The sequence below is a fragment of the Acetobacteroides hydrogenigenes genome (assembly GCF_004340205.1).
Taxonomy (GTDB): Bacteria; Bacteroidota; Bacteroidia; order Bacteroidales; family ZOR0009; genus Acetobacteroides; species Acetobacteroides hydrogenigenes.
The window spans coordinates 1-115,343 of sequence record NZ_SLWB01000001.1 but is presented as its reverse complement, the minus strand read 5'-3'; the positions used below and the strand labels follow the sequence as shown (position 1 = coordinate 115,343).

General features: G+C 46.8%; 76 protein-coding genes and 1 rRNA gene (1 of these 77 running past the window's edge). 42 read left to right on the top strand and 35 right to left on the bottom strand.

Features of this window, described 5'->3' with window-relative positions; translation table 11 throughout:
• Positions 1 to 509: the 5' portion of an outer membrane beta-barrel protein gene (locus CLV25_RS00375; RefSeq protein WP_131837648.1), read on the bottom strand. Its footprint begins 313 nt before the window's first position; only the first 509 of its 822 coding nucleotides appear in the window; the start codon lies at positions 507 to 509; its stop codon lies off the left edge, out of view.
• A 53-nt stretch (positions 510 to 562) separates the two neighbouring features.
• Positions 563 to 4,315 (bottom strand): MBG domain-containing protein, encoded by a 3,753-nt coding sequence (locus CLV25_RS00370; RefSeq protein ID WP_131837647.1) that lies wholly within the window; start codon positions 4,313 to 4,315, stop codon positions 563 to 565.
• A gap of 244 nt (positions 4,316 to 4,559) precedes the next feature.
• Between CLV25_RS00370 and CLV25_RS00365 the strand changes: the two genes are divergently transcribed.
• Positions 4,560 to 5,687 (top strand): helix-turn-helix domain-containing protein, encoded by a 1,128-nt coding sequence (locus tag CLV25_RS00365; protein ID WP_131837646.1) that lies wholly within the window; start codon positions 4,560 to 4,562, stop codon positions 5,685 to 5,687.
• 359 nt (positions 5,688 to 6,046) lie between these two features.
• Here the strand turns inward: CLV25_RS00365 and CLV25_RS00360 are convergent, their stop codons facing one another.
• Positions 6,047 to 6,868, bottom strand: coding sequence for an outer membrane beta-barrel protein (locus tag CLV25_RS00360; protein ID WP_131837645.1), 822 nt, complete (start codon positions 6,866 to 6,868; stop codon positions 6,047 to 6,049).
• 53 nt (positions 6,869 to 6,921) lie between these two features.
• Positions 6,922 to 12,492: a fibronectin type III domain-containing protein gene (locus CLV25_RS00355; protein ID WP_131837644.1), complete on the bottom strand. Its 5,571-nt coding sequence runs from the start codon at positions 12,490 to 12,492 to the stop codon at positions 6,922 to 6,924.
• Positions 12,493 to 13,723: 1,231 nt separating this feature from the next.
• On the opposite strand from CLV25_RS00355, the gene CLV25_RS00350 reads away from it, so the two are divergent.
• Positions 13,724 to 14,470: a DUF6261 family protein gene (locus CLV25_RS00350; protein ID WP_131837643.1), complete on the top strand. Its 747-nt coding sequence runs from the start codon at positions 13,724 to 13,726 to the stop codon at positions 14,468 to 14,470.
• Between the two features lie 555 nt (positions 14,471 to 15,025).
• On the opposite strand, the gene CLV25_RS00345 is transcribed toward CLV25_RS00350, so the two are convergent.
• The 6 genes from CLV25_RS00345 to dapF form a co-directional block, all read right to left on the bottom strand.
• On the bottom strand, positions 15,026 to 16,360 hold the full coding sequence (locus CLV25_RS00345; protein ID WP_131837642.1) for a TolC family protein: 1,335 nt from the start codon (positions 16,358 to 16,360) through the stop codon (positions 15,026 to 15,028).
• Positions 16,361 to 16,363: 3 nt separating this feature from the next.
• Positions 16,364 to 17,482, bottom strand: a complete 1,119-nt coding sequence (locus CLV25_RS00340) for an efflux RND transporter periplasmic adaptor subunit (protein WP_131837641.1) — start codon at positions 17,480 to 17,482, stop codon at positions 16,364 to 16,366.
• 171 nt (positions 17,483 to 17,653) lie between these two features.
• Positions 17,654 to 18,913 carry an ABC transporter permease gene (locus CLV25_RS00335; RefSeq protein ID WP_131837640.1) on the bottom strand — a complete coding sequence of 420 codons (1,260 nt, stop codon included), beginning with the start codon at positions 18,911 to 18,913 and terminating at the stop codon, positions 17,654 to 17,656.
• A 20-nt stretch (positions 18,914 to 18,933) separates the two neighbouring features.
• Complete coding sequence (locus CLV25_RS00330; RefSeq protein ID WP_131837639.1) at positions 18,934 to 20,187, bottom strand: ABC transporter permease; 1,254 nt, start codon at positions 20,185 to 20,187, stop codon at positions 18,934 to 18,936.
• A gap of 6 nt (positions 20,188 to 20,193) precedes the next feature.
• Positions 20,194 to 20,865 (bottom strand): ABC transporter ATP-binding protein, encoded by a 672-nt coding sequence (locus CLV25_RS00325; protein ID WP_131837638.1) that lies wholly within the window; start codon positions 20,863 to 20,865, stop codon positions 20,194 to 20,196.
• Positions 20,866 to 21,148: 283 nt separating this feature from the next.
• Positions 21,149 to 21,943: a diaminopimelate epimerase gene (gene dapF / locus CLV25_RS00320; RefSeq protein ID WP_131837637.1), complete on the bottom strand. Its 795-nt coding sequence runs from the start codon at positions 21,941 to 21,943 to the stop codon at positions 21,149 to 21,151.
• A 285-nt stretch (positions 21,944 to 22,228) separates the two neighbouring features.
• Between dapF and CLV25_RS00315 the strand changes: the two genes are divergently transcribed.
• The gene (locus tag CLV25_RS00315; protein WP_131837636.1) at positions 22,229 to 23,689 is read left to right on the top strand and encodes a Do family serine endopeptidase; all 1,461 of its coding nucleotides are present in this window, start codon (positions 22,229 to 22,231) and stop codon (positions 23,687 to 23,689) included.
• Between the two features lie 37 nt (positions 23,690 to 23,726).
• The gene (locus tag CLV25_RS00310; RefSeq protein WP_131837635.1) at positions 23,727 to 24,587 is read left to right on the top strand and encodes a sigma-70 family RNA polymerase sigma factor; all 861 of its coding nucleotides are present in this window, start codon (positions 23,727 to 23,729) and stop codon (positions 24,585 to 24,587) included.
• Between the two features lie 204 nt (positions 24,588 to 24,791).
• On the opposite strand, the gene CLV25_RS00305 is transcribed toward CLV25_RS00310, so the two are convergent.
• From CLV25_RS00305 to CLV25_RS00285, 5 genes are read right to left on the bottom strand one after another with little or no spacing between them, the layout of a single operon-like run.
• The gene (locus tag CLV25_RS00305) at positions 24,792 to 27,608 is read right to left on the bottom strand and encodes a M16 family metallopeptidase (protein ID WP_131837634.1); all 2,817 of its coding nucleotides are present in this window, start codon (positions 27,606 to 27,608) and stop codon (positions 24,792 to 24,794) included.
• A gap of 54 nt (positions 27,609 to 27,662) precedes the next feature.
• Positions 27,663 to 29,279 carry a DUF6850 family outer membrane beta-barrel protein gene (locus CLV25_RS00300; protein ID WP_131837633.1) on the bottom strand — a complete coding sequence of 539 codons (1,617 nt, stop codon included), beginning with the start codon at positions 29,277 to 29,279 and terminating at the stop codon, positions 27,663 to 27,665.
• 60 nt (positions 29,280 to 29,339) lie between these two features.
• Positions 29,340 to 30,527: a DUF4876 domain-containing protein gene (locus CLV25_RS00295; RefSeq protein WP_131837632.1), complete on the bottom strand. Its 1,188-nt coding sequence runs from the start codon at positions 30,525 to 30,527 to the stop codon at positions 29,340 to 29,342.
• Positions 30,528 to 30,540: 13 nt separating this feature from the next.
• Positions 30,541 to 33,309, bottom strand: coding sequence for a TonB-dependent receptor (locus tag CLV25_RS00290; RefSeq protein WP_131837631.1), 2,769 nt, complete (start codon positions 33,307 to 33,309; stop codon positions 30,541 to 30,543).
• A gap of 58 nt (positions 33,310 to 33,367) precedes the next feature.
• Positions 33,368 to 35,293, bottom strand: coding sequence for a 4Fe-4S binding protein (locus tag CLV25_RS00285; protein ID WP_165876941.1), 1,926 nt, complete (start codon positions 35,291 to 35,293; stop codon positions 33,368 to 33,370).
• Between the two features lie 300 nt (positions 35,294 to 35,593).
• On the opposite strand from CLV25_RS00285, the gene CLV25_RS00280 reads away from it, so the two are divergent.
• Positions 35,594 to 38,188 (top strand): alpha/beta hydrolase family protein, encoded by a 2,595-nt coding sequence (locus CLV25_RS00280; protein ID WP_131837629.1) that lies wholly within the window; start codon positions 35,594 to 35,596, stop codon positions 38,186 to 38,188.
• Positions 38,189 to 38,669: 481 nt separating this feature from the next.
• Here CLV25_RS00280 and CLV25_RS00275 read toward each other — a convergent pair whose 3' ends face one another.
• A complete protein-coding gene (locus tag CLV25_RS00275; protein ID WP_131837628.1) occupies positions 38,670 to 39,293 on the bottom strand; it encodes a hypothetical protein in 624 nt (207 codons plus the stop codon).
• A gap of 207 nt (positions 39,294 to 39,500) precedes the next feature.
• Between CLV25_RS00275 and CLV25_RS00270 the strand changes: the two genes are divergently transcribed.
• The 3 genes from CLV25_RS00270 to CLV25_RS00260 all read left to right on the top strand — a co-directional run bounded on the left by CLV25_RS00270 (position 39,501) and on the right by CLV25_RS00260 (position 42,178).
• Positions 39,501 to 39,800, top strand: a complete 300-nt coding sequence (locus CLV25_RS00270; RefSeq protein ID WP_131837627.1) for a hypothetical protein — start codon at positions 39,501 to 39,503, stop codon at positions 39,798 to 39,800.
• Between the two features lie 318 nt (positions 39,801 to 40,118).
• Positions 40,119 to 41,426 (top strand): sensor histidine kinase, encoded by a 1,308-nt coding sequence (locus CLV25_RS00265; RefSeq protein ID WP_131837626.1) that lies wholly within the window; start codon positions 40,119 to 40,121, stop codon positions 41,424 to 41,426.
• A 56-nt stretch (positions 41,427 to 41,482) separates the two neighbouring features.
• Complete coding sequence (locus CLV25_RS00260; protein ID WP_131837625.1) at positions 41,483 to 42,178, top strand: response regulator transcription factor; 696 nt, start codon at positions 41,483 to 41,485, stop codon at positions 42,176 to 42,178.
• Here the strand turns inward: CLV25_RS00260 and CLV25_RS15880 are convergent.
• Positions 42,175 to 42,330, bottom strand: a complete 156-nt coding sequence (locus CLV25_RS15880) for a hypothetical protein (protein WP_165876940.1) — start codon at positions 42,328 to 42,330, stop codon at positions 42,175 to 42,177. The genes CLV25_RS00260 and CLV25_RS15880 overlap by 4 nt on opposite strands.
• Before the next feature lie 66 nt (positions 42,331 to 42,396).
• Between CLV25_RS15880 and CLV25_RS00255 the strand changes: the two genes are divergently transcribed.
• Positions 42,397 to 44,535 (top strand): S46 family peptidase, encoded by a 2,139-nt coding sequence (locus CLV25_RS00255; protein WP_131837624.1) that lies wholly within the window; start codon positions 42,397 to 42,399, stop codon positions 44,533 to 44,535.
• 109 nt (positions 44,536 to 44,644) lie between these two features.
• Here the strand turns inward: CLV25_RS00255 and CLV25_RS00250 are convergent, their stop codons facing one another.
• The 6 genes from CLV25_RS00250 to CLV25_RS00225 all read right to left on the bottom strand — a co-directional run bounded on the left by CLV25_RS00250 (position 44,645) and on the right by CLV25_RS00225 (position 50,642).
• Positions 44,645 to 45,523 (bottom strand): enoyl-ACP reductase FabI, encoded by an 879-nt coding sequence (locus CLV25_RS00250; RefSeq protein ID WP_131837623.1) that lies wholly within the window; start codon positions 45,521 to 45,523, stop codon positions 44,645 to 44,647.
• A 156-nt stretch (positions 45,524 to 45,679) separates the two neighbouring features.
• Positions 45,680 to 47,332, bottom strand: a complete 1,653-nt coding sequence (gene recN, locus CLV25_RS00245; RefSeq protein ID WP_131837622.1) for a DNA repair protein RecN — start codon at positions 47,330 to 47,332, stop codon at positions 45,680 to 45,682.
• Positions 47,333 to 47,341: 9 nt separating this feature from the next.
• Positions 47,342 to 48,259 carry a type IX secretion system protein PorD gene (gene porD / locus CLV25_RS00240; protein ID WP_131837621.1) on the bottom strand — a complete coding sequence of 306 codons (918 nt, stop codon included), beginning with the start codon at positions 48,257 to 48,259 and terminating at the stop codon, positions 47,342 to 47,344.
• 15 nt (positions 48,260 to 48,274) lie between these two features.
• Complete coding sequence (gene coaBC, locus CLV25_RS00235) at positions 48,275 to 49,480, bottom strand: bifunctional phosphopantothenoylcysteine decarboxylase/phosphopantothenate--cysteine ligase CoaBC (protein WP_131837620.1); 1,206 nt, start codon at positions 49,478 to 49,480, stop codon at positions 48,275 to 48,277.
• A gap of 8 nt (positions 49,481 to 49,488) precedes the next feature.
• Positions 49,489 to 49,818 (bottom strand): DNA-directed RNA polymerase subunit omega, encoded by a 330-nt coding sequence (locus tag CLV25_RS00230; protein WP_131837619.1) that lies wholly within the window; start codon positions 49,816 to 49,818, stop codon positions 49,489 to 49,491.
• 20 nt (positions 49,819 to 49,838) lie between these two features.
• Positions 49,839 to 50,642 (bottom strand): outer membrane protein assembly factor BamD, encoded by an 804-nt coding sequence (locus tag CLV25_RS00225; RefSeq protein ID WP_131837618.1) that lies wholly within the window; start codon positions 50,640 to 50,642, stop codon positions 49,839 to 49,841.
• Between the two features lie 185 nt (positions 50,643 to 50,827).
• On the opposite strand from CLV25_RS00225, the gene CLV25_RS00220 reads away from it, so the two are divergent.
• Entirely contained in the window at positions 50,828 to 52,075 is a 1,248-nt protein-coding gene (locus CLV25_RS00220) for an aminotransferase class I/II-fold pyridoxal phosphate-dependent enzyme (RefSeq protein ID WP_207895573.1), read from the top strand.
• Between the two features lie 638 nt (positions 52,076 to 52,713).
• Here CLV25_RS00220 and CLV25_RS16085 read toward each other — a convergent pair.
• Positions 52,714 to 52,836 carry a hypothetical protein gene (locus CLV25_RS16085; RefSeq protein WP_262709448.1) on the bottom strand — a complete coding sequence of 41 codons (123 nt, stop codon included), beginning with the start codon at positions 52,834 to 52,836 and terminating at the stop codon, positions 52,714 to 52,716.
• Positions 52,837 to 52,838: 2 nt separating this feature from the next.
• Between CLV25_RS16085 and CLV25_RS00215 the strand changes: the two genes are divergently transcribed.
• A complete protein-coding gene (locus tag CLV25_RS00215; protein WP_131837616.1) occupies positions 52,839 to 54,074 on the top strand; it encodes a BaiN/RdsA family NAD(P)/FAD-dependent oxidoreductase in 1,236 nt (411 codons plus the stop codon).
• A gap of 76 nt (positions 54,075 to 54,150) precedes the next feature.
• On the opposite strand, the gene CLV25_RS00210 is transcribed toward CLV25_RS00215, so the two are convergent.
• The 3 genes from CLV25_RS00210 to CLV25_RS00200 form a co-directional block, all read right to left on the bottom strand.
• A complete protein-coding gene (locus CLV25_RS00210) occupies positions 54,151 to 56,610 on the bottom strand; it encodes an AMP-binding protein (RefSeq protein ID WP_131837615.1) in 2,460 nt (819 codons plus the stop codon).
• Between the two features lie 355 nt (positions 56,611 to 56,965).
• Entirely contained in the window at positions 56,966 to 57,409 is a 444-nt protein-coding gene (locus CLV25_RS00205; protein ID WP_131837614.1) for an NUDIX domain-containing protein, read from the bottom strand.
• A gap of 2 nt (positions 57,410 to 57,411) precedes the next feature.
• Positions 57,412 to 58,197, bottom strand: coding sequence for a C40 family peptidase (locus CLV25_RS00200; protein WP_131837613.1), 786 nt, complete (start codon positions 58,195 to 58,197; stop codon positions 57,412 to 57,414).
• Positions 58,198 to 58,327: 130 nt separating this feature from the next.
• Between CLV25_RS00200 and CLV25_RS00195 the strand changes: the two genes are divergently transcribed.
• Positions 58,328 to 60,400: an HD family phosphohydrolase gene (locus CLV25_RS00195; RefSeq protein WP_207895565.1), complete on the top strand. Its 2,073-nt coding sequence runs from the start codon at positions 58,328 to 58,330 to the stop codon at positions 60,398 to 60,400.
• Positions 60,401 to 60,500: 100 nt separating this feature from the next.
• On the opposite strand, the gene thrC is transcribed toward CLV25_RS00195, so the two are convergent.
• The 6 genes from thrC to CLV25_RS00165 all read right to left on the bottom strand — a co-directional run bounded on the left by thrC (position 60,501) and on the right by CLV25_RS00165 (position 68,765).
• Positions 60,501 to 61,802: a threonine synthase gene (gene thrC, locus CLV25_RS00190; protein WP_131837611.1), complete on the bottom strand. Its 1,302-nt coding sequence runs from the start codon at positions 61,800 to 61,802 to the stop codon at positions 60,501 to 60,503.
• A 343-nt stretch (positions 61,803 to 62,145) separates the two neighbouring features.
• Positions 62,146 to 63,072: a homoserine kinase gene (locus CLV25_RS00185; protein ID WP_131837610.1), complete on the bottom strand. Its 927-nt coding sequence runs from the start codon at positions 63,070 to 63,072 to the stop codon at positions 62,146 to 62,148.
• 311 nt (positions 63,073 to 63,383) lie between these two features.
• Positions 63,384 to 65,828 (bottom strand): bifunctional aspartate kinase/homoserine dehydrogenase I, encoded by a 2,445-nt coding sequence (thrA, locus tag CLV25_RS00180; protein ID WP_131837609.1) that lies wholly within the window; start codon positions 65,826 to 65,828, stop codon positions 63,384 to 63,386.
• A 753-nt stretch (positions 65,829 to 66,581) separates the two neighbouring features.
• The gene (locus CLV25_RS00175) at positions 66,582 to 67,067 is read right to left on the bottom strand and encodes a hypothetical protein (RefSeq protein ID WP_131837608.1); all 486 of its coding nucleotides are present in this window, start codon (positions 67,065 to 67,067) and stop codon (positions 66,582 to 66,584) included.
• Positions 67,068 to 67,355: 288 nt separating this feature from the next.
• Positions 67,356 to 67,796 carry an SMI1/KNR4 family protein gene (locus CLV25_RS00170; RefSeq protein WP_131837607.1) on the bottom strand — a complete coding sequence of 147 codons (441 nt, stop codon included), beginning with the start codon at positions 67,794 to 67,796 and terminating at the stop codon, positions 67,356 to 67,358.
• Positions 67,797 to 68,300: 504 nt separating this feature from the next.
• The gene (locus CLV25_RS00165) at positions 68,301 to 68,765 is read right to left on the bottom strand and encodes a hypothetical protein (protein ID WP_131837606.1); all 465 of its coding nucleotides are present in this window, start codon (positions 68,763 to 68,765) and stop codon (positions 68,301 to 68,303) included.
• A 470-nt stretch (positions 68,766 to 69,235) separates the two neighbouring features.
• Here CLV25_RS00165 and CLV25_RS00160 point away from each other — a divergent pair, with 470 nt between their 5' ends.
• From CLV25_RS00160 to CLV25_RS00055, 22 genes are all read left to right on the top strand, one after another.
• Entirely contained in the window at positions 69,236 to 70,321 is a 1,086-nt protein-coding gene (locus CLV25_RS00160) for a 3-oxoacyl-ACP synthase III family protein (protein WP_131837605.1), read from the top strand.
• Between the two features lie 400 nt (positions 70,322 to 70,721).
• Positions 70,722 to 71,714: a carbamate kinase gene (gene arcC, locus CLV25_RS00155; RefSeq protein ID WP_131837604.1), complete on the top strand. Its 993-nt coding sequence runs from the start codon at positions 70,722 to 70,724 to the stop codon at positions 71,712 to 71,714.
• A 127-nt stretch (positions 71,715 to 71,841) separates the two neighbouring features.
• Positions 71,842 to 72,843 (top strand): ornithine carbamoyltransferase, encoded by a 1,002-nt coding sequence (gene argF / locus CLV25_RS00150; protein WP_131837603.1) that lies wholly within the window; start codon positions 71,842 to 71,844, stop codon positions 72,841 to 72,843.
• Between the two features lie 320 nt (positions 72,844 to 73,163).
• Positions 73,164 to 77,189 (top strand): hybrid sensor histidine kinase/response regulator transcription factor, encoded by a 4,026-nt coding sequence (locus tag CLV25_RS00145; protein ID WP_131837602.1) that lies wholly within the window; start codon positions 73,164 to 73,166, stop codon positions 77,187 to 77,189.
• A gap of 357 nt (positions 77,190 to 77,546) precedes the next feature.
• The gene (pelA, locus tag CLV25_RS00140) at positions 77,547 to 78,563 is read left to right on the top strand and encodes a pectate lyase (RefSeq protein WP_243649573.1); all 1,017 of its coding nucleotides are present in this window, start codon (positions 77,547 to 77,549) and stop codon (positions 78,561 to 78,563) included.
• 37 nt (positions 78,564 to 78,600) lie between these two features.
• Positions 78,601 to 79,818: a glycoside hydrolase family 88/105 protein gene (locus CLV25_RS00135; RefSeq protein WP_131837600.1), complete on the top strand. Its 1,218-nt coding sequence runs from the start codon at positions 78,601 to 78,603 to the stop codon at positions 79,816 to 79,818.
• A gap of 555 nt (positions 79,819 to 80,373) precedes the next feature.
• Positions 80,374 to 83,577 carry a SusC/RagA family TonB-linked outer membrane protein gene (locus CLV25_RS00130; RefSeq protein WP_207895564.1) on the top strand — a complete coding sequence of 1,068 codons (3,204 nt, stop codon included), beginning with the start codon at positions 80,374 to 80,376 and terminating at the stop codon, positions 83,575 to 83,577.
• Between the two features lie 19 nt (positions 83,578 to 83,596).
• A complete protein-coding gene (locus CLV25_RS00125; protein WP_131837599.1) occupies positions 83,597 to 85,399 on the top strand; it encodes a RagB/SusD family nutrient uptake outer membrane protein in 1,803 nt (600 codons plus the stop codon).
• Positions 85,400 to 85,679: 280 nt separating this feature from the next.
• The gene (locus CLV25_RS00120; RefSeq protein ID WP_131837598.1) at positions 85,680 to 86,894 is read left to right on the top strand and encodes a DUF4861 domain-containing protein; all 1,215 of its coding nucleotides are present in this window, start codon (positions 85,680 to 85,682) and stop codon (positions 86,892 to 86,894) included.
• 21 nt (positions 86,895 to 86,915) lie between these two features.
• Positions 86,916 to 88,358 (top strand): glycoside hydrolase family 28 protein, encoded by a 1,443-nt coding sequence (locus CLV25_RS00115; RefSeq protein ID WP_131837597.1) that lies wholly within the window; start codon positions 86,916 to 86,918, stop codon positions 88,356 to 88,358.
• Positions 88,359 to 88,360: 2 nt separating this feature from the next.
• Positions 88,361 to 89,203, top strand: a complete 843-nt coding sequence (gene kduI / locus CLV25_RS00110; RefSeq protein ID WP_131837596.1) for a 5-dehydro-4-deoxy-D-glucuronate isomerase — start codon at positions 88,361 to 88,363, stop codon at positions 89,201 to 89,203.
• A 24-nt stretch (positions 89,204 to 89,227) separates the two neighbouring features.
• Entirely contained in the window at positions 89,228 to 90,631 is a 1,404-nt protein-coding gene (uxaC, locus tag CLV25_RS00105; protein WP_131837595.1) for a glucuronate isomerase, read from the top strand.
• 18 nt (positions 90,632 to 90,649) lie between these two features.
• Complete coding sequence (locus CLV25_RS00100; RefSeq protein ID WP_131837594.1) at positions 90,650 to 91,684, top strand: sugar kinase; 1,035 nt, start codon at positions 90,650 to 90,652, stop codon at positions 91,682 to 91,684.
• Positions 91,685 to 91,716: 32 nt separating this feature from the next.
• Complete coding sequence (locus CLV25_RS00095) at positions 91,717 to 92,385, top strand: bifunctional 4-hydroxy-2-oxoglutarate aldolase/2-dehydro-3-deoxy-phosphogluconate aldolase (protein WP_131837593.1); 669 nt, start codon at positions 91,717 to 91,719, stop codon at positions 92,383 to 92,385.
• Between the two features lie 26 nt (positions 92,386 to 92,411).
• Positions 92,412 to 93,878 carry an MFS transporter gene (locus CLV25_RS00090; protein WP_131837592.1) on the top strand — a complete coding sequence of 489 codons (1,467 nt, stop codon included), beginning with the start codon at positions 92,412 to 92,414 and terminating at the stop codon, positions 93,876 to 93,878.
• Between the two features lie 18 nt (positions 93,879 to 93,896).
• The gene (locus CLV25_RS00085) at positions 93,897 to 95,339 is read left to right on the top strand and encodes a tagaturonate reductase (RefSeq protein WP_131837591.1); all 1,443 of its coding nucleotides are present in this window, start codon (positions 93,897 to 93,899) and stop codon (positions 95,337 to 95,339) included.
• Between the two features lie 53 nt (positions 95,340 to 95,392).
• The gene (locus CLV25_RS00080) at positions 95,393 to 96,883 is read left to right on the top strand and encodes a UxaA family hydrolase (RefSeq protein WP_317129302.1); all 1,491 of its coding nucleotides are present in this window, start codon (positions 95,393 to 95,395) and stop codon (positions 96,881 to 96,883) included.
• A 117-nt stretch (positions 96,884 to 97,000) separates the two neighbouring features.
• Positions 97,001 to 97,990, top strand: a complete 990-nt coding sequence (locus CLV25_RS00075) for a pectinesterase family protein (protein WP_131837589.1) — start codon at positions 97,001 to 97,003, stop codon at positions 97,988 to 97,990.
• On the top strand, positions 97,987 to 98,721 hold the full coding sequence (locus CLV25_RS00070) for a rhamnogalacturonan acetylesterase (RefSeq protein ID WP_131837588.1): 735 nt from the start codon (positions 97,987 to 97,989) through the stop codon (positions 98,719 to 98,721). The genes CLV25_RS00075 and CLV25_RS00070 overlap by 4 nt, the downstream gene beginning before the upstream one ends.
• A 13-nt stretch (positions 98,722 to 98,734) precedes the next feature.
• Positions 98,735 to 100,402, top strand: a complete 1,668-nt coding sequence (locus CLV25_RS00065) for a glycoside hydrolase family 28 protein (protein ID WP_131837587.1) — start codon at positions 98,735 to 98,737, stop codon at positions 100,400 to 100,402.
• A gap of 7 nt (positions 100,403 to 100,409) precedes the next feature.
• A complete protein-coding gene (locus tag CLV25_RS00060; RefSeq protein ID WP_131837586.1) occupies positions 100,410 to 102,029 on the top strand; it encodes a glycoside hydrolase family 43 protein in 1,620 nt (539 codons plus the stop codon).
• Between the two features lie 33 nt (positions 102,030 to 102,062).
• The gene (locus CLV25_RS00055; protein ID WP_131837585.1) at positions 102,063 to 102,854 is read left to right on the top strand and encodes a gluconate 5-dehydrogenase; all 792 of its coding nucleotides are present in this window, start codon (positions 102,063 to 102,065) and stop codon (positions 102,852 to 102,854) included.
• 526 nt (positions 102,855 to 103,380) lie between these two features.
• Here CLV25_RS00055 and CLV25_RS00050 read toward each other — a convergent pair.
• Complete coding sequence (locus tag CLV25_RS00050) at positions 103,381 to 103,614, bottom strand: hypothetical protein (RefSeq protein WP_131837584.1); 234 nt, start codon at positions 103,612 to 103,614, stop codon at positions 103,381 to 103,383.
• Between the two features lie 42 nt (positions 103,615 to 103,656).
• Between CLV25_RS00050 and CLV25_RS00045 the strand changes: the two genes are divergently transcribed.
• Both CLV25_RS00045 and CLV25_RS00040 read left to right on the top strand, forming a co-directional pair.
• Complete coding sequence (locus tag CLV25_RS00045; protein WP_131837583.1) at positions 103,657 to 104,148, top strand: hypothetical protein; 492 nt, start codon at positions 103,657 to 103,659, stop codon at positions 104,146 to 104,148.
• Positions 104,149 to 105,033: 885 nt separating this feature from the next.
• A complete protein-coding gene (locus CLV25_RS00040) occupies positions 105,034 to 105,864 on the top strand; it encodes a zinc finger domain-containing protein (RefSeq protein ID WP_131837582.1) in 831 nt (276 codons plus the stop codon).
• A gap of 124 nt (positions 105,865 to 105,988) precedes the next feature.
• Here CLV25_RS00040 and CLV25_RS00035 read toward each other — a convergent pair whose 3' ends face one another.
• On the bottom strand, positions 105,989 to 107,401 hold the full coding sequence (locus CLV25_RS00035) for a TonB-dependent receptor (protein WP_131837581.1): 1,413 nt from the start codon (positions 107,399 to 107,401) through the stop codon (positions 105,989 to 105,991).
• 200 nt (positions 107,402 to 107,601) lie between these two features.
• Between CLV25_RS00035 and CLV25_RS00030 the strand changes: the two genes are divergently transcribed.
• The 6 genes from CLV25_RS00030 to CLV25_RS00005 form a co-directional block, all read left to right on the top strand.
• Complete coding sequence (locus CLV25_RS00030; protein ID WP_131837580.1) at positions 107,602 to 110,112, top strand: DNA translocase FtsK; 2,511 nt, start codon at positions 107,602 to 107,604, stop codon at positions 110,110 to 110,112.
• A gap of 9 nt (positions 110,113 to 110,121) precedes the next feature.
• The gene (locus CLV25_RS00025; protein WP_131837579.1) at positions 110,122 to 110,766 is read left to right on the top strand and encodes a LolA family protein; all 645 of its coding nucleotides are present in this window, start codon (positions 110,122 to 110,124) and stop codon (positions 110,764 to 110,766) included.
• 354 nt (positions 110,767 to 111,120) lie between these two features.
• Positions 111,121 to 112,440: an anaerobic C4-dicarboxylate transporter family protein gene (locus tag CLV25_RS00020; RefSeq protein ID WP_131837578.1), complete on the top strand. Its 1,320-nt coding sequence runs from the start codon at positions 111,121 to 111,123 to the stop codon at positions 112,438 to 112,440.
• 22 nt (positions 112,441 to 112,462) lie between these two features.
• Positions 112,463 to 113,539 (top strand): type II asparaginase, encoded by a 1,077-nt coding sequence (locus CLV25_RS00015; protein ID WP_131837577.1) that lies wholly within the window; start codon positions 112,463 to 112,465, stop codon positions 113,537 to 113,539.
• A 74-nt stretch (positions 113,540 to 113,613) separates the two neighbouring features.
• Positions 113,614 to 114,633: a porin gene (locus CLV25_RS00010; RefSeq protein ID WP_131837576.1), complete on the top strand. Its 1,020-nt coding sequence runs from the start codon at positions 113,614 to 113,616 to the stop codon at positions 114,631 to 114,633.
• Positions 114,634 to 115,255: 622 nt separating this feature from the next.
• Positions 115,256 to 115,343 (top strand): 16S ribosomal RNA (locus tag CLV25_RS00005); the annotation flags it as partial.

The following is a 115,343-nucleotide window of genomic DNA, read 5'->3' as shown; positions in this document are numbered from 1 at the left end:
TCCCACTGGCTGTAGTAGCCCGTGGTGGTAATGGTGCCGCCTGTGGCCTTGTAGCGGCTCTTGGTTGGGATGGAGAGCTTGATGCCCGCCGAGGCCATCAGCCCAACCTTAGGGTTTAGCGCATGTCGGTAGGTGGCCGCAAAGGGAATATCGATTAGGGTAGCGCGCTGCTCCTCCTTCCAGCCGCTGTAGCGGGTGCGGAGCTCGTAGGCGTCGCCCTCGGCATCCACGCTGGGGGTCTTGGTTAGGGCGTTCAGCGTGGCGGTCGCCTTGAACGATTGCACGCCCACGCCCGTGCTGATGCCCCAGCTGGCGCTGAGGAAGTAGGTGTACCCCGCGCCAAGGGTAAATCCGGCATTCCCTTTACGACTGCCGTTGTCGATGCTGTAGCCCAGCTGGTGGAGGCCGCCGCCCGCGCTAAGCGAGAGGAACGTGTCTCCCTTCTGGGCCTGCGCCGCAGCGGTGGCGCCGAGCGCCAGTGCGGCTATAAGGATCTCTTTTATCATCATTTTACTCTTTTTAGTTTGAAGGATGAGCGGCAGCGCCGCCCATCCCTTTACGTTTAGTTGGCCAAAACCACCTTAAAGGTGAGCACCTGCCCATCGGCGGTGGCGATGCGGCCCATGTACACGCCGTCGGTTCCCGACAGGGTGATGCGGTTTTCCTGCTCCACCTTACGCGAGGTGAGCACGGGTACGCCCTGGGTGCTGTACACCGTTAGCACGGCGCCCTGCAGCTCCTCGTCGGCGAAGCCAGAAAGCTTAACGGTGAGCTCCTGTCCTGCACGGGCAGGGTTGGGGTAAACGCTCACGCTAGCCTGTGCGCTCTTCTTTATGCTTAGCGCCTTGGAGCAGGTGTTCACGGTTTGTCCCGTTGCCGTTTTTAGCTGCGCGTAGTAGGTTCCGCTAAGACCGTTGGGGTCCTTATAGAACTGGCTGGTAGCCCCGCCTATGGCGCTACCGTTCTTGTACCACTGGTAGCCGGTAAAGCGGCCATTGTGGTTGTCGATCAGCACCACGCTGCCAAACTTGGGAACGATGACGTCAGCCGATACGTTAACGGTTACCTGGAAGGCTGCTGGTTCGCTGATGTTGCCGTAACCGTCGCGAAGCTGCAGCGTGGCCTGGTAGGTGCCGTCGGTCACCCTTGCGGGTATGCTGAAGGAAACGGTACCGTCATCGGTAGGCAGCGCAGCGTAGCCGCTGTTGCTGAAGCCTGCCGTTAGGGCCTTGGCGTCGAATACGATCTGGTACTCGGTAGGCCTGCCGCTGGTAAGGGTGTAGGCAAGGCTTAGCTTGTCGCCCTCGCAGGCTGGCTGTGGAGCCTTTAGCGCATTCACCACAATTGGGTTCGATATGGTAAGCTTGCCGGCAACGTAGGCGAACTCGTAGCTATCGTCGGCACCGCCTGCTACCGTAATATCGTAAACTCCAGTAGGACTGGTAGCGGTTGCGGTGGTGGTTGCGGTAGGCTTGGTGTCGAGCACCGCCTCGGTATCTCCGTTCACGAACCCTTTGTAGGTAACGCCTAGGGCTGGAATGGCCTCTCCCTCGCGGATGCTGTAGCTGGTGGCGGTAGCGGTAAGCGGCACCTTGCCTACGGTGATGGCTACTGTCTTTGTAACTTCGTTGTAGTTGACCTTATCGGTAGGGGTAAAGGTCGCGCTGAGCGTTTGATCTAGCCCTGCGTTCAGCACGGTTCCTGTTGCAGGGGTGTAGGTAAAGGTTCCCTCTGCATCGGCGGTGGCGCGGAGTTGTTCGTCGTCCAGTTTTGTTCCGTAGGTAATGGTCGATGGGGCTTCCCAGGTAATGGTCGGTGTAGCCTTTTCTACGGTAAGGCTTACGGTTTTCTCAATGCTAATGTAGTTGGCTGCATCGGTAGGGGTAAAGGTTGCCTTTAGGATGTGCTCGCCTGCGATAAGTATATCGCCCTCCTTCACGGCGTCTCCGTTGTCGGTGTAGGAAGTTGCTCCTACCACTGCCGCTCCGTTGAACGACACGTTGGCGCTAAGCTGCACGTTGCTAACAGGCGTTCCGTAGGTAATGGACGAAGGCGTTTCCCATGTAATGGTCGGTGTAGCCTTTTCTACGGTAAGGCTTACGGTTTTCTCAATACTAATGTAGTTGGCTGCATCGGTAGGGGTAAAGGTTGCCTTTAGGATGTGCTCGCCTGCGATAAGTATATCGCCCTCCTTCACGGCGTTTCCGTTATCGGTGTAGGAAGTTGCACCTGCCACTGTCGCTCCGTTGAACGACACGTTGGCGCTAAGCTGCACGTTGCTAACAGGCGTTCCGTAGGTAATGGCCGATGGGGCTTCCCATGTAATGGTCGGTGTTGCCTTTTCTACGGTAAGGCTTACGGTTTTTTCCACGCTGCTGTAGTTAACCGCATCGGTAGGGGTAAAGGTTACCTTTAGGATGTGATCGCCTGCGGCAAGAATATCGCCCGCCTTTAGGGTTTTGCCCTCGGTGGTGTAGGTGAGCGTACCTGGCACTGCCGCTCCGTTGTGCATTACGGTGGCGTTGAACTGCATGTCGCTTACTGGCGTACCGTAGGTGATGGTGGCAGGCTCTGCCCAGGTGATAGTTGGGGTAATCTTGCTGATGGTAAGCGTACCCTTCACATAGGCGAGTTCGTAGTTGTCGTCGCTACCATTTGCTGCTACGATATCGTAGGTGCCAGCGTTGCTGGTGTTGGTTGCGATGGTGGTAGCGGTAGGCTTGATGTCGAGCACGCTCTCGTCCTCGCCGTTCACGAATCCGCTGTAGGTAATGTTCGGTGTCGGAATGGGCTCGCCCTTGGTAATGATGTGGCTGCTGGCAGTAACGGTAAGCTGCGCCTTGGTTACGTTAACGGTTACCGCTTTGCTGGCCGTGGTGTTCCCTTTATCGGTAGGAGTAAAGGTTACGCTGAGCGCTTGGTTATTTCCTACGTTCAGCATGGTGCCTTTGGCAGGGGTGTAGTCAAACGTTCCCGGCACGTCGGCTGTGGCGCTTAGCGCTCCCTCTCCTATAGCGGTGCCGTAGGGGGCTTCAGTTGGGTATGTAACTACGGAGGTATGCATTGGCGTTACGCTATTCGACGAGGGCGAATCCATGCTAGTATTTGGTCCGTTGCTGGCCTTAACCTTAAAGGTGTAGGCTGTTCCGTTGGTGAGCCCGGTTATGGTTATGGGGCTCGATGTGCCCGTTGCCGTAATGTTCCCTGGGCTGGCGGTTACCGTGTAGCTTATAATTGGCGCCCCGCCGTCGCTTGTTGGTGGGGTAAAGCTTACGGTGGCTTGTCCATCGCCAGCGGTGGCGGTTACACCAGTAGGGTACATTGGCGTGCCGCAAACAACCACATTAACTGTCTCTTTGCCGGATGGGTTATAGTTTGCATCGCCGTAGTATTGAGCCGTCATGGATATGGTTCCAGCGTATGGTAGAGTATTACCTACATAGGTGGCCGTTCCATTACTATTTAGCGAAACTAGGTTCTCGGCATTTCCCCTCTTAAACATCACGGATCCAGTGGCTCCTGGTGTTACGGTGGCGGTGTAGGTTACTTTACTACTCCTGGCAGTAGGGTTGGGGGTAACGCTCAGGCTGATGCTGGAGGCGGTAGGGCCTGGCAGCGTTCCGCCGGCAGCCATAACGTGCTCTATGTTGGCCCGCAAGGCATCGTTATCGCGCATAAGGGCGAACGAGTATAGTACTACCAAGCAGCCGTTGGGGGCGTTGGTAAGCGTATTCTGGGCAAAGTAAAGCCCGCATCCTGGTGTGCCGTCGGAGTGGGTGGATAAGTAGGTGCCCGTACCTGATAAGGGGGGAGTTCCTCCTTTTTCGCCAAGCGAAATGGTGGTTAAGCTGTTTGGCCCGGAGGCAAAGGGAGCCTTCAGAATTTCGGGGTCCCCGGGGTTGTCATTCTGGATGTTCTTAACGGGGCCTCCTCCTGCTTCCGTAATAAAACTATTAATTCTCACACCGCGGAGGTTGTAGTTCGACATCGGCCCCCCCAGCAAAAACAGGGAGTTCCCCTTGGCGGCATTCAGAAATTTTAAAAACGCCTCGCGCTGCCATGCTTGAGGGTAATCATGATCGTTAATGTTTATTCGAAGATCGTAGATTTGGGAGAAGCCATCCAGCGCAATACTGCCTGTAGAATGTCTGGTTATGTTGTAGCGGTCGGAGAGTTCGGCCTCCATCTTGTCGGCGATCTCTTTTTCAATCGTCCCAGATCCCGTAATAATTAGGATGTTCGGCTTGGCGGTTTGCGCCACTGCCCCGGCTACAATGGAGAGCCATAGGGCTAGGATTAGTAGAAATCTTTTCATTTATTATTTGATTGTTGGTTTTCGATGCTACAGATGGGAGCTACCGCTCCCTTTAATTCGCGCAAAGGAGGCAAATGCGGCGTAAATGGGGGCGCCAAATCGTAAAAATCAGCTTACGATTTGGCGACTGGCTGAAAGAAAGCGGTGAAATTCGTATCCCCTAAGGATTTTTAGGGTTTGCGCGTGAAGGCTTATGCTGGCAGATTTGGTACATTTGCTCCTCTTTTTATTGGGCGGCTAACCTATGATATCACTCGAAAACCTTTACGCTCTTTTTATAATTCTGGCTCCGGCTATTACCTCGTTTGCTGCGCTGCTGATCCTTACCTTCGACACCATGCGCGGTGGAACGGGGGAGTGGCGGCTTCGCTCGAGGGTGTTCCTCTACTTTGGCAGCACGCTGGTTAGCTGGGTAACCCTGCTGCTCTACTTTCATGTTCCAGAGATTTTCGTCCGCATTAACTGGCTTTCCTACCTGGCGTTTATGCTCATCCAGGTGTACTTCTACGGCTTCATCTTTAAGGTTACGCGCATCGACGCGTCCGAGCGCTTTTCGTGGTGGCACTACCTGCTGCCGGGCCTTATCACGCTGGGCCTGCTGGTGCTGCAGCTGGTAACGCCCGAGGCCGAGCAGCTGCGGGTGGTGATGGGCCGCGGCGAGTATAACGGGAGCGAGCGCCTCTTCTTCTTCTACTCCAACAGCAAGATGGTCGTGCGGCTGGTCTTTACGGTAGTGTACACCATGCTGGCATTTGGTCGGCTAGCGCGCTACCGACGCTTTGTTGCCGCTCACGCCAGCGGGCATCCCAACCTGCTACGATGGGTGCTGGGGTTTCTCATTCTTTCGGTTCTCCTGTTCGTTATCCCCTCCCTAACGCTCATCTACTCGCGCAACACCGTACTGAACTCCTTCGTAATGGGCATCCACGTCGTGGTGCTGCTGGTTCAGTACTGCTACCTCTGCTACTACGTGCTTGCGGGGCACTATGTAACGATTGTGGAGGACGAGCCTCCGCTGCTGGGGGGGCATACCTCCGAGTATGATAGTACAGCACTGCCGAAGAAGAGCCAGCTCACCCGCGAGAGCTTCGAGGAGTACATGCAGGCTGAGCGCCCCTATCTGAACCCCAACCTCAAGATTACCGACCTGGTGGAGGCGCTGGGGGTCAACCGTACCTACATCTCCGCGTTCGTCAACTCCGAGTATGGGGTCAACTTTAGCGCCTACATCAACCAGCGCCGCCTGCAGGAGTACCAGCAGCTGCTGGCCGACCCCGCCAACGAGGGACGGAGCAAGCTCGAGCTCTCGGAGATGGCCGGCTTCAGCAGCTACCGCAGCTTCTTGCGCGTGGCCGAGAAGGTGGAGGTGTAGGGTATAGGGATCTCGATTAAATCAATTTGTCCTATCTCCTGCCTAAGCGGGAGGATAACCAGCTTCAATCAAACGGTAGTGCTTGATTGAAACTTTTCCTGTTCAAGATTTGCTCTTAGCCTTGGACCTGTTTAGCATACCCGCTAAACTTGGGTAGTGTCGATAAAAGTTTGTCTGAGGTAGCACCTAGTGCGGTTCTACCAATAAAAAGGCGCAAACCCCATCGGGCTGCGCCTCTCTCATTGTATGGATGTGCTAGAACTAGACATTAGATGCTAGATATTAGATTTTAGAAGTACGCCTAATCGTCCTTCCTCAAAATATCAAGCATCACCATCTAGCGTCTAATGTCTAAAATCTCATTTCATAAAGTTCCACATTACACCCAACTTAACACCCACGGCAAGTGGCCTAACCTTGCCCACGGCATTGGAGGCAAATAGGCCGTTGTAGGTGCCGTCCTTTAGGTAAATGGGCTTGTTGTCGGCCTTGAGCATGCTGCCTAGGCCGTAGCTGGCGTAGGCGCCGCCGTACAGGCTGATGGCATCGGTAAGCTGGTAGGTAGCTCCGGCATCAGCCAGCAGCGCTACGGTGGCGCGGAGGGTGATGTCGTCCGAGGGCCTATCTCCGTACGTCCTTAGTCCCTGCTCGGGCAGGTCGCCCAGCTCCACGTCCCACTGGCTGTAGTAGCCCGTGGTGGTAATGGTGCCGCCTGTGGCCTTGTAGCGGCTCTTGGTTGGGATGGAGAGCTTGATGCCCGCCGAGGCCATCAGCCCAACCTTAGGGTTTAGCGCATGTCGGTAGGTGGCCGCAAAGGGAATATCGATTAGGGTAGCGCGCTGCTCCTCCTTCCAGCCGCTGTAGCGGGTGCGGAGCTCGTCGGCGTCGCCCTCGGCATCCACGCTGGGGGTCTTGGTTAGGGCGTTCAGCGTGGCGGTCGCCTTGAACGATTGCACGCCCACGCCCGTGCTGATGCCCCAGCTGGCGCTGAGGAAGTAGGTGTACCCCGCGCCAAGGGTAAATCCGGCATTCCCTTTACGACTGCCGTTGTCGATGCTGTAGCCCAGCTGGTGGAGGCCGCCGCCCGCGCTAAGCGAGAGGAACGTGTCTCCCTTCTGGGCCTGCGCCGCAGCGGTGGCGCCGAGCGCCAGTGCGGCTATAAGGATCTCTTTTATCATCATTTTACTCTTTTTAGTTTGAAGGATGAGCGGCAGCGCCGCCCATCCCTTTACGTTTAGTTGGCCAAAACCACCTTAAAGGTGAGCACCTGCCCATCGGCGGTGGCGATGCGGCCCATGTACACGCCGTCGGTTCCCGACAGGGTGATGCGGTTTTCCTGCTCCACCTTACGCGAGGTGAGCACGGGTACGCCCTGGGTGCTGTACACCGTTAGCACGGCGCCCTGCAGCTCCTCGTCGGCGAAGCCAGAAAGCTTAACGGTGAGCTCCTGTCCTGCACGGGCAGGGTTGGGGTAAACGCTCACGCTAGCCTGTGCGCTCTTCTTTATGCTTAGCGCCTTGGAGCAGGTGTTCACGGTTTGTCCCGTTGCCGTTTTTAGCTGCGCGTAGTAGGTTCCGCTAAGACCGTTGGGGTCCTTATAGAACTGGCTGGTAGCCCCGCCTATGGCGCTACCGTTCTTGTACCACTGGTAGCCGGTAAAGCGGCCATTGTGGTTGTCGATCAGCACCACGCTGCCAAACTTGGGAACGATGACGTCAGCCGATACGTTAACGGTTACCTGGAAGGCTGCTGGTTCGCTGATGTTGCCGTAACCGTCGCGAAGCTGCAGCGTGGCTTGGTAGGTGCCGTCGGTCACCCTTGCGGGTATGCTGAAGGAAACGGTACCGTCATCGGTAGGCAGCGCAGCGTAGCCGCTGTTGCTGAAGCCTGCCGTTAGGGCCTTGGCGTCGAATACGATCTGGTACTCGGTAGGCCTGCCGCTGGTAAGGGTGTAGGCAAGGCTTAGCTTGTCGCCCTCGCAGGCTGGCTGTGGAGCCTTTAGCGCATTCACCACAATTGGGTTCGATATGGTAAGCTTGCCGGCAACGTAGGCGAACTCGTAGCTATCGTCGGCACCGCCTGCTACCGTAATATCGTAAACTCCAGTAGGGCTGGTAGCGGTTGCGGTGGTGGTTGCGGTAGGCTTGGTGTCGAGCACCGCCTCGGTATCTCCGTTCACGAACCCTTTGTAGGTAACGCCTAGGACTGGTATGGCCTCTCCCTCGCGGATGCTGTAGCTGGTGGCGGTAGCGGTAAGCGGCACCTTGCCTACGGTGATGGCTACTGTCTTTTCCACGCTGATGTAGTGGTCGCCATCCGTGGGGGTGAAGGTCACCTTCAGCTCGTGTTTGCCTGCTGCTAGGGTTGTGCCTGCGGTAGGGGTGTAGGTGAAGGAGCCAGCAACGGCTGCTCCGCTGTACGATGCGGTGGCGTTGAGCTGCTCATCGCTTAAAGGCGTACCGTAGGTTATGCCATTTGGTTCGGCCCAGGTAATCGTAGGTATGCGCTTGTCGAGAATGGTAAGCTTACCATCAACATAGGTAAAGCTGTAGTTTCCATCGATACCATCTGCAGCAATGATGGCGTACTCGCCCACGGGACTGGTAGCGGTTGCGGAGGTGGTAGCGGTAGGCTTAATGTCGAGCACGCTCTGGTCCTCACTGTTCACGAATCCGCTGTAGCTAACGGTGAGAACAGGTATTGCCTCGCCCTTGGTGATGGTGTGGCTGCTGGCGGTAACGGTAAGCGGTGCCTTCGCCACGCTAATGGTAAGCGTTTTGCTTTCCGTGGTGTTCCCCTTATCAGTGGGGGTAAAGGTTGCGGTGATCGCTTGAGCATTGCCTGCGTTGAGCACGGAGCCTGCGGCAGGGGTATAGGCAAACGTTCCAGGTACATCGGCAGTAGCGTTGAGCTGCGCATCGCCTAGTGCAGTGCCGTAGGTGATATCGGCAGGATTGCTCCATGCGATTACGGAGGTATGCATTGGCTTTATGCTGTTCGAAACCGCCGAAGCCGCGCCTGTGCCTACTGCGTTACTGGTAGTAACGGTAAAGGAGTATTCCGTTCCGTTAGCAAGTCCGGTTACGGTTATTGGACTTGCTGTGCCTGTTGCCGTAATGTTGCCGGGGGTAGCGGTTACCGTGTAGCCCGTAATTGGCAATCCTCCGTCGTATGCCGATGGGGTAAAGTTTACGGTAGCCTGTCCATCGCCTGCGGTAGCGGTTCCAATGGTTGGGGCATCGGGGACGTCGTAAACGTTCAGCTTAAACACCTCCGAAGTAGATGAGTTGTAGCTGGCATCGCCAATGTACTTGGCCTTTATGGAGCGCTCTCCTAAGCCTATGGATGGGTAGCTATAGGTAGCAACGCCGTTGTCTATCGTGACATTTTCTAAGACAATTCCGTCTTCCGAGAATTGCACTTCTCCGGTTGCCCCAGGTGTTACGGTAGCTGTAAAGGTTACAGGCGAATGCTTAGCGGTTGGGTTGGGCGTTCCGCTCAGGCTGATGGTTGAGGCGCTAGGGCCAGCGAGCGTTCCTCCGGCTGCCATTACCTGCTCCAGGTTCATTCGGAAGGCATAGTTATAGCTGGCAGCAGAAGCTAAAAATGTAATGTCGTACATCACCACTAGGCTTCCCGTAGGGGCGTTGGCTAGCGTTCCTTGAGGGAAGTAGAGCCCCGCACCCGAGGTTCCATCGGCCTCGGTGGTAATAAAGGAGCCGTTACCCGATTCGGTGACGATTCCGTATCCGTCCAGATGTACGGTTGATATGCTGCTTGCCCCCGCATTAAAGGGAACCTTAAGCGCTACTTTTTTAGGATCTGATTCTGCTACAGGAGGGGCAATGGTGCCGCCGCCGAGCTGCTGAATAAAGCTGCTAATGCTCTGGTTGCGGTACTTAAACCAGAGGCATTCTCCTGCCAAAAAGAGGGATTTTTTAGGGTTGTTCCTCAAAAAGTCGGCGTATAGGGTTGCATCGCTAGATGTAATGGGTTCGGTTACTCGGACGTCGTAAATCTGCGCGTAGCCATCCAGCGAAGCGGGAACCCCAGATGTGCTTACGGTTACGTCGAAGCGGTTGGAGAGATCCATTTGCAGCTGGTGGGCTGCACCCTTTTCGTCCCACTGGTTGTTCGAAACAACTAGCACATCGGGCTTGTAGAAGGGCGTTACAGGAGCCGATGCCTCTGATGGTGCGCTCTCTTTGGCTATGTTGCTGCCCGTAACGGTAAAGGTGTACTCGATTCCGTTGGTAAGCCCGGTTACGACTATGGGGCTCATAGTGCCCGTTTCCGTAATGCCGCCGGGGGTGGCGGTTACCGTGTAGCTCGTAACGGGCGCTCCGCCATCGTTAGCTGGTTGGAAAAATTCCACCCTCGCCTGCTCGTCGCCAGCGATGGCGGTAACGCCGATTGGGGCGGCTGGTGCCACAGGGTTTACCGCAAAGCTTTGCGGTACGGATGGCGCAGCCTTGTAGGGGGCGTTGCCTGCCTGATCGGCCACTACGGTGCAGGTTCCTGCGGAGGTAAAGCTTAGCGTACCGCCGCTGCTGATGGTGCACACGTTGGGCGTGGTGGTGGTAAACGTAACCTGTAGCCCCGAGGTGGCCGTAGCCGTAAGGGTTGGCGTTGTGCCGTAGAGCTGCGCGCCGGGGTTGGTAAAGCTGATGGTTTGACTCTTTTGGGGCTTAACGCTATTCGTTGCCGCCGATGGTGCGCTTGTTAGGGCCGCGTTGCTGGCCGTAACGGTAAAGGTGTAGTCTGTTCCGTTGGTAAGACCGGTTACGACGATGGGGCTCGTTGTGCCTGTTGCCGTAATGTTGCCGGGTGTAGCGGTTACCGTGTAGCCCGTAATTGGCGATCCTCCGTCGGATGCGGGTGGGGTAAAGCTTACGGTAGCCTGCCCATCATCAGCGGTGGCGGCTCCAATGGTTGGGGCATCGGGTGCGGTGCAGACAACAAACTTAAACGCCTCCGAAGTGGATGCATTGTGCTCTGCATCGCCAGAGTATTGCGCCGTTATGGTGTGGGTGCCTAATTCTAATGAATTGGTGGTAAGGGTGGCAACGCCATTCTCTAGCGTGTACCTGCCAAAAATCTTAGCATCTTCTATGAACTGCACCTTCCCGCTAACTCCCCCGGTTACGGTGGCGGTAATCGTTACTGGTGCCGATACGCCTACGGGGTTAGGATTCGCGCTCAGGCTAACGCTGGAGGTGCTGGGGCCTGGCAGCGTTCCTCCGGCGGCCATTACCTGCTCCAGATTCGCTCGGAGTTCTTTCTGGTTCGAAAGAGGATCGTAATTCATTTCATTACCATAGGAGTCTACCAAAAGATCATTGTAGAGGAAGTTGACATCGTACATCACCACCAGACACCCCTGGGGGGCGTATGCTAGCGTGTTATGGGGAAAGTAAATCCCAGCGCCCGAGGTGCCATCGGCTTCGGTGGCAATAAAGGAGCCCTTCCCCGACGAGGTTACAAGCCCAGGTGAGGTAAGCGTTACGGTTGAAACGCTGCTTGCGCCCGTGTTGAAGGGGGTTTTCAGCGCTACGGGTTCTATCGATATTTTACTAGGAGGGGCTACGGTGCCTCCACCTAGCTTCTCGATAAGCTTGCTGATGCTCTGATTTCTGGCCGTGAAACTGGTATTATCGTTGCGTTCTCCTACTACAAAGACCGATTTGCCCGGCGCCTGACGTAAAAAGTAGTAGTATTGATTCAGATCATTGTCTGTAATCGCCTCTCTTACCCTTACGTCGTAAATCTGCGAGTAGCTATAAGGATAAGAGGGTACCCCTGTGGTGCTCACGGTTACGTCGTAGCGGTCGGCGAAATCTTTTTGCAGCTGCGCGGTTGCTTGCGTTTCGTCATAATTATTGTTCGAAACGATTAGCACGTCGGGCTTGTAGACGGGCGTTACGGGAGCCGACGCCGCTGAAGGTGCACTCACTTTTGCTATGTTGCTGGCCGTAACGGTAAAGGTGTACTCGATTCCGTTGGTAAGCCCGGTTACGACGATGGGGCTCTGGGTGCCCGTTGCCTTAATGCTACCAGGGCTGGAGGTTACCGTGTAGCCCGTAACGGGTGCTCCGCCGTCGTTTGTTGGAGGGGTGAAGCTTACCGTAGCGATTCCATCGCCGGGTGTGGCGGTAACGGCCGTGGGGGCCGATGGGGAAGCTATGAGGGTTAAGCCGCTCAGCTCAAGCGTATTTATCTGCAAAAGGAGATTGAGGGCAGAGGTTTTTAACGTGATGGTAAAACTGTCTATTCCTTTGAACAAGTCGGGGTTTGAGATATCGCTAATCCAAAGGCCTTCTCGGAAGTCCACCTCTTGAGAAACTCCTTTGGAGGTGGTGACGGTATAGCGTATATCGCCTTCTTCAAGCTTTTCTAATGCCAAACGGTCAAGGTTGAACGTGTAGCCTGGGCAGGTAATGGTAACCGTTGTTGGGGTTCCGGTGTTGGTGCTGTATATTCCCCATCCATTAGTATCCTTATTGAACCCGTTGGAAGGATTATTATCTGCATTCGACATCTTAATGCCCAACGTTATGCCGTTTTCGGTATACTGGGTGTCGCCGCCGTTAAAGATGGGAGGGTTTGCTGTTCCTCCTTGGAATGTAATTGTTTGTGCGCTTGCCTGTCCGCCTAGCGCCAGCAGGGCAGCCAGCAGCAGGGCAGCCAGCGGTAGCCTGATGCTCCTTCGTTTGGGTACCGCTGCCCGTGCCGGTGCGGCGGTTTGCCCCAGCGCCCCCACAGAGGAGGAGAGCCATAGGGCTAGGATTAGTAGAAATCTTTTCATGTATTACGTTGATTGTTGGTTTCGATGCTACAGCTAGGAGCTTCCACTCCTATGTAAATCGCGCGAAGGTGGCAAAAGAGGCGGAAACAGGGGCGCCAAATCGTAAATTTCAGCTTACGATTTGGCGAATGGCTGAAAAAGAGGGGCTAAAGAAATGGTGAAAAAGAGGGGAAGTGGGGAGCCATAGCCGTCAGACTATGGTGAAATCATAAAGGATGACCAGCTTCAATTGTGCGATGTTGCTTAATATTTGCCTTTGCTACGCTTAGCGTCCTAGCTAAGCTTGGGGGCGCGCGGCCTTCGGCCGTACCCGGTGCGGTTGATGCGGTTCGTGGGAAGCGTAGCGGGGAGATCCCATAACCGTCAAGCTAAGGATTTTTGTTAACACCTAAATGCATAATCAAGGTACGTTATCCTCCCGCCAAAGCGGGAGGTTGGGGTGGGTGATAACGTCTTAACCCACCCCTGCCTCCCGTCCAAACGGGGGGATAACCTGTTTCAATCATGGGTTAGTACTTGATATCTGTCTTTTTCTTTCAAAAAATCTTTGCTAAAGCGTAGCAGGGGTACTCTCCAATGCTCGATATTCGGGTATCCTGTCGAGTTTTGTACCCTCCAGGTCTCGCCGCTGGGGTACGCTACCGAGTATTGTACCCTTCGGGTCTCGCGGTTTGGGTACGCTACCGAGTATTGTACCCTTCGGGTCTCGCGGTTTGGGTACGCTACCGAGTTTTGTACCCTTCGGGTCTCGCGGTTGGGGTACGCTACTGAGTTTTGTACCCTTCGGGTCTCGCGGTTTGGGTACGCTACTGAGTTTTGTACCCTCCGGGTCTCGCGGTTTGGGTACGCTACTGAGTTTTGTACCCTTCGGGTCTCGCGGTTTGGGTGCGCTACCGAGTATTGTACCCTTCGGGTCTCGCGGTTGGGGTACGCTACCGAGTTTTGTACCCTTCGGGTCTCGCGGTTGGGGTACGCTACTGAGTTTTGTACCCTTCGGGTCTCGCGGTTTGGGTACGCTACTGAGTTTTGTACCCTCCGGGTCTCGCCGCTGGGGTACGCTACTGAGTATTCAACCTCCTTTCATTTCTTGTGCGATGGCGTATTTGGATGTGTTGTTTATGGATATTTAATGCGAGCGATGTATTATTCGCAATATTTAAGCTAAAAATTTGATAAAATATTTGGATTATTTAATTTTAGGGTGTTGACAATATGGCTTAAACTATAAAAAATGAAAAGGATAATATCTTTTAACATGGCTCGGCTCCTAGTAACGGAGCTGGGTACTCTAGCCCGAAACGTTCAGAATGCGGTTAAGGGCTTGCTTTCCGTGAAGCTTATTCCACAAAAATTGGCAGACGATTTGGACGCTGCCGTTGTGGTGTACAACCGTTCGGTTGGAGCGCTGACGCCATCGGAGCTCGCCGAGCTGGCAAAGAGTATAGATGATGAGCGCGGTAACATCGAGCTGGCCATAAAGGGAGTGGTGCTCTCTACCAAGTATCGGCCCGAGGAGAATATCCGCACTGCCGGCCGACGCCTGGAGGAGGCCATTCGCCATCGGGGCTGGTCGATGCAGGACGAGAGCTACAGCTCCGAGACCACCCTTGTCGATCAGCTGTTGGACGACATAAAGGGATCCGCTCAGCTAACCAGCGATTCGGCAACGGTTGGCATTACCAGCCTGTTAGATATGCTCGGCCTGTGCAACCAGCGCTTCAAGGATAACGAGAAGAAAAGGAACGACGGCGAGGTGGGCAGCGTAACCAGCGTAGAGGCGGTGCGCCGTCTTCAGGCTACCATTCAGACCATCTTTGGCTACCTGAACTCGGTGTCGGGCGTTTACCCCGAGGTGGAATCGGCTATCGATGCGCTAAACGTAGCCATTGCACCGCTGGTAGAGCAGATAAAGACGCGGGCCACCATCGCCGAAAAGAAAAAGGAGGAGGAGAAGAAGAACCCCGACTCCACCAAATAGCAAACCCAGAATGCTAACAGCCATAGGTTAACCGCAAAGCCAACCCGCAAGGTTGGCTTTGTTCGTTGAAGGGGGGGGAGTAGAGCCGCACGGCGTGCGGCTCTTTTAATGCAGGCACATTAGGGAGGTCGAACCATGGATTTCTCTAAAAAAATTATTTGCGAGAAGCGTATCCCCCGCTGGCGGGGGTAGGGGGTGGACAATGCATCGTTAATGAAATTAATATCCCTTTTTTGAGGATATAGTAGTTCGAATAGAAAGCAGCGCTAATAAGTGTTACTCAGAATTCCACCCCCTAACCCCCGCCAGCGGGGGATAACCTTCGAAATAATGTCGTGGTTTATCAACGAGCATATGATATTTTTTTTAATGTATATTGATTCTATGTTTTTAAAAGGCGAAATCTCTGAAGGTATACCTGCGCGCTGTGCAGCTCTACCAATGAAAAAAGCGCAAACCTAATCGGTTTGCGCCCTCCTTCATTGTGTGGTTGTAAAAACAGAGCCGATTTAAGTCTGCTCCCAGCAAAAGATCCTTTAGTCTAATATCTAGATTCTATAAGGTAATCGCCGTTCCATTGTAGTAGTCGAGCAGCTTGGTGCGGAAGATGTACTCGTAGCGGGCCTGCGCCAGCTCCGACTGTGAGGTGGCCAAGCGCTTCTTGGTCTCGTTTAGCTCGAAGGTGGTCGATCGGCCTGCGCCGAACTTCTCCTGCGCGTACTGGTAGGCCACGGTCGATGCCTCCAGCGCCTGCTTGGCCGAGAGGAAGCTCTGCTGGGCCGTCATGGCGTTGTAGTAGGCCTGCTGCATCTCCTTAAACAGCGTCTTCTTGGCATCGCTAAGGGCCAGTTTGCGCTGCTCCTGCTCTATGCGGGCAAGGCTGATGTTGTTACGGTTTTCGAATCGGCTAAATATGGGAATGTTCAGCTGTAGGCCAAGCATCTTTTCTCCGTTGTTCTTTAGCTGTGTTCCAAACGAACGGTTCGAGATGTTGAACCCGTTGTAGTAGCTGTTGCCGTACTGGGCAATGGCGCTAAGCGATGGGTAGTACGCTGCTTTTGCCATGTTGATGTACTCCTCGCCGGCTTGTAGGCGGTACTCGGCAGCTTTTACTGCTGGGCGTATGGTGTAGGCTTTTTCTATGCTGCCCGAACTAAGCGCCAGTACGGCATCGCTGTTAATGGCCACCTTGTCGGTTGCGGGTACTTCAACATCGAAGCTTTCGATGGATTGCAGCTCCATCAGCTGCCCGAGCGCCAGTAGGGCAATCTTTAGGTCGCCCTGAGCCTTGGTGAGGGCGTACTCCTCCTTGGCCAGCTGCGCCTTGCTCTCGTACTGCTCCGATTTGGGCAGACGACCGCCCGTTACCAGCTCCTCGGTTTTCTTGAGCTGAAGCTTGCCCTGATCGACGTTCTCCTGGGCAACCTTTACCAGCTCCTTGTTGTAGAGTACCTGAAGGTAGGCCAGCGTAACCTGTATGGTAATGTCGTCGCCCATTTGGTTGATATCCTCTACGGCAGCCTTCAGGCTCCAGTCGGTATACTTCATACGGCTGTTGATGTAGTTCCCCTGGTAGATTGGCGCGTTGGCGCTGATGCCAAACGAGGTGGTTGCCGAGTTCTGGTTTAAGTAGGTGTTTTCCGAGCCTAGCGAGCGACCAAACGTCAGGTTTTGGTTTACGTTTGCGCCTAAGTTGGGCAGACGGCTGTTCTTTGCCGTGTTGAGGTTTACCTCGGCGCTCTTCATGTCGTTGGTGCGGCGCTTCACGTCGAGGTTTTGCTGCTTGGCGTACTCGATGCACTTGGCGAGGCTCCAGCTCTCTTGCGCTATTGCCGATGGGCCGATTAGCCCCATCAGCAGAACGGCTACTATGGTTAATCCTTTCTTCATAGCTTACTCTTGCTTCTTAGCTTCGTCTTTCTTAATCAGGGCTCCCTTAAGCTTATCCTTAGGGGTAATACCCGACTTAACCTCGATGTTAATGCCGTCCGATAGTCCGAGCTTTACGGCCTTACGGATGAACTCCTGCTCCTTACCGCCTTTTTTCAGCACGTTGACGTACGAGGTGTCGTTAACGAATTCCACCACGCTTTCGGGAATGGTGAGCACCTTCTCGCGCTTATCCAGAATGATTTCGGCATTGGCGCTATACCCTGCGCGTACGAATACGTTTTCGGGGATTTTGGCGGCTGCCTTAATCTCGAATAGGATGGCACCGTTCTCCTCTACTCCCTTGGGCGAGATGTACTCAAGAATAGCATCGAACTTCTTCTCCTGAAGTGCGCCCATTGTTAGCGCTATCGGCATTCTTTCCTTGATTCGGCCCACCTCTGTTTCGTCTATCTTTCCCTTAAAGATCATATCGCGAAGGTTGGCAACGCTGGCAATGGTGGTGCCATCGTTAAAGGTGTTCGATTGGATTACCGAGTTCCCAACCTTTACCGGAACGTCAAGAATGGTTCCCGATATGGTAGAGCGGATTTGGGTGGTGCTGTAGCTGGCCGACTTCTTGGATATGCCTTCGCGGATAATGGTAAGCGCATCCTGAGCGTTCTCCTTATCCTCTTTGGCCTTCTTTAGCTGGAACTGCGACTTTAGAAAGTCCTCCTTCGATACTACGCCCGAGTTGTAGAGCTTGTTTACGCGGTTGTAGTCGTCCTGAGCCTGCTCGAGGGTTATGTTGGCCTGGTTTAGGCGGCTCTCGGCCGAGTTGATCTGCACCATCTCGGGTATCACCTTTACCTTGGCAATGATCTCTCCGGTTGTAACCTTGTCGCCCGCTTGCTTGTATATCTCGGTGATGATGCCCGAAATCTGTGGTTTGATGAGCACCTCGTTGCGGGGCTCTATCTTTCCGGTTGCAATTGTCTTTCGTTCGATGTTGCCAACTTTGGGGACAACCACCTCGAACTGATCCTTTGGAGGATTTGCCTTTTTCCAAAGGAAGGCGAATGTGCCAATAAACATGATGGCAATGATGGCAATGAAAATGATTCGTTTAGCTTTTTTCATCGTATTTATTTTTTACTGGTTCCTATTTTTAAGATGTTAGACGTTAGATTTTAGATGTTAGAAAAGCTTTGTGCTTATTCTTTAACTTCTTTGACTCCTTTAACTTCAAAATTCTTCCGTCTAACTTCAGTTTAACTTCCGAATAACTCCCGTTTAACTTCTTCAAGAGATCTACTCGTCCCTCAGCGCATCAATCGCCTTAATCCTAAGCGCTTTTCTGGCGGGTATCATTCCCGCAAAGAGCCCTGATATAACGAGCACTAGGGTGGCGAAAATGGCGAGGTCGAGGCTGATTTGTGGATTCATGAAGAACATCTCATCGCTCGATCCCGACGAAATAATGTTGTCTACAATGTTGAGGATAAATACGCCAAAGCTCATTCCTGCAATTCCTGCAATAAGGGTTAGCACAAGGCTCTCCATCATAATTTGGCTAAGAATGTTGAATGGGGTTGCTCCTAGGGCGCGACGAACTCCGATTTCCTGTGTGCGCTCGCGGATGGTCACCATCATAATGTTGCTTACGCCCACTACCCCGGCGAAAAGGGTGCCCAAACCAACTATCAGTATAAGCACTTTAATGCCAAGAAAAAGGTTGGCAAACATCTTAAACTGGCGTTCTAGGTTAAAGCCCGATACCGCTTCTGGATCGGTGGGCGATATGTCGTGCTCCTTTTTGATGATATTCTTAATTCGATCCTCCAACGACGATACGTTTGTGCTAGGCTTAGAGGTTATGGCCAGCACGTGCACCTGATCGCCCATGTTGTAGGCTACCTGCATGGTGGTATAGGGGAGTAGCACGCTTTGATCCATTGGACCGTTAATGTTCATGTGCGAGTTGCCCTTTACAACGCCAATAACGGTGTAGTATATTCCGTTTACCTTTATGGTGGTGCCTACAGGCTTTTCTCCGATTTTGTACAAGTCTTCGTAAACCTTGTAACCAATAACAACCACTTTACGGCGTTGCTGAATGTCGATGTCGTTAATGTAGCGACCGTAAATAATTTCGGGCTTGTCAATTTTTACGTAGTCGGGGTTAAGCCCCTTAATACGGTACGAACCCGACTTCTCGCCGCGGATGGTGTTCTTTGGGGTTCTCATCCCGCCAAAAAGCATGGGCGATACCACATCAACTTCGGGAATTTTGCTCTTTATGATCTCGATGTCTTTCGAGCGCATGCTCCATGATCTACCCTTACGGAATCCCTTGTAGGGTTCAGTTGTGTTGTTTGTCCAGTAGAATACGGAGTTGGTTGCAACCGATTTGATGCCATTCATGACGCCATTGCGGAGTCCGTTTCCCGATCCGTACATCACAACGAGCATGAAAATTCCCCAAAACACGCCAAAGGCGGTAAGGGCACTTCTCATCTTATTCTTGGTGATGGTTTCCCATATCTCTTGCCAACGGTCTAGGTCAAACATGGTTTGCTTTTTAGATTTTACTATTCGCTTCTTAGCGCCTCAATAGGCTTTATGCTTACGGCTCGCTTGGCCGGAATGTATCCGGCAATAAGTCCCGAAACAATTAGGATAAGGAGGGCTACTATGATGATGCCGACGTCTACCGTTGGATTTCGGAAGATTACGTTACCGCTTTCGGCTGGGGTTTGGTTTATGATAAAGTTTATGATTTCGGTTATGGCAATGCCAAGCATCATCCCAATGTATCCGAAAACCGATGTTATGAGTACCGACTCGAGAAGAATTAGCTTAATGATAGAGGTAGGCGATGCTCCTAGCGCCTTCCTAATGCCAAATTCCTTGGTCCGCTCTTTTACCGTTATCAGCATGATGTTGCTCACGCCTACAATTCCGGCAATAAGGGTTCCGATGCCAACAATCCATACAAAAAGCTTTATTGCCCAAAAAATCTTCATGGTTTGGATGTAGTTCTCCGAGTTGTTCCATAGGCCTAGTGCTGATCTGTCATCGGGGTTAAACGAGTGAAGCTTTGCAAACCCTTTGCGTATGGTGGTGTTGTACTCCTCGTTTTCCTTTGCCGTTTTTAGGCTTTTAGCCGATAGGATAATGCCATCGTAGCCGTTCTCTCCGAAGTTGTAGATGCTCTTTGCCGTAGAGATGGGAATGTACCCTTCGCGGCTATCGTTGCCTGTAAGGTATTTTACCACTCCAACAACCTTGTACATAACGTTGTTAACGGTTACATATTGGCCTACTGGGTTCTGCTTTGGGAATAGAACGTCCTTAATCTTATCGTTGATGGCTATAACCTTCCTCGATTCGCGGATGTCCATCAGGTTGATGAATCTGCCCATTCCAGGGAGAACCTCTATACCTTCGAGTGCTGCGTAGTTGGTGGTAACTCCAAGAAGCCCATATGTTCCTGTTTTATTTCCGTTAGAAAATGTTGCCGATTCCGATGCGTAGAACTTGTAGGCAACAGTATCAACGTAGGGTAGCTGCTTTTCGGAAAGGAAGATGTCTTTTTCCGACATTTTCATTCGGCGTCCACTTTGGTAGCCTTCGTGTGCCATGGTGGTAATCCCAGGCCATAAGTATATGGCATTCTTCGATTCAGATGCAAAGTTGGTGCTTACCCCGTTGCTAAGACCATTCCCTGAAGCTAAAAGAATGATGAGCATGAAGATACCCCATGCTACGGCAAATCCTGTAAAAAATGTTCGAAGCTTATTGGCCTTAATGGTGGCCATAATCTCTTGCCATAAATCCAGCATGGTTTGCTAGTTTTGGGTTATCGATTCGATAATGCCATCTTTTAGATGGATGGTCCTATCCGTTTTTTCACCAACCGCTTTTTCGTGTGTTACGATAATCATCGTCATCCCCTTTTTGTTAACGTCCTTAAGGATGCTCATAACCTCTTCGGAGGTTTTGCTGTCGAGTGCCCCCGTAGGTTCGTCGGCAAGGATTATTTGTGGATTGGCAATTAGCGCTCGGGCAATGGCCACACGTTGCTTTTGTCCTCCCGACATTTCGTTGGGCATATGATGTGCCCATTCTTTAAGCCCAAGCATGTCTAGATACTCCATCGCCATGATGTTGCGCTTTTTGCGGCTTATCTTTTGGTAGTATAGCGGTAGCGCTACATTTTCCATGGCATTCTTAAAGTTAATGAGGTTGAAGGATTGAAAGACAAATCCAATCATTCGGTTGCGGTATTCTGCCGCTCGTTTTTCGCTTAGATTGCTGATTAAAACGTCGTTTAGGCGGTAAACCCCAGTGTCGTAGTTGTCGAGAATGCCTAAGATGTTGAGCAGAGTTGATTTTCCCGATCCAGAAGCCCCCATGATAGAAACGAAATCGCCTTTATGAATGTCTAGATCTATGCCCTTTAGTACATGCAACGGACTACCGTTGTAGTATGTTTTATTGATGTCTTCAAGTTTTATCATTGCACTTTCTGGTGTTTTAACTCTTTTAGGACGCTTGCACTAAGGAAAGGTTACAAGGACTCTGAGTAAAACCGTGCTTTGTAGCTTGATTTATGAAATAATTAGCTACTTTAAGTTTGTTAGTTTGCTTTTATTTAGGATGTTATGAATTACACAAAGGCATGCTTTCGTGTAGTTGAGAGAGTGGAGGGTCTAAGAAATTTTAGTTGTAATACAATAAAAAAGGTTCAAATCGTTGTTTGAACCTTTTTGCGTTAAGCCTATAATGTTTATTCTACTTTTTTTAATCTACGTTGATTGTCCCTTCAAAAACTTTTTCGGCAGGACCTGTAAGCCATACGTTTTCAAAGGTTCCATCATCTCTTCTGTCGAATGATACGTGAAGATTTCCTCCCATAACTTCAATATCCCAATTATTCTGATCCGACTCTAGGAAAAGGGCTGTTGCAATTGCAGCCGCTGTCGATCCTGTTCCACAGGCTAGGGTTTCATCTTCTACTCCACGTTCGTAGGTGCGTACGAAGATTTCGTCGTCAAAAATTTCCACAAAATTTACATTTGTTCCTCCTGGAGCAAATTTGGGGTCATTTCTAACTGCTTGTCCCTCTTCAAAAACATCCATCTCTTCAAGGTCTTCGACAAACTTTACATAGTGAGGTGACCCTGTGTTTATGAAGTAGTAATCGTCGTGTTCTTCGATTTCTTTTACATCGATCATCTTAAGTTTTACGAAAATTTCTCCGTCTTCTTCGATAAAAAAAGCCTCGTGTAGGCCGTCTATGCTGTTAAAAACAACTTTCTCGGGAGAACCAAGACCTAGCGATTTTGCAAAAACGGAAATGCATCGTCCTCCGTTACCGCACATTGTAGATTCTTTACCATCGGCGTTGAAGTAGCGCATGTAGAAATCGTTCTTTTCGTCCTTCTCAAGGAGCATTAGGCCATCAGCACCTACTCCAAAGTTTCTGTCACATAGCATTTCAACGGTGTCTATACTTGGTTGGAATTTACCTTCTCGATTGTCTATAATGACAAAGTCGTTACCTGCACCTTGGTATTTTTCAAACTTCAATATCATTTTTGTTCGCGTTTAATGTTCCTAAGGTAGCTGTTTGATTCGAATAACCGAGATAATCCCTTCTTTTTATTTGGGTTAATCTGTGTTAGACTGAGGTAACGGATGTAATAAAAGGCACCACTTTTGAGTTATTGTGTTATCCTGAAAATCTATGATAAGGGGCTCTGAATTTTGACTTACACCTCGAAAGTTTAGATCAATATGTCTATAGGTGAAATTTTTCAGGAGTTTGGCTGCTATTTTGTCAGTTGACATGTTTAGAGTGTAATGTTAAATCGAACGCATATGAAAAGACAAAATTTATTTGCAATTGTTGCTGCTGCATTACTTGGTGGTGCCGTTTCGTCAATTTTGGCAATTACCATTATGCAAAAAAGATTTGTTACCACCCAAGATTTGCTAAACCCTCAGCTTAGCTTAGTTAGCGAACAGGCCGGTAGTACGGCTGGAAATGTGAATTTTACCTATGCTGCAGAACAATCTGTTAACAGCGTAGTTCACGTCAAAACCTACACAACAGAGGTACCACAAGTCGATCCGTTCTTCGAATTTTTCTTTGGACAGCCATCTTCGCGTAGTTACAACAATCAGCCGGTGCAACGAGGTGCAGGATCGGGAGTCATCGTCTCAAAAGATGGCTATATTGTCACAAATAATCACGTTATTGATGGTGCTGAAAAGGTTAAAGTTACATTAAATGATAAGCGATCTTACGATGCAAAAGTAGTGGGGGTAGATCCTAACTCGGACATAGCCTTACTTAAAATTGATCAAGCTGATTTACCCTTTATGCGCATTGGAGATTCTGATAACCTTCGCATCGGAGAGTGGGTGATTGCCGTTGGTAATCCATTTAATCTTACCTCTACGGTAACCGCAGGTATTGTTAGCGCAAAAGGCAGGAACCTTCCTGTTCGAGAGGATATGAATCAGTATCAGGTAGAATCTTTTATACAAACAGATGCTGTTGTTAATCCTGGGAATTCTGGAGGTGCTTTAGTAAATCTAAAGGGAGAGTTAATAGGCATTAACACTGCAATTTACACGCAAAATGGGGTGTTTAATGGGTATTCGTTTGCAATTCCGGCTAGTATCGTGAAAAAAGTGGTGTACGACCTCATGGAGTATGGCTCTGTTCAAAGAGGCTTCTTAGGTATATCAATGAGCGATATAACCTCCGATAATGCAGGCAAGCTAGGTTTGAAGGATGTGATTTCGGGCGTTTATGTGGCCGAAGTAACCGAAGGTGGTGGAGCAGCCCAAGCTGGAATACGAAAGGGAGATGTGCTAGAATCTATTAATGGTATATCTATCAACTCTATGGCTCAGGTTCAAGAGCAGGTTGCCCGTTATCGTCCTGGCGATAATGTTGATATTTCGCTAATTCGTGATGGGAAAGTGAAACATTTTAAGGTCACTTTACGTAAAACATCAAGTGGCGATAATCAGGAGGTTGCTGTAAGCGGTGCCTTTACTGCAATGGGTGCCACATATGCCAATGTTAGTCCCCAACTAAAGAGTAGCTTAAGGCTTAAGGGAGGAGTTCAAATAGTAGAACTAGAGAATGGGAAGTTAAAGTCTCAAGGCATCCGAAAAGGGCTAATAATACTACGTATAAACCGACAACCAATTAGCAGCGTGGAAGATTTAGCTGAAGTGTTTGCTAGTGCTCGACAGCGAGAGGTTATTATTATTGAAGGAGTATATCCTAATGGGTTGCAGGCTTTGTATAGTATAGGCATTTAGTTTGTTAGATTAAACTAAACACAAAGTTAATATTTTCATGAGACAGCTTAAAATCACCAAATCGATTACCAACAGAGAGAGTGCATCGCTTGACAAGTACCTACAGGAAATTGGCAAGGAGGAACTTATTACTGTTGAAGAAGAGGTTGAGTTGGCACAACGAATCAAAAAAGGCGATCAGGTAGCCCTCGAAAAGCTTACCCGCGCTAACCTTCGTTTCGTGGTGTCGGTAGCGAAGCAGTATCAAAATCAGGGGTTGAGCCTACCAGACCTTATCAACGAGGGTAACCTTGGTTTGATTAAGGCTGCTGAGAAGTTTGATGAAACCCGTGGTTTTAAATTCATCTCTTATGCGGTTTGGTGGATTCGTCAATCAATCCTTCAGGCTTTAGCTGAGCAGTCGCGTATTGTACGTCTTCCTCTTAACCAGGTGGGATCACTCAACAAGATCAACAAGGCGTTTGCAAAGTTTGAGCAGGAAAACGAGCGCACTCCATCGCCTGAGGAGTTAGCTGATGCACTTGATCTTCCAAAGGAAAAGGTGTCGGATACTCTTCGCGTTGCTGGTCGCCATGTATCGGTGGATGCCCCATTCGTCGATGGAGAAGACAACAGTCTTTTGGACGTGCTTGTTAATCCTGATTCGCCAAATGCAGATCGTAGCCTAATTAATGAATCCTTAGTTAAGGAAATTGAGCGTGCATTGTCGACTTTGACTGACAGAGAGCGTGATATTATCCGCCTATTCTTTGGTATCGGCTGCAGCGAAATGACACTTGAAGAGATTGGAGAGAAGTTTGGGCTTACCCGCGAACGTGTTCGTCAGATAAAGGAAAAGGCAATTCGCCGCCTTCGTCACAGCACCCGCAGCAAGCATCTTAAAAGCTTCCTTGGCTAGAAGATATTTATGGAATTTACTTGATGCCCGCAACACCAGCGGGCATTTTTTGCATTTGCAAAATAAGATAATGAAAATGGGGGGTGCTGAATGTCTGTTCTTTATTTGCAGTAATAGGTTGGAGTTTGAACTAAAAAAGGAGAGGAACATACATCCTCTCCTTTCTATTCAATTTTACGAATCGCTTATTGCAGCAGCTATGCTTTATTGCTGTTTAGGATTCATAACGATTTCCACTAATTGTCCCTTCCCGATAAGGTCTTGGGCTGCTTTTTGAATTGATGCTGAAGTCAATTCCGAAACAATTTTTTCGTAATCCTTATTTATGTTTTTCCCTTTCATATAATAGGTAGTAAGCACCTCCTGCCAGTAGTCTGGCGATTGCAGATTTTTCTTATGGTTTTTAATAGCGCTCTCCTTTATTCTTTTTAGGTTTTCATCTGAAACACCATCTTTTAGGAGGTTATTAACCTCGTTGTAAAGAAGGCTGAGCATTCTATCTGCAATTTTTGGATCTGTATCGAAGCGTATGGCAATGAACGATTGTGAAATGGGTTCGCTCAGCATGCTATTCTTAACGGTAACGCTGTACGTTCCACCTTCGCGTTCGCGCAAAGTGGCTAAAAAGCGCATGCGTAGGTCGTAGGAAATCGCAGAGGCCACTATCTGTGTCGCGAGGTCATCCTTGGCTTTGTTGACGTAGGCCAGGTAGATGGAGGTTTTATCGGTAGACATCGATGAAGCGAAGTGCACCTTGTAATTTTGAGTGGCCAATCGTTTCCCGTTATCCTTCCAACTATCCTTTTTGTTGGTTGTTGGAATGCTTGCTATGTAGGTTTCGATGTACGGCTTAAGTTCATTTTTATCAATATTTCCGGTAAAGATGAAGGTGAAACCTTTCATAGAAGCAAAGCGTTCTTTATAGAATTGGAAGCTCTTAACAGGATTAATCTTGTCCAGCATTTTGCCATTTTCGTGGTAGCGGTAGGGACTTCGGTTAAAGAGCACTTGATTGATAGTGTCGGCAAATGCCGTTTTAGAACTATTCAACTCATTTTCGGAGGAGGCCTTCTTGCGGTTGATCAAAGAGATGCACAGTGCAGTGTCGATTCTAGGTTTTGCAATATATAGGTTGATGAGTTGAAACATGGTCTCTGCATCTTTGGGCGATGCGTAGCCCGATATACCCTGGTAGAATTCCGAAATCTCGGGTTGCACAGAGAGTTTTGCTCCCGAGAGTATTCTTTTAAGTTCGGCTGCAGAATGGTCGGCGATGCCGCTGCTGTTGATGAATCCAGCAGCATAGTAGGCAGAAGGAAGGTCTTCTAGTAAGCTGTTGGAGTACCCTCCCTTGCTAAAGCCTGTAAATGTGATTTGATCTTTACGAAGGTCGTTAGGCTTAAGCACCACCTTGATCCCATTGGAGAGTATCCATTCGGTTGTGCCAAGATCGGAGTTTGTTGTCTCCTTTATAATTTTGCCTTTTGCGGGTTTTTGTGCCATTAGTGGGGGTACTGCTAGCTTATTTTTGTAGGGTTCTACTTTGCTTGCAGTTACCTCTTTAATAATGGACTTAAGCGAATCCACCGTAATCATGCTAACATTTTGGCTGAGTGGACCTGTGGCAACTATTATGTTATTATCATTGGTTATGTAGGTCGCTGCGATTTTGTTGATCTCATCGAGGCTTATTGATTGCAGGTTATCCTTATGCCATTGGTATAGATACTCAATATTTACTATTGGATCTCCATTAAGAAAGTTGTTTTTGGCAGAGATAACGTAAGCGTCATTTTTGCAGTTTTCTCTTTCGGTAAAACTCGATTCGTAAGAACGAAGAATGTTCTTTTTTACAACGTCGATCTCTGATGCGGTAAAACCGAACTCTTTGATACGCTTGAGTTCTGTGAGCATTCGATGGAAGCCTTTTGCCATCCCGTTATTCTTGGTAGTAACTCCCACAAAGAAGAGTTTTTTTGTAGGAACCAAATCGCCAATGCGAATTTTACTGCTTAAGAAATCGGGATGAAGGGATTGCTGTATTTCATCGAAACGATTAACTAGCAAAGTTTCTACAATTTTGTTGGTGGTTTGGTACCTAGTATACTCCTCTGATCCCATTTTCTCTTTTGGGAAGGGGGTGAACTTATGGTAAATTCTAACGTTACAGTTTTTTGCTTCAGGGTCGGCGGTAACGTAATATATGGGTTCCCTGTTGTCGGGGAGCTCAAAAGTTGGGCGAGGAGTTGGGTTGATTGGCTTTGAGATATCTGCAAAAATGCTGCTAATTCTTGCTTCAACCTCTACCGGATTGATGTCGCCAACAATAACGATAGCCTGTAAATCGGGGCGATACCACTTCTGGTAGTAATCCTTTAATGTCTGATGCTTGAAGTTGTTGATAACAGCAGTATCTCCAATTACATCGCGGATGGCATACTTCGAATCTTGGTATAGCGCCTGTTCAATGGCCTTTTTCAGACGGGTTCCGTCACCGCTTCGCATGCGCCATTCTTCGCGAATAACACCTCTTTCGTCATCAATTTCCTTATCCTCAAGACTGATGAAACTAGACCAATCGTGTAGTGCAAGCAGCGCCGAATCTACAATGGTTTTGCGTGTTGTTGGAACTGATGCAAGATAGTATACCGTTTCGTCTTTAGCGGTATAGGCGTTGATGTTGGCTCCAAACTTTACTCCAATAGATTGGAAGTAGTCTAGGAGGCGTTTGCCGGGAAAATTCTTGGTTCCGTTGAAGGCCATATGCTCAAGAAAGTGAGCAAGCCCATTTTGATCATCATTTTCGAGGATGGCTCCAACATTTTGTATAATGTAGAAGTCGGCCAAATCTTTTGGATTCGGATTCTTTTTGATGTAGTAGGTGAGCCCGTTGCTGAGTTTTCCTATCTTAAATGTTGGATCGGTTTTTACTTTATTCTCAATTGCCAGATTCTGATTTGTGGCAGCAAATGAGGAAAAAGAGAAGACAGATAACCAACATGCTATTAGCATTTTATTCATAGGTCGGTATGTGTTAATTTTGTTTTCAGTTCAAATTATGATGGACTGCAATTGCTAGTACTGCAAGCCTATGGATATCCCAGCCCAATTACGGCTGGCTTCTGATTTAAGAATATCTCCAACATTTTTGCTTAAGCTTCCGCAGTAAACCCTGAGATATCCAATGTAGATGGGAGATAGGGGGACTGATACCTTTACATCAATATCCATTTTAATTTTACTCGAGGTTAAGTAGTAGTAATCAGGGATGGTTATTGCGCGGTATAAGTCGAGTTGGTAGGGCTTCTTGGGTGCCGGTGCCGCTGGCTTTTCAAACGTTTTGTCGAGGTTTGAGTAGAGCGTTCCTTGCAGTGATCCTTCAATAAAGCACTTCCCTAACTTCACCATTTTCCCAAACTTTGCTCCATAAAAAGTTGTGGTATAGTTTTGGGTGATGTAAACTGGCGTATTCGAGTACGACTCCTTGTTTGAGTTTACTCCTCCAAATACCTTTGCCATGAAATTGTAGTTTAATCCTTGGCGTAATTTCCACAAGTCGTAGGTGGCGCAAATCGTGCTTCGGGTTATTTTGTACGATTGTTTTTTGTCTACTACTTTGCTTCTTGTAAAGCCATTTTCGTCCTTTATGCTAATGTTGGTGAATTCGTAACCTGCTCCATCAATCATATTAAGAGTAATGGCTAAGTTGTTAACTAAATTCTGCGATGCGTGATTGAAAGAAATCCCTCCATTGTAGAGCATCTTTTTCATTTCGCCACCCTTTTTCAGCGTTGTTTCGTCGTTGATAAGATCTTGGAAGTAGCTTTGGATACCTGCTGTTCCGATTACCTTAAAGTTATTTGCGCTATATGCTAGCTGTGCATTACCTCCTAGCGCATGACCCCTGAGGTCAACAGTTAGGTTATTGGTAAGGGTACCCATTTCGTTGGCAGCGCCAAGCCCGCAGAGGTTGTAGTATATATAAGTCTGCGAGGCGTTGATTAGCTTAAAGTGAATGTATTCTCTAAAGAAGTCTAAGTTTCCATTTGCTCCTATATACCAGCGCTCGTTTGGATTGTAAATCAGCGAAGGCTTTAAGCTAATGGAGTAGTATCTATTTAACGAACGAGGATCCAGCTGTTTTGCCGCCGAAATATTTGTATAGTCTACTCCAATGCCAGCATTGATGGAGTTGAAATATTTAGGTGAAGCAACTAGCGCACTTAATGAAAATTCGTGGTTTTTCCAATCGCCGCCGGTAGTATCAACAAGATGATATGGGAAATCGTTGTGAGGGAATAGTACATTCGTATACTCCTTATTCTTCTCCCACTCTCTCTTGTAGTAGAAGTTACCGTAAAAGGAGAAGTTTTTTACTTTGTCGTATCCCTTAGCATTAATCGTAAAATCGTTGATGCTTCCTGCGTCTTGAATTTGTTTGAAATCCCCGCTTTTTCGGGACATCGACAGCGAAATATCCCCGATTGACTCAAATCCATAAAGAGCAAATCCTGCAGCATTTGAAGTTGAGAGCCATATGTTTCTAGCAGTCTTAAGGTCGTCGGAGGTGGCAAGTTTTACAGAAGTTTTGACGCTATCTTTTAAATCGCTTGCCGCTGCATTTTGGGAATAGAGGCATAGTAAACCAAGTATTCCCAGATTTGCAATAAGACGGGATGCAATTTTACTCATAGTAGTTCAGTGTTAAAGCTATTGTTTTTAGAGGGGGGAGGCTATGCCTCCCCTCTAATTCTAAAGTTGCAGAACAGGCTTGTCGATAAGCTTAAAGTCATTTGCAGTATCGTTGTTGTCAACGTAAATTATTCTTCCATCTTTTGTTTCCTTTTCTTTGCGAATGATGGCTTTCCCAGATCCAGAACCTGCAATATTGAAAATAAAGGATTGATCTAACGAGGTTGGAATACGCTTTAAGTTAGGAGTATCTCCGCCAAGGCATTCAACTGCATCTAAAACGTAAGCATTGGGAACCTTTAGGATTAGGGAAGTTTGTGCTGGTTTTGACGTGTCCTTAACTTTTTCTAATGAGGCAAAGTCCTTTGCCCTGAAAATAGCGATAGCAGGACCATTAATGTTTGGGATATATTCGCTAGGAATGGTAGGATAACCTTGGTGTACATATACCATATTGACAGCATTAGGGTTGTCAATATCTTTTGTATCTGCTCCTTTGTCCATAAAGAATTCAAACTGAGCTTTAGATAGGTTGATGGAGTTGACATTATCCTTAGTGAAATCGTATGCAGATACTGCAATAACTACTGATTTACCGGGCTCCAGAGGATATTGAGTCCCTTCTCCAGGAATCTTAAAAGCATTGTAAATGTATACGTTATCTTGATCTGTCCTAAAGAACGATGCGGTAGTTCCTGTAGGATTTCCATATACTTCACCATAAATAAGACCATCGAGGTATACAGTGTGTTCTGAGTTGTTGTAAAGTTCTACGAATGGATCTTTCCCTGTAAACTTAGCTCCTTCAGGGGTAAGGCATGCAGAGTAGTATACCTGTTTAATAATAATGGAGGAGAAGTAGGAAACAGAAAGATTAAGATCGAAGGTTGCATTAGCTTCGCTATCTATAAGCTTATCTGTTAGAATGCCTCCAACATTAATATCCTTCGAAATGGTAGAGACCTTTTCAGCGTCTTGAGCTGAAAAATAGCGTGTTGCTTTAATGTTGTACAAACCACGCTCAATTTTAGGGAATAGTGCAATTCCATTCTCGTCCGACTTAACAGTGATTTCATTTCCCGATTGTTGATTGACAAGAATAACCTCTATTCCCGAAGGTTTACCCGTAAATTCGGATGGGTAAGATAGGTTTACCTTTACATCAAATTTGGGTGTTTCGTCGTCTTTTACGCAACTTGAAATTAGAAGCGGAAAAAGAGTTGCCAGTAACAGTGCAATTTTCTTCATAATAGCTTTTTTGTTAGTAGAGTTTAATAGACAGCTCTGTTCCAAAGTACAGCGCCGGATTTCTCATCGTATAGTTGCCTATGCTCGATTTCTGAATTGGTTGATGAAAGAGAAAGTTGTTGGCATAAAACGAGAAGTTTATACCGTTTTTCATCTCTTTAGTAATTCTAATGTTGTACAGCCAAAGCGGATCGTACGAAGTGGTTTTGTACTTATTGTCGTTAACAATTAGAACTAAGTAGTCGTACTGGGGAAGTTTAGCCTCTTCAGGGGTAAGCATATTGATGGAACCATCAGACCCCATGTAGCCGATTGGATACTTACGAATTTTGTCAGTAGTGTACCAATTTTTTTCTGACCAAATGGTTTGAGCTGTAAATGAGATAACAAATCGTAGTTCAGGAATATTATGAACCAATCGTAGGGCAGTAGTAAAGCGAGAAAAGTTTTTTTCATCGGAACCTTCTGGATATATTCCTACAGTAGTAGGTCGACTATGAACTTTGTATGTGTACATAAAGTAGTCGAGCCCATTTTTTGTGTTAGTAGTTTTCATATATCCTCCACTTAGGATGAAGGAGGTACGAATAGCATCAACTCTACCAAAGTTGAAGTCGAACTCAACTCCTTTATTGAACTCTTTAGCATCGTTACTTGGTTTATCAAGCGAAGCCATGTAGATTCCATTTTCGGCATTTGCATAGTCGAACTTGGGGCTTCCATCAACAATAATGACATTTGACTTTTGATAGGAGATAGGAATAAAAGAGTCACTCATCGTGAAACCATTAGTAAGCTTTTCATCGTAGAGGGTAATGCCAAAAGTCATTTTTTTGATTCTGTAATCAAACCCAATTTCAATCTTGCGGTTTCTCGAAGGTTTGAGGTCGGGATTCTCTACATTAAATACGCGGGTAGTGGTGAAAGCATACTTGTCACCTGTATTCGGATCGTAGTAGTTGGCGCTTAGTAAATCTACATATGCATAATCTGGATAAAGATACCTAAGCGAAGGAGCCTTGTAGTTGACACCATAACCAAATCGTGCGGTTAATGTCTTATTAAAACAAGCGGAAACGTTAAGACGTGGAGATATCATCTGCTTTTGATACTTAGTGGTTGGCTGAACCATGTCGTATCTAGCACCAACTTGAGCCTTATAGGTCATCTTTTTTATGTTGTAGTATAGCTCATCCTGAATGTAACTCGAGAATTGGTTAAGTAGAGGGATATCCTTAAAAGGACGAGGTCGTGCCATGTTGGCTGATAGGTTTGGAGGAAGCATTTCGTCAAAAATATACCCTTCTCCTACATTGCCATCGATTTTATACTCTGCGCCCACGAGGAATCTGTGTGTTCCTCCTGCAATTTTTTTGTAAAAGCTGTTGGACAGCTTTGTGTAGAAGTTGATAGGTTTTCCGTCAACTGTTTTTTCTGCCCAATAAGTTCCAGGTGTGAAGCTGTTTTGAATAAGAGTGTCCTTACGAGCAACGTTTACCAATCCATAAGGACTTGGCGTCATGAATTGGTGAAGATAATCCTTCTGATGAGCATACGATAACGATATGTCAAACTTTACAGTTCTTGCCCATTCCTTGTTGAAATTAAAACGGCTGGATATGGCAACGTGTCCACCTTGATCTTTCATCCCTTCTTCTGTCATTGCCTTAATGGCGTCAGGGTCTGGCTTAGACATGTCGTTGCTGAGGTAGTAGTCTGCGGTTACATTTAAATTGAGAATGCCTTTCAAAAGATTGCTTTTAGAGTAGGTTAACTGCCCATTTATCCTTTCGTAAGAGCCAGAAACGGTTCTTTCGTCGGCATAAGACTGGGTATAGCCTCCATCGATATTTAAGAAGCCGCGATCTTTTTTCAGATCAAAACCTTTGCTGATGGATGATTGAACGGTATTAGGATTAAAGCGAGCAAGTAATTCTAAAGGTGTTTTTCCTGCTTTTGTGTTGATAATAACTGCTCCTGAGGTTAGGTCTCCGTATTCTGCTGAAGGAATACCTCTGATGATCTCTATTGATTCGATGTTGTCCGTAGATATCTGTCGAAGATCAATTCCTCCCTTATTGGATGTTTGCATGTTGGCATTATTCGACATTGGAGCACCGTTCATTACAATAGATGATCCGAAGGAGTTGTTCTCAGTTGAAACCGCTTGCCTTAAGCTTAGCTGAGCGTTGTTTTGTAAATCCGGATTGTTGGCAATTTGTCCAGGTAGTAGCTGCATTACATCGCCTAAATTGGTAGGTTGAATATGCTCCAGAACGGATTTTTCGATGGACGAACTGGTACTGCTACCTGTTTTACTCTCTTTTGCAACAACAGTAACCTCCTTAATTGCAAAGTTAGACTCTTCAAGAGCTAGCGTTAAGTCGTAGGTGCGGTCTTCCTTTATGTCAATAGGGATTTGCAGCGTTTTATATCCCAAAACTTGAACAACAAGGTCTACTTTGTCTGAAGGAACATTTTTAAAACAAAACTTTCCTTCTTTGCACGTAACATTCCAAAGGCCATATTGAACAATGTTCACAACGGCAGCATCAATCGGTTCTTTGGTCGTTTTGTTAACTACAACTCCTTGCAGTACCACTGTTCCGCATTTCTTTTTTTGCCCTTTTTGAGCAACTGCTGGAGTTAGTGCTATTAGCGCTACTACGCTGATAGCGATGAAGTATCTAAACTTGGCAAGAAGCATTGGATTTAGGTTATTTGGTTTACAAGTTGAGTTCCTAATACTGTCTTTTATTGCTGCCTTTTCTTTATCTCGCATCTATCGTGTGAGGTTTATGTGCTGCTGGGCTTTGCGTTATGACCCAGCAGCACAACTTTTATAGGGCAGCGTTGATTTTTAGCTCATTCGCAAACTTGTTGATAGATCCATCGGAGAAGTTAACAACCAAGGTGTCTGCTTTCATCATCTTTATCAGGTCAGCCTTAGTAGTTTTATTCTTCATGAATGTTACAACGGCTTGTGGCTCTTGATCCGTAAACTTGGTATTAAAGCCTACCACCGCCTTGTCATTCGATAAGTGGCGTCCTAAGAATGTTACCTGACGGCTGAACTTTGGAATTTTTGCTTGAGGTAGATTCACAACTAGCGAATCGAGATTGTTCGTGGAGATGTTCTCTTCGTTAAAGGTTAGCGAAACTGGCTTAAACCAGCGACGTTCGATTTGAAGCTTGTCGAATGCTACATTGGTTAGATGCATGTACATAAACTTGAAGTCGAGATCAACGCTCACTTCTCTACCGGTTCCTCCTTCTTCGTCATCGACATAGGTAAACTCTTTAGTAGATACTATATCTTTTAGTTTGGCAGGATTGAATGCTTTAGCATTGTAGAAAATACGCACTAAAACAGGTTCCCCCCATTCGGTCTCAAATCCGTAAACTCCCTTTTCGGATTTGAGCATTCTTCCGAGTATCTTGTAGTCGTTACGGCCGTAGAAGTTGTTAATGCCAATTTCTAGAGAGCTCATTACGGTATTATTATCCTTAGGCTTGTTTAACCAGCTGGTATAGGGAGAGTAAATAGCCTTCTTTACCTCTTTTTCTGAGATAACGTTGGGGTTGTAGAATATTTTCACATGCTTAGTTCCAACATACGTTGCCACACCTAGGATTCCCTTTACCTTTTGCATTTGGTTAGCGAATGCCATAGAGCTACCATAGCATTTAACGTTGTCGGTCTTATACTGAGTAAGAACCTTCGCGTTTTCGAACTGCTCTTCGCTTCCCCATCTTTCGTCGATTGTTGGAATTTCGGTTATTGCCCCCCAAGTTATTCCGAGCGCCACAAAAAGAACCGCCATTGCTGATGGAAGCCATTGCCAGCGCTTACCGTTAAAGCTAAGCGCCTTTTCCTTACCACATGCAGCAACACACTCGCCGCAAAGGGTACAGTCAATAGAGGTTACGGTCTTGTTAGCACACGATACTTTAATTCCTTGAGGGCAGGCTTTATCGCAAAGCGTACATCCGCTACATGCATTGCCATCTCTTTGAACCTTTACTAGAGGGAATATCTTTCGATTGTAGTTGGATATTTCCAGAATATATCCTAGCAGACAGCATGCTGCTAACGCCCACCACCATTGAAGATCAACATCTAGGGCAGCAATTGCCAGATATACCAGAACAACAGTAGAGGCCATCACAAAATAGGAGAATATGTTGGAAAGCGCTCCCATTGGGCAGGCATACCTACACCAAAACTGGCGAACAAATAGCGATCCTACAATAAGAGCAATAATTGCAACCGAAGCCCAGAGTACTGAGGTGTCTGGACCCATTTGGTTAACGCTTGCAAAGTAGGGGTCGAATACTTTACAGAATAGTTCGCTTGTTGTTCCTGTCTTGTAGATTACAAGAAATGCTAAAATGTACTTAACGGAGCGCAATGCTTTATCGGCAGCGGAAGGCATATTAAAGTTAACCTTGAACTTTCGTCCGAATTTGCCCAACCATTCTGTTATTGTTCCAAGGGGGCATAAGAAGCTGCAGAATAGCTTGCTAAAAAGGAGTATTCCTCCAAAGAAAGCCAATCCGATAAATATTTGAGTAGTCGTCATTGAGCATGCTAAAGAGCCTGCAACCGCGTATCTAATAAAAGACTGTATGCCTCCAAATGCGCAGTACGCTTCAAAGTCTTTTATTGTCTCGGGGCGGAATAAATTAATGATGACTAGTCCAACTATGCCAAATAGAAGCCCTAGTTGTAGGATAAGTCTCCAGTTGTTTCGTTTTAAGTTCATAGCCGATTTTAAAATTTGATTTTGGTCAAACATAGCAATAGAAAAAGGCCCTTTTACACTTGTTTACAGAGTTAACAAATGCTTAACATCTCGGTGTCGTGCGTTTTTTTCTTCCTATAAAGGCGTAAAAGATGACGAAGGCTATGTTATTACATGCCTATAAGCAGATTGGCCTACTGCTGCTGATCGTGAATGGGGGAAGGAATTGTAATAAAATTGTTAATTGTGATATTTCGTGCTTAGTGGCGGTTTGTATGGGCTATGTTTGCTACCGTAAACCCTTAAAATTCGCGACAATTTATGGATTGTAGAATTATTAACCCTGCCGCTTTAGTCCGTTTTAAGCCTTTGACAGGCTTTCTTGCAAAGGTTTCGATTTTTTCTTTTCTGCTACTTTATTCTTCTATCTTACTATATGGCCATAGCGCAAACGAAAAGCTGTCTTTTGTAAAGCTATCCCCAGCTGGCGACTATACTATTCTGGCAAAAGAGATTTCTGAGAAAGCAACTTCCCTCGAAGTGGTGACAAAAGGTAAGACTGAGGTTATTTCTGACTGCTACAGTAAAAACTTTTCATTTATTGGTAACCATACCGTAGCTTTTATTGCTGGAAAAGGTAAGGACTCTTACATGGTTCTCTTTGACCTTGCCAAGAGTAAAGCTCTGACGCAAGTTGAAAATGTCACCTCTTATAGTAAGGTGGGGGATGCCGGTATCGTTGCTGCTCTTTCGAAGCGAAATGGGCAAAAGAACACCGCTTCCATCCTTATTTCGCTTGTAAACGGTCATCAGGCCAAGGTGCTTGCAGATACAATTGGGCTATACACCATTGCTCCCGATTCTAAGAGCATCATCTACACAAAATATGGCGAAGCCAACCAGAAAAGTCTTTATAAGGTAAGCATAGGCACCTTGAAATCGGAGCTTGTTGGTGAGCTGCCTACTCCGATACGTTCTTTCTACAGCATTTCGGCAAAGAACGATTTGCTGATGGAACCTTTAAAAGACGAAGGGAAACCGTTTATTATTACCTATAATACGCTTTCAAAAAAGTATGCCCAGATCGAGATTCCTTCTGGCCTTAGCATTTTTAAGGCAACACCTCCTCGTTTCACCGCAAATGGAAAGAGTATTTTTGCCTACTTTCAGGAAAAGCAGAAGGGTACGGTAAAGACCGATTCGACTGCTGGCGTTGAGGTGTGGGATTGGAAAGCTATTGAGCTGGTATCGGTTCAAAACAAGAAGGCTCAGCGAAACCAGATCGAAAAGAGGCTTTGGATCTGTAGAGATCTTAAGAAATTCACCCCTTTGGAGAGCGATACCCTTTACAACCTGCGCCCTGTTGGCGATGGTTCGAAGTATATGGTGGGTATCGTGGAATATCCATATATGCTTCAGCGCTCGTGGCAATCGGGCAAGATTGCCGACTACTACCTGATGGATATGGAAAACGAATCGATGAAGCTGATCGTAAAGTCATCGCCATACTACGTTATCATATCGCCATCGGGCAAGTATCTTTACTGGGTGGCTTCCGACATGTTGTGGTACGGCTATAACTTGGAGAACGGCAAGCTTACCCCCTTTAGCAAGGGAATTTCCGATAGCTTTTTCGATATAAGCAGCGATGAACCTTCCTCTAGCTCGAATTTTGCGCCCGAAGGGTGGCTGAATAGCGATAAGATTTTGCTGAAGTCGTATTACGATCTTTGGATTTGCGACCTATCGGGCAAGGAGGCTCCGATTTCGGTAACGCATCAGCTAGGAAAGCAAACGAACTCTCAGTTTAGGGTGGTGAGCAGCGAAAAAGATTTTCTGAATAACAGAAAAGAGGTAGTTGCCGAACGATTTAACCTTTCGTCAAAGGAGTCGGGGTTGTATCTGATCGATTTAACTGGTAAGCAACAGCCTAAAGAGCTAGTTGCTGGAGGATATAAGTTCTCGTCGGTTGAGTATGCTGCATCGTCTAAGGTTGTTGCTTGGAGGCAGGAGTCCTATTCCGACTATCCGAATGCTTGGGTAAAGTATGGCGCAGATAGGCCTAAGCAGCTTACGACCATTTCGCCATCCGATTCGTTGCGCGGAAGCGCTCATCTGCTATCGTGGGAGAATAAGGATTTTGGAACCCTACAGGGAATGCTCTTTTTACCCGATACCACCCGCTTTAAGCCTCCGTATCCTTGCGTTGTTAACTTTTACGAGCAGCAATCGAATGAGCTGAATGTTTTTAGAGAGGTGGCCTTATCCGATTGCAACATTAACGTTCCTTTCTATGTGCAGAATGGTTTTGCCGTTTTTATTCCAGATATAAAGTTTAAGGTGGGCGAGCCTGGCGAAAGCAGCTACTCGTGCATGAAAAGTGCGCTGGAGCATCTAGCTAAGCGCTATCCACAGATTGACATGGAGCGCTTAGGCGTTCAGGGACATAGCTGGGGGGCTTTTCAAACGGTATACCTCCTTTCGCGAATGAATTTCTTTAAGGCTGCTGTAGCCATGGCTCCGGTTGTGAATATGATAAGCGGATACGGTTCGTTACGCAGAGGGGTAGGCAGCAGCCGCATGTTCCAGTACGAATCGGGGCAAAGCCGCATCGGGAGTACCCTATGGGAGAAACCGCAAGCTTACATTAAGCATTCGTCCATTCTCTATGCCGATAGAATTGCCACACCGCTTCTCGTTGTTGCCAACGATAATGATGGCGCTGTGCCATACGAGCAGGGAATGGAGATTTTCTTGGGGATGCGAAGGCTACAGAAGCCCTGTTGGATGGTAAACTATAAGGGAGACGCTCATGTGCTCAATTTTGAATCGAATAAGAGGGATTATACAGAAAAGGTGATGGGGTTATTTCGCTTTTACCTAAAGGGAGGGGAGAAGCCGGACTGGATGTTATAGTGCTGGTTGTTTTATTAGAGCTGTCTCCGGGATGGATGTGGTGGACTTATGGGCCATCCTCCATCCTTTTTGTTTTCTCTACTGTCACGAAGGATAGCTATTCTAAAGAGTTCCCATTTTAAGATTATAAGAAAAGAAGACATTAGGGAATCAGCATATCATAGCGTAACATATATCAACCGATGGTAGGGAGGTATGCAGCTACGTTGAGCATATAGTTCAATCAGCGCTGTTATTCCGGATTTGTTCCGGAATCTTTATTTCGATGGAGTCAGTTTAAAATCGGAATCCAATAAATCCCAAAAAAGAAGCCATTCGGGAAACTTGCTAAGTTGGCTATGCCAAACTATCGTTTCCGGAACAAGCACGGAATGACACTCCGGGAGAGGGATTTTTCATAAGCGACCTTATTCAACTATAAAAAATTAGACGGCAGCCTGTTGCCAAGCTGCCGTCTGTCGTGATTTGTTGTAGCAGTATGTTAATGTGCAAACGCTCTTATAGAGTCGCTGTAGAGTAGCGTATCTTCCGAACCTTGATAGGCGCACTTAAACTCGTACTCCTTACCCGGCGTAAAGCCCGAGATATTTTTTTTATGCGAAGTGGAAGGGGTTAGCCTCCATTCTTGAATGTTTGCAGGAGCAGGAACTGGTGCCGAGTAGAAATTGTAGAATGAAGCATTCTTATTAACATCTACCTCTAGAAGAAAATCGCCCTGGTTAGCACCACTTTTAACCTTAAAGTTTTCGGGCTTTTCGAGAATGCCTACTTTTTTACGTTCCTTCGAGAGCGTAAAACCTGTAGATTGGAGCTTTATAGGATCACCCTTTGCCTGAAGGTTAACTTCACTGGCAACCTCACGAACAAAGTCACATAGAATCTTCTTCGAAGCATTCTTCACCGCTATATCCTGCGAAGTACCATTTTGAGCCTTTATCAACTTTTTATCAAAGTCAGCAACGTACTCCTTAAAGGTAATCATTCTTTCTGCCTCAAATTTAAAGTTAACATTACCGGTTAACCTTTCAATTACGTTGTAAAAAAGAGGAGAAAGTTCGCTATCAGGCGATTTGTGATAGCTGATAATAACTTCTTGTCTAGTCATAAAAATTCAAGTGTTAGAATATTAAAAAAACGGTTACAAGTATTAATACACTTTAGGGTAAGAAATGTTCAAACTGAAAATATGTTATAAAACATATTTATGTTCTATTTATACAAAACGGTAAGTATTCTTGCTTATTATATAGGCCAAATCTTAATGCTGAAATAAACGATTTATATGTTGTTTGTTCTTGATAAAAGCTTGTATATGAGTGTTGTAAATATAGCATGTGATTCCCTGTTTCTATGGATATATGGGTCATTTCTTATAAGAAATGACCTATTTCTGGAAAGAAATGCTTCATTCCATATAAGAAATGCCTCATTTCTGGTAAGAAATAGTCCATTCCATATAAGAAATGGGCCATTTCTTATATGGAATGGATTACTTCTTGGAGGAAATGGCTTATTTCTTTCAAGGAATAAGCCATTTCTTTTAAGAAATGGAGTGCATTCGGCAAAAAGGGCTCGGAGGGATATTGCTCTTGAACTGGATATTGTAAGATAAGCTATAAAGTAGAAGAGTAACCTGAAAATCGGCTATTAAATGTTAATACAGATGGCTGCATTTGTAGGATGAGCAATTTGCCTTTATGGCGAATTAGCTTCGTGTTGTAAAAGAATGTATGGCGTGTATCGGTTTGCTTATCAAACTAGTAGGTTTGTACTAACGGGCAAGCCTATTCTTGGCTGAACATATGGAAGGTTAATTAGATGTTAAAGATTTGCGATATCTTGTTTTGCTTTGAGAATTGATGAACTTGCGATTCTGAAAACGGGATATTCTAGGGCTTGTGTTTTTGAATACTTAAGGGGGAGAGTGTGAATGTTAAAGGGATTTAAGCGAGGGAACATAAGAAGGCTGAGCAGGCTGGCGTTAACTTGGGGAGGAATCCTATCTACAGTTGCTTTTTTGGGGCTAATTGCTACGCAGTACTTCTGGATTAGCAATGCGCTCAGGTTGTCGAGGTACCAGTTCGACCATCGGCTAACGCTATGCCTGAACGAAATATCCAAAGAAATAAACGGAAAGCTATCGTCGTATAACGGGTGCACGCATACCTCGTGCACTAGGCATAAGGAGCACTACCGAACCATAACCGATGTTCTGGATGATAAGAATATCCGGGAAATCATAGAAAAAAAAATATCGGCATACGATTTAGACCCTAACTACGAGTTTATCTTAAGTACCCAAAAGGATACCTCTAAGAAATCTGACGACGGAATCTTCAGCTCTCCGCTTGCCCTTAAGCCTCACGAAACCTGCTTAGATTTTAAAAAGGAAAACTTTTACCTGAAGCTCTACTTTCCCGAAAAGAACGCCTTCCTTTTAGGGAAGATGATGTTTTGGATCGTGCTGTCGTTCGTGTTTATTCTGGTGATGCTACTCCTGTTTTGCTCTATTTTATATGTTACCATATCTCAGAAGAAGCTAAATCAGATTAAGGATGACTTTATTGATAATATGACGCACGAGTTTAAGACTCCGATATCTACTATTGTGCTCACCGCGGGTAGTCTTGAAAAAATTACTGGCGATACGCCAATAGAAAAGGTAAAGAAGTACGGCGAAATTATCGGTGAAGAGGCCAATCGGCTAAAAACGCAAACCGAATACATCCTCGAAATAGCCAAGCTGGATATGGGTAGGCGGTGCCGATCGAGCTACAAGGCGATAAACATAAACGACCTGGTGCAGGAGTATGTTTGCTGCTTCGAGCGGATGGTGCACGAGAAGCTGGTAAAGGTGCGCACCCATTTAGACGATAACGTAAAGCTGATAGAAGCGGATCCGTTCCTACTGCGCATACTTCTTTCGAATCTTTTTGAAAATGCGGTTAAGTACTCCTACGATGAGGTCTGCATTACGGTTAGAACCTTTGATATGAATGGAGCTGTTACCCTAGAAATTCAGGATAATGGTATAGGCATTGGCAAGGAAGATTTAAAGTACATTTTTGAGAAGTTTTTTCGCTGCCATACAGGGGATAGGCACGATGTTAAAGGTTTTGGTTTAGGGCTTCACTATGTGAGCAAAATTGTAGACGACCATAATGGAACAATAAGAATTGAAAGTGAGAAGAAAAAGGGGACAACTTTTATAGTTACGTTTCCTTACCTAAGGGGATAGTGTTAGGCTGTTGTGAGTATTTCTTTCGAATCAAACATAAACGCTGTTTTACTATTATGAAGAGCAAGGCTATGATACTTTTGGTAGAAGATGATAAAAACCTTGGGTTTATATGCCAGGAGTTTTTAGAATCGGAAGGTTACTTTGTCGAACTAGAAAGCGATGGTATGGCAGGATTGAAATCTTTCCAGAATAACGCCTACGATTTGGCATTGCTCGATATTATGCTTCCAAAGATGGACGGTTTTACGCTGGCTAAAGAAATAAAGAAGCAGAATAAGCACATCCCTATCGTGTTCTTAACGGCTAAGAATATGAGCTCCGATATGGTGAAGGGGTTCAAGTTTGGTGCCGATGATTATATTACGAAACCTTTCAACACCGAAGTGCTTAAGCTGCGTATCGAAGCTGTTCTTCGCCGTACCAAAAGCATTATTCCCGAAATGAAAAGCTACACCGAGTTTATCCTCGGAGAAGCCTTTTTCGACTTTACCAATATGGCTATAAGCTGCTCTGGTAAAATTGTAAAGCTTACCAAAAAGGAGGCCGAGCTTTTGCGCCTTTTCTGCATTAATAAGAATAGCATCATATCGCGCGAAACAGCGCTAAAAACTATTTGGGGAGAGAACGATTACTTTCTTGGGCGCAGCATGGATGTGCACGTGGCTAAGCTGCGAAAGATATTAAAGCCGTTGAACACCGTCTCCATAGAAACAATCCACGGTCAAGGTTTTAAGCTGGTAGAGCACTAGCGTATCAGCTTAAGGCTGCTTGCTCTTTTTTTAATCCTGTCAACATCATCGTTTGTTCCAAGCGCAGGTTGCTGTGGCCGTTTTATTGCCGCAGGCTGTAGCGTGCTGTCTTGGTTTAGGTTAAGCACAAAAATGGTTGACTTTTCGCCCATTAACATCTACTTAACAATACTATACATCGCAGATAATACATTTGTTTTGCACTAAAACCTAATTTTATGCATAAGCGCATTTTAACACTGCTCGTTATAACCGTTGCATTCGCAGGTCGGCTATATGCTGACGAAGGCATGTGGTTCTTGCCTCTTCTCGAAAAGCAGAAGATGGTAGACATGAAAAAAATGGGATTAAAGCTTTCGGCTAAGGACATCTACAGCTACAACACCTCGAGCCTTAAGGATGGGGTGGTAATGTTTGGCCGATGGTGTACAGGAGAGATTGTTTCCTCTAAGGGGTTAATTCTAACCAATCACCACTGTGGGGTCGACATCTTCCAAAAGATTAGTACCTACGAAAAGAATATTCTAAAGAATGGGTACTGGGCAAAATCGTACGCCGAAGAAATTCCTATTCAGGATCTTTCCATTTCCTTCTTGGTAAAGATTGTTGATGTCACCAAGGAGGCAAAAGCTATAGCCGATACCATAAAGAACAAGGCGTTTGCTTCGCGCAAACTCGATAAGATTATGTCGAAGAAGTATCCATCGAGCGATCCAAGCTGTAGCGTAAGCCTCGAAGTGTTCGATAGAGGGAATCAGTACTACCTATTTTACTATAAAACCTATACAGACGTTCGTCTAACAGGTGTTCCTCCACAAGGTATTGGTAAGTTTGGCGGCGATACCGATAACTGGATGTGGCCTCGCCAAACCGGCGATTTTTCGGTATTCCGGGTTTACGGCGATAAGAATGGGAATCCTGTGGAGTACTCGCCTAATAATGTTCCATTAGAAACAAAGGGGCATTTAAAGGTGTCGCTAAAGGGATTGAAAGAGGGCGATTTTACGATGGTCATGGGGTATCCTGGGTCTACCGTGCGCTACCTTACCGAAAGCGAGCTGCAGGAGCAGATTGAGGTAAAGCATACCATTACTTCTACCGTTCGTGATGCCCGTCAGCGTATAATGATGGAGGATATGCGTGCTGATGACAGGATTCAGCTGATGTACGCCTCTAAATACTTTAATTCTTGCAACGCGCAAAAGCTTTCGGAAGGAATTGTTGCAACAATCGCTTCCACGGGTGCTTTCGAACAAAAGAGGGCATTAGAGCAGCGCTTCACCAAGTGGGTAAACTCAACTCCTGCAGCAAAGGCAACCTATGGCAATGTGCTTTCTACCATTAACTCTACCATCGAGAAGCGTAGAAATACCATGTGGAACTACACCTACCTAGAGGAGGCTATTACGCGTAGTACAGAGGTCTTTGTAAGCGCCATTCGCCTTCAAGGATTGCAGCGAGGTCTTGCCGATGGTCAAAAGATCACCGACAAATCGGTTGCTCAGCAAAGGAAAAATGCGTTGGAGTTCTTTAAGGATTACAACCCTGCAACCGATCGACGTGCTACTATTAAGCTGCTTGAGCTGGTAAAGAAGAATGTCGACAAGAAATATTTGCCTGATTTCTTTAATATAATTGATAAGGATTTTAGTGGAAACATTAGCGCCTTTGTAAGTAAGATGTTTGAAACATCAATTGCTTGCGACTCTTCTCGATACTTTGCTTTCTTAAAGAATCCTGTGCTAGGTGTTTTAGATAACGATTTGGCGTATAAGATGGCAAAGTCTCATAATGAGATGCTAATCAAATTAAAGAATATTAACGGCGAAGATAATGATGCATTTAGGAATGCCCGTACGCTGTTTATTAAGGGAATACAGGAAATGGATTCGAAAAAGGCGTTTTATCCTGATGCCAACTTCACTATGCGTTTAACTTACGGAAAGGTTGTTGGTTACGAACCTAAGGATGGTCAGTGGAATAAGCCTTTTACTACTACTAAGGGAATTTTGGAAAAGGAAAATCCGAAAGATTTTGAATTTGAAGTTCCAGCAAAGGAGAAGGAGCTTATTCTAAAAGGTGATTACGGTCCCTATGGTGAAAAGGATGGAACCATGCGGGTTTGCTTTCTAACCGATAATGATATTACAGGAGGAAACTCTGGTAGCCCGGTAATGAACGGGAATGGAGAGCTAGTAGGAATTGCTTTTGATGGCGTTTGGGAGTCTTTATCAAATGATATAATTTACGTACCTGCCAAAAATAGAACAATATGTGTAGATATTCGCTACGTATTGTTTTCAATAGATAAGGTTGGTGGCGCAAAGTGGTTAGTTGATGAAATGCTTATGGATTAGATAGTTTATTATGTTTGTTTAATTGGGCGAAAAGGGCGTTGCAGCTTAATGCAACGCCCTTTTTATGATTCTGTAGCCTTTGTATTAAAATTCAAGTAGGCATCCGCAACTATTCGTGCTTCTTTTCTTTTCCCTTTTTAGCCCTGTTTTCGATATCGGTGTACTCTATTTCTAGGCTCTTGTTGTATATGGCCATAGCACGGGCGCTCATACCCATGCTAGAGAACCCTCCGTCGTGAAGCAGGTTCTGCATGGTTACCTTGCGGGTGAGGTCGGAGAATAGGGCAATGGTATAGTCAGCACATTCTTCTGCCGTTGCATTCCCTAGTGGCGACATCCTATCCGAGAAGTCCATCAAACCATCGAATCCCATAATGCCACCTCCTGCGGTAGTCATTGTTGGCGATTGCGAAATGGTATTGATGCGAACATGCTTTTCGCGACCGTAGATGTACCCGAAGCTACGTGCAATCGATTCAAGAAGCGCTTTGGCATCTGCCATGTCGTTATACCCGTAAAGCGTGCGCTGGGCGGCAACATACGAGTAGGCAACGATTGATCCCCATTCGTTCATGGCATCAAGTTTTCTGCAAACTTGAATAACCTTATGGAATGAGATGGCGGATATATCTAGCGTTTTTTGAAGATAGTCGTAGTCGAGGTCGTCGTAGGTTTTTCCCTTACGAACATTTGGGGACATTCCGATGGAGTGAAGTACAAAGTCAAGCTTTCCGCCAAGAACATTCATTGCTTCGGAGATAAGCTTCTCTAGATCCTTTACGTTAGTTGCATCTGCTGGAATAACTATGGATCCTGTTTTTTCTGCCAGCTCGTCAAGCTCGCCTAAGCGTAGGGCGACAGGTGTATTCGTTAAAACAAATGTTGCTCCTTCTTCATGTGCCTTTTCAGCAACTTTCCATGCAATAGATTTATCATTTAGTGCTCCAAAAATGATTCCTCTCTTGCCTTTCAGTAGGTTGTATGACATTGATTTTTAGTTTAGTTGATGACAAATATAGGGATAAATGCCCGATGAACCCGACTTGCATCTATTAACTTAGATTAAATCGGCATTTCTTCCCTTAAACCAACAAGGTGTAATAATGTTCATCGTCTTTCTGCGATGGGGATGTGAATGGTGGCGCTAGCTTTTGAGTAGAGCCTTTGCGTTTTGAATTGCAGCTTCGGTAAGACTCTTGCCGCTAAGCATTTTGGCAATCTCCGTTATACGCTCTTGTTCGTCTAGTTGCCTAATCTGTGTAGATGTTGCCGCATCTCCACTTTCCTTGTAAACAAAGAAGTGGTAGTCGCCTTTGCTCGCAATTTGAGGAAGGTGGGTAATGTTAATTACCTGAATGTTCTGTGAAACCTCTTTTATAATAGTGCCCATCTTATCTGCTACCTCTCCTGAAACTCCCGTGTCGATTTCGTCGAAAATGATGGTTGGTAAATCTCCCTTTTTAGCAAGTAAGGTTTTTATGCTAAGCATCAAACGCGACATTTCGCCACCAGAGGCAACTTTGGAAACATTCTGAAGGGGGAGTAGCTTATTTGCTGAAAAGAGGAGCTCTACTCTGTCAATGCCTGTGCGGGTTAACTCTGTTTCTATAATTTCTACTTGTACTTTTGCATGCGGCATTCCTAGTTCGGAGAGTAGGTGCTCTATATGGGTATGAATGTGCTCTGTAATGTTCTTCCTCTTATCTGATAGCTGGTAAGCTAGTTCTTTTGCTTGAGCATGTAGCTCTTCTGTAAGTATGCGTTGCTTTTCTATTTGATCTTCGAAATTGGATATGCGAGAAAGCTTGCTTTCGAGTTCGTTGCGTAGAGATATGAGTTCCGCAATCGATGAAACTCGATGCTTTTGCTGCAGGGTATAGAGCAGATCGAGGCGCTCCTTTATCTGCTGTAACCTATCTGGGTTCACCTCTATTTTCTCGTTGATTCCTTCTATCTCATCGCTAATATCCTTTAGTTCGATGGTAACGCTGTCGAGACGTTCTAAAATTGATTGAGATTTGTGGAATACATCTTTGATGCGCTTGAGCGACTGCTGGCAACTCTTTAGAGAGTGAATGATCGCCATATCGGATTCCGAAATGGCTTCGTTACAAAACTGCAATTCAACCTTTATGGCTTCGGCATTCGACAGCTCCTTTTCCTCTTCCTCGAGCGCCTCTTGCTCTCCTTCGGTGAGCTTTGCATCAACAAGCTGCTGGTGCTGAAAGGTATAGTAGTCGAAATCGGCAGAAGACTTTTTTTGCTCCTCTACAAGTTCTTGTAGCTTACTGTTCTCCTTCTTATATGATGCAAAGGTTTGCTGGTACTTAGAAAGGAGCGTATTGCAACCTGCTGCTACATCTAGAACGTTTAGCTGAAAGTCCTGATTGGAGAGAAGCAACGTTTCATGCTGCGAGTGAATATCAATCAGCATTAGCCCTAAATCTCGTAAGGTGGAGAGATTCACGGGGGTGTCGTTGATGTAGGCCCTCGACTTTCCGCTAGGGGTTATAAGCCGTCTAACAACAGCTTGCTTTTCGTATTCTATGTCGTTTTCTTCGAAGAACAGCGCAAGGTTCATCTTCTCTATGTTGAAGGTACCTTCGACAATGCAGTTCTTCTCTGGGTTTTTTAGCGTTGATATGTCTGCACGTTGACCTAAAATGAGTCCGAGTGCACCTAGTAGAATAGATTTTCCAGCACCCGTTTCACCCGTGATGATATTCAACCCCTGCTTAAACTCAATGTTGAGCTTGTCGATTAGGGCATAGTTTTCTACAGATAGCGATTGGAGCATGGCTGAACGTTAGTTTGTCTTTTTCTCTTCTGTGATTTTCTTGTACTTGGGCTCGTTGGCTTGGTCAATTTCGGAAAGCATCTGGTATACTCGCTGTTTTTCCGATGCGTATGCCTCCGAGTATACGTTTACTATTTCATCAGATTTTGCATCGAAAAATATTTTTAGGAGAAATAGGTGAGGATCGGGTTTGTCTCTAAACACCTTTTGGATGCTAAGTAAGCTGTTGGTTACTTCGTCGCGACCTTCGGATACCTTTGTGCCCATTTGGTCTAGGCCTAGCCGATGGTATGTATAAATGGCATTTCTAACTTGAGAATACTTTGGGTTGAGAAGATTTTCAACCAACCAGTAGCGATTTTTTCTTGATGACTCGTAGGATTTCCACCCTTTTTCTGGAGCTGTTTGCGCATTGCTTACAATCTTCTCCGCTTTTTTGAAGAACTCGGTGCCACCTTTGGGCGAGAACGAATCGTAGTCAAGTCCAATGACAATATAGGCGTAGTATGCGAGCAGCGATGTTAGCGCAGATCCATATGAATTTTCGTTGAACTCGAGCTTGTTAAATTCTTGGTAGCTGAACTGAACATCGTTGTCGTTAAAGTTAAAGAGCACGGTGGTATAGGACGACCCAAAAACGGGTCGGCGCGCCTGTACCTGAAGGGTTCCTTTGTATTCGTTGGGGCCAACCTGTTCGGTGATATTAAGGAGAAAGTTGCATTCGATGCGCTCGTCTACCGAGTATACGTTGTTGCTCCACGAACGGTTGTTCATGAACTCGTAAAGGTCGGTTTGCATGGTTTGAAATACCTGTCGATAGGTGCCTTGTATCTGAGAGGCATTTACCGAAATGTTGCATCTCAGATCTTGTGCATGGGCAAGTCTACCGATAAAAAGAACAAGTGCAAGGAGTAGCAGCTTTTTCATCTCAATATGTCCAAGTTAAAGAAAACGAACAACCTGATTCACGATGTCTTGAGCAACCTCCACCTTCGATTTTAGATCAAAATGCTCAATTTCCCCGTCCTTGAATATAATCGAAATTTTGTTTGTGTCGTGATGAAATCCTGCTCCTTTATCGCGCAAAGAGTTTAAAACGATGAAATCAAGGTTTTTGCTCTTTAGCTTCTTGAAGGAGTTTTGCTCTTCTTCGTTGGTTTCGAGGGCAAAACCTACGAGTACTTGATTGCCTGTTTTCATTTTGCCAAGTTCGGCGGCAATATCCTTATTGGGGGTAAGGTTGATGGTTAAATCGTCGCTTTTACGCTTAATTTTTACATCGGAGTAGCTTTCGGGACGGTAGTCGGCTACGGCAGCGCACATTATCGCACCGTTGGTGTGCGGAAACGCCTCTATACACTTTTGGTGCATCTGCTCGGCGCTAATTACGTTAACTCGGTTGATGTTGGGATGGATGGTGGAAAGGTTGGTTGGACCGCTAACAAGTGTAACGTTAGCGCCTCGAGCGGCCAACTCTTCAGCTAATGCATACCCCATCTTCCCCGACGACCAGTTGCCAATGAATCTTACCGGATCGATGGCTTCGTAGGTAGGCCCAGCCGTAACTAGGAAATGCTTTCCGCTAAGCTCTTGGGGTTGAAAAAAAAAATCTTCGAGATACTTAACAATAGCTTCTGGCTCTTCCATTCTGCCTTTTCCTACCAATCCGCTGGCAAGTTCGCCTGCTGCTGGCTCAATGATCTTGTTGCCGTACGATTTCAGCGTTTCAAGATTCTTGAGGTTGGCCGGATGGGCGTACATGTCGAGGTCCATTGCTGGTGCAACGCAAACTGGACATTTGGCCGAAAGGTAGGTGGTAAGAAGAAGGTTGTCGGCAATGCCGTTGGCCATTTTGCCAATGGTATTTGCCGATGCTGGGGCTATGAGGTATAGATCGGCCCACATCCCAAGATCGACATGGCTGTTCCAATCCCCATTTTCGGGATTGTAGAAGTCTACCAAAATTGGGTTTTTGGCAAGCGTTGCAAGGGTTAGTGGGGTAATGAACTGCTTGGCCATAGGGGTCATTATTACCTTTACCTCGGCACCTGCTTTAACTAGTAACCTAATAAGTATAGCAGCTTTGTAGGCTGCTATACTGCCGGTTATTCCGACTATTATGTGCTTATCCTTAAGTACTGAAGGCATTGTAGTGCTTATTGTTTTGCTTCTTCTCCGCTGTGGCGAAAGTATACTTTGCCATCAAGAAACTCTTGAGTTGCAATTAGTACTGGCTTTGGAAGCTTTTCGTAGTACCTCGAAATTTCGATCTGCTCACGATTTTCGAATACTTCTTCGAGATTATCCGAAACGGTGGCAAACTCTTCGAGCTTACGGCTTAGCTCCTGCTTCATCTCTACCGATATTTGGTTAGAGCGTTTTGCAATGATAACTACCGATTCGTATAGGTTTCCGCTTGGGGCATCTATCTTTTGCGAATCGCGGGTAATTGTTGTGCTGGCTGCGCCTGCTTTCTTGTAGTCCATATGGAATTTACAACTTAAGTTTAGTTCTTAATAATTTTGGTTGCTACGCTGAGCATTTCGTCAACTTCCTTCTTGTACTTGGTTTCAGGGTATTCAGCAATCAAGGTGTAGTAGTGGTCTACCACTTCCTGGAAGCGCTCCTTCTTTTTTTCCGGAATACTGTTGTTTGCGTATTCGTAGGAAGCTTTTACAATCATGTACAGCTGCTCTTCGTGATGCTTTGAGTCTGGAAACTCGTTGATGGCTCGTTTTATGGCAACAATCGCCGATTTATAGTACTCGCCTCCCATGTCGAAGTACAGCTTAGAGCTAATGTACGATTTCTCCATCAGCTTTTCCCTCATTTCCTTGATTATCTTTTTAGCCTCGACAACCTTGGCGCTTTGTGGGTACTTGTAGCAGAACTCCTGCATTTGAATGATGGCGTTGCTGGTCGATGTTTGATCGAGCTCTACGCGTGGCGACTGCTTGTAGTAGCTGTACGCGAACAGGAATTCGGCCTCTTCGGTGAAAACGCTTCGTGGGAACTTGTTCCTAAACGAGTCGAAAAGGGTGGCCGCTCCTTCGTAGTTTTCCATTCCAAACTCGCACTTGGCCATGAAGTAGTTAACGGAGTCATCTCTGTTGGTTCCTTGGTAAACCGTTGTGATCTGATCAAAGAGCTGAGAAGCACGGTAGAAGTCCTTTTTATTCATATACTCGATAGCCTTCTTGTACTTTAATTCGTAGTCGTTGCTTTTGAGTATTTTGTCGAACCCACTGCAGCTGCTTAAGAACAGAGCAATTACCGATACTATAAGGATGACTTCGTACTTTCTTTTCATGGTTATGGTAAAATAATTGGCAAAATTAGTTTTTTTCGATGAACTGTGAAATTTTTTTGTCTTAACAATTGTTCGGCGCTCAACTTATGGGCAATGTACGAACGTTGCAACAAAAAAATGCATAGTTTTGCGTACTTAAAATAACGCAACTTAGCACTAAGTTATTGTAGAACTTAAAATATTTAATCGTGGACATATTTGAGAGGATAAGAAAAAACCGTGGTCCTATCGGAAAGTACGAGAAGGAAGGACACGGCTACTACGCTTTTCCAAAGTTGGAAGGGGAGATTGGACCTCATATGATCTTTCGTGGAAAGCCTGTGCTTAACTGGAGCTTGAATAACTACATTGGATTGGCCAACCATCCAGAAGTGCGCAAGGCCGATGCCGATGCCGCTGCTGCTTACGGGATGGCTTATCCTATGGGCGCTCGTATGATGTCGGGTCAAACTACGAAGCACGAAGAGCTCGAGCAGCGTTTGGCTCAGTTCGAAAATAAGGAAGACGCTTATCTTCTCAACTTCGGCTACCAAGGAATGGTATCCATCATCGACTGCCTTGCTGGCCGTAACGATGTTGTTGTGTACGATTCGGAGGCGCACGCTTGTATTATCGACGGCCTTCGCCTGTCGCCTGCAAAGCGCTTTGTGTACGCCCATAACGATATGGATAGCCTAGAAAAGCAGCTGCAGCACGCTACCAGCTATGCCGAAAAGACAAAGGGTGGTATCCTGGTAATCACCGAGGGCGTATTTGGTATGGCTGGCGACCTTGGCTACCTTCCCGGAATCGTTGAGAAAAGAAATCGCTTTAGCTTCCGCCTGCTCGTTGACGATGCTCACGGATTTGGAACCATGGGTAAGATGGGTGCTGGTATTGGCGAGCACTACGGGGTTCAGGATCAAATAGACCTTTACTTCTCAACGTTTGCCAAATCGATGGCCGGAATCGGCGGTTTTGTTGCCGGCGATGCCGATATCATCAACTTCCTTCGCTACAACCTTCGCTCGCAAATATTCGCCAAGTCGCTCCCAATGCCTATGGTATTCGGTGCGCTAAAGCGTCTTGATCTTCTTCAAACGCGTCCCGAGCTTAAGGCTAAGCTTTGGGAGATCGTGGAAGACCTTCAATCGGGCCTTAAGAAGGAAGGTTTCGACATCGGGGTTACCCAGTCGCCGGTAACGCCTGTTTACATGCACGGCGAGGTGCCCGAGGCAACCAACCTGGTGCTCGACCTTCGCGAGAACTACGGTATTTTCTGCTCAATCGTGGTGTATCCGGTTATTCCTAAGGGGCAAATCCTCCTACGCCTTATTCCAACTGCCGTTCATACGCACGAGGATGTTGAGCGTACCATTAAGGCTTTTGCCGCCTGCCGCGAAAAGCTTGCTGCCGGCAAGTACGTTGGCGAGGCCGTTGTTCAGCCAATGTAAAAATCTTCATAAGAATACAGTAGAGGGCTGCCGGATTGGCGGCCCTTTTTGTTTGTTTGAAGTTCCGGTGCGGCTGTGGGGCTGATGGATCTCAGCATTTGCCGTAGACCCACGCCCGCGGCATCGGCTGCTGGCTTAGAAGTGGGTTGGCGGATGCTGGGGGGTGTATTTGGCGTGCTCGGAAATGGTGCTGAGGGTTTAAAATGATTTCCGAGCATGCTCGGAAATCAGCTTCTTGTAAGAAAGTTGTTTCCGATCTAACTCGGAAATTGTTTTAAAGGGTTGATTTTGCTTCTGAGCAACCTCGGAAATACGATTTATGTCCGAAGGTAGTTTCTGATTATGCTCGGAAATGATTTTGACGCTTGATTGTGATTTCTGAGCATGCTCGGAAATGGCTTTTAGGTAGGAATGCCTTTTCCGAGCATGGAGGTTTTGCATTCGGCCGTGCATCTACCAAAAGCTTCGGCCCGATATTTAGATTGGAAGGCTCGTTTACCGGAATTGCAGGAAGGAAAAGCCTTGGCGGGGATTCGGATACGCCCAACGGCATTGCCAATTAGCCATGCCGTAAGCCCGCTGGGGCTAACCTCGGGCCGAAAAAGGTGGGGGAGGGCGTGGCGACTTGCTTCGTGCTGCTACATTCTATCGGCGGCAGGGCTGATGTCCTTTTTCGAGCCGAGAGGTGCATCGAGGCGCTGATGCAGGTTCGCGGAGCAGCGTGGTGCCGATTCGGCTATTCGGATTAACTTTGCATCCAACTATGGCAAAGCATAAATCATACTGTACGATTGTAGTTGGGGGCGGTCCTGCGGGGCTATTTGCTGCCGCTAACCTGCCTGTGGGCTCTACCCTTATTCTCGAAAAGAAGGAAAGCTTGGGCAAGAAGCTGCTAATTGCGGGCACCGGTCGGTGTAACATTACGCACGAGGGCGATGTCGGCGATTTTATCGCCAAGTACGGTGGAAATGGGCGCTTCCTGAAGAAGGCTCTGTACGAATTTTCGAACTCGGATGTCGTTTCCTTCTTTTCGCAAAGAGGATTGCCAACCATTACCGATAAGAATGGAAAGGTTTTTCCATCTACCGAAAAGTCGCGCGATGTGCTTAACGTGCTGCTCAACGAGTGCGCAGCACGAAAGGTGGATGTTGCCAGCAACAGTACGGTTGTTGGCGTGGCTAAAAACGGCGATCGCTTTGTTGTTACTACCCCTACGGATACTTACACGTGCGAGTATTTGGTGGTGTCTACTGGCGGATGCTCGTATCCGACCACCGGCTCTACTGGCGATGGCTATAGGCTAGCACAGCAGCTGGGGCACACTGTTGTAGAGCCTAAGCCTGCGCTAACCCCCGTGTTTGTGGCGAGCTACGCAATGGAAGAGCTTGCGGGTGTTTCTCTCGATAACGTGCCCATTTACCTGTATCGCGATGGCAAAAAGGTTGGCGAGCATCGGGGCGATATTGGGTTTACGCATAAGGGGATTAGCGGTCCCGGCATTATAGACTTCTCTCGCTCTATGGTGGCGGGCGACTTGCTGAAGGTAGGCTATGCAGGCGTTAGCGCCGATGCTTTTCGGGCCAGCTTTCTGGATGTCGTTTCGAAGCGCGGGAGCACCACCGTACAAACCTTTCTTCGTGATTATAGCATCCCAAAAAGCCTGGTAAAGTACGTGCTCGACGAGCTGAAAATAGAGCCATCGTGCTGCCTGTCCAACATAGCGGCAAAGGAGCGATCGCTGCTGGTTAATCTGTTTTGCGAATATCCGTTTGTGGTAGATCATTTGGGCGGATTCAAGGTAGCCATGGCAACAGCCGGCGGCATTAGCCTAAAAGAGGTTTCGCCAAAGAGCATGGAGTCGAAGGTGTGCAAGGGGCTGTTCTTTGCAGGCGAGGTTCTCGATATCGATGGCGATACGGGCGGCTACAACATTCAGGCGGCCTTCTCTACCGGGTATTTGGCCGCCAAGGCGATATCGGCAGCAGTAGGGCAGGTTTAGGCAGAAGCTTATTGTAGTAACGGCAAGAGCGACAACTTTCATGGGTTGTCGCTCTTGCCGTTATTGTGCCTTGTGGCTATCGTTGGAATAGCTCAATCTGGGTTTGAACCTGTTGGGCAAGGGTGTCGTAGGTGTGCCCCTCGGGGTATATCGGAGGTAGAAAGTCTACCTCTACCTTCGTAAACGGTTTTGGGAAACGGCTGCCACGAGGTAGCGCCTCGAAGGCTCCTTTTAGGGAAACGGGTACGATTGGGATGTTTAGCTCGCAGCTCAGGATGGCGAAGGTTTTCTTAAAATCGCCTAGCTCTCCTGTTTTTGTGCGGGTTCCCTCTGGGAAGATCATGATGTTGTTGTTGGTCTTAAGCGCCTCGCCCATTTTTTGGATGGACTCTTTAAGGTCTTGGTCGATATCCACAACAATGATGTTGTTCTTGTTGGCAATAAACTTCAGGAACTTGTTGTTTACGTGCTTTGCCTTTGCGTAGAAGAACGTCTTGCGAATTTGGCTGTGCTTAAGGAATGCCGATACAAAAACACCGTCGAGGTAGCTCTGGTGGTTCGGCGCAATGATGCAGGGCCCTTCGGGGATGTTCTCCTGTCCCGAACTTCTTAGGCGGAAGTATACCGAGAAAAAGAGCTTTAGCGTTTTTATGAAGATGCTTCCGGTAATCCAGGTGCTGGGCATTTTGAACTTCGTCTTTTCGCGGAGAATTTCGGACCAGTTGATTTGCGTTATCTTCATGGTCTTTTTCTTCTCCCGGATGTGCTCGCTCAGCTTAATGACGGTGCCAAAACCTAGAATCTCGTTTGTTTCCATCTTTAGGCCAAACGTGGTAGCTAAGAACATCTGAAGGCTAACCTTGTCGAGCGAGTCTAGCCCTAAGTCCATCTCAAGGTGGTCGGTGGGGCGTACCTTAACCATCTTCTCCTTCTCAAGGAAGTCTTTTATCCATAGGTACTCCTTAATCTTTACCTCTGGGATCTCTTCTTCGGTATCCTTTCGCTCGGATGCCAGTTCGGCGAGCTTAAAGCGCTGGATTTTCCCGAGCCTAGTACGTGGAAGCTCTCCGTTGTATACGGTAAAGGATATGATTTTTTTGTAGGATGCCGTTTCCTTGTTGTACCTGTCGATAACCTCCCAGCGGATTGTTTCTTCGACATTGGTTGTTGCCAGCTCCTTGAGGACTGATGTGTTGGGAACAACAATGGCGCTAAGCTGGTCGCCTTTCTGGAATATGCCAATTTCCTTAACTAATGGCGACATCTCCTCGATCTCGGCCTCTAGAATGGCAGGGTTAATATTCTTTCCGTTCGACAGAACGATGATTTCCTTCTTTCGGCCGGTGATGTGGATGTAGTTGTTCTTGTCCAGATAGCCGAGGTCTCCGGTGTACAGCCATCCATCTTTAAGCACTTCGGCTGTTTCTTCGGGACGGTTGTAGTAGCCCTGCATAACGTTGGGACCTTTTACGATTATCTCCCCATCCACAAAGTCTACCTTGCAGCAATCAACCGGTGCTCCGGCCGATCCTACGACGATTTTATGAGGACGGGTAAAGGTAATCATCGGGGCAGCCTCGGTCATGCCGAATCCTTCTAGGATTTTAAATCCGAGAACCTGAAAGTCTCGTGCAACAACAGGATCTAGCGCTGCGCCTCCCGATACCAGATAGCGTATCGATCCTCCAAACTTTTTGTGGACAGTGGCGAATACAATGCGCGAGAAGGAGTACGAGTTAACCTTTGCCGCAAGTCGATAAAGCCCGCGGGCAATAAGGCTTTTGTTGATCTTATCCATAATGCCCCTTCGGATGGCCGAGTAGAGGCGGGGTACTCCAATGATGGTGGAAACCTTGTAGTCCTGCATGGTTCGGATAATATCTTCCGATGCCATTGAAGGCGAAAATGCCATCCGCGCACCAAGGTAGCACGATGCAATCATCGAACCCATAAGAGGGAATATATGATGGAGCGGAAGCAATACCAGCGCGGTATCTGATGGTACTAAGATTTCGATCTCGTGGGTTACCGCCGAGATGTTTACCATTAGGTTCTGGAACGATAGCATTACCCCTTTAGGACTCCCCGTTGTACCCGATGTGTATATGATCAGCGCGGTCTTATCCATGCTTGGGTTTATGCTTAGCGCTACCTTTTCGTTTGGCACTGGCAGGTTTTCGACATCATCGATAATGATTAGCTTAGGGGTGTAGTGCACCTCCTTAAGAGCCTCGTTAAGGGCCTCCAACATTTGCTTAGAGCAGAAAACTACCTCGGGGGTGCAGTCGTTCAGAAGGTAGGCAACCTCGTGTGGGGTAGCCATAAAGTCGATAGGTACGACGGTGTACTCGTTATACCAGGCCGAGTAAAAAGAGTAAACCCATCCTGATCTATTTTCGGAATAAATGGCTGCCTTGCCATTGCTGTTCTTGGGGTATAACGAGGCAATTGCGTTGACTCTTTGGTGTACCTCATTGTAGGAGATATGTCTACCTTTTTCAATTATAGCCGTTATATCTCCAGTTTGTAAAAACATAGTCCTGTTTTTTATGAGAAATGTGCTTGCTCATTTATCCGCCAAGCAAGCCTGATTCTTTACCAATTCTAAAAGCCAGCCGTGCTAATCTAACATTAACGCTTTTGGCATAGCGTTGAGCAGCCATTAGGCTGCCTTCTTCGTTTTTAAAAACAACCTGCAAAAGTATAAGTTTTTATTTAGCAACAATAATTGGATGCTGTGTCTGTGTTGCCGAAAGATGCTTGCTTTGAGATGTACCGTATGCTTTTGCTATGGTATGCTGTTGATTAAAGGAGATGTTTAGGGTTTTAACAGCTTACTTTTTGGAGAAAATGTGAGCTAAAAAAAGAGCGGTAGGAGAACTACCGCCCTTTTAGTCTATTTTCTTTTTCTCAAGGTACTTTTTTACATAGTCGAGAATTTGCTCGTGGTCGAATGCGAGTGGCGGAAGGGCATCGAAGCTAAACCAGTCTGCCGAGCTTGCGTCGTCGCCTGCTTTAAGTAGCGAGTCCCCGTTGGCAAATCCTAAAAAAACGGTGCTTATCGTTCTATCGCGAGGATCGCGATTTACGGCATCGAACGTGTGAACCTGGTATAGCTTGTCGACAACAACGCCGGTTTCTTCGTAGAGCTCCCGTTTGGCTGCGTCGGCCAAGGTTTCGTCCATATCCACAAAGCCACCGGGTATTGCCCAACAGCCTTCGAATGGGGCATGCTTGCGCTCTATAAGGAGCACCTCGTCGCCTTCGTCGAGCGTTCTAACAATAACCGCATCAACGGTTACCTGCATTCTAGGATAGGGGTATGTGTAGTGCATTGCTACTCGATAATTCTTTTGATAACTCGAAGCTTGTGGGTGTACTTGCCTAGACGGTTGTTGAAAATACCCTGCTGATCGAAGATGTCCTTGCGAACTTTACCGCTAGAGTGGATGATGTTGCCTTTACCGTCAAGTACGCCTACGTGAACAATCGCCCCCTCATCGTTGTCGAAGAAGGCTAAGTCGCCAGGTTGGGCTTCGGATACAAAGTTGATGGTTATACCTTCGTTCACCTGCTGGCTAGCATCGCGAGGGAGCTTAATGCCGATGATTTTGTACAGGAGCTGCGTTAACCCAGAGCAATCTATTCCAAATACGGTTCTACCACCCCAAAGGTAGGGGGTGTTTAGTAGCGCAGTAGCCATATCTACAATTTGGTTGCTCCTTTTGTGGTTGGTAACATCTATGGAACTGGTTATCTTGTACCTTTTATCGGCAATCTCGAACTCGTTGGTTTCTTTGTTGTAGTAGTTTAAGCTTGCTCCGATGGGTATCAAGATATGGTCGCCCCTGTTCATATCGTAGGCATGGCAAATTTCGTGTGATGCCTCGTAGCCGGAATGCTCGATGTATTCGTTGAAGTACGATTCGGATACAGGGGTGATAGTTTTGGCATCAACCCAACCGCAATATCCGTCAAAAGCATTCTCTACGAATAGCCAGCTATCCTTCTCTTCGATGATAGTTAGGCACTCTCCTAACAGGAGCTGAGAGACCATTTCACTGCGTTCCGAAGGTTCTCTGCGCATCGGAATCACTGATATAGAAGAAACTGCATATTTCATGGGCCGAGCTTTTTTTGATTGTTAACTGATTATAAATTTAGGAAAAACAATTAAACGATAGCACGTTGGATTAATTTTTATTTTTTACAAACTTTAACGCCTCAATAATCTCGCGCGAATATACCAGATGATGAAGTTTTCCAACCTGAAAATTTATAAGACGAAGAGGCCTATTCTTGTGCTTTTGTTCTTGTTAGCCGCTGTTGCCATTGTGTGGATTCTGCCGAAAACGCCTACGTTTAAGCAGGAATACCGGATGGGTGCAATGTGGCTTCATGCCGATCTATATGCGCCATTCGATATCCCTCTATACAAAACGGAGGCGGAGCTTTCTGCCGAAAAACGCCAGCTACGAGCTAAATCGTTGCCTCTTTTTAGGCTTTCGGCACGCTCTGGAGCCTTATCTCTAAATAGCCTGATGGAGCAGAAACTTCCTAGCGGTTGGTCTATGCCGTTGACCGAATATCGCCGAGTGATGGGGTCGATTGCAGATCTTTTAAAGGGGGTGTACGATAAGGGCGTGGTCTCTGAAGTCGATTTAGCGCAGGTTGCATCCCAAAAGAAGGATAACATTCTTGTTATTATCGATGAGAATGTAACTCAGCTTTCAGTTTCGGACATTTTTACCGTGAATTCGGCTACAGCCTACATCCTATCGCAGATCACTCCGATGTATTTCGATTCGAACCTGAAGAGGGCTAAGGCATTTATTCAGGCAATAGAGCTGAATGGTTACATTAAGCCTAATCTCGATTACGATAAAAAGGCTACGGCGCAATTCTTGAGCGATAAGCTTAACGATGTTTCGATTTCTAATGGGATGATTAGTGCCGGACAGAAAATTGTGTCGAAGGGAGAGCTGGTGAACGAGGCTACCTTTAAGATGCTGGAGTCCCTAAAGCGCGAAAATGCCAGCCGATTTTCCTACACGAAGAATATCTACTATCTGGTAGCAGGACAGCTGCTGCTGGTTGGTGGTGCGCTGGCGTTGCTCTACCTATTTCTGTTTGGGTACCGGCACGAGGTGCTGGAGGGGTATCGAACAACGATCTTTCTTCTCCTATCCATTGTAGGCATGGTGGCGTTGGTGGCATGGGTGGTTAAGATCGAGAGCGTGAGCATTTTTATTGTGCCAATTGCCATATCGGCAATGTTTATCCGAACGTTTTACGATTCGCGAGTTGCGTTCTTCACCTATAACATAATTGTACTGATTTGTGCAATGGTTGCCCCCAACAGCTTCGAGTTTGTTATGATGAACTACTTCCCTGGTGTGGTGGCCATATTTACGATGAAGCACATATACCGTTCGGGGGGGCGGATTTTTGTAGCGGTGTTGGTCGTTTTTATTACTTACTTAACTTCTTATCTGGCATTAAGCCTGCTAAAGGATGCAGTGTTCGATTCGCAAGCCGCATGGAATGTGCTGTGGCTATTCGTAAATGCTCTTTGTGTGCTAATTGCCTACCAGTTTGCCTACCCAATAGAGCGTCTTTTCGGGTTTCTTTCGGATGCTACGCTTCACGAGCTTACCGATACCAATCAGCCTTTGCTACGTGAGCTATCGGAGCTGGCTCCCGGAACATTCCAGCACTCCTTGCAGGTTGCTAACCTAGGCGAGGCCGTTGCGCGCGAGGTGGGGGGCAATCCTCTGCTAATAAGGGCAGGAGCCCTTTATCACGATGTTGGTAAAATGAATAATCCTAGCTACTTTACCGAAAACCAGTCGTCGAATTTTAATCCGCACCGAAACCTCGACCCCGACGAAAGTGCAGCCATCATCATTCGGCACGTAACCGATGGGGTTCAAATTGCGCGTAAGTACAGGCTTCACAGCAGTATCATCCGCTTTATTCGTACTCACCATGGTACTACCAAGGTGAAGTACTTCTACAAAAAGTACATCGAGAGCTCGAACGAGCAGAATATCGACGGGCGGTTTACCTACACAGGGCCAAAGCCGCTATCGAAGGAGGAAACCATTCTGATGCTTGCTGATGGAGTAGAGGCGGCCTCTCGAAGCTTGAAGGAGTACACTCCAGAAACCATCAGCCAGCTGGTGGACGATATTGTGAAGATGAAGATGGACGATGGCCAACTCGATAGGGCAGATATCAGCCTTAGCGAGGTTACCCTGACGAAGGAAATTTTTAAGCGCAAGCTGCTGAACATATACCACTCAAGGGTGGAGTACCCGAAGTAGCACTCCCTGAGTATGAAGATCAAAACTTTTGCTATTCACATAAAATGGGCTGTCAGCGGTTGTTGACAGCCCATTTTGCCTGAATGGATTACAGTACTTGCTATCGGCTTTCGAGCAGGAACGCCTTTAGCTCATCGTAAGCAGGCCTGATAACGGTAGAGTGCTTCTCGCTCTTTAGCAGCAGGGCCACCTTTTCGGTTAGGACGGCGGGTAGCGCTTGCTCAACCTCCACTCCGCTGTCGAACTTAACGGGGTGGGCGGTTTCGAGGATGAAGCCGCTGTCGGCAGGGTGCTCGCTGAGGTATTGCTCCAGCGCCTTATAGGCAACGGCCCCGTGGGGGTCGAGCCAGTAGCCGTAGCGGTCGGCCACGCTGCGGATGGTGTCGCGGGTAACCTCGTCGCTGATGCTGTAGCCTACCATGCTCTGCTTGATTTGCTCATAGCTACTCCTGTACAGTTCGAGCAAGCGCACAAAGTTGCTGGGGTTGCCCACGTCCATGGCGTTGGAGATGGTGCTGATGGTATCCTTGGGGCTATACCTGCCGCTAAGCAGGTACGCGGGCACCGCATCGTTGGCGTTGCAGGCCACCACAAACTTCTTGATGGGGAGGCCCGAGAGGTTGGCCAGCATCCCCGAACAGATATTCCCGAAGTTGCCGCTGGGCACCGCTACCACGGGGGCTTCTCCCTTATTCTTCCACTGCTTGTAGGCGAAGAAGTAGAACAGCTGCTGGGGCAGCCAGCGCGCCACGTTGATGGAGTTGGCCGAGGTGAGGAACCGCTGGCTACGAAGCGCGGTATCGGCAAAGGCCTCCTTTACCAGCCGCTGGCAGTCGTCGAAGTTGCCCTGCACCTCCAGCGCGTACACGTTTTTGCCCAGCGTGGTTAGCTGCTTCTCCTGCACGTTGCTCACCTTGCCCGAAGGGTAGAGGATAACCACCTCCACGCCCGGAACGTCGTAGAAGCCGCTGGCCACTGCGCCGCCGGTGTCGCCCGAGGTGGCCACCAGCACCGTCATCTTTTGGCTGGCATCCTGCGCAAAGTAGCCCAGGCAGCGGCTCATGAAGCGGGCCCCGAGATCCTTAAAGGCAAAGGTTGGCCCGTGGAAGAGTTCGAGCGATGCTATCCTGTCGTTGATGGCTACAAGCGGGAATTCGTAGCTGATCGATTCGGCTACAATCCGCAGCAGCTCGCCATCGGGGAGCGCCCCCTCCACGTAGGGCTTCATCACGTTGAAGGCGATATCGACGTTCGAGTAGGACCTGATGTTCTCGATCATGTGAGGGTCGATCTGCGGAATGGCCTCCGGGAAGTACAGCCCCTTGTCGGGCGCCAGCCCTTCGATGGTTGCCTCCCTAAAGTCTACCAGCGCAGACTGCCTGTTGGTGCTATAGTATTTCATTGGTTTTTCTTTTTTTTTGATGATGATGGAATTACGCCTTAACGGTTCCACGGTTATGGCTCCGGGCTAAGCATAGCATCCTGTAGCCGTCAAGCTAAGGTTTTTCTCAAAGCCTAATGCATAATCAAGGCTGCTTATCCCCTCCTTGGAGGGGGCAGGGGGTGGGTTTGTTCGTTTAAATCAAAGACTCCCGCTCCACTTTGCCTTCTTGACCCACCCCTACCCCTCCCAAGGAGGGGATAAACTGCGTCTATTGGACCTTATACGTTTGAATTCGGAAGGCTATTCTCTCTGGCCTTATTCTGTGTGGCCACTGCCTACGCTTAGTCCGAACTTCGTTACCTTACTCCTCAAAAACCTTTACCCCACTGTTGTTAATGGCGGTAACGTAGGTGTGGTAGTCGATGCCCAGACGGGTGAACACCTCTGCCATCACCGTCTCCACCTTGAGGGCGGTAGCCTCGTCCTTGCTCAGCATAAAGATAGATGGACCCGAGCCCGATATGCCGCCGCCTAGCGCCCCCACCTCCTTGCACCGCGTCTTCACCTCGTCGAAGCCGGGGATTAGGATGCTGCGGATGGGCTCGATGATGACATCCTCCAGCGAGCGCCCCAGCAGGTCGTAGTCCTTTTTGAGTAGGCCAGCCACTAGCCCGGCTACGTTGCCCCATTGCTTTATGGCATCCTTCAGTTCCACCTGGTGCTTGAGGATTTTGCGGGCGTTCTCGGTCTTTACCTCTATCTGCGGATGCACCACGGTGACGTGTAGCGCTGGCGACGACAGCTGCACTACGTCGAGTGGAAAGATGGAGCGGATAAGCGTAACCCCGCCAAGTATGCAGGGGGTGATGTTGTCGGCATGCTTCACGCCGCTGGCCACCTTCTCGCCGCACATGGCAAAGCGCACCAGGTCGTCGGAGGAGAATCTATTCCCAAGCAAATAGTTTGCGCCCACCACCGCTCCGGCTGCGCTAGCCGCGCTGGAGCCAATGCCGCTGCCCGGCTTGATTTTCTTCTTAATCTCCACCTCGAAGCCTACTTTCCCATCCAGCTCATCCATCAGCGCAAGGAGGGCTGCTCCCGCCACGTTGTCGGGCGGGTTGGTGGGTAGGTTGTAGTCGTCCTTGTTGATGATGCGGATGATGGGCTCGTCGATGAGGCGGAGCACCATCTCGTCGTAGGGTGCCTCTAGGGCAAAGCCCAGTATGTCGAATCCGCACACCATGTTGGCTACCGTTGCTGGCGCGTGGACTTTTACCTGTTTTACCATTTCTTTGTTTGTAAAGTTTGTATTTAACGTGAGTTCGATCTAAGTATTGAATAATTGAAATGTAACCCAAACAGGTTAGCATAAGATAGAATCAGTACGACTCCCCTCCTTTTCAAGGAGGGGTCGGCGCAGCCGGGGGTGGTTGTAGTTGAAAAATCAGATAATTTCTTGCTGTATCGACTAAAACCACCCCGCCCTTCGGGCACCCCTCCTTAAAAAGGAGGGGAATACCCGCTTAGCAACCTTTGCTTTTTAACATTATCTTCTTACGTTGAACTGACGTTAACTAATTGACATTAATTCGTTACCAGCTAAACCCTTGCCGCCCTAATAATGTCGGAGAAGATTCCAGAGGCTGTTACCTCAGCACCTGCCCCTGCTCCTTTTACCACCAGCGGCTGCTCCTTGTAGCGGTCGGTGAAGAAGAGCACGGCGTTATCCTTACCATCGAGGTTGTAGAAGTCGCTTGTTGGGCTAACGGCCTGCAGGCCTACCGATGCCTTATCACCCTTAAGCGTTGCGATATACTTCAGGCGCTTGCCCTCGACTTGTGCCTTTTCGAGCAGCTCTTTAAAGTGGGCTTCGTGCTTGGCAACCTCGCCGTAGAAGCTGGCGATATCACCCTCCATGCACGACTCGGGCAGGAATTCGGCGTTCTTTATCTGCTCCATCTCCAGCACACGGCCCGATTCGCGAGCAAGTATTAGTATCTTACGCATAACATCCGTTCCGCTGAGGTCGAGGCGTGGGTCGGGCTCGGTGTAGCCCTCGTCCTGCGCCTGCTGCACCACCTCGGCAAAGGTGCGGGTGCCATCGTACTTGTTGAATACGAAGTTGAGGGTTCCCGACAGCACCGCCTGTATGGAGCTAACCCTGTCGCCGCTGCGGAGCAGGTCGTTGAGGGTGTTGATTACGGGTAGCCCGGCGCCAACGTTGGTCTCGAACAGGAACTGGGCGTTGAACTTTCTAGCAAGGCTCTTCAGCTCCGAGTATTCGCTGTAGGCCGACGAGCAGGCAATCTTGTTGCAGGTTACCACCGATATGCTTCGTTTTAGGAACGACTTGTAGGTTTTGGCAATAACGTGGCTTCCCGTATTATCTACGAAGATGGAGTTGCGCTTATTCATGCCAACCGCCACCTCGATAAACTTTTCGAGGTTCATTGCCGATCCTACGCTTAGCTTCTCCTTCCAGCTGTCGAGGCATATGCCATCTTCGTCGAAGTGCATCTGGCGGCTGTTGGCAACGCCAATCACCCTAACCTGTAGCTTTAGCTGCTCCTGCAGGTACTCCTGCTGATGCCTTAGCTGCTCTATAAGGCGGCTTCCCACATTCCCAACGCCCACCACAAACAGGTTGATCTGCTTGTACGAGGTTTCGAAGAAGCTTTCGTGAAGCACGTTCAGTGCTTTCCGTAAATCGGAGGTCGATATTACGGTGGATATATTTCTTTCGGATGATCCTTGGGCAATGGCCCTAACGTTAATGCCGTTGCGCCCCAATGCGCCAAACATCCTTCCGCTGATGCCGGGCTGGTTAACCATGCTGTTACCCACCAGGGCAACCACTGAGAAGTCGCGCTCGCTCTTTATGGGGTACACCACGCCTTCGGCAATCTCGCTATGGAACGCCTGGTTAACGGCATTCACGGCGCGGTATTCGTCGCTTTCGCTGATGGCAACGCATATCGAGTGCTCCGAAGAGCCCTGGGTAATCAGAATAACATTCACACCCTCGCCGGCTAGCGCGGCAAAGAGGCGCTTCGAGAAGCCAGGTATGCCAACCATGCCAGCCCCTTCGAGGCTAAGCAGGGCAATGCTGCTGATGCTCGATAGCCCGCTAATCTTTTCGCTTCCGTCGTGAGCAGAGTCGGTAATCAGCGTGCCGTGATCGGCAGGGGCAAAGGTGTTCTTTATCCATAGCGGAATCTTCTTGCGCATCACCGGCTGCACGGTGGGCGGATAGAGCACCTTGGCGCCAAAGTGCGACAGCTCCATCGCCTCTTGGTACGAGATGCTCTCTATGGGCTTGGCGTTGCGTACCTGGCGGGGGTCGGCGGTCATCATGCCGCTAACATCAGTCCAGATCTCCAGGCGGCTGGCGCTTAGCGCTGCGGCAAGTATGGCAGCGGTGTAGTCCGATCCGCCACGGCCTAGGGTGGTGGTGTTGCCAAAGTCGTCGGAGGCAACAAAGCCGGGGAGTATGGCGATTCGCTCGGTCGAAGCCTCGAAGCACTTCCGAATAAGCCTATTCGTTGCCGAGAAGCTTACCGCCGCGTGGCCAAACTTGCTGTTGGTCTTTATCAGCTCGCGGCTGTCGATCCACGCGTGAGGAATGCCATCGGCCTCCATCTTTGCCGAGATGATGCGCGAGGTGATCAGCTCGCCAAACGACACCAGCCGATCGGAGGTGCGCGGCGACATCTCCTGCAGCACAAACACCCCGTTGCAGATCTCCTCGATGGTGTTTATCTGCTGCTTCACCATGCTTAGCGTGGCGCTTTGGGTGGTGATGGGCAGCATGTGGCGCACGTATTCGAGAAAGCGATTCTCGATCTCGGCAATAATCTGCTTGTACTCCTCGCTCTGCACGGTTGCCAATCGGCCGGCCATCAGCAGCATGTCGGTTATGCCGCCCATGGCCGAAACAACAAAGGCGATGGGCCGCTTTTCGGCCGACTGCTTGACGATGCTTAGCACCGCTTCTACGCTTTGAGGTGTTGCTACCGAGCTACCTCCAAATTTTAGGACTCTCATATGTTGGAAATTGATATTGGACAAGAATTCAGCTTCTACATCTCCCTGTAGAGGCTACCATAAAATGGTCTGTGGTTAATATGGAACAACGCAACCCCTTACAGGGTTGTAGTTGTAGCTGTGGTAATAGTTATAGTAATAGTAGGGCAAAGCCCGGTACCAATACCAGCAATAGCAAGCGCAGCCACCGATAGTGGCATGGTAGGAGTTGAGGCGATATGTGAGAAAATCTGCTTCAAGCGCTTGCTCTTTATTTTGACTTTGGGCAATATCAAAAAAAATATCTACCGATAGCTCGGTGCAATGCTTCTTTTCGTTCTATTTAATAGTAAAGGATCAGGTATTTACAGATTGGCAATCTTACAGATTTGGCTATTTAAGCACCTTTCGGGTAAGGATGTTTTCGTAAAGCAGCCGATATACCACTACGTTTATTTGTTATAAGGAACAAATGTTTGATATGTATAAGCCTAGAATTTTGAGAGGCGTTTATGGATTGTGCGCAGGTGGGGGGCGCGGGGGGAAGAGGGAAGGAGAGAACTGCTTTGGGAGTACTCTGCTAAGAGTAGGCTCTGCTTCGTTCGGCGAAGGCTCCTGCCTTCGTCAACTCTATTTTAACAGGCTTTAGCCTGTTAAAATAGATTCGAATACTAACCCTTAGCTAAGCGTAGGCTCTGCCTACGCTTCTGTTTCTTACGGCCTCCAGCCGTACTTTATAGGCTAGAAGCCTTGGCTACTCGAGCGGAGCAATCGTTACTTTTGCTTATGTATTTCTACCTGTTCTTGCATTATACGCACGGCTTCCGAGAATTGCTTGGCGGTACAAGTAAGCGTTATACATTCGACATCTGCCTTACCCTTATGCTTAATAAGGATATCTCGTACAGTATGCGGCAACGAAGAGGTCCTTGTTGGGATACTTACCCAAACATTCGCCTCAACGGATTCTATCTCCTCGAAGCGATATGCCTTAACGCTATATCTGTACATTAGGATTGACTCCTGCATTTCCATCCGGTCTTCATATATCAATGTACAGGAGGTCAAAAAAGTCAGCAATAAAAGAAGAAGATCCACCCCCATCAGAAGCGAGAATAAAATGGGATTAACCGAAATAAAGGATGCAAACACTGCAACCAGTGCTACAAGTAGCACTTGGAAGAAGTTCACCACGTACCGCGTAGGTCGTATTTCGAATAGCACCTTCTTTTCTTTTTTTCTCAACTGTTCTAAAGCCATAGGTTGCCTAATAATTTTGGTTCTAAAAGTAGAATAAAATGTCTTAACGATTCGGGGAGTAAAGAAAACAAGTTCAAAAAGGTTGATAATACTGCAAATTGTATCGACGCCGATGCAAATTCAACCCTAGCTAAGCGTAGGCAGAGCCTACGCTTTTTTGTTACTTACGGCCTCCGTCCGTACTTTATAGGCTAGAGGCTAGAAGCCTTGGTTACTCGAGCGGAGCGAGGACGCTCCGCTCAGCGGGGGGCACTACGTGCCGCTTAAAGCCCTATTTATTGTAGCCAGTTATTTTTGTCTTAAATCATTTTCGTTATCATCCATCAGCATTTGTTCTCTAATATATTCGTGGAATGATTTGTTTGTATAGTATAATTCAGCTGAAGCATGCCAAAATTCAACGACCTTTCCATCGTTTTTATTAAAATCAAATCCAGATAAATCTCCACAAAAGTTATCTCCAAAGAACATAATGTTGTTTGGAATTTTATAAGCGTTTTCTAGTCCAATGTCTTCAAAATCGAATAAATAAGGTTGGACATTAAATTGACATTCCCTAAAGTTACCACCACCTATTTCAGCCAAATAATCTAAATAGTCATCAGGGATATTAGGATAATCTGATTGTAACTTGATTAATGCCGCCTCATCTAAAATTTCCCTTTCATTTGTTTTGTCATCATGGCTTTCAACTTGATTAAGAAATTTCTGTTCTTTACTAAATCGCATAATTCAGACTCCTTTTATTATTAAGGGAATAATACTGTCCTTTTTTATAATTGGCTACAAAACCTATATCTACGCAGCTACCTACGTATATTTCCGCTTTACCTATAGCTTAAAGGTTACTGCTATACGATAGGCTTGCTAAAGTAGCAGCTTTTCGGTGTGGTTGTGCTTATTCGGAACAAACACTCCCGAAAAAGCAGCCTGCACCCTCCTTTTTGGAAGGTCGACCCTGCTTTTTGCAGCCTTCACCCTCCTTTTTGCAAGGTACACCCTGCAAATTGCAGCCTGTACCCTGCTTTTTTGAAGGTCGACCCTGCAAATTGCAGCCTACACCCTGCTTTTTGCAGGGTATACCTTGCTTTTTGCAGGGTGCACCCTGCTTCGAGGAGGGGTGTAGGACCGTTGTTCGGGGGTATACCAGCAAAAAGTTCCGGGAACCATTGGATCTCGGAACTTCGATGCGTTTGGCCGATACGCCTGCGAGGCGGGCTTCTCGGGGCTCCTTTACTTCTGTACCGCTTTCGTGGTTGGCGTAAACATAGGCTTAAGCCTTTCGTATATGGCCTTAGCCTTAGGGTCGTTCCGCGATGCAAAGTGCTTTACGGAGCTGTAGTAGTCCATGTAGGCCATAAAAACTTCGCTTCCGGCAAGCATCAGCGTATCGTTTACCATCATTTCGAGGTTCAAAATTTTGGTGGCAACCGGCGACAAATCGCTGATCACCTTAGAATCCTTGTTAACCTCGTCCATGCTAAACATGGGTGGCGTGTACTCCGGTGCAACGCTCATTTCGTTGGCGATGCTGCTTACCTTACCGGTGTTCCTGATACCCAATTTGGGCAGCTCCTCCCGCTGGTCGGGGGTAAACTCCACGCAGTAGGGCTTTAGCGCCGTGTGGCACTCCTGCAGCTTGGTGTTCACCAAGTCGAGCACCTCCTGTGGAATAACTTTTGAATAGTCATTTTTCATTGGCTGTTGTTTTAGGTAACTAAAAATAACTTATCGAATGCTAAAATAGCAGATTTTGTAATAATTCATAAGATTTGTTCGAATTTTTGAGTGAAACATCAAATGTTGCTAATAATTCGGACGATTTCTTCGTTTGGCGAGTGCAAAACGGGTTTGAAACGCCCACCCCCAAGTTGGTGGAAGGCAAAATGGGGTTCAAACGTTCACCTCGTTCGGCAAGGCCCCTGCCTTCGTCGGCTCTGTTACTGCAGCCTATTGCCCGCAGAGTAGCATCTCCCGATCGGCGTCCAACGGCAAAATTCCCTACAAATCGGCCATCGCATAACCGCTTGTCAGAGAAAAATCGCTACCTTCGCCCGTCGGCCTTTGGGCCTCTTTTTTGGAATGCTGGCCTTCGGGCTTCTTTTTAGTTGGGAACGGTTCTTTTTTTTGATACGGCAATCCGTATATAACTAGATTTATATCACCATATGAACCGAACGATCTACAGCGTAATTACCGGAACGGGGAGCTACATCCCCGAACGAGTTGTAAAAAACGAGGAGTTCCTTTCGAATACCTTTTTTGACACCAACGGCAAGCCGCTCGATAAGGACAACCAGGAGGTCATCCAAAAGTTTTTGGAGATTACCACCATTTCCGAGCGCCGCTACGCCGCCGACGATCAGGTAACCTCCGATATCGTGCACCTGGCGGCCGAGAAGGCCATCGAGTCGGCGGGCATCGACCGCGAAACGCTCGACTACGTGATCGTGGCCCATAACTACGGCGATGTGCTCCACGGCAGCAACCGCGTAGACATGGTGCCCTGTCTTGCGGCCCGCGTTAAGCATAAGCTGGGCATCAAGAACCCCTTTACGGTGGCCCACGATGTTCCCTTCGGGTGCCCCGGATGGGTGCAGGCCATGATTCAGGCCAACTACTTCCTGCGCTCGGGCGATGCCAAGCGAATTCTGGTGGCCGGGGGCGATATCCTCTCGCGCGTGTCCGATCCGCACGACCGCGACTGCATGATCTTTGCCGATGGCGCCGCAGCGGTAATCCTCGAGGCCCAGGAAAGCGATGAGCCCGTAGGTATGCTGGCCCACAAAACCCGCTCCGATACCTTCCTTTACTCCAAGATGCTTCAGGCAGGCCCTTCGCTTAACCCCGCCGAGTACGCCGAGACGGGCAACCTCTACATTCGCATGAACGGCCGCAGGCTCTACATGTACGCCCTCGAGAACGTGCCAACGGCCATCAAGGCGTGCCTCGATACGGCCAACCTGCACCTTTCCGACATCAGCAAGGTGCTCATCCATCAGGCCAACGGCAAGATGGACGATGCCATTCTGGAGCGCCTCTACAGCCTCTACGGCATGGAGGTCCCCGAAGGGGTGATGCCAATGACCATCTCGTGGTTGGGCAACTCGTCGGTGGCAACCGTCCCCACGCTGCTCGACCTTATCCTGCGAGGCCAGCTGGCCCCTCACGAGATCAAAAAGGGCGACACCATCGTGATTGCCTCGGTTGGTGCCGGAATGAACATCAACGCCATAGCCTATAAGATGGCCTAGCCAAGCAGGCTGTGCCAAACCTATACGTAGAGGATGCCCCGTGCATCCTCTACCTTTTTAGCCCCTACCTTCGTACCCCCCCCCTGCCATCCCTTTAACCCTTTATTGCAAAAAGATGTAAAAACATCTCGAATAGGCATATTTGAAGAAAAATCGCCCTTAGTCCTTTCAATTTTCGAGCGTTAAACCGCATCTGGTATCGAATTATAGCCGTTGCTTCGATATTTAGCTATAAAATCGACGTTTTTTTCGTCAAATATTTTCCAAAGCCTGTTGTTTGAAGTTAAAAAAATATAATTTTGGCGCTCGGTGGATGATGTAGGTCTCCACTCGAACTGGCGCTCCGTAGGGCGCTTGTTCGGCTTAATAACGACCTATATAACTATTACTGAAAAAATATATGAGTACAAAAAAGCTAGCAGTGATTGCACTTGGCGGAAATGCGCTGCTTCGGGGCAACCAAAAGGGAACCATCGAAGAGCAAGAACAAAATGCAACCGACACCCTAGAAAACATTGTATTCCTACTTCGCCAGGGCTACAACCTGGTGATCAGCCATGGTAACGGTCCACAGGTAGGCAATGCGCTGCTTCAGAACGATGCAGGCGAGCAAGTGTACAACCTACCCCAAATGCCACTGGATGTTTGCGTGGCCGATACCCAAGGCTCAATTGGCTACATCATCGAGCGCGCCCTACGCAACGTGCTGCACAAGCACAACATCAAGCGCGAGGTGGTAACCCTGGTAACCCCCGTTTTGGTGGACATCAACGACACCGCCTTCTCGAATCCTACCAAGCGTGTTGGCCGCATCTACTCTAAGGAGGATGCCGACAAGCTGGCTGCAAGCAAGGGCTGGGTGTTTAAGGAAGAGGTAAAGGACACCGGCAGCGGATGGCGCCGTGTGGTTCCATCGCCAGCACCTAAGGGTATCCTTAACGAAAAGGTTATCGAGAGCATGGCCGATCAAGGCTTCATCGTAATCGCATCGGGCGGTGGTGGAATTCCTGTGTACTACGACGAGGAGGGCACCCTTCGTGCTGCCGAAGCGGTTATCGACAAGGACTCGGCATCGGCGCTTCTGGCCTCCAACATCAAGGCCAACGAGTTCTACATCCTAACCGATGTTCCCTACATCTACCTCAACTACAAGCAGCCTAACCAGCAAATTGCTGAGTTCCTCAACTACGACGATACCAAGAAGTATCTGGACATGGGCATGTTTGGCGAAGGTAGCATGGCTCCAAAGATTCGTGCTGCGCTTAAGTTTATTGAGCTGGGCGGCGAAAAGAGCATTATCACCGAAGCAACCAAGCTCGAGGATAAGAAGTACGGCTCTAAGATTACCATGGAGTACGACGCCAAGGATAAAACAATTGGCTGCAGCTGCTAAGCGGCATTGCCAAAGGCTCGTAGGCAAACGCCTATAGGAACGAAAAATAATGACAAGTAGAATGGCGTAGGTCGTAACAATTTGCTTACTTGCATAGGCAAATCGATCTACCATAAAATTTAATAACATGGCTTTTAACTTGCGAAATAGGAGCTTTCTTAAGCTTCTAGATTTCACCCCAAAGGAAATCGACTACCTATTGAATTTAGCTGCAGACCTTAAGAAGGCAAAGTACGCAGGAACCGAACAGCAAACCATGAAGGGTAAGAACATAGTTCTTCTTTTCGAAAAGGATTCTACCCGTACCCGCTGCGCATTCGAGGTTGGCGCTATGGATCAAGGTGCTCATGTAACCTACCTAGGCCCTGCTGGCTCGCAAATGGGCAAGAAGGAGTCTATGAAAGATACTGCACGCGTTCTTGGCCGTATGTACGACGGCATCGAGTACCGTGGCTACTCTCAAGAAATTGTTGAAACACTTGCAGAATATTCGGGTGTGCCAGTATGGAATGGTCTTACCAACGAGTTCCACCCAACTCAAATCTTGGCCGACTTCCTAACCATGCGCGAGCATACCGATAAGCCTCTTAGCAAGGTAACCTTTGCCTACTTTGGCGATGCCCGCAACAACATGGGCAACTCACTAATGGTAGGTGCTGCTAAGATGGGTATGGATTTCCGTGCCGTTGCTCCAAAGCAATGCTGGCCAGAGGAGGAGCTCGTTGCTAAATGCCGCGAGATTGCTAAGGAAACTGGCGCTAAGATTACCCTTACCGAAGATGTAAAAGAAGGTGCTAAAGGCTGCGACTTCGTTTACACCGATGTTTGGGTATCGATGGGTGAGCCTGCAGAGGTATGGGAAGAGCGCGTTAAGCTTCTTAAACCTTACCAAATCAACATGGACGTTATCCGTGCTACCGGTAACCCTAACGTGAAGTTCATGCACTGCCTACCAGCATTCCACAACCGCGAAACTGTTGTAGGTGAAGAAATGTACCAAAAGTTCGGTCTTGCCGAAATGGAAGTAACCGAAGAGGTATTCGAGTCTCCACTTTCAATCGTATTCGACGAGGCAGAGAACCGCGTTCACACCATCAAGGCCGTAATGGTTGCTACATTGGGTAACTAAGAAAACCTTATTAGATAGTATAGAAAAGCGCTCCATAAAGGGGCGCTTTTTTTATGCAGGAAATATCCAAGTTGCTCTCGCTATTGCTCAAATTCGGAAGGTCCAACAATCCTTTTTCTTCAACATCAAAGTAGCCTCTACCCATTCTGGGCATGTAGTATATACGCCTCCTTATGTAATGAGCTGCAAAACAACTAATGCAGCCGACTCTTTCAAGGTGATTTTATCTAAAAAAGGGAAGAATACCACTGTGGATTGTGATTTTAAATTATTCTTTTGCAGGTAATATTCGCTAGCTTTACAACTCATATTTGGAATGTATGAAATTGCTTGCAAGACTTTTTAGTATAAGCATCCTCCTTGCCTTGGTGTTGGCCAGCACCGGTACACAGGCAGGAGGAAATTCGCAGTATCGGTTCGACAACTTCTCTCAAGAGCAGGGGCTTTCTAACAACCAGGTTCAATCCATCTTTCAGGATCGCGATGGCTGGATTTGGATAGGAACAAGCCATGGCTTAAACCGCTTCGATGGGCAGCGTTTTAAGCAAATTAAAATGAAGGCAAAGGGTAGAACTAACCCTACAGATGGGCTAATCCGCGATATCTTTCAGGATAAAGATGGTGCTATTTGGGTAGGCGTAGAGAAGGGTGGACTTTACAGGCTACGAAATGGGGTTGAAGAGTTTGAGCCGGTTACCATAAAGGGGCTTGATGGAATATCTGTAAACTCAATAAGGTCGGATAAGGATGGAAATATCTGGTTAGGATGCGATAGTGGTTTGTATAAGCTAGTACAATCGGAGGATGGGCTTAAGGCAACCTTTATAAAGTTCAAGAATTCGCAGTTTGCAGTAGGACACATAAAAAAAATCCTAATCGACCATCGTGGGATTATATGGGTAGGAACAGATAGAGGATTGCTTACCTACAATCCCCTCAATAGGCGTCTTACAAGGGTAAGCGCTGGTGCAAAGTCGTACCTTACCGACGAAGTTTGGTCGTTATATGCCGATTCGTACCGAAAAATATGGGTTGGAACCTACAATAGCGGCGTGTACTACGTTAATGCCGACTATAAAAGTGTCAGCAAATTTGCCCCCTATCCAAGTCAGGATCGATCGCAAACCGTTAAGGCAATAACTCAGGATAAGAATGGCGATTACTGGTTTGGAACCCGAGCTGGGCTATATTCCTACAGCACATTAACCAAACAGTTTACCTACTATGGCCACGAGGACGAAGAGCAAACAAGTCTGGGGCAGAGCTCCATTCTTAGCCTTTTTGTTGATGCCAAAGGCGACCTGTGGGTAGGCACACGGGGAGGGGTTAGCTACCTAATCGACGAGAAGAAGTACTTTAAGCACTACTCTATGTCTAACTCTAAGGCCGATGGGCTGAACGATAACGAAATATACGCCATTTGGCCATCGGGCAACGACGAAGTTTGGTTAGGAACAGAGAGTGGGGGCATCAATATCCTAAACAGAAAAACCGGAAGATTTTCGTCTATTGCCAAAAAGAACAGCGGCTTAAAGTCGGATTGTATAAAATGGTTTATGCCCGATGAGCGCGGAAATGTTTGGGTATCGACCTACATGGGTGGCATTAGCGTTGTAAATGTCAGCTCTAAAAGGGTGCTAAAATCCTACGTTGCAACTCCCGGTAAAGCAGGTGGATTAAGCGATAATAGGGTGTGGATAACCTTTATGGATAGTAGAAAGCGTATTTGGGTTGGGTCGTATAAAGGCATAGACCTCTACGATCCGGTATCGGATAGCTTTATCTCTAGAGGCGATATTATCGGGAATAAGCAGGTTAACTGGATTGGCGAAGATTCGACCGGAGATATTTGGTTCGGATCGAACGACTATTTGGCAATATACAACCCTACAACTGGTACAAAGCGCATTGTCAACGAGGTTGTTCGAGATTTTTTTAAGCTTTCGGACAATACCTTTATGCTGGCTACTCAAGGGCATGGACTTGCCATTTTCGACAAGAAGAAAGGCGTAAAAGGATTTTTAACCGAAGCCGAAGGTCTTGCAAACGACTTCACCTATTCCATAGTCGATGATGGTGTAGGCGGACTTTGGGTGAGCACCTCCAATGGACTTTCGCGCTACGATCAGGCCAGCCACAAGTTTATGAACTACTATCGGGTTGACGGTTTGCAGAACAACCAGTTTAACTATGGAGCGTTTGCCAAAACACGAAGCGGCGAGCTCCTTTTTGGAGGCATAAACGGATTCAACATCTTTAATCCAAAGCAGGTAAAGCCCAACAGCTATCGACCTCCCATTGTAATTACTAACGTCAGCATATTCAACGAGCCTCTAAAGATTGAAACCGACGATGGAGCAAACTATAAGCGTATTTGCACCACCAAAGAGGTAACGCTTAGGCATAGCCAAAACATGATTACCTTCGACTACGCGGCCCTAAACTATGCTAAGGCCAATAAGAATCGGTACTCTTACAAGCTCGAAGGGCTCGAAGATCGTTGGGTTGATGCCCGAAATGCCACCTCGGTAACCTACTCGAATCTTGCCCCTGGTACCTACAAGTTTAGAGTTAAAGGCTCTAACTCCGATGGGCTTTGGAACGAAGAGGGCGCTGTTTTGACCGTTAAAATACGACCACCGTTTTGGGGGACAATTTGGTTTCGTGGATTAATGCTACTCGTATTCATTGCCGTTGTCATCCTCGTTATTCAGTTCCTAACCAATAGGGCCAATCTTCGCAATAAGCTCATATTCGAGAAGGCAAAAGCCAAAAAACTGCACGAAATAGATACCATGAAGCAGCAGTTTTTTACGAATGTTTCGCACGAGATACGAACCCCTCTAACCCTTATTGTTGGTCCAGTAGAGAAGGTTATGGAGAATCCATCGTTGAGCGATGGCGATAGGGCGCTACTTAACATGGTACGAAATAATGCCCAGCTCCTGATGAAACTTGTAAATCAGATTCTAGATTTTAAGAAGTTGGAGACGGGTAAGCTTAATGTCGATTATGACAAGGGGGATTTGGTACGATTCCTTGAGGGTGTAGTACAGCCATTCAACTTTATGTCGGCAGAAAAGGGTATTCGCTTTGTGGTTGATTTCCCCGAAAAGGAGATTAACATTTGGATGGATGCCGACAAAATGGCAAAAATTGTGAATAATCTTTTGTCTAACGCTTTCAAGTTTACGAAGCAGGGTGGCGAGGTTCGGCTAAGCCTGCTGCTTAAGGATTCCTACACGTTTGAAGATGTTGGCACAAAAAGCTGCTACGAAATATCGGTATCCGATACAGGAATGGGAATACCCAATAATAGCATAGACAATATTTTCAATCGCTTCTTTCAGGCCGCAAACTCAAAAGGAGTTACCGGAACAGGCATTGGATTGTCTATAGTAAAGGAGTTTGTTAAGCTTCTGCATGGCGATATAGATGTGCAGAGCGAGATGGGCGAAGGGACCACCTTTACCGTACGATTCCCGATACTTGAGGATTATGAAGTTCGTAAGGGTGTCGAAGGCGAGGAAGCATCAGTCCGACTCGGAGAGGATCAGGAGATGGTTGCTGCATCGGCAAAGTACCTTTTGGTAGTAGACGACAACTCTGATATTAGAGCCTTTATCCGCGAGCATTTTAAGCACGAATTTACCGTTTTGGAAGCTGAGAATGGAAAGGTAGGCTTTGATATAGCTGCTAAGTACATTCCAGAGGTGGTGCTTTCGGATGTGATTATGCCTGTAATGGATGGACAGGAGCTTTGTAGAAAGCTAAAGAAAGACGAGCGAACCTCCCATATTCCGGTGGTGCTGCTAACCGCTGCTAACTCTAAGGAATCGGAGATGAACGGCCTTATTGCAGGTGCCGACGACTATATCACAAAACCATTCGATGTTAAAATACTTAACGTCAAAATAGACAACCTGCTGCTGCTTCGTAATAAGCTACGCGATAAACTAAAAACAGAAATTCTGCTACAGCCTACCAATATCTCAATTACTTCGCCCGACGAACGATTCCTGAGAAAAGCAGTAGAGGTGGTGGAAAAGTATATGGCTGAGCCTGATCTCGACATTGAACTGTTTTCTTCGGAAGTTGGTGTTAGCAGAATGCAGCTATACCGCAAGCTTGAGGCTCTTACCAACATGACCGTAAAAGAGTTTATAAGAGACATCCGCCTACGTAGAGCCGCTCAACTGTTAGAGCAGAATAAGATCACCATATCGGAGGTGGTTTATGCTGTTGGCTTTAGGGATATAGCTCACTTCAGAAAATGCTTTAAGGATGTGTACGGCATGAGTCCATCGAGCTATCTCGAAAAAATTAAAAACGACAAAAAGGAGTAGAAGATTAGGTCTGTAGATTGAGTGATCTGCAGCCTTACTTTTGACAAACAGGTGTATACAACACGGTAATGGCTCCCTCAAACGGGCAAAAGGAGATGATGGTGTTACGTTTACCCTCGCAGATTGGGAAAAAATGATGCTTTAGGAAGACCGAAATGTAAGATATTCGCATCATATGCAGGAGCCTGCTTCGAAGGGAATTCCTTTGAAATGACTATCCGCAGAAATCTTATAAAGAGAATAGCGATGCTGAGATTTAAAAATATCTATTTAACCAGGACTGCAATTATAATTAGCGCTTGCTTAGTAGCAATTGCTCCGGCTGTTGCACAAAAAGACACTCATAACACCCCTAAAATGGCGCGTGAATGGCGTAGCTTTGTGAAGGAAAAACCGGTAGAATGGTTCGGCAGCAAGGAGGCCGAGTGTATTGCCCACAACATACTGCTTTACCAGCGTAGTTGTGGTGGATGGCCCAAGAATGTCCGAATGTCCGATTCTCTTAGCATCCCTCAAGAAGCTGCCATAGAAGATGAAAAGGAGCTAACCCAAGATGCCACCATCGATAATGGTGCAACCACTACCGAACTGGCTTTCCTAGCAAGAATATACAACGTAACCAAGCATCCTGCATACCGCGAAGCCTTTGCAAAGGGTTTTAAATTCCTTCAAAAGATGCAGCTGTCGAATGGTGGATGGCCTCAGTTTTATGACCGGAAGGGGTATTATACTCATATCACCTACAACGATAATGCAATGGTTAACGTTATGATCCTTTTAAAGAAGTTGGCAGACAGGGATGCTCTATTCGAACAGATAACAACGGAATCCGATGCGAGCATCGCACGAAAGATGTTTGATAAAGGTGTTGACTGCATTCTTAAAACTCAAATAGTTGTGGATGGCACTCCTACCGTATGGTGCGCCCAGCACGACGAAAAAACGTTGAAACCTGCAAAGGCACGTGCCTACGAGCTTCCTTCATTTTCGGGGCTGGAATCGGCCGAGATTACCAAGTTGCTTATGAACATTTCCAATCCTTCTCCCGAAATTATTAGGGCTGTAAAGAGTGCAATGGCATGGTTTGATAGGGCTAAAATTACCGGTAAGAAGCTCGAAACCTTTACAAACTCGGAGGGCAAGCGCGACCGCCGCTTGGTTGACGACTCACTTGCTGCTCCTATATGGGCTCGCTTCTATAATCTTGATGATATGCGTCCGTTTGTCTGCGACAGAGATGGAGTGAAAAAGTACGACATCTCCGAAATAGGCTACGAGCGTAGAACTGGATATGGATGGTATGGCGATTGGCCACAGGAGCTATACCCAAAGTACGAAAAATGGCTGCGCAAGCTTTCGAAGGCAAAAAAGTAGCGGGCCGCAGCTTAATACCTCAATCTTCTAGGAACATATGAAAAGGACACGATTTATGGCTTATGGAGTTGTGCTGGCCATCGTAGTTGGCATTGTTTTACCATCTACAGCAGCAAAACCTAAAAAGAAGTGCACCCGGTACTCTGTTTTAATGGGACAATCGGAAATGAAGCGCCATAAGGAACTTTGGATGGCGGACTTTGTTTCGGAGCCTAAGTGGGATTATACCCAGGGATTAATGGCATTAGCCATGCTACAGCTCGCTGATAGCACTGGCGACAAGCATTTTTTCGACTATGCAAAAGGTTTTGCGGATAAGTTTATCAACGAATCGGGAGACATTGCCACTTATAAGCTGGAGGAGTACAATATAGACAGGGTGAATCCTGGGAAGTTTCTTGTTTACCTATACCGTCAGACAAAAGTTGAAAAGTATAAAAAGGCGGTAGACCTGCTGCGCCATCAGTTTGATACGCACCCACGAACATCCGAAGGTGGTTTTTGGCACAAGAAGATATACACCAGCCAAATGTGGCTCGATGGCCTTTACATGGGGGCGCCATTTTATGCGCTCTACGCCAATGAGTACAACAGGCCAGATGACTTTGCCGATGCTATAAGGCAGTTTGAACTGGTAAACAAGTACACCTACGATCGTCTAACGGGGCTAAACTACCACGGATGGGACGAGCAAAAGCAGCAAGGCTGGGCCAACAAAGAAACGGGCTGCTCGCCCAACTTTTGGGGAAGAGCCATGGGCTGGTACGCCATGGGGCTGGTGGATGCGCTCAGCAGCATTCCTTCGGACTATCCCGGACGAGAAAAACTTCTCTCCATTTTAAATCAGGTTGCGGCTGGAGTAAAAAAGTATCAAGATACGGAAACTGGAGTCTGGTACCAGGTGCTCGATCAGGGTGATCGACAAGGAAATTACCTAGAGGCAACCGCATCTTCGATGTTTGTTTACGCCTTGTATAAGGGGGTACGCTTGGGCTATCTGGATAAATCGTACCTAGAGGTTGCTAAAAAGGGGTATAAAGGAATCCTTAACCAGTTTATCGTTAAGAATAGCGATGGAACAATTAGCCTTACCAGCTGCTGCGCTGTGGCTGGCCTCGGAGGGAAAAATCCGTATAGGGATGGCTCGTACGAGTACTACATAAACGAACAAAAGCGCGATAATGACCCCAAGGGAGTTGGTCCATTCATAATGGCAAGCCTAGAGGTAGAGTCGATTTGCGATAGGAAAAGATAGGTTTTTAGGTACGTTAGTTCTAGTCTTAAGGGGTAGCTCGGCGAATGCTGGGTTACCCCTTTGCTTGTGCATTGGAGAGCCGGCAGAAACTTATAGCGGCAGCCCAATCCACACTATTAGTCTACCTAAAATATGATGTAGTAAACTAGCAAACAAGAACTTTTCCTCAACTATAATACTAAATCGAATTTTTGCTGTTCAGGCATAGTGTATAATCAAGATAAAGGGAGGGGCATTCGTATCGATAATCGTATATTATGATCGATTATTAGGAGATGAAAATTCGATGCTTTTTTTTGCTGGTTTTGTTAGCTAAAAGGATGGGGTATGTGTGTAAGTGTTACTTATACATGGTTTTATGGTGTTTTTATGACGTTAAGAAATGTTACGAATGTGACGTTTTACCCCCTTGAATGGGATAAAACACACCCATCCTTTTGTGAATGTCGTCCTATATTGCATCCATAAAATCCATGAAAATGGAGGACTATTACATGAAGCTTACTTGCTAGTTGTCGGCAAAAAAGTGAAACCTAACAAAACTAAATTTCAACAATGAAACACATCTCGATTAAGCTTTTACTACTTCTTGCCTTCTTTGGGATTTCGAGCGCTATGGCTCAAGTTCAAGAGGTGAGTGGTGTGGTAAAGGATGAAAAAGGAGAACTTCTTCCTGGCGTAACCGTTCAGGTGGTGGGTTCAACTGTTGGTGCCTCTACAACGATAGATGGGACCTTTAAGATTAAGGTGAAAAATTTAAGCACTGCAATCCTCCGATTCTCATTTATTGGAATGCAGAACCAAGATGTTCCTTTAAAAGGGCAAAAGCAGATTACCGTAGTGATGAAGAATTCTTCTGTACAGCTGGAGGAGGTTGTTGCTATTGGCTACGGCATTCAGCGAAAGCGTGACATTACCGGATCGGTAGCCTCTGTTAAGGCGGAGGCTATTGCGGCAATACCTGTTGCATCTGCCCTTGAAGCTATGAGCGGACGCTTAGCCGGTGTTCAGATAACCTCAACAGAAGGTTCTCCGGATGCCGAAATGAAGATTCGCGTACGTGGAGGAGGTTCGATAACCGGAGACAATAGCCCGCTCTATATTGTAGACGGATTTCCGGTAGATCGAATCAACGATATTGCCCCTTCCGACATCGAGAGTATTGATGTTCTAAAGGATGCATCTTCGACCGCCATTTACGGAGCTCGAGGCGCTAATGGCGTTATCATTGTTACCACTAAGAAGGGTAAGGAAGGTAGGATGTCGGTTAAGTACAACGCCTACTATGGGGTTAAGAGCATTGCAAAAACGCTAGACGTGCTCCAGCCCTACGATTTTGCCAAGTGGCAATACGAGTTGGCTCTTCTGAAGGATGATCTGACAAGCTATACCAACTATTTCGGCGACTATAGCAACCTATCATCCTACCAGAATACTACTGGCACAGACTGGCAGAATGAGATATACGGGCGTACTGGCTACTCGATGAACCACAACCTTAGCCTTACCGGTGGTAGCGACAAGTTTAACTATGCTTTTAGCTACTCTTATCTAAAGGATAAGGCCATTATGGTTGGTTCTGACTTTAATAGAAGCAACTTTAACCTAAAGTTGAACCATAAGCCAAACAAAAAAATTACTCTTGACTATTCGTTCCGCTATTCGGATACCCGAGTAAACGGAGGTGGGCTTAACGAGCAAAACGAGGCGTCTTCGGCCGACTCCCGCCTGAAGCATACCGTAATTTATACCCCAATTCCACTTGGAACTTCTGGAAATTCAGATGACACCGACGAGGAAACATTTGGCGATTTAACCAAGCCTAATGTTGCTATTGCTGATAACGACAAAAAGCAACGCCGCATAAACTACAACGCTTCGGCTAGCGCTGCATGGGAGGTTTTCAAAAACTTTACAGCAAAATCGGAAGTCGGACTCGACGTGTACAAAACCAACGAGGAGCGCTTTTACGGCCGCTCTACCTACTATGTTAAGAATGCACCAGCAAGCGAAAACCAAGGGCTTCCTGCTGCCATCCTTACCGATAACGGTCGCGAACGCTTTAGAAATACCAATACCATCAACTACGACTTCAAGGAGTGGCTAGGAAGCGATCATAGCGTAAGCATGCTTTTAGGACAAGAGCTACTTCATACCAGCGCAAAGCAGCTTAGCAATACGGTTCATGGTCTTCCTAAGCTTTTCAACGCTACTCAAGCATTTAAGCTAACCTCGCAAGGTGTCGCATCGTCTATCGACAATTTCTACTACCCAGATGACAACCTAACATCCTTCTTTGGTAGAGTCAACTATAACTACAAGGGACGATATATCCTATCGGGAACCTTCCGTGCCGATGGATCATCGAAATTTGCAAAGGGTAACCGTTGGGGGTACTTCCCATCAGCCGCTGCAGCTTGGCGTATATCCGACGAGAACTTTATGCAATGGTCCGAAAGTTGGTTGAACGACATGAAAATTCGCTTTAGTTATGGTACTGCTGGTAATAACAACATTCCATCGGGCTTACTAAGCCAAGTATTTGTATCAACCAATACAGAGTGGATTAACGGAACAGGAAACTTCTGGGCGCCATCCAAAACAATGGCAAATCCCGATTTGAAATGGGAAACTACCTATACCCGCAACATTGGTATCGACTATTCGTTGCTAAAATCACGCTTAACAGGATCGTTCGAATTCTACTTAAACACTACAAAGGATTTGCTTATTGCATTTCCTGTTGCAGGAACCGGATACGATATCCAATACCGTAACATGGGAGAAACTCAGAATAAGGGAGTTGAAATCTCGCTAAACTGGATTGCCGTTGATAAAAAGGATTTTGGTCTAAACTTCAACTTTAACATAGGCTTTAACCGCAACGAAATAAAGAGCCTGGGTGTTATGAAAGATTTTGGCGCCGAATCGACTTGGGCCTCTACTGACATTGGTAACGATTTTTGGATTGCAACAGGCGGTTCTGTAGGCATGATGTACGGCTACAAATCGGCCGGCCGTTACGAGGTGAGCGATTTTGTGGGCTATGATGAAGCAACTAAGAAGTGGATTCTAAAGCCAGGAGTTCCTGATGCCAGTGCTGTTGTTGGCACTATTCGTCCTGGTTCAATGAAGCTGCAGGATTTGGATAACAGCGATAACAGCAACGTGATCAACGTTAAGGATCGTACTATTATTGGCGATGCCAATCCGAAGCACACTGGTGGATTTACCGTTAATACCCGTTACAAAGGTTTCGATCTATCAGCAGTATTTAACTGGAGCTATGGTAACGACATTTACAATGCTAACAAGATCGAATTTACCTCGTCGAGCAAGTTCCAATACCGTAATATGATTGATATCATGGCCGATGGAAAGCGTTGGACGAACATGGATTCTGAAGGAAACCTTGTGAACGATCCTACGAAGCTTGCAGAGATGAATGCCAATACAACGATGTGGTCTCCATATACAGGTCGCTTTATTTTTAGTGATTGGGCAGTTGAGGATGGCTCATTCCTTCGCTTAAGCACCTTAACGCTAGGTTACAATCTTTCTGGTCAGCTTCTTAAAAAGGTTAAGATGAGCAACCTAAGATTCTATGTAACCGCGTACAATCTATTCTGCCTAACTAACTACAGCGGTTTCGATCCTGAAGTGTCAACTCGCCGTAAAACAGCACTTACTCCAGGAGTAGACTATTCTGCATACCCCAAGAGCCGTCAGTTTGTTTTCGGCGTAAACTTGGCTTTCTAATTAATTAATAACGACTAAAATGAAAAGGTTTAAATATATTCTTGGATTCATTGCAGCTTCCTTTTTGGTTTCATGCGAAGATTATCTGGATACACCAGCCCAATCTACCTTGGATCAATCTATTATATTCGCTTCGCCAGATCTTGCAATGAAGGCAGTAATGGGTATTCATCAATCATTTGGCGAAACCAACTCGTACCGTGGACGCTATTTGGCATGGTACGGGCTAAACTCCGATGTTGAATGGTATAATAGTTCGGAGAAGACTACAGGACAAGCTCAACTTGCCAACTATACTGTAACCCCAACAAACGACCAGATGAATACAGCCAACAACGCGTGGGCTAAAATGTACGAGGGTATCGAAAGGGCCAATCTATGTATTCACGGTATACGCAAGTATGGAAATCCAACGCCAGGATCGGAAATGGGGCAGATTTTAGGCGAAGCACTTACCCTTCGTGCGCTTATTTATGCCGACCTAGTTCGTGCATGGGGCGATGTTCCTGCGCGTTTTGAGCCAATCACTACAAGCACTATTTACATGGCCAAGTCTGATCGCGATGTTATTTATAAGCAGCTTATTGCCGATTTAGGAGAAGCAGCGGAACTTGTAGCATGGCCCAATGCAACAACCATGACTAAAACAATTGAGCACGTAAACAAGGCTTTTGTTAAGAGTTTCCGTGCGCGCTTATGCCTTGTTGCTGCAGGTTATAGCTTACGTCCAGATGGTCAAATACGAAGAAGCAACGATCCTGAACTATCGGTTTCTAAAATGTACGAAATCGCTAAAAAGGAGGTCCTTGATGTAATAGGATCTAAAACTGCTAAACTAGAGCCAACCTTTGCTGATGTGTTCAAGAAAAACCTACGCGATGATGTGAGCGCAGGAGGCGAAGGCCTCTTTGAAATTCCTTTTGCTGATGGTCGTGGTCGTATGGTATTTACCTTTGGGGTAAAGCACAATAGCATTGACCAATATACTGCGCAAGCTAAGGGTGGTGATGCTGGTGTTGTTCCTTACCTATTCTACGATTTCGATACTAAGGATACAAGACGCGATGTTACCTGTGTACCCTACGAATGGAGTTCTGTAAAGGATTACGATAAAACAGGAACACGCTCAAAGCAGATACTAAACTCAAGTGGAGCTGCTAAATGGTACTTCGGGAAATTCCGTTACGAGTGGATGAAGCGCCGTGTTACTTCTACTAACGATGACGGAGTCAACAAGCAGTATATGCGCTATGCAGAGGTGCTACTTATGGCTGCCGAGATTTTGAACGAGCTAGAGGGGCCTGCTGTTGCCGCTCCTTACCTAAAAGAAATTCGTCAAAGAGCATTTAATCGTGCCGAATGGCCAACAAAGGTTGATGCCTATGTGAATGCACTACAAGACAAGGAGTCGATGTTTAAGGCTATAGTTGATGAGCATGCATTCGAATTTACAGGTGAGATGCTACGCAAGGAGGCGCTAATTCGTTGGAACCTTCTTAAAGATAAGATGGACGTAGCAAAAGTAAAGATGACAGAGCTATCAAACCTAAGCGGACGTTATTCGGATGTTAATGGCAAGCTGTACTCTCGTTATGCAGCCGATGGAGAAACTCTCGAGATTTACGGCTTAAATAGAGGCGAAATAGAAGATAAGACAAGTGAATACTCTACTGTAACATCTTGGATTTCTACTACCAAACTCACTGCACTTAAGATTAACTCGCTATACTTAACCGACCCAAATACGCGTCAGTTCTGGCCAATTTGGCAAAACTTCATTGATTCTAGCAATGGACTCCTGAAGAACGATTATGGGTATTAACCATTAGGTACTAGCATAACCTCTAATTTGCTTTTATCTAACATGTTTTGTCAAGTCTGTTCCTCTTTTTAAAGAGGAACAGAATCAGACAAAATTGATAAAAAACACCCTAAAGATTTGTGTCCGTAGCAGGAAGGGCCATCGCCAAGACCAGCAATAAAGCATCTTGGCGATGGGAACTTCCAAATAATCTTCAAAAAAAAATAGGCTACACAAACAAGTGCGCAGCTAAGGGTGGCGGTAACGTGTATCTAATTGTAGGATTCAAAGAACTAAAGTAATGAGAACTGGAATTGTAAGTCTCTGCTTTCTACTGTTGCCTGTGCTAGGCTTTTCACAATCTGGCATGAGGGTTAAGTTAACAAATAGAGAAGCGGTTGCATTTACAGATTATATGGTAAAGCTTCCGCTAGAACAGGTTAAGTCAAAGATACCATCTTTCGAGGAAAGCAAATTTGTAGCTGTTGACGATAAACGCGAAATAGCCCTGCAGGTTATTTCAAATGGACGGAATAAGCATGTCATATTTCCTGCAAACATAGGGAAGAATGGAAAAAAAACTGTCCTAATAAGGAGGCCAAGTGAATCATTCTCCTATCCTAAGCGCACCTATGCCGAGATCGTTAAAAAGGAAGGGGGCGTATTCGTAAACCGCAAATATCAGGGTGGCGAATGGGTAAAAACCAACTTCATTCGCGTTCCCGACGAACATACCGACCACTCCTTTGATATTAAGTATGAAGGCCCAGGCTGGGAGAGCGATAAGGTTGGCTATCGTTTCTACCTCGATTGGCGTAATGCCACCGATTTGTTCGGAAAGGTAACCAGTGCTATGGTTCTCGATAAGGTTGGTGTAGATGGATTCGATTCGTATCATGAGCTTAGCAGCTGGGGTATGGATGTCCTAAAAGTTGGTCCATCATTGGGCGTTGGATCTATCGCTTATTGGGATGGAGAAAAGGCAAACCGTGTTGCTAAAACCGACAGTGTCGTTAGCAGAATTGTCGCAGATGGGATCATCCAGTCTAAAATAGAAACAATCTATTACGGTTGGGAGATTGGAGGAACAAAGCATCTGCTAAAGTCTGTAATTACTATAGATGCAGGTAGCCGAACTTCAAAGCAGGAACTTTTTATTGAAGGTGAACTACAAAATCTCTGTACAGGAATTATTAAGGATCCCAAGGCAGAGCTACTTCTTAGCGGTAACAACAATGCCGATTGGGGTTTTGTTGCAACCTGGGGGCCACAAAGCCTAAACAAGGATAACCTTGGCCTTGCCGTTCTCTACCGTAAGTCAGATTTGATAAAAGAGGTTGAAGATAAGGATAACCATGTGGTCGTTCTAAAACCAACCAAAGGCCAGGTGCAGTACTACTTTTTAGGTGCATGGGAGTTGGAAAAGGATGGGATAAAAACAAAATCTGATTTCTTGAACTACTTGTCAATCTTACAAAAGCAGTTAAGCGAGCCCGTTACGGCTACAATATTTTAAATTGAAAACTACCTAGTAAAAATGAAGACGGGTTTTGCTTTTAAGGCATTGGGTGGGCTTATTGCAGTAGTTATGCTGCTTTCCTTTTCGAAGAATTCGGAAGCGGTTGATCCATGGAGTTATAAGGATAAGATACTTAAGCAGATTAAAGAACCTTCGTTTAGAAAAATGCAGTACAACATTCTCGAATTTGGAGCAAAGGAGGGTATGGGGTTTAACTCGGGTCCTGCAATAAAAAAGGCAATAGAGGTTTGCTCAAAAAATGGAGGAGGAAAGGTTGTTGTACCCGAAGGTATATTTTATACGGGGCCAATAGAACTTAAGAGTAACGTAAACTTACACATATCTCAAGGTGCTACTCTTCGATTTTCAACAAACCCAAAAGATTATACGCCATTCGTGCTGACTCGTTGGGAAGGTATCGACTGCTACAACTATAAGCCGCTGATTTATGCTTACAATCAAAAGAACATAGCCATTTCTGGAAAGGGTGTCTTAGACGGAATGGCCAATGAAACAAACTGGTGGCCTTGGAAGGGACGCTCAGAGTATGGTTGGAAGGAAGGAATGCCAAGCCAAGAGCATAACCCCGAAGGGAAAAATAAGCTGGTGATGATGGAAAGCAATAGCACGCCTATTGCTCAGCGAATTATGAAGGAAAGCGATCTGCTCCGACCTCAGTTTATCAACATTTACAAGTGCGAGAGAGTTTTGATAGAGGGTATTAAGATTATCAACTCCCCTTTTTGGCTCGTTCATCCGCTTATGTGCAACAATCTTGTCGTTCGTGGAATTACCGCAGAGAGTAATGGCCCTAACAATGACGGTTGCGATCCCGAATCCTGTAAAAATGTGCTGATAGAGGATTGCTTCTTTAATACAGGCGATGATTGTATTGCTATAAAGTCGGGACGTAATAATGATGGACGCCAATGGAATATTCCTAGTGAGAACATTCTAATCCGCCGCTGTACCATGAAAAATGGACATGGAGGAGTGGTTATAGGTAGTGAGGTTTCGGGTAACTGCCGCAACGTATTTGCCGAAGATTGTGTAATGGATAGCCCACTGCTCGAAAGGGTAATTCGAATTAAGTCGAATTCGTTTCGAGGGGGAGTTGTAGAGAACATATACGTCCGAAACATAAATGTTGGGCAATGCTCAGAGGCGGTTCTACGTATCGAACTGAGCTACGAGGTGAAGTCAGGAACTCAAGGCGGCCACACTCCCTTGGTTCGAAACATTAATCTAGAGAATGTAACATGCTTAAAAAGCCGCTACGGCGTGTTTGTCGATGGAGCAACAGTTGAAAATCAGGTGTCGGGCATAAACCTTACGCGCTGCAACTTTAAGCAGATTTCTGATGGTAACAAAGTTTCAGGTGTTTCGGATATTAACCTCAAAGATGTAATTATTAACGGTAAAGTGCTGGTGGAAATGCCATCGGCTCAAAATAAGAATTAGCAATGAAAGCACTTTTTGAAGAACGCTACGGGACTAGTCCTGAGGATGTAAAGCACTACGATACCGAAAAGTTGAGATCAGAGTTTCTTATTGAGGAAATCTTGGTTAAGGGAATGGTCAAAATGCTTTATACACACAACGACAGAATGCTAGTTGGAGGAGCAATTCCTCTTGCCTCACCTCTCAAACTTGAGGCTATTGATGCCCTAAAAGCTGAATATTTCTGCCAGCGTCGTGAGCTTGGGATTATCAACGTTGGGGGTAGCGGTTCGGTAGTTGTGGATGGGCAAGCGTATGAACTTCAGTACAAGGAGGCGTTGTATGTTGGACAAGGTGTTAAGCAAGTTGAGTTCATGAGCAAGGATGCTACAGTTCCTGCAAAGTTCTACTTTAACTCAGCACCTGCACATTGTAGCTATCCTACGGTACAGATTTCGAGAGCAGATGCAAATGTGCTCGATCTTGGTTCAGTAGAGACATCGAATAAGCGAATCGTAAATCAGCTTATTATAAGTAAAAACGTGCAAACCTGTCAGCTACAAATGGGACTTACCGAGTTAAAAACTGGTAGCGTTTGGAATTCGATGCCACCACATACTCACGCTCGCCGAATGGAGGTCTACTTCTACTTTGAGGTGCCAGAAAATCAATCTGTTTGCCATTTTATGGGGAAACCCGATGAAACACGACATATCTGGATAAAGAACGAGGAGGCAGTTATCTCTCCGTCATGGTCGATACACGCTGGTGCTGGAACTAGTAACTACTCCTTTATCTGGGGAATGTGTGGTGAAAATATGGATTACGGAGATATGGACACCATTCTCCCTAATCAGCTCCTCTAAAATGATTCCTAAAATCACAAGATTATGAAGACATTTATCACTGAAGATTTCTTGTTAGAAACCAAGGAAGCGCAGTTCCTATACCACGAGTATGCTGAAAAGCTACCAATTATAGATTTTCACAACCACCTTCCACCCGCAGAAATTGCTAACAACTATCAGTACAAATCGTTAACCGAGATTTGGCTTAAGGGCGACCACTATAAGTGGCGTGCTATGCGTACTTTGGGCATTGAGGAGAAGTACTGTACGGGCAACCCAACCGATTTTGAGAAGTTTGAAAAGTGGGCAGAAACAGTTCCCTATACTCTTCGTAATCCCTTATACCACTGGACTCACCTCGAGTTAAAGCGCGTTTTTGGGGTAGATGATATTCTTAATCCGGAATCAGCCGAAGCCATTTATAACAAGTGTTCTGGGCTGCTTCAAACTTCCGATTATTCGTGTCGCCGATTGCTTGAGCGCTGGAATGTTGAAACACTTTGTACTACCGACGATCCTTCCGATAATCTAGAGCATCATCAAAAAATAGTAAACGATGGATGGAAGGTGAAAGTCCTTCCAGGTTGGCGCCCAGATAGAATCCTTAATATCTCAAACTTAGAGTCGCTAAACGCCTACATTGACCGTTTAGGTGCATCCGCTAACACCGATATAGCTAACCTCGCCTCGTTGAAAGATGCCTACAAAAATCGTCACGACTTCTTTAACCAAATGGGGTGTAGACTCTCCGACTATGGTTTAAAAACAGCCTATGCGGCTGCTTATACCGAATCGGAAGTAGAAGGAATATTTGCTAAAATACGTTCGGGTAAAGCGGTAAATGCAACCGAAGAGGAGCAATTTATTACTTACATGCTTACCTTCTTTGCAGAACTTGACTACGAAAGCGATTGGGTGCAGCAATACCACATTGGTGCAATACGCAACAACAATACGACGATGTTTAATGCCCTTGGTCCAGATACTGGATTCGATTCTATTGGCGATGCTGCTTATGCAGAGCCTTTGGCAAGGTATCTAGATAACCTTCTTAGCAAAGGGAAACTTACCCGTACCATTCTATACAATCTAAATCCTAAGGATAACGAGGTTCTGGCTACCATGCTTGGCAACTTTCAAGGCGAGGGAGTTAAGGGGAGAATGCAGTGGGGTTCAGCATGGTGGTTCCTTGACCAAAAAGATGGAATGACCAAACAGCTAGATGCGCTTTCGGCACTAGGACTGCTACGCTTATTTGTAGGTATGGTTACCGACTCTCGTAGCTTTATGTCGTACTCACGCCACGAGTACTTCCGTCGTATTCTTTGCAACATGCTGGGGAACGACATTAATAAGGGGCTTGTTACTAACGATATTCCTTTGTTAGGCGCAATGATACAGGATATTTGCTACAACAATCCCAAAAGTTATTTCAAATTTCAGTAAACCTAGAACTCGTTAAAAATGAAAAAGGTTGTAACATTTGGCGAAATCATGCTTCGATTAGCCACTCCAGGATACGAAAGATTCTCGCAGTCAAAAAGCTTTAATGCCACCTTTGGAGGTGGCGAAGCGAATGTTGCCGTTTCGCTTGCTAACTATGGAATTCCAGTCGAATTTGTAACTAGACTCCCAAAAAATGACATAGCCGAATCTTGCATTATGGACCTTCGCAAGTATGGAGTCCAAACCTGCAATATTGTTCGCGGTGGCGAACGTGTTGGCATCTATTTCCTCGAAACAGGTGCTGTAAACCGCCCAAGCAAAGTGGTGTACGATCGTGCTCACTCTGCAATATCCGAGATTCAGCCAGGGATGGTAAACTGGTATGAAGTGCTAAAAGATGCACAATGGTTCCACTGGACAGGTATTACGCCAGCCATTTCGGAAAGTGCTGCGATGGCTTGTCTCGAAGCCATTAAGGTGGCGAATGAGTTAGGAGTTACTGTATCTACAGACTTGAATTACCGAAAGAACTTGTGGGGTTACACCAACCAACCAGCAGCTATTATGGAGCAACTGGTGGCTGGCTGTGATGTGATTCTTGGTAATGAAGAAGATGCTGAAACCTTCTTTGGAATTAAACCTGAAGGAATGGATGTAACCAAAGGACATGTTACTGCTCAGATGTACGAATCCGTAGCACAGCAGCTAATGGATCGTTTCCCTCGTGCAAAGCGAATTATTATAACACTTCGTGGATCAATTAATGCAAACCATAATACTTGGTCGGGTTTACTATACGATGGTGAAAAACTTTACTCCGCACCAACCTATCAAATAACTCATATTGTAGATAGAGTGGGAGGTGGAGACTCCTTTATGGGAGGCGTTATCTACGGTTTACTTACTTACGGTGATGACCTGCAAAGCGCCCTAAATTTTGCAGTAGCTGCATCGTGCTTAAAGCATACCATTTATGGAGACTTTAATCTGGCTTCGGTTGATGAGGTTAAGAAGCTGATGAGTGGCGATACCTCAGGTCGCGTTACAAGGTAAGGGCATCACCGACTTATTATAATTAGTAGAATATGGCACGATTTACAAGAATACAAGTAGCGTTAAAAATGGCAGAAACGGGTATAGTACCCGTTTTCTACCACAAAGATATTGAAGTAGCCAAGCTAGTGGTTAAGGCTTGCTACGATGGTGGTGTTCGTGTGTTCGAATTTACCAACCGTGGCGATTTTGCCCATGAATTATTTGGAGAACTCAACAAGTGGGCAGCCCAAGAGTGCCCAGAACTGATGCTTGGTGTTGGTTCAATCATAGATGCAGGAACAGCTTCGCTGTACATCCAGTTGGGAGCAAACTTTATAGTTGCCCCTCTTATTAACGAAGAGGTTGCTAGTACATGCAACCGTCGCAAGGTGCTTTGGGCTCCCGGATGCGGTTCTTTGACAGAGATTTCAAAGGCAGAAGAGTTGGGTGCCGAAATTGTGAAGGTTTTCCCTGGGTCATCGGTTGGCGGTCCGGGCTTTGTTTCGGCAGTAAAAGGTCCATGTCCATGGACCAGCATCATGCCTACTGGAGGTGTTGAACCTACCGAGGAGAATCTTACTAAGTGGTTTAAGGCAGGCGTAACCTGCGTGGGTATGGGGTCGAACCTTTTCCCAAAAGAAGTTATTGCAGCTAAGGATTGGAGTAAAATAACTAAGCTATGTAGCGAGGCCTTGGCAATCGTTGCAAACCTGAAGTAATTCATTTTAACTAAACCGAACTTAAGATGAACACATTTAACCCGTCGGAACAAAAAATGACCAATTACAGGTGGACAATCTGTGCAATGCTATTTTTTGCCACGACTATTAACTATCTAGACAGGCAGGTTCTTTCATTGACTTGGAAAGACTTTATTTCGCCTGAATTTCACTGGACTAATGATAATTACGGAACAATAACTGCGCTTTTCTCTATATTTTATGCCGTAAGCATGTTGTTTGCCGGACGTTTTGTAGACTGGATGGACACAAAAAAGGGATTTCTATGGGCAATAGGTGTATGGTCTGTAGGTGCTGTCCTTCATGCTTTTTGTGGAATTGCTACTTCGGGCATAGTTGCCGGGGAGTGGCTTGTAGGCTTCGAAGGTGCTAAAGAGGCCATTTCTTTAGCAAAGAGTGTTAGCCTTGTAACCAGCGTAAGCGTTGTGCTTTTTATATTTTCTCGATTGGTACTCGCCGTAGGAGAAGCAGGTAACTTCCCTGCTGCTATTAAAACTACGGCTGAGTTTTTTCCTAAGAAAGACAGGGCTTATGCAACTAGTATCTTTAATGCTGGGGCTACGGTTGGTGCTCTTGCAGCTCCAGTCACCATTCCTATAATTGCTGCTGCATGGGGATGGGAGATGTCATTTATCATTATTGGTGCTTTAGGATTTGTGTGGATGGGATTCTGGGTTTTTGTGTATAATAAACCGGAGAGCCATCCCAAAGTAAACAGCGCTGAGTTGGCCTATATTCATTCTGATTTAGAGTCGGCCGATTCTGTAGAAAAATGCGTTGAGATTGTACAGGAGAAAACGAAGATCTCATTTAAAGAAGCTTTTAGCTTCAAACAAACTTGGGCTTTTGCATTTGGAAAGTTTATGACCGATGGCGTTTGGTGGTTTTACTTGTTCTGGACACCAGCATACCTGAGCTCTGTATATGACATTAAATCGTCGGATACCGAAGGGCAACTAGCCATTTTTGTTCTTTACGCGATTACGCTTCTTTCCATTATTGGAGGATGGTTGCCAAGCTACTTCGTGGAGAAAAAAGGCATGAACCCTTATGCCGGGCGTATGAAGGCGATGCTAATTTTTGCATTTTTCCCGCTATTGGTATTGTTTGCTCAGCCTCTTGGCCATATTACTTACTGGTTTCCAGTGGTAATTATTGGTATAGCAGGGGCTGCCCATCAGGCTTGGTCTGCCAATATTTTCTCTACAATCGGCGATATGTTCCCCAAAAAAGCTATTGCTACCATTACTGGCATTGGTGGTATGGCAGGAGGTATCGGCTCCTTCCTTATTAATAAAGGTTCTGGTGTGCTTTTCGATTATGCTAAGGTAAGCGAGATGCAGCTGCTGGGATTTAAAGGTGAAGAGGCCGGCTACTTTATCATTTTTTCTATATGTGCGGTTGCGTACCTAATTGGTTGGGTTGTAATGAAGACCCTTGTTCCAAAGTATCAACCTATCAATAATTTGTAAACTGTAAACTAGAAAAAGATGGATGAGCTAAATAGAAAAACGGTAACCACTGCCGATCGCCCTATCAAAATAATGCAATTTGGCGAAGGGAACTTCCTTCGTGCTTTTGTAGATTGGATGATTGATAAGGCCAATAAGCAGGGTGTCCTCAATACAGGTATTGTGGTGGTACAACCCTTGGCTGCTGGTATGGTTGACATGCTTAAGGCTCAAGATAATCTTTACCATGTATACTTAGAAGGTATTAAGGATAAGCAAATGGTGAAGGAGATTTCTTTGGTAGAGTCTATTCAGGATTCTCTGAATCCCTACACCGAATTCGAGAAGTACCAGCAGTATGTACTCAGCAATGAGCTGGAGTTTGTTATCTCGAATACCACCGAAGCAGGCATTACCTATTTCGATGATGAGGACATCTTTGCCCAACCTGCAAAATCGTTTCCAGGGAAAATTTCAGCACTTCTTCACAGCCGTTTCGAGCACTTTAAGGGTGATACCAAAAAAGGACTAACCTTTATCTGCTGCGAGCTTATCGAGAATAATGCTACCACGCTTAGAGAATACGTACTTCGTCATGCCGAAAGATGTGGGCTAAGCGATGACTTTATCAGCTGGGTTAAGAGTTCGTGCCGCTTTTGCGATACGCTAGTAGATAGAATTGTACCCGGTTTCCCTCGTGAGAACATCGACGACATCAAGGCCGAAATTGGCTATAACGACAACCTTGTGGTTAAGGGCGAGTTCTACCACGTTTGGGCGATTGCCGGAGGACGCGACATTCAACGCCGATTCCCAATCAATGAGGCCGGACTGCACGTGCTCTTTCTCGACGACATCAAAGCTTTTAGAGATAAAAAGGTTCGCATCCTAAATGGTTCTCACACCGCACTTGTTCCTGTTGCACTTCAAATGGGGTACAAAACCGTTAAAGAAGCATTCGACGATAAGCTGGTAGAATCTTTTGTAAACACTATGGTCGCAGAAGAGGTCCTTCCTGTTATTGATGGCGATGCTGCAGAACTTCGCCGCTTTGCAGAGTCTATCATCGAAAGGTTTTACAACCCATTCATTAAGCACTACCTCGAAACAATATCCCTAAACTCCTTGTCGAAGTGGGAAACACGCAACTTCCCAACCATGAAGGATGGCTACGAAAAAAATGGCAAGGTTACAAAGCTTACAGCCTTTTCGTTGGCCGCCCTTCTTACACTCTATAGCGGTAAGTCGGAGATCGAGTTTACACCAAACGACACCCCCGAACATGTAGAGTTTATCCAAAAAGTTTGGGATAGCGGGAACATCAGCAGTACTGTAATCCAAATTCTTTCGAATAGATCTATTTGGAAGGAAGACCTAATGGCTGTTAAGCCTTTGGCCGATACGGTTGCAGGATATATTCAGGACATCCTTGCCAACGGAATGCGTAAGTCATTAGAGCAAGCTCTTACGTATGGCGCATAGTTCAAAATGGCGACCATGCCGACTCTGGAGGTATGGCTGCTACAATATTGCTGATTATGAAAAGATGGCTTAAAATAAACAATCTCGACAATGTTTGTGTAGCGCTCGATTCGCTAGCCGCGGGCGAAGTGCTTAGTGTAGACGGTGCTGATGTTACCCTTTTGGAACCTATTGATAATGGGCACAAGTTTGCAATAGCTACAATAGACAAAGGTGAAGTTGTTCTAAAGTATGGCTTCCCTATAGGCTATGCTACTCAGCAAATTCTGCCTGGTCAACTTGTCCATAGCCATAATATTAAAACTACGCTTAGCGACAACCTCGAGTACGAATACAACCCTAACCTTACCAACGTTGCGAAACCTGAAAAAGAGCGCACCTTCGAAGGTTACCTACGTAAAAATGGATCGGTTGGTATTCGTAACGAGCTGTGGATTGTTCCTACCGTTGGTTGCGTTAACGGTCAGGCTCAGCTTATTGTTGATAGGGTAAAGCGCGAACTCGACGTGGCGCATATTGACGATGTCGTTGTATATAAGCATAACTACGGATGCTCGCAGCTGGGTGACGATTTGGAGAACACCCAAAAAGCGTTGGCTGCACTCATCAATCATCCCAATGCTGGTGGTGTTCTGGTACTCGGACTCGGGTGCGAGAACAACCAAATAGCCAACCTTAAAAAAGTTGCAGGCGATATTGACGAAAAACGAGTTGTTTACCTCACTTCGCAAGAGGTAGACGACGAAGTAGAAGTGGGCTTTGGCATTGTAGCAGAACTTGCCGAAGTAATGAAAGCGGATGTGCGCACAACATTACCTGTATCTCACCTAAAAATTGGGCTAAAGTGCGGTGGAAGCGATGGCTTCTCGGGCATTACAGCGAATCCGCTACTTGGTCGCTTTTCCGACTGGCTTGTTGGACTTGGAGGAACAACTGTGCTTACAGAAGTGCCCGAAATGTTTGGTGCCGAAACCATACTGATGGACAGGTCGAAGGATAAACCTACCTTCCAAAAAACAGTAAAGCTTATTAATGGCTTTAAGGATTACTTCCGCGAGCACAACCAACCAATTTACGAAAACCCATCGCCTGGAAATAAAAAGGGAGGAATAACCACTCTCGAAGAGAAGTCGCTTGGTTGCGTACAAAAAGGAGGTGGCGCTACAGTTGTAGATGTGCTAAGCTACGCCGAACCTCTTAAGGAAGCTGGATTAAACCTTCTATACTCGCCAGGAAACGATTTGGTAGCCTCATCGGCTCTCGGTTTTTCAGGATGTCAAATGGTGCTATTTACTACTGGTCGTGGTACTCCATTCGGTTCGTTTATACCAACCATGAAAGTTGCAACCAACTCTAATCTCGCTAAGCATAAGGCAAACTGGATAGACTTTAACGCCGGTATCCTTCTAGAGGATGCTCCAGCCGAAGAGGTTACCAATAGCTTCATTGACTATGTAATTAGCGTAGCTAGTGGAGAAAAGCTAAAGCACGAAATAACTGGATTTAAAGAGATTGCCATATTCAAAACAGGGGTTACTCTTTAATCGTGATTATTTACAAATCACCTATCGTATGAAAGGAGCATGATGCACTGCAACACATACGCGAATGAGTGCAACCATGCGAGTTCCATACGACAGCTTAAAACAAATTATTTTCGGATGAAAAGCATAACGTTCCTACTACTCTTTTTCACCTCCCTACTATCTTTTGGAAAGGAGCGTATTATCGTCGTTTCGCAAAAGGGAGATGGTAATTTCACAACAATCCAGCAGGCATTCGATGCTGTAGCTAGTGGCTCTAGCTCGTATACAAGAATTAAGGTAAAACCGGGGATCTATTCCGAAAAAGTGGTGCTTGGACAGGATAAGCAGCGCATAATTGTGGAAGGCGAAGATGCAACAAAAACCACAATCACATGGGCAGACCATACCGGGAAGGTGGTTAACGGCGATACGATAAATACCTATTCCTCTTGGTCGGCATCCATTCGAGCAAACGAGGTGGTGTTCTCCAACATCACCTTCGAGAACTCTGCTGGGCCGGTTGGTCAGGCTGTTGCATGCGAGGTGCTAGGCGACAAGGTTGTCTTTAAAGGATGCCGTTTCTTGGGAAATCAGGATACGTTTTTTACGCGTGGTCCCGGGCGAATTTATCTTGAAGATTGCTACATAGAAGGAACAACCGATTTTATATTCGGAACCTCAATTGCGGTTTTCGAGCGTTGTACCATTCATTCGAAGAAAAATTCGTACGTAACCGCAGCATCAACTCCCGAGGGGAACCGCTACGGCTATATTTTCTTCCGATGCAAGCTTACGGGCAACGACGAGGCAACCAAGGTGTACCTTGGTCGTCCATGGCGCAGCTTTGCCAAAACAATATTTGTAAGCTGCGAGCTGGGCGGTCATATTCTACCCGAGGGATGGCACAACTGGAATAAGAAGGATGCCGAAAAAACAGCCTTTTACGCTGAATACCAATCGACAGGAGCAGGCGCTAGTCCTAGCACTCGTGCACCTTGGACTAAACAGCTATCTAAAAACGAGGCTGACGAGCTGACGCTAGCCAACATATTTGGAAAAGATGGCTACCGTAAAGGTTACGATGACAACTGGAATCCATCATCACTACTAAAACGAATAAAATGAAAAAGATATTAGGCCTGATTGCAGCTAGCATGCTGCTATTTGGATTTATTTCTAGCAAGCCAATTACCATTTACATGATAGGCGATTCTACTATGGCCGATAAGCAGGATAAGGTATTCCCCGAACGCGGTTGGGGAATGTTCCTTCAGCAGCACTGCAAAAAGAACGTAATTGTGCAGAACTACGCCATGAATGGACGCAGTACGCGAACCTTTATCTCCGAAGGACGCTGGCAGGCAGTTTTAGACAAGCTGCAACCTGGAGATTTTGTTGTAATCCAGTTTGGTCATAACGACCAAAGCAAGGAGAAGGTAGACCGCTACACTGCTCCCGACGACTTTAAGGCAAACATGCGCCGTTTTGTGCTAGAGGCCCGGGCAAAGGGGGCAACACCTATTTTATGTACTCCTGTTGTTCGCCGTCGATTTAACGACAAGGGTGAGTTCTACGATGTACATGGCGAATATCCCGATCTTACCCGTTCGGTTGCAAAAGAAACCTCCACCGAATTGGTGGATATGCACAAGCTTAGTGAAGCCATTGTTCGTGAACATGGCGCCGAGGGTTCCGTCAAGATGTTTGTTCACCTAAAGCCCGGAGAGCTGGCTTGTGCACCAGAAGGAAAAATCGACGATACCCATTTTAACGAGTATGGTGCAAATCTTATCGCCAACCAATTCGTGAAAAATTCGATAGAGCAAAAGCTCTCCATCTCAAAATTTCTCAAGTAGAAAAACATCCCCAATGAAGAATCTCTCAAGTCTACTACTTTTAGGGATGGTGCTCTCTATATCATCCCAAGCAATCGGGCAGTCGAATGGTTCGTTGCCGTTTACGCTACCTAAGGTAGAGTGCCCAACCTTTAAAGCTGACACCATTTCGATTGATAAATACGGCGCTATTAAGGGCGGCATGGTTCTAAATACCGTAGCAATAGGTAAGGCCATTGACGCTTGTAGCAACTCCGGAGGTGGTGTTGTGCTTGTTCCAAAGGGTGTGTGGCTAACTGGTCCTATAACGCTTAAAAGCAACGTAAACCTGCATTTACAGGATGGAGCAGTGCTTCAGTTTAGCAGCAACTTCGACGACTTTCCGCTTGTGATGAGCTACTTCGAAGGATGGGAAACCGTTCGTTGCCAGTCACCAATTAGCGCTAAAGGCCAGGTTAACATTGCCATTACAGGCAGCGGAATTATTGATGGTGCCGGCCAGGTATGGCGCCCGGTTAAGAAGTCGAAGCTTACATCTGCTCAATGGAAAGCGCTAGTATCGTCGGGAGGTGTTCTTTCTGCCGATAAGAGCACCTGGTACCCCTCGGAGAAATCGCTTCTCGGCCAGAACACAACCATTCAAGGATACATAAAGGGTGGCTCGATGCATGAGTACGAAAAGATAAAGGATTACTTGCGTCCCAATATGGTTAGCTTGGTTGAGTGTAAAAATGTGCTGCTCGAAGGCGTTACCTTCCAAAACTCGCCAGCATGGAACCTCCATCCGCTAATGTGCGAAAACCTTACCATCAACAAGGTAAACGTTCGCAATCCGTGGTATGCCCAAAACGGCGACGGTGTCGATATCGAATCGTGTAAAAATGGTGTGGTAACCAACTCTACGTTCGATGTAGGCGACGATGGTATCTGCATAAAGTCGGGCAAAGACGAAGAGGGGCGTAAGCGCGGAATGCCAACCGAGAACTTCCTTGTCGAGAATTGCGTAGTTTTCCATGGACATGGAGGCTTCGTTATTGGCAGCGAAATGTCGGGTGGCGTTCGCAATATTATTGTAAGGAACTGCACCTTCCTAGGAACAGACATAGGTCTTCGCTTTAAAACCACACGCGGACGTGGAGGTGTTGTCGAGAATATTCTTGTTGATGGCATTAATATGACGAATATCCCTGCCGAGGCCATCAACTTTAGCATGTACTACATGGGCAAGTCGCCCATTGCTGAGCCCGAGGATGAGGGAAAAACGCAGACAACCGTAAAAGAGGTAGGCGCAAATCCTATAGCCGACGAATCGACCCCACAGTTTAAGAACTTTACAATTCGCAACGTTGCATGTAAGGGCGCTTTGCAAGCCATCCATCTCGAAGGACTACCTGAGATGAGCATCAAAAACATTCTTTTCGAGGATATCTCCATCGAAGCAGAGAAGGGTATTCGATGCATCGAGGCCGAGGGTGTTACGTTTAGTAACGTTACCATTAAGACGACCAAAGGTATTCCAATGGAGGTGATTAACTCCACGGGAGTCGAAACCTCGAGGGTTGATCTTATGGGAGCATCGCAGGTAAAGGTGAGCGTTGGTGGAAAGATGGCTAAGGGCATCAACCTAAAAGGAGTTGCAGGTGCCAGTGCGGCAACCGTAAAGATAGGCGCAGGGCTGTCGTCCTCCGAAATCATTAAATAAGTGAGATATGAAAACGGTATACATTTTAGCTGCAGTAGTATTAGGTGTCGTTGGTGCATCGGCTCAGAATCCCATCTCAAAGGTTTGGGTAGCCGATAACGGCGATGGCACCTACACGAATCCTATCCTTTATGCCGACTATCCCGATCCGGATGTGATTAGGGTTGGAGAAACGTTCTACATGGTATCGTCGACCTTTAATACTGTACCCGGATTAACCATAATGCAGTCGGCTGATCTTGTCAACTGGCAAATTGTTGGTAGCGCCATTGCCCGACAGGAGCCTCTCGACGTATTTGCCAAGCCACAGCATGGCAACGGGGTGTGGGCACCAAGCCTGCGCCAGCATAACGGGGAGTTCTACATCTACTACGGCGATCCCGATTACGGCATCTACATGGTTAAATCGAAAAGCATGACCAGCGGATGGAGCAAGCCACATCTGGTAAAGGCCGGAAAGGGGCTTATAGACCCATGCCCACTTTGGGATAACGACGGCAGAGCCTACCTAGTACACGGATGGGCCGGAAGCCGTGCAGGCATAAAGAGCATCCTTACCGTTAGCGAGATGGCCACTGATGGCAAATCGCTTATTGGCGAGGAACGCATTGTGTTCGATGGGCACGATGCGCATCCAACCGTTGAGGGTCCAAAATTCTACAAGCGCAACGGCTACTACTACATATTTGCCCCAGCAGGCGGGGTGGCCACAGGCTGGCAGCTGGCCCTTCGTGCAAAATCGCCCTTTGGGCCATACGACGAGAAGGTGGTGCTGGAGCAGGGTAACTCTAAGGTTAACGGGCCCCACCAGGGCGGCTGGGTGGACGATGTTAAGGGTAACCACTGGTTTGTTCACTTTCAGGATGTAGAAGAGCTGGGCCGCATTACCCATCTTCAGCCTATGAAGTGGGAGCAAGACTGGCCCGTTATTGGCGTTGATGCCGATGGCGATGGCATTGGCGAACCAGTTGCAAGGTACAAGAAGCCGAGCACCCTAAAGCCCGCTGCTTTGGCAACGCCCCAAACTACCGACGAGTTTAACGCCCCATCGGCTGGACTACAGTGGCAGTGGCATGCCAACCCCGAACCAACATGGGCATTTGCCTACAACAAGCTTGGGGTACAACGCCTATACTGCATTACCGCTCCTACTGAAGCTAGAAACATGTGGGATACCCCGAACCTCTTCATGCAGCGAATATCGGCACCCGAAATGAGCGCCACCACCAAGCTCTCCTTTAAGGCTCTCCTAGAGGGCGAAAAGGTTGGACTTATCGTGATGGGGATGTCGTACGGATATGTGGCTTTGGAAAACCGTAACGGTAGTATTGTGCTCGTTCAAGCCTCGTGCGAGGGCGCCGACAAGGGCAACGCTGAGGTTCTTTCGGATGCGGTTCCACTATCCAACATCGCCTATTTAAGGGTCGATATCACCCAAGGCAAGCTCTGCCAGTTTTCGTACAGCACCGACGGAGCAACCTTTACCAGTATCGGTAAGCCCGTTAGGTTTACCCAAGGGCGCTGGATTGGCGCACGAGTAGGCCTATTCGCCACAGGAAAGGTGAAAAAGAACGATGTTGGCTACGCCGATTTCGACTGGTTTAGGGTAGACAAGATCGCCAAGTAACAAGCAGACTTAAAATCTTAAAAAACAAGCAATATGTCGCAACAGCTATTTGATTTGACAGGGAAGGTAGCCCTTGTAACAGGTGCTACTCACGGGTTAGGAATGGCAATGACCGTAGCGCTAGCCCGCGCAGGCGCAACCGTTGTTGTAAACGATACCCTACAAGAAAAGCTCGATGCCGCTGTGGTAAAGTATGCCGAGCAGGGTGTCAAGGCCCATGCCTACCGCTTCGATGTAACCAAGGAGAGCGAGGTTGTTCCTGCTCTGGATTTAATGGAGAAGGAAGTTGGCCCTATCCACATTCTGGTAAACAACGCCGGAATCATTCGTCGTATTCCTATTGTCGACATGGCAGTGGAGGAGTACGAGCTGGTGCTTAAGGTCGATTTAACCGGGCCTTTTGTTATGGGGAAGAACGTTGCCAAGCGCATGATTGCCCGCGGCAATGGCGGTAAGATTATCAACATTTGCTCGATGATGAGCGAGCTAGGACGCGAAACCGTTAGCGCCTACGCCTCGGCAAAGGGCGGCCTGAAGATGCTTACCCGCAGCATGGCTACCGAGTGGGCCAAGTACAACATCCAGGCAAACGGCATTGGACCGGGCTACTTTGCTACCGAGCAAACCGCACCTATTCGCGAAAACGGACATCCGTTCAACGAGTTTATCCTTAAGCGTACGCCAGCCGCTCGCTGGGGCGTACCCGAAGATTTGGCCGGACCGGCCGTATTCCTGGCATCCGATGCCTCGAACTTTGTAAACGGCCATGTGCTCTACGTCGATGGAGGTATCCTCGCAACGTTGGGTAAGGCTATGAATGAGTAGATTTTTATAGCAAGCAGTTCGTTTTTTTATTTTCCAGTTATTCGACTTTAGCAGGCAGTCCGAAAGCATCGGGCTGCCGCTTTTGTGTATTGGCGCTACCGAACAGGCCACCGTTAATCACCGTCCGTTCGACATAAGCCGATAGTGCTCCTGTATATCTCCTACGGAGAAAAGGCGGGGGGCAGGTGCGATAGGCTGCATGTCTACAACCTCCACTCGGTATTCTTACCAATCGAATTTTGTCCGTAGGACATTACGATTTGTAGCAAAACAACCATAAGCCGCCTGTTTTCCTCGTAGAGGATAAACCTGACATTGGCCGATGGCTGCCCTTTGGAAGGTTTACAGCTGCTCCCCAACCGACGTTAACCTAAATGCTGGGACGAACTCAGTCCCGGAATCCAAATTGGAATTCAGTAGATTCTAAAGAAGCTCCCGCTTCTCGGGATTTCCGCTTCGCTACCACCTTCGGGCAGTTATTGGATCTCGTGACAAGCACGGGGACACTCCGAGGAAACGTTTTCCCTTATCTTAAGGGTATCCCTCCTCCACCGATTCGCAATGTTGTGAAAAATAACGCTGATGGCGCATCAACTTTAGGGCGAATGCCTATATTTGTGGGGCCTCGAAGCTGCAGGGATTCACCTGTGCGGTAGGGGCAAAACAACTTTAATAAACCTTCAACGTAGCTTGCAAAACCTGCTACTACCCCAAAAAGGTAATGGCAGGTTTTACTTTTTAGGGTTTTCCATTTAAGCATATTGTGCTACTTTTGATGGAGATAAATCCGTAATAAGATCGAATGATGAAGACGCTATACGCTATCGCACTAGTTGCAGCCCTTTTTCTTGCCGGAGGATGCCGTCCGACGCTTACCAACCAGCCAAAGCCAACTCCTGCTGCAATTATCCAACCCGCAATCAGCCTGATAAACCGCTGTAGCAGCGATACCAGCCTCAACACCATGGCCTACAAGGCCGCATTCGATACCACCACCACCTCGCTGGTTGTGTTTCTTGGCAAATCGCTTAACCAGTACGACTACAAGTGGGAGATCCCGCTGAAGGAGATCGACAAATCGGGCTTTATGCTGTTTAGGGTAGACTACAACGTTAGCTCCATTACGCTCAACACCATTGGCGCGCAGCCCTTGGTAAAGTACTATAAGGACAGGCACTTTAAGTCGAATGCCTCGCAGTTTGTGCTCTACCTTGGCAAGTGCTACAGCAGCGACGAAAAGGAGCTGGTGCTCGAAAAGCTCTACCAGGCCATCGTTGAGGCGCAAAAGGAGTGAGTTAGGGAGTAGGGAATAGGGTGTAGCGTGTTTCGCAAAGCACCAATCATCCATCAAAATACAAGCGTGGCCTTAGGGCTGCGCTTTCTTTTTATGCTTCTAGCATATTTTTGATGGATAGCAGAAGCAGCGGAGCTGTTGCTGAAGAGTACATCCGTAAGGATTTTTGCCTTTAAGCGCTGATCGGGGGAAGCGTATCGCCCACTAGCCACGTGCATGCAGCAAGCACCATCAGCCGCTCCACTAGAAACTTCCGATGCTTGGTTAGAAGCCACAACCGTAAGGTTAGAAAGCAACAACGCCTACTTAGAAACTGCAAGCATAAGGTTAGAAGGCAACGGTGACTAGTTAGAAGGAGCAATCGTAAGCTTAGAAAGCGACAACGCCTAGTTAGAAGGAGCAATCGTAAGCTTAGAAAGCGACAACGCCTAGTTAGAAGCCGCAACCGTAAGGTTGGAAGGCAACAGCGCCTAGTTAGACGCCGCAACCGTAAGCTTAGAAAGCAACGATGCCTAGTTAGAAGGAGCAATCGTAAACTTAGAAAGCAACGGTGCCTAGTTAGAAGGCGCAAGCGTAAGGTTGGAAGGCAACAGTGTTTGGTTAGAAGCCGTAGGCATAAGGTTGGGAGGCAACTATGAGAGGTTAGAAAGTAACAGCGTGCAGTTAGCCAGCCATTTGTTATACTAGTGCTACGGCAGCTCCTCGTTCGTTTGAGGCTGTCGCTTCAGCTGAATCTATTCTGCAGGCTATAGCCTGCAATGATAGAAATGACGAAGGCAGGAGCCTTCGCCAAACGATGGTAAAAGCGCCCCCTTGGAGCGATGCTTAACAATGGTTTAATGCCTATATTTACCTATCGCAAAGCAACCCTAAAACGAATTTACCATGCTAGAGATTCCCGAATCGAAAACCATAGGCCTACAGGCCAACGAAACCTTGGTAGGAAGAACGATTACCGAGGTGGTAAATGCAACCAGTCCGCATAAGTTTGCCTTCTTTAGCGGCGATCCAACCGCGTATGGGGCGCTGCTGGTTGGTCGAACGGTTATGTCGGCCCGCGGTCATGGCATGTTTGTAGATGTTTGCCTCGATGGCGATGCGGCTATCACCATTGGCGATGGTACCAACATGCGCTACTACGCGCCCCACGATCCGCATCCTGCAAAGCACCAGCTGCTGGTTGGCCTCGACGATGGCAGCTGCCTGGCCTTTACCGTTGCCATGTACGGCAGCATCTGCGCCTATCGCGGAGCGCTCGACAACAAGTACCACCGTGGCAGCCTGGGTAGCCTATCGCCGCTCGACGATGCCTTTGACGAGCAGCACTTCGAGAATCTCTTCAGGAGCACCACAAAGGATCTGTCGATGAAGGCGCTTTTGGCAACCGAGCAGCGCATCCCCGGACTGGGCAACGGCGTACTGCAGGACATCCTCTTTAATGCCGGCATTCATCCCAAGCGCAAAAAATCTACGCTTTCCGATTTTCAGAAGGGCGAGCTGTTCCATTGCCTGAAGGTAACGCTGCGGAGCATGACCGATAGGGGAGGGCGCGACACCGAGCGGGATCTTTTTGGGCAAGCCGGAGGATATGCAACGCTGCTATCGAAGAATACCGTTGCCAATCCTTGCCCTCGCTGCGGAGGTGCTATTGCTAAGGAGGCGTACCTTGGAGGTGCTGTGTACTACTGTCCCGTTTGCCAGCCGTTGGCTAGGTAGGCTGCAATCAATCCTAGAGCTGTTGTCTTTCGATTGACACGGAACCGAGTATTAGAATCTGTTGGATTCGGGCTTATATGTGGTATAAGCCCGGCAAGTTGCTTTGGGCGGTATCCGCTTTAGGTTAATCGTCGCATTTATAGTCGAACAGGCAGCGCTGCTTTACAATTTCGCGAACGTGCTTTGGCACCATCGCTTCCCATCTACGATCACCCTCCTGCATGAGCCTTAGCACCTCGTTGGAGGTGATGCTCAGCCACTCCTTCTTGGCGTTTTTTATGTCGATAATCTTTCGGGTGCTGAGGAGGTAGTCGTAAAGGCACCTAAGCTCTGGGCTTAGGTTTAGGTCTTGGGAGTGAAGCAGGTTTCCCGTACTCTTATCGAGCATTGGGTAGATGTAGAACTTCATGTTATTGGGGAAAAGCGAGCCAAAGGCTTCGAGGATCTCCCCTCTAAGGTCGGTATAGTAAACCGGATCGAACACCTTTTCGAAGGTTGGGTACCCGATAACGATGCGCAGCTTCTTGAGCTTAAACCGCCCGAAGTAGTCCACCAGCTTGTAGTACTCGCGGAATTTGGAGATCATCACGTGCTGCCCCATATGGTTTAGCAGGTCTACCCGGTCGAGGAAGTCGCGCTCGTGGAATTCACCTTCGCTCATCAGGTTGTTTAGGGTGATCTCGCAGAGCGATATGGTGCTGTCGCGCGAGTAGTCTTCGTCGGTTTTAAAGATGGCGTAGCTGGTTTTGAGCATATCCAGGTTTACGTAGGTAATGGGGCGGAAGCTGCCACGGAAAGCCAGCACGTTTTTGCGGTAGAGCATGTCGGAGGGCTGCTGTACGTTCCCATATCGGTCGAACATCACGGCAGGGGTCATTCCATTCTTTACCAGCTGCACGCCCAGCAGGCGGTTGTCGAGCCATTGCAGATCGGGGCCTGTCATTCGTGCCATGGTAATCTCCACACGATCGGTATCTAGGTTATCGAGCAGCGACTGTAGGAAGGTGTTAGGCGTCGAGGTATGGTTGTAGCAAGCCCAAATTAGGTTTACGCCTAAGGTGCCCAAGGTTTGCTGCTGCAGCAACGAGTCGTTTTCCTTTAGGCGCACGTGTACCACAACCTCGTTTGGGGCGCCGCGTTGGCTTAGCTCGAACTTAACGCCCAGCCATCCGTTGCCCTGGTTATCCTTCTTGAAGCTGATGGTCTCTACCGTATTGGCAAATACAAAGAAGCGTTGATCGGGTCTTGCCTTTTCGGCAAGGATGCTCAGCATCTCGTTATACTCGTGGCTGAGCATCTTTTTTAGCCTTGCCTCCGATACGTATCGCTCTTTATCCTTGCTGTCGTAGTAGTAGTCGGAGTAGGTTTTGTCGTAGGCCGAAATGGTCTTGGCAATGGTTCCCGAGGCACCTCCCGCCTGAAAAAAGGCTCGGGCCACCTCTTGTCCTCCGCCAATTTCGGCAAAGGTGCCGTACTTGGTATCGTCGAGGTTTATGATAAGGGCCTTTTGCTTTGTGCTAAGAATTTCGCGTTCCATCGTATGCTGGGATTTCTCATAGGTAACAATGGGCGATAGCGAATGTTTAGCGCTTGCAAAATGATGGATGCTTTGGCTATTTTTCTTGCTTCTTTTTCAGGAAGATATTAACATACTCCCTTTTTTTAGAGATGTTTTGCCGTGTCGAAACGAATTTATACCTTACTTTGTAGTTCATATAAAACGGAGTATTAGCCTAAATGAGTACGAAAGAGAAAACCACTAAAAAAGAGACCGTCAAAAAGGATACTAAAGCCGCCGAAAACCATATGGACGGGCGCTATACCTTTATTGTAGGTATCTTTATTCTTTTCTTTGCAGCCTACCTGCTGCTGGCAATCATCTCCTACTTTTTTACTTGGGAAAGCGACCAAAGCTTTATCTGGCAGAAGGTGTTCTCGAGTAGCCTGATTTCGGTTGATAACTGGACAGGGAAGGTTGGAGCCTTTTTCTCGAACGCACTCGTGAATAAGGGATTTGGTTTGTCTGCCATTGGGATACCTTTTATACTAGGGCTTATCGGGCTTCGTGTGCTAAAGTTTCGTCCATATCCGCTTCGTAAAACGTTACGAACCTTGGTTCTCGGCATTATTCTATCGTCAATAGTATTGGGCTTTGCCTTTGGCGAGGCTAAGGGAATCTTTGGAAGCGGACTAGGGGGCGAGCATGGTTACTTCGTTAGCAAGTGGATGTCTGCCTTTATCGGAAAGCTAGGAACCTTCTTTGTTCTGCTTTTTGCAAGTATAATCTACGCCATATCCATCAACCGTAATACCATATTCTACATAAATAGGACAATGGGGATGGTTGCCGATCTTTTCAGATCGAAGCCAAAGGCTCCTGTAACCGAGTCGTTCGACGAGGAGGAGGCTGCCGAAGAGGAGGCTGTTGTTCGTAACGAAGAGCCTGCGCATAAGCCCGAGGTTAAGGATACGCCAATAGTTCGTGCTACCGAAACCGAACAGGCTAGGGGGGCAACCTTTACCATTGTTCGAGATGAGGAGGAGGGGCACCCCGAAGAGAAGGAGGATGTAAACGAGTCGGTAGACTTTTCCTACCAATCAGAAGTTGAGCCACCTTTCGATATAGATGAGCCTTCGGAACCGCTAACCCCAATCCTGCTCGACGATAGCAAGGTGAAGTTTATGCTCGAGCAGACATCAGAGGAGAAGGAGGCTACCGAAGATCTTATCAACAGCGAGCTGTACGACCCGACATTGGAGCTTTCATCGTATCAGCGCCCACCTATCGAGCTACTGGAGGACTACAAGTCGAACTTCCGCGTCACCGAGGAGGAGCTCATCGCCAATAAGGAGAAGATTGTAAATACGCTGGCTAACTACAAAATACAGATCGATAGCATTAAGGCCACAACAGGCCCTACCGTTACGCTATACGAGATTGTTCCTGCTCCTGGTGTAAAGATATCGAAGATAAAGAACCTTGAGGATGATATTGCCCTGAGCCTTGCTGCGCTGGGTATACGTATCATTGCGCCCATTCCAGGAAAGGGAACCATTGGTATTGAGGTTCCCAACCAGAAGCCCGATATGGTGTCGATGCTCTCCATTCTCAAGTCGGCCAAGTTTCAGGAGGCAAAGTTCGACCTTCCTATCGGCTTGGGTAAGACTATCTCCAACGAGAATTTTGTTGTCGATTTGGCAAAAATGCCTCACCTTTTGGTGGCAGGGGCAACCGGACAGGGTAAGTCGGTTGGTTTAAATGCCATCCTTACCTCGTTGCTCTACAAGAAGCATCCATCGGAGCTGAAGCTGGTAATGGTCGACCCTAAAAAGGTGGAGCTTACGCTCTACTCCAAGATCGAACGCCACTTCCTGGCCATGATCCCGGACACCGACGACGCCATTATTACCGATACGCAAAAGGTGATCTATACGCTCAACTCGCTCTGTATCGAGATGGACTCGCGCTATGATCTACTTAAGAAGGCGCAGGTGCGCAACATCAAGGAGTATAATGAGAAGTTCGTATCGCGCAGGTTGAATCCGAATAATGGTCACCGATTCCTTCCATATATCGTGGTAGTTATCGACGAGTTTGCCGACCTTATTATGACGGCTGGTCGCGAGATTGAAACGCCTATTGCCCGTTTGGCACAGCTGGCGCGAGCCATCGGCATTCACCTGGTAATTGCAACCCAGCGTCCAACAACCAATATCATTACCGGGGTTATCAAGGCCAACTTCCCTGCTCGTATCGCCTTTAGGGTAACGTCTATGATTGACTCGCGTACCATTCTGGATCAGCCGGGGGCCAACCAGCTTATCGGTAGGGGAGATATGCTTATCTCCACAGGTAGCGACCTTACTCGCGTACAGTGTGCCTTTGTTGATACGCCCGAAGTGGAGCGCATCACCGACTTTATCGGCAACCAAAGGGGCTACTCTACTGCTTACCTACTTCCTGAGTACGTCCCCGAAGGGCAGGGCGATGCTGCCGCCAACGTCGACCTCGACAAGCGCGATTCGCTATTCGATGAGGCGGCACGCCTTATCGTGCAGAACCAGCAGGGCTCAACATCGCTTATTCAGCGTAAGTTTAGCATCGGGTACAACCGTGCTGGTCGTATTGTCGATCAGCTGGAGGCCGCAGGTATTATTGGACCGTTCGAGGGAAGTAAAGCGCGACAGGTGCTTATTCAGGATGAGCTCAGCCTCGAACATCTACTTAACGACTTAAACAATAGATAGCATAATAGAATGAAAAGGATACTTTTTCTGCTGTTGTCCATCGCTATCGGTGGTGCAGCCGCTGCGCAAGATCGCGAAGCAAAGGAAATACTAGACAAACTATCGGATAAAACGAAATCTTACAGCACGATAACTGCCGATTTTACCATCTCGATTGATAATAAAAAGGATAAGGTAAAGGATACCCAGCAGGGAAAGATGCAGCTAAAGGGAAGCATGTTTAAGATATCGATGAAAGCAAACGATATTTATAGTAACGGCAGGGTTCGTTGGACTCATGTTAAGGAGGCTGATGAGGTTAACCTACAAAATATTAACTCTAACGATCCTAGTATCCTAAATAATCCTGTTAAGCTGTTCAACGCCTACCTCACCGATTTTAGGTATGCCTATAAGGGTATCAAAAAGGAGTCAGGTGTAAGGGTTCAGGAAATTCATCTTTTCCCAAAAGACCTTAAGGCCACCTACTCGCAGGTGAAGCTGATGATAGAGGAAAGTACCGGAATGCCGAAAACCGTTATATACAAAGGTAAGGATGGAGTAACCTATACCGTTAGGTTCTCAAGAATTACACCAAACCTTCCCATTGCTAACTCAGAGTTTGTTTTTAATACAAAGACACATCCCAACGTCGAGGTTATCGACATGCGATAAGATCCTTTAAAAATGTCAAAGGGGCTGCCAACAATCTGTTGACAGCCCCTTTGTTTTGTTGGTTCTAGATATGCTTAATGGAGTGCTGCATGGTGGAGAGTGAGCTGCTATAGCCTTATCAAGCATTTTTGCTTGATGAATTTGTGTTAAACATTGCTTCATGCTAAGCTATTGTTTGAGGTTGTTAGCATTCTAAAACTGTTTCTAATCGTAATTGTACCCTAATCTTTTGCAGGTTTTGGGTGCTGCATCAAGTTACCTAGATGTGTTAATCTATTAAAAAGAGAAGATATATGGGTTGTTTCTCGGCTCTCTGCAACAATACATTTGTACTTGATATTAAAATGAGTAATTATGTTTTGGTTTGAACTTTTAGTTGTTCTACTCGCAATATTTGTAGGTGCAAGGTTGGGAGGTATTGGTCTTGGAGTTATGGGGGCAATAGGCTTGGCCATACTTACATTTGGTTTTCATCTTCAGCCAACTGCGCCACCAATAGATGTAATGCTGATGATTGTAGCAGTGGTTACCGCTGCTGGAGCGTTGCAAGCTGCCGGAGGATTAGATTACCTGGTGCACTTGGCCGAAAAGGCATTAAGGAAAAATCCAAAGCACATTACTTTCTTAGGCCCTTTTGTAACCTACGTATTTACGCTTGTTGCAGGTACGGGGCACGTTTCCTATTCGGTGCTTCCTGTAATTGCTGAAGTTGCTACCGATTCTAAAATACGTCCCGAGAGGCCTTTATCTATATCGGTAATTGCATCGCAGCAGGCTATTACGGCCAGTCCGATATCGGCCGCAACAGTGGCATTGCTCGGCATGCTTACCCCTTTTGGAATAGGGCTTACGGATATTCTCTCGATATGCATTCCGGCAACGCTAACCGGTGTTTTAGTAGGAGCATTATTTGCATTACGTATGGGCAAAGATCTAGATAAAGATCCCGAATACCTTAAGCGTTTAGAGGATGGTCTTGTGGAGCCTCTGGCGCATACAGAGGAAGGCGGAAGAACGGTGCCTACTTCTGCAAAAATTTCTGTAGGGCTATTCCTTTTAGGAGCAGTGCTGATTGTTTTTTTTGGATCGTTTGATGTTTTGAGGCCTGCATGGATTGTTGATGGCGCCGAAAAACGCTTAGGGATGCCTGAAACAATAGAAATAGTTATGCTCTCAATTGCAGCTCTCATACTTATTTTCGGCAAGGTGAATGTGGCAAAGGTGGCTAAAGGATCTGTTTTCTCGGCAGGGATGCAAGCTGTTATCGCCATTTTTGGTATAGCATGGATGGGAGATACTTTCTTTAAGGGGAACATGCCATTTCTCGAAAGTTCGCTGATGGCAATGGTAACAAGCTATCCTTGGCTTTTTGCTTTTGCGCTATTTATCCTATCGATTCTACTCTATAGCCAAGCTGCCACCGTTAGAGCATTAGTGCCATTCGGCATTGGGCTTGGGTTGCCTGCGGCTTCTATAATTGCAATGTTCCCCGCTGTAAACGGGTACTTCTTTATTCCTAACTACCCTACCATTGTTGCTGCAATTAACTTTGATAGGACAGGGACAACACGGATAGGGAGGTATGTGCTGAATCATAGCTTTATGATTCCAGGATTAGTGGCTACTGCGGTTGCTATTGCCGTAGGCTTTTTGTTGGCTACCATTATTTTATAGTCAAATATAAAAACGTGAGAAAATGAAAAAGGTATCGGTCAGAAGGACAATTAGCATAGCATTTATGCTAATGGTCGGTCTTTTTATGGTGAACAGTTTTGCGTTTGCACAGGTAAAACCCAAAATTGCCATTCTCGCAACCGGAGGAACAATCGCCGGTGTTGGACAATCTGAAGTAGGTTCAGCCTATAAGTCTGGAGCAATTACTGTTGATAAGCTCCTTGCTGCTGTTCCTCAGATTAATAATATAGCAACAGTACAAGGAGAGCAAGTTGTTCAAATTGGTAGCCAAGACATGAACGACATGGTTTGGCTTAAATTGGCTAAACGCATTAATGAGCTGGCTAAAACAGACGTTCAGGCTTTTGTAATTACTCATGGTACCGATACGCAAGAAGAAACGGCGTATTTCTTAAACCTCGTGTTAAAGACAGACAAGCCTGTTGTTTTAGTCGGTGCAATGCGTGCATCTACAGCAATAAGTGCAGATGGACCTAAGAATCTTTATGATGCTGTTTCATGTGCCATAGATCCTACATCAAAAGGTCGTGGGGTAATGATCATTATGAATGATAAAATCCTAGGAGCAGACGATGTTACAAAAACCATGACAACAGCAGTTGAAACCTTTGCTTGCCCTAACTACGGTCCTCTAGGAATTATGTACAATGGGAAACCTATGTATACTAGAACTTCAATGAAGAAGCATACCGTAAAAAGTGAGTTTTCGGTAGATAACTTATCAGAACTTCCTAGAGTGGAGATAATCTATGGTTACTCTAATGTTACTCCATTATTTGTAGATGCAGCTGTAAAGGCAGGAGTAAAAGGCATCGTTTACGCAGGTGTAGGAAATGGAAATCCATCAACAACGCTTCAAGATGCATTAGTATCTGCTCGTAAGTCTGGTATCGCTATTGTTCGTTCGTCTAGAGTATTTAGTGGGCCAACATCTCAGTTTGATGAAGTAGATGATGAGAAATGCGAATTTGCAGCATCATGGTATAAAAACCCACAGAAGGCGAGAGTTCTACTAATGCTTGCGCTAACGAAGACCGATAACTATAAAGAAATTCAGCGAATGTTTATTGAATACTAGTAGCCCCAATACTTTTAAGCATAGTTCTTTTGAATGTTTAAAGTAGTTCAAATTTTAATAGGAGGACGAAAATTATGAAAAGGACAGGAATAATTATGGCAGGGATGCTTCTACTTGGAGTAGCATCAACGTCATATGCTCAGGAGTTTAAACCAGATTACATACGGAACAATGCGGTTCTGCAAATTGAAACACGTGTAGATGCAAAAACGGAGTTTGATGGAGATATTTTTAAAACTTACGGTGAATGTAAGAACTTCAACTTTGTGCTAAAGGGGAAACTATCGGAAAGGATAAGCTACAAGTTCCGTCATCGACTAAATAGGGCAACTGTAGGCGATGACAAATTCCTCAATGCAACCGACCACGCATGGATTGCTTTTAATGCTTCTGATAATTTTGTCATTACAGCGGGTAAGCAAACTGTTGCGTTGGGTGGTTTCGAGTACGACTATGCTCCAATCGATATGTATATCCCTAGTATTCTTTATGATAATATTCCGGGATATAAGATAGGGTTGGATTTCGGCTATCTTTTTGGAAAAAACGATTGGCACTTTCAGGTAGTAAATGGCTCATTAGCGCCTAGCGAAAAGGATGCAACGCACTCGTACTTAACTTATAGTTTCGCACTAAATGGCCAATATGTAGATGGAATTAACTACCGGCACTCGGTTAACTTTTACGAGTATGGTAAAGGTAAATTCATCAACATGATAGCACTTGGACATCAGTTTAATATCGGTAAGTTTTGCTTAGAGGCCGATTTGACTAACCGGGCTTATACTGATGATATGGAACTTTTCAAAGATTATACTTTGACAGGGAACTTTAAGTATGATTTTGGTAAGGTTGTAGGATTTGTAAAACTTGGATATGATGAAAACGGGTACGAAGTGCCAACTCCAAATGTAATAGGAGCACGTGAGGCTCAGATGATTTACGGTTTTGGTATTGAGTATTTCCCATTTACATCTCGGAGTATTCGTTTCCATGGCTACTATTCAAACTGTAGGTATGATATGCTAAACACCGCAAAAACAGGGACAAATCTTATTAATATAGGTTTGCGCTGGGATGTTAGAGTGCTATAAGTTGTATCGTTTTTAGTAGTTGAAGAGGGTGTCATAGTATGGCATCCTCTTTTTTCGAATAATCTGACGGCATTATCTCGCTATTTTGACATCAAAACAGCAATTCATAATTCGCCTTTTCAAAAAACTTTCCCCTCCAACGCCCTCTTCCTAAGGCGTGCAACGTTCGTTAACGCGGTAAAGTGGTGCGTAGGGCTTGCAGGTTCGGAAAAAGGGCGTACTTTTGCATCCGCAATCGGGAACAGCGGCGCTGCTGAAGAGTGGCACGGAAGGGAACGGGAGCGGCGCTCTTTACATAGCGGCTTAGGAGGTAAGCCGGAACGGACCGAGGGAGTAGCGAGAGCCCCATCCGCCCAGAAGGGTTTAGGACGGAAAGCCGCGAAGGGGTCGCCAAAAAAAAAGTTGGCCAACCGCTTGGAAGTTTCAAAAGAATGCCTACCTTTGCAGCCCGCAAACGAGAGAGCGGGACGCGCTGAGAAGCGCGGATGGAAACAGGTTCTTTGAGGAAGTGCAGTGAGAAAGATAGAAAAGACGATTAGGATGATTTAATTATACTAACGTAAATCCTGATGGGCTAAGGAAACAACTTAGGAAAAGCAATTTTCCGAAATAAACATCTTCTACTATGGAGAGTTTGATCCTGGCTCAGGATGAACGCTAGCGGCAGGCCTAACACATGCAAGTCGAGCGGTAGGGGACTTCGGTCCCTG

Coding starts and splice junctions, on each gene's coding strand:
- CLV25_RS00370 (WP_131837647.1), bottom strand. CDS start 4,315: ATGAAAAGATTTCTACTAATCCTAGCCCTATGGCTCTCCATTGTAGCC.
- CLV25_RS00365 (WP_131837646.1), top strand. CDS start 4,560: ATGATATCACTCGAAAACCTTTACGCTCTTTTTATAATTCTGGCTCCG.
- CLV25_RS00360 (WP_131837645.1), bottom strand. CDS start 6,868: ATGATGATAAAAGAGATCCTTATAGCCGCACTGGCGCTCGGCGCCACC.
- CLV25_RS00355 (WP_131837644.1), bottom strand. CDS start 12,492: ATGAAAAGATTTCTACTAATCCTAGCCCTATGGCTCTCCTCCTCTGTG.
- CLV25_RS00350 (WP_131837643.1), top strand. CDS start 13,724: ATGAAAAGGATAATATCTTTTAACATGGCTCGGCTCCTAGTAACGGAG.
- CLV25_RS00345 (WP_131837642.1), bottom strand. CDS start 16,360: ATGAAGAAAGGATTAACCATAGTAGCCGTTCTGCTGATGGGGCTAATC.
- CLV25_RS00340 (WP_131837641.1), bottom strand. CDS start 17,482: ATGAAAAAAGCTAAACGAATCATTTTCATTGCCATCATTGCCATCATG.
- CLV25_RS00335 (WP_131837640.1), bottom strand. CDS start 18,913: ATGTTTGACCTAGACCGTTGGCAAGAGATATGGGAAACCATCACCAAG.
- CLV25_RS00330 (WP_131837639.1), bottom strand. CDS start 20,187: ATGCTGGATTTATGGCAAGAGATTATGGCCACCATTAAGGCCAATAAG.
- CLV25_RS00325 (WP_131837638.1), bottom strand. CDS start 20,865: ATGATAAAACTTGAAGACATCAATAAAACATACTACAACGGTAGTCCG.
- dapF (WP_131837637.1), bottom strand. CDS start 21,943: ATGATATTGAAGTTTGAAAAATACCAAGGTGCAGGTAACGACTTTGTC.
- CLV25_RS00315 (WP_131837636.1), top strand. CDS start 22,229: ATGAAAAGACAAAATTTATTTGCAATTGTTGCTGCTGCATTACTTGGT.
- CLV25_RS00310 (WP_131837635.1), top strand. CDS start 23,727: ATGAGACAGCTTAAAATCACCAAATCGATTACCAACAGAGAGAGTGCA.
- CLV25_RS00305 (WP_131837634.1), bottom strand. CDS start 27,608: ATGAATAAAATGCTAATAGCATGTTGGTTATCTGTCTTCTCTTTTTCC.
- CLV25_RS00300 (WP_131837633.1), bottom strand. CDS start 29,279: ATGAGTAAAATTGCATCCCGTCTTATTGCAAATCTGGGAATACTTGGT.
- CLV25_RS00295 (WP_131837632.1), bottom strand. CDS start 30,527: ATGAAGAAAATTGCACTGTTACTGGCAACTCTTTTTCCGCTTCTAATT.
- CLV25_RS00290 (WP_131837631.1), bottom strand. CDS start 33,309: ATGCGAGATAAAGAAAAGGCAGCAATAAAAGACAGTATTAGGAACTCA.
- CLV25_RS00285 (WP_165876941.1), bottom strand. CDS start 35,293: ATGAACTTAAAACGAAACAACTGGAGACTTATCCTACAACTAGGGCTT.
- CLV25_RS00280 (WP_131837629.1), top strand. CDS start 35,594: ATGGATTGTAGAATTATTAACCCTGCCGCTTTAGTCCGTTTTAAGCCT.
- CLV25_RS00275 (WP_131837628.1), bottom strand. CDS start 39,293: ATGACTAGACAAGAAGTTATTATCAGCTATCACAAATCGCCTGATAGC.
- CLV25_RS00270 (WP_131837627.1), top strand. CDS start 39,501: ATGAGTGTTGTAAATATAGCATGTGATTCCCTGTTTCTATGGATATAT.
- CLV25_RS00265 (WP_131837626.1), top strand. CDS start 40,119: ATGTTAAAGGGATTTAAGCGAGGGAACATAAGAAGGCTGAGCAGGCTG.
- CLV25_RS00260 (WP_131837625.1), top strand. CDS start 41,483: ATGAAGAGCAAGGCTATGATACTTTTGGTAGAAGATGATAAAAACCTT.
- CLV25_RS15880 (WP_165876940.1), bottom strand. CDS start 42,330: ATGGGCGAAAAGTCAACCATTTTTGTGCTTAACCTAAACCAAGACAGC.
- CLV25_RS00255 (WP_131837624.1), top strand. CDS start 42,397: ATGCATAAGCGCATTTTAACACTGCTCGTTATAACCGTTGCATTCGCA.
- CLV25_RS00250 (WP_131837623.1), bottom strand. CDS start 45,523: ATGTCATACAACCTACTGAAAGGCAAGAGAGGAATCATTTTTGGAGCA.
- recN (WP_131837622.1), bottom strand. CDS start 47,332: ATGCTCCAATCGCTATCTGTAGAAAACTATGCCCTAATCGACAAGCTC.
- porD (WP_131837621.1), bottom strand. CDS start 48,259: ATGAAAAAGCTGCTACTCCTTGCACTTGTTCTTTTTATCGGTAGACTT.
- coaBC (WP_131837620.1), bottom strand. CDS start 49,480: ATGCCTTCAGTACTTAAGGATAAGCACATAATAGTCGGAATAACCGGC.
- CLV25_RS00230 (WP_131837619.1), bottom strand. CDS start 49,818: ATGGACTACAAGAAAGCAGGCGCAGCCAGCACAACAATTACCCGCGAT.
- CLV25_RS00225 (WP_131837618.1), bottom strand. CDS start 50,642: ATGAAAAGAAAGTACGAAGTCATCCTTATAGTATCGGTAATTGCTCTG.
- CLV25_RS00215 (WP_131837616.1), top strand. CDS start 52,839: ATGGCAAAGCATAAATCATACTGTACGATTGTAGTTGGGGGCGGTCCT.
- CLV25_RS00210 (WP_131837615.1), bottom strand. CDS start 56,610: ATGTTTTTACAAACTGGAGATATAACGGCTATAATTGAAAAAGGTAGA.
- CLV25_RS00205 (WP_131837614.1), bottom strand. CDS start 57,409: ATGCACTACACATACCCCTATCCTAGAATGCAGGTAACCGTTGATGCG.
- CLV25_RS00200 (WP_131837613.1), bottom strand. CDS start 58,197: ATGAAATATGCAGTTTCTTCTATATCAGTGATTCCGATGCGCAGAGAA.
- CLV25_RS00195 (WP_207895565.1), top strand. CDS start 58,328: ATGAAGTTTTCCAACCTGAAAATTTATAAGACGAAGAGGCCTATTCTT.
- thrC (WP_131837611.1), bottom strand. CDS start 61,802: ATGAAATACTATAGCACCAACAGGCAGTCTGCGCTGGTAGACTTTAGG.
- CLV25_RS00185 (WP_131837610.1), bottom strand. CDS start 63,072: ATGGTAAAACAGGTAAAAGTCCACGCGCCAGCAACGGTAGCCAACATG.
- thrA (WP_131837609.1), bottom strand. CDS start 65,828: ATGAGAGTCCTAAAATTTGGAGGTAGCTCGGTAGCAACACCTCAAAGC.
- CLV25_RS00175 (WP_131837608.1), bottom strand. CDS start 67,067: ATGGCTTTAGAACAGTTGAGAAAAAAAGAAAAGAAGGTGCTATTCGAA.
- CLV25_RS00170 (WP_131837607.1), bottom strand. CDS start 67,796: ATGCGATTTAGTAAAGAACAGAAATTTCTTAATCAAGTTGAAAGCCAT.
- CLV25_RS00165 (WP_131837606.1), bottom strand. CDS start 68,765: ATGAAAAATGACTATTCAAAAGTTATTCCACAGGAGGTGCTCGACTTG.
- CLV25_RS00160 (WP_131837605.1), top strand. CDS start 69,236: ATGAACCGAACGATCTACAGCGTAATTACCGGAACGGGGAGCTACATC.
- arcC (WP_131837604.1), top strand. CDS start 70,722: ATGAGTACAAAAAAGCTAGCAGTGATTGCACTTGGCGGAAATGCGCTG.
- argF (WP_131837603.1), top strand. CDS start 71,842: ATGGCTTTTAACTTGCGAAATAGGAGCTTTCTTAAGCTTCTAGATTTC.
- CLV25_RS00145 (WP_131837602.1), top strand. CDS start 73,164: ATGAAATTGCTTGCAAGACTTTTTAGTATAAGCATCCTCCTTGCCTTG.
- pelA (WP_243649573.1), top strand. CDS start 77,547: ATGGCGCGTGAATGGCGTAGCTTTGTGAAGGAAAAACCGGTAGAATGG.
- CLV25_RS00135 (WP_131837600.1), top strand. CDS start 78,601: ATGAAAAGGACACGATTTATGGCTTATGGAGTTGTGCTGGCCATCGTA.
- CLV25_RS00130 (WP_207895564.1), top strand. CDS start 80,374: ATGAAACACATCTCGATTAAGCTTTTACTACTTCTTGCCTTCTTTGGG.
- CLV25_RS00125 (WP_131837599.1), top strand. CDS start 83,597: ATGAAAAGGTTTAAATATATTCTTGGATTCATTGCAGCTTCCTTTTTG.
- CLV25_RS00120 (WP_131837598.1), top strand. CDS start 85,680: ATGAGAACTGGAATTGTAAGTCTCTGCTTTCTACTGTTGCCTGTGCTA.
- CLV25_RS00115 (WP_131837597.1), top strand. CDS start 86,916: ATGAAGACGGGTTTTGCTTTTAAGGCATTGGGTGGGCTTATTGCAGTA.
- kduI (WP_131837596.1), top strand. CDS start 88,361: ATGAAAGCACTTTTTGAAGAACGCTACGGGACTAGTCCTGAGGATGTA.
- uxaC (WP_131837595.1), top strand. CDS start 89,228: ATGAAGACATTTATCACTGAAGATTTCTTGTTAGAAACCAAGGAAGCG.
- CLV25_RS00100 (WP_131837594.1), top strand. CDS start 90,650: ATGAAAAAGGTTGTAACATTTGGCGAAATCATGCTTCGATTAGCCACT.
- CLV25_RS00095 (WP_131837593.1), top strand. CDS start 91,717: ATGGCACGATTTACAAGAATACAAGTAGCGTTAAAAATGGCAGAAACG.
- CLV25_RS00090 (WP_131837592.1), top strand. CDS start 92,412: ATGAACACATTTAACCCGTCGGAACAAAAAATGACCAATTACAGGTGG.
- CLV25_RS00085 (WP_131837591.1), top strand. CDS start 93,897: ATGGATGAGCTAAATAGAAAAACGGTAACCACTGCCGATCGCCCTATC.
- CLV25_RS00075 (WP_131837589.1), top strand. CDS start 97,001: ATGAAAAGCATAACGTTCCTACTACTCTTTTTCACCTCCCTACTATCT.
- CLV25_RS00070 (WP_131837588.1), top strand. CDS start 97,987: ATGAAAAAGATATTAGGCCTGATTGCAGCTAGCATGCTGCTATTTGGA.
- CLV25_RS00065 (WP_131837587.1), top strand. CDS start 98,735: ATGAAGAATCTCTCAAGTCTACTACTTTTAGGGATGGTGCTCTCTATA.
- CLV25_RS00060 (WP_131837586.1), top strand. CDS start 100,410: ATGAAAACGGTATACATTTTAGCTGCAGTAGTATTAGGTGTCGTTGGT.
- CLV25_RS00055 (WP_131837585.1), top strand. CDS start 102,063: ATGTCGCAACAGCTATTTGATTTGACAGGGAAGGTAGCCCTTGTAACA.
- CLV25_RS00050 (WP_131837584.1), bottom strand. CDS start 103,614: ATGCTTAAATGGAAAACCCTAAAAAGTAAAACCTGCCATTACCTTTTT.
- CLV25_RS00045 (WP_131837583.1), top strand. CDS start 103,657: ATGATGAAGACGCTATACGCTATCGCACTAGTTGCAGCCCTTTTTCTT.
- CLV25_RS00040 (WP_131837582.1), top strand. CDS start 105,034: ATGCTAGAGATTCCCGAATCGAAAACCATAGGCCTACAGGCCAACGAA.
- CLV25_RS00035 (WP_131837581.1), bottom strand. CDS start 107,401: ATGGAACGCGAAATTCTTAGCACAAAGCAAAAGGCCCTTATCATAAAC.
- CLV25_RS00030 (WP_131837580.1), top strand. CDS start 107,602: ATGAGTACGAAAGAGAAAACCACTAAAAAAGAGACCGTCAAAAAGGAT.
- CLV25_RS00025 (WP_131837579.1), top strand. CDS start 110,122: ATGAAAAGGATACTTTTTCTGCTGTTGTCCATCGCTATCGGTGGTGCA.
- CLV25_RS00020 (WP_131837578.1), top strand. CDS start 111,121: ATGTTTTGGTTTGAACTTTTAGTTGTTCTACTCGCAATATTTGTAGGT.
- CLV25_RS00015 (WP_131837577.1), top strand. CDS start 112,463: ATGAAAAAGGTATCGGTCAGAAGGACAATTAGCATAGCATTTATGCTA.
- CLV25_RS00010 (WP_131837576.1), top strand. CDS start 113,614: ATGAAAAGGACAGGAATAATTATGGCAGGGATGCTTCTACTTGGAGTA.